Raw genomic sequence first — 112,372 nt, 5'->3', positions numbered from 1 at the left:
CGACACCACCCCGGCCGCAGGCCACAGCAGCGACGACATGCTGCAGCTGGTGCTGACATCCCTGGACGACGACAAGGCCGAGGATGTCGTGACCATCGACCTGCGCGGCCGCACGGCCATCGCCGATCACATGGTGATCGCATCGGGCCGCAGCTCGCGCCAGGTGGGTGCCATCGCCGAAAAGCTGGCCGAGCGCGTGAAGCAGGTCACCGGCCGCAGCCCCCGGATCGAGGGCAAGGATGCCGGCGATTGGGTGCTGATCGACACCGATGACGTGATCGTGCATGTCTTCCGCCCCGAGGTCCGCGACTTCTATCAGCTGGAAAAGATGTGGATGCCCGCCGATGCCTTGGCCCGCGTGCGCGAGCCCGCCCCGGCTTCGGGCTATCAGCCCCAGGGCTGACCGGGCGCGATGCGCATCGACATCGCCGCCGTCGGGCGGCTGAAGACCGGCCCGGAGGCGGCGCTGGTCGCCGATTACCTGCAGCGTTTCGCACGGACCGGCCGCAGCCTTGGGCTGCCGGCCGTGTCCATGACCGAGATCGACGACCGCCGCGCCGTGGGTACGGCGGCCGAGGCCGAGCTGCTGTCGCGCGCGATCCCCGCGGGCGCGGTGCTGGTGGCGATGGACGAACGCGGCGATCAGCCGGGATCGCCGGATTTCGCCGCGCGTCTGGCGGGCTGGCGCGATCAGGCGCGCGATGTCTGCTTCGTGATCGGCGGCGCGGACGGGCTGGATCCGGGCCTGCGGGCGCGGGCCGACTGGCAGATCAGCCTGGGCCGCATGGTCTGGCCGCATCTGCTGGTGCGGGTGATGCTGGCCGAACAGCTCTATCGCGCGGCGACGATCCTGGCGGGGTCGCCCTATCACCGGGCCTGAATCCGGGGGCCCGAATCCCGGGGGGGCCATGGCGCGCGGTTGTCGGCGCCGCCCGCGCCGCGTAGACAGGGGCCAGATCCCCGACAACCCGCGAAGGGCCCGATGACCAAACCCGTGATCCTGTGCATCCTCGATGGCTGGGGCCTGTCCGACCGCCCCGAGCAGAGCGCGCCCGACCGCGCCCGCACCCCCCATTTCGACCGCCTGATGGCCGCGGACCCCAATGCCCGGCTGATCACCTATGGTCCCGATGTCGGCCTGCCGCGCGGCCAGATGGGCAATTCCGAGGTCGGCCACACCAATATCGGCGCGGGCCGCGTGGTCGCCATGGATCTGGGCCAGATCGACCTGGCGATCGAGGATGGCAGCTTTGCCCAGGCCCCCGCGCTGGAGGCCTTCACCCGGACGCTGCGGGCCAGCGGCGGGACGGCGCATCTGATGGGCGTCGTCTCGGATGGCGGCGTGCACGGGCATCTGTCCCATGTGCTGGCCGCCGCGCGGGCCGTGGCGGGGGCGGGCGTGCCGGTCGTCATCCATGCCATCACCGACGGGCGCGACGTGGCCCCCGATTCCGCGCCGGGCTTTCTGGACGCGCTGCAGGCGGGGCTGCCTGCGGGGGCGCGGATCGGCACGGTGATCGGGCGCTATTACGCCATGGACCGCGACAACCGGTGGGACCGGGTCCGGCGGGCCTTTGACGCCATCGTGGCGGGCCGGGGCGAGGCCGCGCCCGATGCCGCATCCGCCATCGCCACCGCCCATGCGCGGCAGGAGACGGATGAATTCGTGCCGCCCTTCGTCATCGACGGCTATGCGGGCGCGCGGGACGGGGACGGGGTCTTCTGCCTGAACTTCCGCGCCGACCGCGCGCGCGAGATCCTGTCGGCCTTGGGCGATCCGGGCTTTGACGGCTTCGACGCCGGCGCGCGCCCGGCCTGGGCGGCGATGCTGGGCATGGTCGATTACAGCGCCCGCCATGACGGCTTCATGCAGGCGGTCTTTCCCAAGCGCCAGGTCGTCAACACCCTGGGGGCCTGGGTCGCGGCCCATGGCCTGCGCCAGTTCCGCCTGGCCGAGACCGAGAAATACCCCCATGTCACCTTCTTCCTGAACGGCGGCCGCGAGGCCCCCGAGGAGGGCGAGGATCGTCACATGCCCCAGAGCCCCAAGGTCGCCACCTATGACCTGGCCCCCGAGATGGCCTCGGCCGAGGTGACCGACCGGCTGGTCCAGGCGATCGGGCAGGGCTATGACCTGATCGTGGTGAATTATGCCAATCCCGACATGGTCGGCCATACCGGCAGCCTGGAGGCCGCGGCCCGCGCCTGCGAGGCGGTGGATGCCGGGCTGGGCCGGATGATCGAGGCGCTGGACGCGGTCGGCGGCGCGGCGGTGATCTGCGCCGATCACGGCAATTGCGAACAGATGATCGACCCCGAGACCGGCGGCCCGCATACGGCGCATACGCTGAACCCGGTGCCGGTGATCCTGCATGGCGGGCCTGCGGGCGCGCGGCTGCGCGACGGGCGGCTGGCCGATCTGGCGCCGACCGTGCTGGCGCTGATGGGGCTGGAACCCCCGCCCGAGATGACCGGAGAAAGCCTGATCGCCCGATGACCCGTATCGCCCCCCTCCGCAGCCTGACCCTGGCCGCGCTGATCGCGCTGGCCGCGCCCCCGGCTCTCGCCCAATCCGACGACCCGCTGATCGACGGGGCGCTGTCGGATGCGGTGACCGGCGCGCTGACCGAGGCGATGACCGCCACGCCCAGCCCCGCCAACCAGGCCGTCGCCGATGCCGAGGCCGCCGCCGCCATCCTGCGCGCCGCCTTGGGCCAGCTGGCCGCCGCCGTCAGCGCCGACGATCAGGTGACCGCCCTGACCGAGGTGATCCGCGGCTATGAGCTGGGCCTGTCATCCCTGCGCGAGGGCCTGCGCCAGGCCGCCGCGCGCGAGACCGAGCTGCGCGCCCGCTTCGAGACGCAGCGCCACCAGCTGGCCCGCGTGCTGGGCGCCATGACCGCCATGCAGCAGAGCCCCGAATCGACCATGCTGCTGCATCCGGCCGGGGCCTTGGCCAATGCGCGGTCGGGGATGATCCTGTCGGGCGTGACCCCGGGCCTGCGCGCCCAGGCCGAGGCGCTGCAGGCTGATCTGGACGAGATCGCGACCGTGCGCCAGCTGCAGGCCAATGCCGCCGCCATGCTGGGCAGCGGGCTGGACAGCGTCCAGGAGGCGCGGCGCCTGCTGGCCAGCGCGGTCACCGACCGCAGCTCGATGCCGCTGCGCTATGACGAGGATCCGGCCGAATTGCAGGCCCTGCGCGACGCCGCCCAGAGCCTGTCGGATTTCGCCACCGGCATCGCCCGGATGGAAAAGGATGTCGGCGCGCCGATGGAGGATTTCGAGGGCGCGCAGGGCAGCCTGCGCCTGCCGGTCGAGGGCGCGATCCTGCGGCCCTATGACGAACCGGATGCCGCGGGCGTTCGCCGGCCGGGCTGGGTGATCGCCACCGCGCCCGCAGCCCTCGTCCAGACCCCCTGGCCTGCGACGATCCGCTATCGCGGGCCCTTCCTGGATTACGGCAATGTGATGATCGTCGAGCCGTCGCGCGGCTATCTTATCATCTTCGCGGGGCTGTCGCAGGTCTTCGGCGAGGTGGGCGATGTCCTCAATGGCGGCGATCCGGTCGGCCTGATGGGCGGCGCCGAGGCCCCCGCCCAGGAATTCGGGTCCCGCTTCGTGGCCGATGCCGTCCGCGGGGCCGAGGCCGGACGCAGCGAATCGCTGTATCTGGAACTGCGCCGCGGCAATGAAACGCTGGACCCCGCGGACTGGTTCGTGCTGAATCCCGTCACGGACCCGCAACAGGACTGAGACAGGAAAGGCCGAGATGAGACAATATCTGATCGCAGGACTGGGCGGGGTGCTGGCCGGGGCGCTGGTCACCACGCAGATCGCCGGACCCCTGCTGGCGCAGGAGACGCGCGGCAACGCCTCGGTCTATCAGCAGCTGGAACTGTTCGGGAACATCTTCGAACGCATCCGCAGCGACTATGTCGAGGCGCCCGACGACCGCGAGCTGATCGAAGCCGCGATCAACGGCATGCTGACATCGCTGGACCCGCATTCGGGTTTCCTGTCGGCCAACGACTATTCCGACATGCAGACCCAGACCCGCGGCAGCTTCGGCGGCCTGGGCATCGAGGTCAGCCAGGAGGACGGGCTGGTCAAGGTCGTGGCGCCCATCGACGACACCCCCGCCGCCAATGCGGGGGTCGAGCCGGGCGATTTCATCACCCATGTGAACGGCGAATCGCTGCTGGGCCTGACGCTGGACCAGGCGGTGGACATGATGCGCGGCCCCGTCGGGTCGGAAATCACCGTCACCATCCTGCGCGAGGGCGAGAGCGAGCCCTTCGATCTGACCATGACCCGCGACACGATCCGCCTGACCGTGGTGCGGTCACGTGTCGAGGGCCATGCGGTGATCCTGCGCGTCTCGACCTTCAACGACGAGACCTATGACACGCTGCGCACGGAACTGGACAAGGCCGTCGAGGAGGCGGGCGGCATCGACCGGGTGACCGGCTTCGTGCTGGACCTGCGCAACAATCCGGGCGGGCTGCTGAACCAGGCCATCAATGTCAGCGACGCCTTCCTGGACGCGGGCGAGATCGTCAGCACACGCGGCCGCAACCCCGAGGAATCCGAACGCTGGAATGCCGAGGCCGGCGATCTGGCCCAAGGCAAGCCGATGGTCGTGCTGATCAACGGCGGCTCGGCCAGCGCGTCGGAAATCGTCGCGGGCGCGTTGCAGGATCACCGCCGCGCCATCGTCGTGGGCGAGAAATCCTTTGGCAAGGGCAGCGTCCAGACGGTGATGCCCGTCACCTCGGACAGCGCGATCCGGCTGACCACGGCGCGCTACTACACGCCCTCGGGCCGGTCGATCCAGGCCTTGGGCGTGCAGCCCGACATCCTGGTCGCCCAGCCCCGCCCCGCGCCCCGCGCCGAGGAGGAGGACGAGGCCCGCAGCGCCTCCAGCTTCCGCCGGTCCGAGGCGGATCTGCGCGGTGCCTTGGGCAACGAGGTCAGCGACGACGACCGCCAGCAGATGGAGACCGAGGCCGCCGAACTGGCCGCCACCGCCGCCCTGCGCGAGGAGGATTACCAGCTGGCCTATGCGGTCGACATCCTGAAGGGTCTGGCCGCGGTGAACTTCCGCGCCGATCAGGTGCCCGCCGCCGCCACCCCCGCCGTCACCGGCGAGGGCGCGGGATCGGGGACGACGGGCGCGGATCAGGGGTGATGCGGGCGGACGGGACGGGGCCGGGGGGCCTGCCCTACCGGCCCTGCGCGGGGGTGGTGCTGCTGGATGCGCGCGGGCTGATCTGGGCCGGCGAGCGGCGCGACCGCCCCGGCGCCTGGCAGATGCCGCAGGGCGGCATCGACGCGGGCGAAACGCCCCGCCAGGCCGCCCTGCGCGAGCTGACCGAGGAGACCAGCATCGCCGCCGACCGCGTCGAGATCCTGGCCGAGACCGCGGATTGGGTCCAATACGACCTGCCGCCCGACATGCTGGGCCGCATCTGGCAGGGCCGCTTTGGCGGACAGCGCCAGAAATGGCTGTGCCTGCGCTTCATCGGCACCGATGACGAGGTGCGCCTGGACACGGACCATCCCGAATTCGACCGCTGGCAATGGATGACGGCGGCGGATCTGCTGGACAGCATCGTGCCCTTCAAGCGCGCCGTCTATGCCCAGGTGCTGGACGAATTCCGGGACTGGCTGCGCTAGGGCCGGCAGGTGCTGGGGCGGGTCCTGCCCTCGGGCATCAGGGCGCTGATGAAGGTGTTGCTGTAGGGATAGAGATCCCGCAGCGGCGCGTCGCGGCAGGGCGCGATGCCCTCGATCCCCGACAGCATGTCGCGCAGCGCCTCGTGCATCAGCCGGTAATCGGGGTGGTGATCCACCTCCTGGCGCAGGAATTCCGGGCGCAGCAGCCAGGCGCCCTGTTCCCCCGCCGACAGCGCGTCGAACAGATCGAGGCAGTCGCATTCCGCCGCGATCAGCCCGTGAAGGTCGCGATACATCCGCCCCATCACCGCATTGGGCAATTGCCGCCCCGGGCCGGTGCGCTGCCAATAGGCCTGGCGCAGCGGCGGCACGGGGGCCAGAAAGACCGGCAGCACCGTGGCGAAGCCCCGGCCCACCAGCGCGGCGCGCGTGGCCAGGATCGCGGCTGCGGCCTCGCGCACCAGGCCGGGGAAATTATAGAACCCCTCGTTCACGGCCTTGTAGCGGGCGTTGAACAGGATGTCGGCCAGCCCGAAATTCAGCAGCACGACCGTGTCGCGGCGGAACGGGTCCAGGATGCGGGCCAGATAGTCCTGCATCGCCGGGCGGTTCAGGCCGCGGGCGCTCCAGGCGCCGGCCCAGAACGGGTGATAGGAGGGGTGGCGGCCGATGGCGTAATCCAGCGCCTCGCTGCTGGAGGAGCCCAGCACGACCAGATCGCGGTCGGCAGGCCGGATGCGCCCCGAAAACGGGCGCGGCAGATGGGAAAACATTCATGACCCCGGACGACGGGCAGCAATCCTGCCCGTCGTCAGCCATGAAATCAGCGCCGCGCGCCTGTCAATGGGCGCCGTCAGCGGCGCAGCTGATCCAGCAGGATCGAGGTAGGATAGCCGTCCGGCGTCGCGCCGATGGACCGCTGGAAGGCCGACACGGCCTCCATCGTGACCGATCCGAACAGCCCGTCGATCTCGCCCTGATAGAAGCCGCGTTGGGCCAGGCGACGCTGGATTTCTTCGCGTTCACTGGTCGACAGCGGGCGGTCGCTGCGCGGCCAGGATCCCTGGATGCCCGGACGGCCCGCGATGCGTTCGGCCAGGAAGGCCACGCCCAAGGCATAGTTGTCCGAGTTGTTGTAGCGCAGGATCGACCGGAAGTTGTCGCCGATGAAGAAGGCGGGACCCCGCGCCCCCGCCGGCATGATGATCGATCCGTTGCCCGCGGGCATCGCGCCCCCGCCGATCCGGCGCACCCCGAGCGCGGACCAGTCGGCCCGCCGCGTGCCCTTGCCGATCAGGTTCATGTTGAATCCCGAGGGCAGCTGCACCTCGGCGCCCCAGGCCTGGCCCGGCTGCCAGCCGTTGCGGCGCAGATAGGCGGCCGTGGATGCCAGCGCGTCGGTCGGGTCGTCCGACCAGATGTCGCGCCGCCCGTCGCCGGTGAAGTCCACCGCATATTCCAGATAGGAGGTCGGCATGAACTGGGTATGGCCCATCGCGCCCGCCCAGCTGCCCAGCATGCCCGCCGGGTCGATGTCGCCCGCCTGGATGATGCGCAGGGCGGCGATCAGCTGGTTCTGGAACATCTCGCCCCGGCGGCCGTCATAGGCCAGCGTCGCCAGCGAGGGGATGATCTGCATCCGACCGCGATTCGCGCCGAAATTGGATTCCATCCCCCAGACCGACAGCACGATCTCGCGCGGGACGCCATAGCGCTGTTCGATCGCGGCCAGGGTGCGCGACAGTTCGGCATTCTTCTGGCGGCCGGTCTGGATGCGCACATCCGACACCGCGCTGTCCAGATACAGCCAGACCGGGCGCGAGAATTCGGCCTGGCGGCGGTCCAGGCGGATCACCTCGGGGTTGTAGCGGGCCAGCGCCATGGCGCGGTCATAGGTCGCGGGCGACACGCCCGAGGACACGGCGCGGGCGCGGAAGTTCTGGACGAAGCGCTGCAGCCCGGCCTCGTCGCCCGGCGATGCGGCGGGGATGGGCGAGGGCGTGATCAAGGATTGCGCCGAGGAGGGCGTGGCCCCGGACATGCGCGCCGCGGGCGAGGCGCAGGCCGCAAGGGCCCCGATCAGCGCGGTGGACAGGATAACGCGGGAAATGCTCATGGGTGGATCGCCTGTTCGTGACTGCCTGGTTTCTTGATTGTGACCACCCTAGCCCATGATGCCCCACCTGCCTAGGGCGGGACGGCCCCTATTGCAGGGGCATTCCTTCGTCAGGGCGGTCGCCGAACCACGGCGTCATCTGCGCGATGATGACCGAGTTTTCCGCCAAGGCGCGGTCCATCAGGCCGCGTTCCTCGTCGTCGATCTGGTGGCCCTCGGCCAGCCGGTCCTCGATCGTGCCATAGCCGGTGACGTCCAGGGGCGCCATCTCGGCCTGTTTCAGGATCGCCACCGTCTCGCGCACGGCCTCGGCCTCGTCATGGCCTGCGGCATAACAGACCAGCCCCGCCCCCGTGGCGCCCTTGGGCAGCCCGTCGCCCGTGCGCCTGCCCAGTTCGACCACCAGCGTATAAACCTTCATGCATCACCTGTTCGGTTGGGCCGTCTCGGGCCATTCGGGGGCCAGCCAGTCGCGCCCGCCGCATTCGGGGCAGGGCGCGCGGGTGGCGATGATCTGCGCGCCGACCAGCGCGCCGCAGAGGCCACAGCATGTCTGGCCGTCCACGGCAAGGGTGCGCGCATCCTCGGGGCCGGGATTGACCAGGTGATCGGGCGGCAGCAGCGACAGGCCCGGCACCGGATGGGGCCTGCGAAAGACCGACACCCCGCCCCCCGCCTCCAGGAAGGCGGCGCGCAGCTCGCCCAGATTGGCGACGCCCGCAAGCCGCAGCATGGACTTGATCTCGGCCCGGCCCAGGTCGCGATGGGCGGCGGCGTCGGGCAGGATGCGCCCGTCGCGGACCAAGGCCACGGGGCGTCCGTCCAGCACCCGCTTGGCCCGGTCCGACCGCACGATCAGCCGGTCCAGCACCTTGTTCACCCCCACGACCACGGTGATCACCGCCATCGCCGCCAGCAGCGGCACGTCGGGATAGAACATCGCATCCCCCACCGCCGAGCCGAGCGCGATGACCAGCAGGAATTCCACCATCGACAGCTGCGCGATGCCGCGCCCGCCGATCCAGCGGATCATCAGCAGCGCATAGCCATAGATGATCAGCGTGCGGATCACGATCTCGGCATAGAACAGCGGCGGCTGGTCGCCCAGAAACATCCGGGCAAGGTCGAGGGGGATGACCTGGGGGTCCATGTCCGTCCTTGGATGATCGCGCCGCGACGGGTGTCGCGATGGGTTCGGCGCGCATCTCAACGGCGGCTCGGCGGGGCGGTTCCCGCGCGCCCCTGAACCGCAGCGCCGTGGCCGCGTTGTGCCGCCGAGCCTGCAAGGATTCCGCGATGACCACGCAACCGAACCTGACCCTGAATGACGGCCGGATCATGCCCCAGATGGGCGCCGGCATCTGGCAGATCGACGATGACGCGACGGCCGATGTCGTCGCGCAGGCCCTGCGCCTCGGCTATCGCCTGATCGACGGGGCCGCCGCCTACAAGAACGAGGCCGGGATGGGCCGCGGCATCCGCGACAGCGGCGTGGCCCGCGACGAGGTCTTCGTGACCTCGAAGCTGTGGAACGACGCGCAGGGCTTTGACGCCGCGCTGCGGGCCTTCGACGCGACGATGGATCGCTGCGGGCTGGATCATCTGGACCTCTATCTGATCCATTGGCCACTGCCCGCGCTGGACGCCTATGTCGAGACTTGGAAGGCGCTGATCCGCCTGCGCGACGAGGGGCGGGTGAAATCCATCGGCACCGCCAATTTCCACGAGCCGCATCTGCGCCGCCTGATCGACGAGACCGGCATCGCCCCCGCCGTGAACCAGATCGAGCTGCATCCCTCGCTGACGCAGGAGGGGCTGCGCGCCGTCAACCGACAGCTGGGCGTGGTGACCCAGAGCTGGACCCCCTTGGGCCGCGGCGACAGCTTCGACGCCCCCGCGATCCGCGATGCGGCGGCGCGCATGGGGTGCAGCGTGGCGCAGGTGATCCTGCGCTGGCACATCCAGCACGGCCTGTCGGTCATCCCGAAATCCGAGAACCCCGAGCGGCTGGCCGAGAACCTGGCCGCGCTGGAGCTGGAGCTGACCCCCGACGAGATGGCGGCCATCGACGCGCTGGACCGGGGCCATCGCACCGGCCCGGACCCGGACGAGTTCGACTATCGCCAGCCGCTCTGATCCAGCAGGCGGCGCATCAGGGGGCTGGCCGGGTCGGCCAGCGCCTCGATCACGTCGAAATGGTGGCGGCCGGGGTCGATCACGCAGTCCGTGGCCGCCCCCAGCCCCGCCCAGGCATCCGCCAGCAGCCGCGACTGGCGGATGAATTCCGGCCGCTCGGCCCCGCCGACCCAGGCCGTGACGGGGATGCCCATGCGCGGTTCCAGCAGGGCGGGGCTTTCGGCGCGGGCCTCGTCGGCGTCGAGGCGCAGCGTGCCGTTCATTTTGGTGCGCATCAGCGGCCGCAGGTCCGACAGGGCCGAGATCGGCAGGCAGGCCGTCACCCGCCCCGCCACCTCATCGGGCAGCACATCCGGACAGATCAGCCGCGCCGCCAGATGCCCGCCCGCCGAATGGCCGCTCAGCGCGATGGGCCCCGCCACCTGCGACGCCGCCTGCGCGACCTGATCGGCGACGATCCGCGTCATTCCGGCGATGCGGGCCTCGGGCGCCAGCGGATATCCGGGCATCAGGCAGGACCAACCCGCCGCCAGCGCGCCCGCCGCCAGATGCGACCAGACCGAGGGGTCGAAGCGCATCCAGTAGCCGCCATGGATGAACACCATCAGCCCCCGCGGATCGCCATCCGGCAGGAACAGATGCCCCCGCCCCAGATCCTGCGGCGGATGGGCCGCGCGAAAGGCCGCCGCGTCCTCGGTCCAGCGCGGCACATAGCCGTCGGCGCCCGGGATATGCGCGCCGTTCGCATAGGCAGCGTCCCAATCGGTGATCTCATAGAGCATGGCTCCCCCCTCTTTCGGGCAGCGAAACCCGGCGCTATCGTCGCGTCAAGAGGGAGAGCCGAATGACCGATTTCACCAAGACCCGCGCCGCGTTCCACCTGCCCGAGGGCATGACCTATCTGGACGGCAATTCCCTGGGCCCGATGCCCCGCGCCGCCGCGGATCGGGTCGCGACCATGATGCAGGACGAATGGTCGGACATGCTGATCACCGGCTGGAACAGGGCCGGATGGTATGTCCAGCCGCGCAAGGTGGGCGACCGCATCGCGCGGCTGATCGGCGCGGGGGATGGCCAGGTGGTCATGGGCGACACGTTGTCGATCAAGGTGTTCCAAGCGCTCAGCGCCGCCTTGGCCCTGCGCCCCGACCGCCGGGTGATCCTGTCGGACAGCGGCAACTTCCCCTCGGACCTCTATGTGGCCGAGGGGATCGCCCGCGCCCTGGGTGCCACCCTGCGCGTGGTCGAGCCCGAGGCCGTCGAGGCCGCCATCACCCCCGATCTGGCCGTCCTGATGCTGACCGAGGTCGATTACCGCACCGGCCGCCGCCATGACATGCCCGCCCTAACCGCCCGCGCGCATGAGGCGGGCGCGCTGGCGCTGTGGGATCTGGCCCATTCGGCGGGGGCGGTGGATGTCAACCTGCTGGGCGCGGATGCCGATTTCGCGGTGGGCTGCACCTACAAATACCTGAACGGGGGGCCGGGGGCGCCGGCCTTCATCTGGACCCATCCCCGCCATGCCGAGGCCGCACAGCCGATCCTCCAGGGCTGGATGGGCCATGCCGCGCCCTTCGCCTTCGACCAGGAATACCGCCCCGCCGCGGGGATCGAACGCATGCGCGTGGGCACGCCCCCGGTCATCGCCCTGACCGCGCTGGAGGCCGCCTTGGACATCTGGGATCAGGTCGACATGAAGGCCCTGCGCGCCCGGTCGATCGAACTGACCGAGGCCTTCATCGTAGGCGTCGAGGCCGAATGCCCCGATCTGGTCCTGAACAGCCCGCGCGACCCGGCGCGGCGCGGCTCTCAGGTGGGCTTTCGCCATCCGCAGGGCTATGCGGTGATGCAGGCGCTGATCGCCGAAGGTGTGGTGGGGGATTTCCGTGCGCCCGACGTGCTGCGCTTCGGCTTCGCGCCGCTCTACAACGATCTGGAGGATGTGGAGCGCGCGGTGGCGGTCCTGGCCCGCATCCTGCGCGATGGCAGCTGGGACCGGCCGGAATACCATGCCAAATCGGCGGTGACCTGAGGGGACAGGACCGGCGCGCGGGGGGTCCGGGGGGCAGCCAGCCCCCCGGCACGTCGCGGGACGCAGAAACGGCCCGGCGCTATTCGGCAGCCTCGCGCCGGGGCAGGACCCAGTCCGGGCGCGGGAAATGGCAGGTATAGCCGTTGGGGAAGCGCTCTAGGTAATCCTGATGCTCGGGCTCGGCCTCCCAAAACGCGCCGACCGGCTCGACCCCGGTCACGACCTTGCCGGGCCAGATGCCGGATGCATCCACATCCGCGATCGTGTCCAGCGCGACCTGCTTCTGCGCCTCGTCGATGTAATAGATCGCCGAGCGATAGCTCATCCCGATATCGTTGCCCTGCCGGTTCGGCGTCGAGGGATCGTGGATCTGGAAGAAGAACTCCAGCAGGCGGCGATAGGTGATCAGGTCGGGATCGAAGGTGATCTCGATCGCCTCGGCATGGGTGCCGTGGTTGCGATAGGTGGCGTTGGGGACATCGCCGCCGGAATAGCCCACCCGCGTGTCGATCACGCCGGGCAGCTTGCGGATCAGGTCCTGCATGCCCCAGAAGCAGCCTCCGGCCAGGACGGCGCGCTCAGCCATGATGCGCCTCCTCGACCTGGGACAGATAGTCGCCATAGCCCTCGGCCTCCATCCGGTCCTTGGGCACGAAACGCAGCGAGGCCGAATTGATGCAGTAGCGCAGCCCCCCCGCCTCGCGCGGGCCGTCGGGGAAGACATGGCCCAGATGGCTGTCGCCGTGCTTCGACCGCACCTCGACACGGACCATGCCGTGGCTGGTGTCGCGATGCTCGGTCACGTTGCCCTCGACTGGCTTGGTGAAGGCCGGCCAGCCGCAGCCGGAATCGTATTTCGCGGCGCTGACGAACAGCGGCTCGCCCGAGACGACATCGACATAGAGGCCCGGTTCGAAATGGTGGTCATATTCGCCGGTGAAGGCACGTTCGGTGCCGTTTTCCTGGGTGACGCGATACTGCTCCGGCGTCAGCCGGGCGATCGCATCGGGGGTCTTTTCGTAAGCCAAGGGCTTCCTCCGGGGTGATGAGGCGTTCTGCCAGTGATATGGGAACGCCCCATCCGAAGGAAAAGGATCACAGCCGGGCGACGGCCTCTTTTGCCGCATGATATTCCTGGGCCAGCCGGTCGATCCGGGCGGCGGCCGGTTCCACCGCGCGCACCGCGCCGATCCCCTGTCCCGCGCCCCAGATCGAGGACCAAGCCTTGGGCTTCGAGGATCCCGCGCCGAAATTCATCGCGCTGGCATCCGCGCCCTCCAGGTTGTCGGGGTCCAGCCCCGCCTTGCGGATCGACGGCGCCAGATAATTGCCCGACACGCCTGTGAACAGCGACGAGGTCACGATGTCGGCCGCCGTGCTGTCCACGATCATCTGCTTGTAGTCGGGCTGGGCATTCGCCTCCTCGGTCGCGATGAAGGGGCTGCCGATATAGGCCAGATCGGCGCCCATCACCTGCGCCGCCAAGACCGCGCGCCCCGTGGCGATGGATCCCGACAGCAGCAGCGGCCCGTCGAACCAGTCGCGGATCTCCTGGATCAGGGCGAAAGGCGATTGCGGACCCGCATGGCCGCCCGCGCCCGCGGCCACCGCGATCAGCCCGTCGGCGCCCTTTTCCACCGCCTTGCGGGCGAAGGTGTTGTTGATCACGTCATGCAGCGCGATGCCGCCGCAATCATGGGCGGCCTGGTTCACCTCGACCCGCGCACCAAGCGAGGTGATCCAGATCGGCACCTTGTGGCGGTGACAGATCTCGATGTCGCGTTCCAGCCGGGCATTGCTGCGATGCACGATCTGGTTCACCGCGAAGGGCGCGGCGGGGCGGTCGGGATTGGCTTGGTTGTGGCGGTCCAGCTCCTCCTCGATCCGGGTCAGCCAGGCGTCCAGCAGCGGCGGCTCGCCATCCTTTTCCCGCGCGTTCAGGGCGGGAAAGCTGCCGACGATGCCCGCCTTGCATTGCGCGATGACCAGTTCCGGCCCCGAGACGATGAACATGGGCGAGGCGATGACGGGGATGCGCAGGTCTTGCAGGATCGGGGGCAGCATGGGGTTCCTCCTTCGGTTGGGGGCATCTTCGGGCGGCGGGGCGGATCAGGCAATCGTGACGCGGCGGCAGGAACCCCGTCCGAAGCCCCCACGTTTTTCGCAGACAGTCACGAAAGGCATTTTCAGATGAGCGAATCCGTCAATCTCTTTGTCGAGGACACCAAGGGCGAAGGCCGCCCCGTCATCCTGATCCATGGCTGGCCGCTGAGCGCCGAGGCCTGGGAACACCAGATTCCCGCTTTGTCGCAGGCCGGCCACCGTGTCATCGCCTATGACCGGCGCGGCTTCGGTCGGTCCGACAAACCCGAGGGCGGCTATGACTACGACCGGCTGGCCGCGGATCTGGACAGCCTGATCGAGAATCACGACCTGCGCGACGTGACGCTGGTGGGCTTTTCGATGGGTGGGGGCGAGGTCGCGCGCTATGTCGCCAATCACGGCGAGGGGCGGCTGCGCTCGGTCGTCTTCGCCTCCGCCGTGCCGCCCTTCATGATGCAGTCCGACGACAATCCCGAAGGCCCCCTGACCGAGGACAAGGCCGAGGAGATGGAGAAGGGCGCCAAGGGCGACCGCGAGGCCTTCTTCGACCAGTTCACCCGCGATTTTTTCACTGCGAACGGTGAGTTGAAGGTGTCAGAAGAGGAGCGCCGGAAGGCCGTCGCATTGTGCCGACAAGCGGATCAGACGGCGCTGCTGGCCTGCATGGAGGCCTTCGGCACCACCGATTTCCGCGACGACCTGACAAAGGTGACCATCCCGACGCTGGTCCTGCATGGCGATGCGGACGGGATCGTGCCGCTGGAGGGGTCGGGCGCACGCACCCATCGCGCCATCCCGGGCAGCGAACTGGTCGTCATCCCCGGCGCGCCGCATGGCTGCAATGTCAGCCACGCGCGCGAGTTCAACGAGGCGCTGCTGCGCTTTCTGCAGCACTGATGCTGGGGGGCGGCGTCTTGGTCAGGTCCGGATCATCGTGATCTCGTCGACGGAAATGCCGTCGATAATCAGCGCGTTTGGGATCAGGCCGGTCTGCCGAAAGCCGTGGCGGCGATAGAAGGCCGTGGCCTGGGAATTGCCCGCCGAGACGGTCAGTTCGATCTGGGTGATGCCGGACCGCGCCGCATGGTCGATCACCGCCCGCAGCAGCCGGTCGGCAAGGCCCGTCCCGCGCAAATCGGCGCGCAGATAGACCATGATCAGGCTGGCGCGATGGGCCCGCCGCTCGCCGTTCTGTCGGATCAGGCCCATGATGCCGACCGGGCTGTTCCCCTGCATCGCCAGCATGATCGGGCCTGACATGCGCTGGCGCCATTCGGCCTCGGACAAGGCGGCCCAATCGGCATGGGTGTTGGCGAAGGCCTGCGGCTCCTCGATCAGCGATTCCAGCCGGATCGCCTGATAGAGCGGCAGGTCCTGCGGCTGCAGCAGCCGGATCGTCACGTCATCCATCGGTGTCCTGTCCGGTTTGCGGCGTGGCCGCCCTGATGCGGCCACGCCCTTGTCATGGCGTCAGTGGATCGCGGGCGGTCGGGGGCCTTCGCCCACCGCGCCAAGCCGCGGTCCCGCCTGGCCCACGCGGTTGCCGACCAGCAACCCGTCCGGCCCGGCGCTGACATGGACCGTCGATCCGTCCAGCACCTCGCCCGACAGCAGCAGCTCGGCCAGCGGGTCCTGGAGGGCACGCTGGATCACCCGCTTCAGCGGGCGCGCGCCGAAGATCGGGTCATAGCCTTGATCGGCCAGCCACATCCGCGCCGCCTCGTCCATGTCCAGCGTGATCTTGCGACCTGCCAGGCGTTTCTCCAGCCGCGCCATCTGCACCGTGACGATCCCGTCCATGTTCGACCGCGAGAGGCGGCGGAAGATGATGATCTCGTCCAGGCGGTTCAGGAATTCGGGGCGGAAATGGCCGCGCACCGCCTCCATCACCTGATGGCGGGCATCCGAGGCATCCGCCTCCTCGGGGAGATGCGACAGCGCCTGAGAGCCGAGGTTCGAGGTCAGGATGATCAACGTCTGCTTGAAATCCACCGTACGGCCCTGGCCGTCGGTCAGCACCCCGTCATCCAGCACCTGCAGCAGCACGTTGAAGACGTCCGGGTGGGCCTTTTCGACCTCGTCGAACAGGATCACCTGATAGGGACGGCGGCGGACGGCCTCGGTCAGCACGCCGCCCTCGTCGTAACCCACATAGCCCGGAGGCGCGCCGATCAGCCGGGCCACGGAATGTTTTTCCATGAACTCGGACATGTCGATGCGGACCATCGCCCCGTCATCGTCGAACATGTATTCGGCCAGCGCCTTGGTCAGTTCCGTCTTGCCGACGCCGGTGGGCCCAAGGAACAGGAAGCTGCCGAGCGGCCGGTTCTCGTCGTTCAGACCCGCCCGGGCGCGGCGGACGGCGTTGCTGACGGCGGTCACGGCCTCCTGCTGGCCGATCACGCGCTTGCCGATCTGCTCCTCCATCTTCAACAGCTTGTCGCGTTCCCCCTCCAGCATCTTGGCGGTGGGAATGCCGGTCCAGCGTTCGACGACTTCGGCGATCTGTTCGGGGCGGACGGCCTCCTCGACCATCAGCCCGTCGCCCTGCTCGGCCTCGGCCAGCTGTTTCTCCAGACCGGGGATGATGCCATAGGACAGCTCCCCCGCCCGCGCCAGGTTCCCCTCGCGCTTGGCCTGGTCCAGGTCGGCGCGGGCGCGGTCCAGCTGCTCCTTGAGGTCGCGCGACCCCTGCAGCTTGTCGCGTTCCGCCTGCCAGCGGGCGGTCATCTCGGCGCTGCGCTCCTGCAGGGCGGAGAGGTCCTTCTCCAGCCGGTCCAGCCGGTCCTTGGAGGCCGCGTCGTCCTCCTTCTTCAGCGCCTCGGCCTCGATCTGCAGCTGCAGGATCTGGCGATCCAGCTGGTCCAGCTCCTCGGGCTTGCTGTCGACCTCCATCCGAAGGCGGCTGGCCGCCTCGTCCATCAGGTCGATGGCCTTGTCGGGCAGGAAGCGGTCGGTGATGTAGCGATGCGACAGCGTCGCCGCCGCGACCAAGGCCGCGTCGCTGATCCGCACGCCGTGGTGCAGCTCGTATTTCTCCTTGATGCCGCGCAGGATGCTGATCGTGTCCTCGACCGTCGGCTCCTCGACCAGCACGGGCTGGAAGCGCCGGGCCAAGGCCGCGTCCTTTTCGATATACTTGCGGTATTCGTCCAAGGTGGTCGCGCCGACGCAATGCAATTCACCCCGCGCGAGCGCGGGCTTGATCAGGTTGGCGGCATCCATCGCGCCGTCGCCCTTACCCGCGCCGACCAGCGTGTGCAGCTCGTCGATGAAAAGGATGATCTCGCCCGCGGCGGTCTCGATCTCCTTCAGAATGGCCTTCAGCCGCTCCTCGAAATCGCCGCGATACTTGGCGCCCGCGATCAGTGCGCCCATGTCCAGCGCCATCAGCCGCTTGTTGCGCAGGGATTCCGGCACGTCGCCATCGATGATGCGCAGGGCCAGCCCCTCGGCGATGGCGGTCTTGCCGACGCCGGGTTCGCCGATCAGGACGGGGTTGTTCTTGGTGCGCCGCGACAGGACCTGCATGGCGCGACGGATCTCCTCGTCGCGGCCGATGATCGGGTCGATCTTGCCGTCGCGGGCCGCCGCCGTCAGGTCGCGGGCATATTTCTCCAGCGCCTCATAGCTGTCCTCGGCGGATGCCGTGTCGGCGGTGCGGCCCTTGCGGATGTCCGTGATCGCCGCATTCAGCGCCTGCGCGTTGACCGAGCCCGCCGCCAGAGCATCGCGGGCGTTCGTATTGACCATGGCCAGCGCCATCAGCACCCGCTCGGCGGGCACGAAGCTGTCGCCGGCCTTTTTTGCCACCGTCTCGGCCTCGTCCAGCACGCGCACCAGCGACGGGTCGATGAAGACCTGGCCGCTGCCGCCGGTCACCTTGGGCTGTTTCGCCACGGCGGCATCCACCGCCTCGCGCACGCGCACCGCGTCCCCGCCCGCGCGGGCGATCAGGTTCGAGGCCAGCCCCTGGTCGTCATCCATCAGCGCCTTGAGCAGATGTTCAGGCATCACGCGCTGCTGATTCTCGCGGATCGCGATGGTCTGGGCGGATTGCAGGAACCCGCGCGACCGTTCCGTGAACTTGTCCATGTTCATCGGTCTTCTCCTTTTGCTAAGCCCCCGTGCTGGCGGCGCCCTGTTGCGGCACGCCCCGGTCCGGGTCCGATGATTGGAATTTGGGGGGGTCGCAGGGTGGTTTCAAGCATGTCATAAGGCCCGCGGATCATGGATGGGGAACGGGCGATGGATGACCGGCTGATCGTGGCGATGGACGTGTCGAACGCACTGGACGGGCTGGCCTTGGCGGAGCGTTTGGGCGACGCCGTGGGGTTCTACAAGATCGGGCTGGGGATGCTGACCGGCGGCGGTCTGGCCCTGGCCAACGAGCTGAAGCAGGATCACGGCAAGCGCATCTTTCTGGACATGAAGCTGTTCGATATCGGTGCCACGGTCGAGGCCGCGGTGCGCGGGCTGGCGCAGTTCGATCTGGATTTCCTGACCGTGCATGGCGACCCGCATGTGGTCGCGGCGGCGAAACAGGGGGCGGCGGGGTCGAACCTGAAGATCCTGGGCGTGACCATCCTGACCTCGCTGGACCGGGCGGATCTGGATGCGGGGATGATCCAGGCGGGGAATCTGCACCAGATCACCGTGGAACGCGCGGCCCGGGCGTTCGAGGCGGGCGCCGACGGTATCATCTGTTCCCCGCGCGAGGCCGCCGATATCCGCGCCCTGCCGGGATCGCGGCTGATCGTGACGCCGGGCGTGCGCCCCGCGGGCGCGGCCTTGGGCGATCAGAAGCGGGTCGAGACGCCCGCAGACGCCCTGCAGGCCGGGGCCGATCACATCGTGGTGGGCCGCCCGATCTGGCAGGCGCCCGATCCGCGCGCCGCGGCCGAGGCGATCCTGTCCCAGATCCGCACGCATTAGACCGCCGCGCGCACCCAGTCCCGGAAATGCGGCACCGCGCGGGGATGGGTGACGAATTCGGCCAGGGGCATCATGCGCCAGCCCTGACCCTCGGGGCCGAATCGGGTGGCGGCGATCTGGTCGGGGCCGATCCGGCCCCGGAACAGCCAAGACCGCATCCCCGGCCCCGCGATTGAGGCGAAGGACCGCCCCCTGAGCGCGCCAGGCGGCAGGGTCAGGCCGAATTCCTCGGCCAGTTCGCGCCGGGCGCAGGCCTCGGGCCATTCCGCCCCCTCGCGCCCGCCTCCGGGCAGGTCCCAATGGCCGGGAAAGGGCAGGTCCGGCCGGTCGTCGCGCAGCAGTGTCAGCATCCGGTCGCCGCAGGTCAGAAGCAGCTTGGCGCCGTTGAAGGGGCGGGGGCGGGGCACCGGCCCTATTCGGCGGCGATGCGCCCGCCCGCCTGCGCGGCGCCGGGATCGGCCAGGCGGGCGATCACCCGTTCCAGACGGACGGCGAAATCGTCGAATCGGGGCAGGGGGGCGATGGCGGCCTCGTCCATATAGAGCGAGCGGTCGATCTCCAGCTGGATGACATGGACGTTCTGGGCCGGGCGGCCATAGGCGGAACAGATATAGGCCCCCGAGAAGGGCGAATTGCGGCGAATCACCCAGCCCTCGGATTCCACCGCCATGCAGACCGCATCCGAGATCCGCGCCGCCGCGGACAGCCCGTGGCGGTTGCCCAGAACCATGTCCGGGCGGTCGCCCTGCAGATGGCGCAGGGCGTCATGGGGCATGGAATGCATGTCGATCAGGATCGCCTGGCCGAATCGGGCGCGGGCCTCGGCGATCAGGGCCGACAGGGCGCGGTGATAGGGGCGCCAGCACAGGTCGATGCGGCGTTCGGCCTCGGCCCGCTCGATCGGGCGGTCATGGATGACGCGGCCTTGGCTGACCACGCGGGGAATCACCCCCAGCCCGGCCATGGTGCGCTGGTTCAGCGGATGGCGGGGCACGCCGCGCACGACCATGGGGTCGATCTCGTCCGGGCCGCGGTTCAGATCGACGATGCAGCGCGGCACGCGCGCAGCCAGCGTCACCGCGCCATGCCCCACCGCAGGCGCGATCAGCCGGTCGACGAAGGCATCCTCGGACGAGCGCAGCACGGGCACGGGCAGGCGGGTGCCGCGCAGGAACCAGTCGGGATAGGCATGGCCCGAATGGGGCGACGCGAAGATCACCCCCGCGGCCCATCGGTCGGGACGGTTCAGGACATAGGGCAGGTCGGGCTGTGACACGGCAACCTCGGCTTCCGGCGTGGTCGCATATAAACCTGAAAAATACGCTGCCGATAGGCCTTGAATCCCCCCGGGACGCCCGTTATAGACACGCGGACCAAGGCGATGGAGCAGGAATGCCCCGGACCCGAGGAACGGGCGGTTAGCTCAGCGGTAGAGCACTACGTTGACATCGTAGTGGCCACTGGTTCGATCCCAGTACCGCCCACCATTCTTTCGCCGCCCCCGGCCAATCGTCGGGGGCATTTCGTTTTCCAATGCGGCTGCGACGCGCCGCGACGATGGAGAAGACCGATGAAGGTTCGCAACTCGCTCCGCTCGCTCAAGAGCCGGCACCGCGACTGCCAGGTCGTGCGCCGCAAGGGCCGCATTTACGTGATCAACAAGACCAACCGCCGCTTCAAGGCCCGCCAGGGCTGATCGGCCGGATCACGGAAGACGAAATCACCCGCCCCGCAAGGCGGGTTTTTTCATGCCCGCGCCCGGGTGGGGGTGCGTTAAGGATTGCTTCACAATTGCATTCTGCGGAGGGCCGGGCTGGGGTATTCTGACCGGGACGGCGATGGGCCGGTCTGGGCGGGAACGGATCCCATGATGATTCTGGGCGGATTTCTGGGCGTGCTGATGGCGGGCCTGCTGCTGGACATGTCTTCGGCCGGCCAGCGCGATGCCGAACCCGATGAGGACGACATCCCCCGCGACGACAGCGATGGCGGGTCCGAGGGGACGCTGCCCTCGATCCTGCCCGAACCGCTGCCCGAACCCCTGCCTGACCAGCCCGAACCGGGGCCCGAACCGGATACGGCGATGATCGACCGCATCATCGAGGGGTCCGAGGATCTGGATATCCTGATGGGCGGCGCGGGCAATGACCTGATTCGCGGCGGCGGTGGTGATGACGACCTGCGCGGCGGCCTGGGTGACGACACCATCCATGGCGGCGAAGGCGATGACTGGATCCAGGGCGATGCGGCCTCTGGTCCGGGCGGCAACGATGTCCTCTATGGCGGGCCGGGCGATGACCTGCTGGCCGGGCAGGGGGGCGACGACATGCTCTTCGGCGAGGAGGGCGACGACACCCTGCTGGGCGGCGAGGGCAATGACACGCTGTTCGGCGGCCCGGGCAACGACATCTTGATGGGCAATGACGGGGACGACCTGCTGGTCTCGACCGCGGGGTCGGACGACCTGGAGGGCGGTCGCGGCAATGACGTGCTGATCGGCCATGACGGCCCCGAGACCGTCTGGATGAATGGCGGCGAGGGCGACGACACGCTGATGCCCGGCGCCCATGACTTCGCCTCGGGCAATGAGGGGCGCGACCTGTTCGTGCTGCGCATGGTCCAGGGCGGCGCGCCCACCATCGCCGATTTCGATGCCGCCGAGGACCGGGTCGAGCTGCATCTGGATCACCGCCTGGCCGAGACCGCCCAGCTGGGACTGCGCGAGGATGACGACGGCAGCTGGCTGTTGGAGGTGGACGGCCAGGCCGTTGGCCGCTTTCTGCAGCATGGCGGCCTGACCCTGGATGCGGTGCGCATGGTGCCCGTCGGCGCCTGACCCCGCCTTGGCGGTTGCCAATTCCGCGCGGATCGGCTATGCGCGCCCATCCGCCGGGGCCCGCCCCCGTGCGGTGGTTCACGGGCCTGTGCTGGACGACATCCCGGCCTGCGCCATCACCTCAATCCGAAAGGAGATCCCGATGTCGATCACCGTCGAAGAAAAGAACCGCGTCATCAAGGAATTCGGCACCAAGGAAGGCGATACCGGTTCGCCCGAGGTGCAGGTCGCGATCCTGACCTCGCGCATCGCGACCCTGACCGAGCACTTCAAGTCGCACAAGAAAGACAACCACTCGCGCCGTGGTCTGCTGATGATGGTCGCGCAGCGCCGCAAGCTGCTGGACTATCTGAAGAAGAAGGAAGAGGCGCGCTATACCGCCCTGATCGGCAAGCTGGGCCTGCGCCGCTAAGCCCCGCGACCGACCGCAGATCGACGCCCGCAGCCCCCGGCCGCGGGCGTTTTTCATGCGCGGGCGGCATCTGTCCTTTGGGGCAGGTCGTGGATATGCGCCAAGGGACTTCGGTCGATATAATCATTTGAAACCAATATGATAACGGAATATGTCCGCGCCCGGGCGGGCGATCGGACGCAATCGATTAAAACTGTCCCGATCCCGAAGTGGAGAAAGCTTAACAAATCCTTGATGGAAAATAACATCAAAGGAGAACGATCATGTTGCTGAACACCGTGAACAAGGGTGTCGTCGCGCTTGTCAGCGCGCCCCAGACCCACCAGGCCCAGCAGGCCCGGCCCGAGGATGACAAGCCCCGCGAGACCGAGCCTGCCGCCGCCCCGACATCCGGGGATTCCGGCGTGGTCTTCGACATCTCGCCCGAGGCGATCGCACGGCTGGAGGCCTCGGCCCCGGCGGTGATCGCGGCCCCTGCCGTGACGCCGGCGCTGATCGCGCCGATCACCATGGCGGGTGCTGCGGCCACCGCGCCGGGCCGGGCCGCGCCCGCCTTTGCCGGTCAGGCCGGGGCGGTCGAGCCCGCGGCCTCGCGCGCGGTGCCGGAGGGGGTGCGCGATGCCACAGCCCCCGCGGCCGAGGCCGAGGAGAGCCAGGCCCGCGCCTTTGCCGAAAGCCAGCTGCTGCGCGACCGCCTGCTGGAACTGGCGACCCGCGCCTATCAGGAAACCCAAAAGATGCAGCGCGTCCAGGACCTGGCCGCCCCCGCCACCACCCCGGGCGAGGCCGGACGGAACCTGCAGCCGCTGCGCCAGTCCCTGACCGCGTCCTGACCCGATGCCGGACGGGCGGCGGGGCTGCGGTCGCGCCGCCCGCCCCCCGGGGTCCGCCCCGGTGGGGGCACTTTCCAAGGCCGCCATTTTCCTGTATTCCGCAGACATCTGTGACGTGACGCACTGACCCCGGCGGACGCGAGAGGATTGGGGTCGGCGGCAATGGGGCCGCCATATGACACGGGGTGGCCGGAGGGCCGGCACATCCCCAGAGGACATCCGATGTTTGATGAAGTGAAGAAATCCATCCAGTGGGGCCAGGAAACGCTCACGCTGGAAACGGGCAAGGTCGCCCGCCAGGCCGACGGCAGCGTCATCGCCACCCTGGGTGAGACCAGCGTCATGGCCAACGTCACCTTCGCGAAGGCGCCGAAGCCCGGTCAGGACTTCTTTCCGCTGACGGTGCATTACCAGGAAAAATACTATGCCGCCGGCAAGGTCCCGGGCGGCTTCTTCAAGCGCGAGGCGCGTCCGTCGGAGAAGGAGACGCTGACCGCGCGCCTGATCGACCGGCCGATCCGCCCGCTCTTCGCCCCCGGCTTCAAGCATGAAGTCCTGGTGATGTGCACCGTGCTGAGCCACGACCTGGTCAACGATCCCGACATCGTCGCGATGATCGCCGCCAGTGCCGCGCTGACCATCTCGGGCGTGCCCTTCATGGGTCCGATCGCGGGTGCGCGGGTCGGGTTCTCGAACGGCGAATACGTGCTGAACCCCGAGGTCCAGGACATGGACCAGCTGCGCAACAACCCCGAACAGCGCCTGGACCTGGTCATCGCCGGCACCGCCGACGCGGTGATGATGGTCGAATCGGAAGCCTATGAGCTGACCGAGGAAGAGATGCTGGGCGCGGTCAAGTTCGGCCATGACGCGATCAAGCCGGTGATCGACCTGATCATCGACCTGGCCGAGGAAGCCGCCAAGGAGCCCTTCGACTTCCAGTCGCCCGATTACAGCGCGCTCTACAACCGCGTGAAGTCGCTGGGCGAGGCCGACATGCGCGCGGCTTACGCGATCCGCGACAAGTCCGAGCGTCAGGACGCAATCGCCGCCGCCAAGGACAAGGTGAAGGCCGGTCTGACCGAGGACGAGCTGGCCGATGCCAACCTGGGTTCGGCGCTGAAAAAGCTGGAATCGGGCATCCTGCGCGGCGACATCATCAGCGGCGGCGCCCGCATCGACGGCCGCGACACCAAGACCGTCCGTCCGATCGTGTCCGAAGTCGGCATCCTGCCGCGCACCCACGGATCGTCGCTGTTCACCCGCGGCGAGACGCAGGCGCTGGTCGTGACCACGCTGGGCACCGGCGACGATGAGCAGATCATCGACGCGCTGCACGGCAATTCGCGTTCGAACTTCCTGCTGCATTACAACTTCCCGCCCTATTCGGTCGGTGAAGTGGGTCGTGTGGGCAGCCCCGGCCGCCGCGAGATCGGCCATGGCAAGCTGGCATGGCGCGCGCTGCAGGCGGTTCTGCCCGCGGCGACGGACTTCCCCTACACCATCCGCGTCGTGTCCGAGATCACCGAATCGAACGGTTCCAGCTCGATGGCGTCGGTCTGCGGCGGTTCGCTGTCGATGATGGATGCGGGCGTGCCGCTCAAGGCGCCGGTCGCCGGCGTCGCGATGGGCCTGATCCTGGAGGATGACGGCCGTTTCGCGGTGTTGACCGACATCCTGGGCGACGAGGATCACCTGGGCGACATGGACTTCAAGGTGGCGGGGACCGAGAACGGGATCACGTCGCTGCAGATGGACATCAAGGTCGCGGGCATCACGCCCCAGATCATGGAGCAGGCCCTGGCCCAGGCCAAGGACGGCCGTCTGCACATCCTGCGCGAGATGGGCAACGCCCTGACCGAAGGCCGTCGCGAGTTCAGCGAGCACGCGCCGCGCATCGAGACGATGCAGATCCCGACCGACAAGATCCGCGAAGTGATCGGCTCGGGCGGCAAGGTCATCCGCGAGATCGTCGAGGTCTCGGGCGCCAAGGTCGACATCAACGACGACGGCGTGATCAAGATCGCCTCGGCCAATGCCGATTCGATCAAGAAGGCCTATGACATGATCTATTCGATCGTGGCCGAGCCGGAGGAAGGCAAGATCTACACCGGCAAGGTGGTCAAGCTGGTCGATTTCGGCGCCTTCGTGAACTTCTTCGGCAAGCGCGACGGGCTGGTCCATGTCAGCCAGATCGCCAACCGCCGTCTGGGTCACCCGAACGAGATCCTGAAGGAGGGCCAGGAGGTCAAGGTCAAGCTGCTGGGCTTCGACGACCGCGGCAAGGTCCGTCTGGGCATGAAGATGGTCGATCAGGAGACCGGTGCCGAGATCGACGAGAAGCAGGAACAGACCGCCGAGTGATCGGACCCGTTCCACGCTGTTGCAAAGGCCCCCCATGCGGGGGCCTTTCGCGTTCCGGGCGGCTTTACCCCGGCCGCGCCATGCGACAGATTGACCCGAAGCCCCAAGGGAAAGCCCGGCAATGGACGATGGTCTGAAGATCCTGACGATGAAATGGGGCACGCTCTATTCGGCGCAGGACGTGAACCGGCTGGCCGCGCAGGTGGCGCGGCACCTGGACCGGCCGCATCGCTTCATCTGCTTCACCGACGATCCCGCGGGGCTGGATGCGCGGGTCGAGCCGCTGCCCCTGCCGGAACTGGGCCTGCCGCCGGGGCGGGGCGACACGCGCTGGCGCAAGCTGGCGCTGTTCCGGCGCGATCTGGGCGGACCGGGTGCGCCCCTGTCGGGGACGGCGCTGTTTCTGGATCTGGACCTGGTGGTGCTGGGCGATCTGGGGCCGTTCCTGGACCATCCGGGCGATGTCTGCATCATCCGCGACGACGACCTGTTCCGCCCCAAGCCCCTGCGCCGGATCAACCCCGCGCGCGACCGGTTCCTGCACATGGTCGGCAATACCTCGGTCTTCCGCTTCGTCATCGGCAGCCATCCGGAGGTGCTGGACCGCTATCTGGCCGATCCCGGCGCCGCGGCCGACCGATACGAGCATGAACAGCAGATGGTCAGCGACATCCTGGACGGGCAGGGGGCGATGACCTATTGGCCGCGCGACTGGTGCGTCAGCTTCAAGAACCACTGCGTCGGGCGCGGGCCGGCCAGCTGGCTGCGCGACCCGGCCTGCCCGCCCGGTGCCAGGATCGTGTTGTTCGCGGGCGCGCCCAAGATGGCCGACGTGCTTGCCGGGCGCGGGGGCCGGTGGTATCGGCGCATCGGCAATATCGACTGGCTACGCCGTGCCTGGATGGCCGGGTGATGCGGCCATGAGCGCGATTGAGGACACCACAGCCATGTTCATCGTGACCGGATCGGACGACAATTACGCCGCGGGCGTGATGGTGCTGATCGCCTCGGCGGCCTTTCACAACCCCGATGCGCGCTTTGCCGTGCTGGACATGGGGATCGGCCCGGAAAACCGCGCCCGCATCGATGCGCTGGCCGACCGCTTGGGGGTTTCCATCGACCGGGTCGAGGTGGCGCGCGACGCCTTCGACCACATCGCGGTCGCGCGGTCGCATCTGACGCGCAGCACCTATCTGCGTCTGCTGATCCCGGACCTGTTCCCGGCCGAGGACCGCGCCATCTACATGGATTGCGACATGGTGGTGATGGACGACCTGTCGCTGCTGGCGCGGGTCGATCTGGGCGATGCGGTGGTCGCCGCCGTGCCCTGCCCCAGCCCCGACCCGGTCGAGGTCGCCGCCACCGGCCATGTCATCGGCAGCTATGTCAATGCGGGGCTCTTGGTCATGAACCTGCCGGTCTGGCGGCGCGAGGGCGTGGCCGCCCGCTGTCTGGAGCTGCTGTCGGACCCGGAGCGCCCGCTGCTGAGCGAGGATCAGTCCGCGATCAACATCGCGGCCCATGGGCGCATCCTGCCGCTGGAGGCGCGATTCAACACCTATTCCGATCCCGGATCCTACAAGCAGGCGGCCGATTTTCCCGATGCGCCCGCGGTCGTGCATTACGTGGTCAACAACAAGCCCTGGATCCTGCCGACCAGCCTGGGCGCGATCTGGCAGTTCCACGCCCGCCGCATCGCGGACCTGATGCCGCCGCGCCGCCAGCTGCCGCTGCGCCGGCGCCTGTCCTTGCTGAACCGGGACCGCAAGATGTATCTGGGGGTGGCCATGCGGCGGCGCAAATACCGGATGCGGCGCTGGATGCTGGCCCATATGAACGGCACGGTCGCCCGCGCCTATCTGGCCCGCGCCAAGGCACGGGCCAGCGCGATGGATCAGGCGGGATCCTTGGCATAGCGCAGATAGGGCAGCTTGATGTCCAGCGGCCCGAATCGGTCCTCGGCGGCCTTGTCATCCAGCGAAAGGGCGACGATCACGTCCTGGCCCGGCACCCAGTTGGCGGGGGTGGCCAGCGGCACGCCGTCGGTCTTTCGCACCGCGTCCAGCGCGCGCATGATCTCGGCGAAGTTGCGGCCCACGGACATCGGATAGGTCATGGTCAGCCGGACTTTTTTGTCCGGCCCGATGATGAAGACCGTGCGGACCGTCGCCGAATGCGCGGGCGTGCGGCCTTCGGAGGGCAGGTAGTATTCGGCGGGCAGCATGTCATAGGCCTTGGCCACGGTCAGGTCGCTGTCGTCGATGATGGCGAAATTCGCCGGCACGCCCGCGACCTTGCCGATATCGGCCTTCCATTTGTGGTGGTCGTCGACGCTGTCCACGGACACGCCCAGCACCTTGGTGCCGCGCTTCTCGAATTCCGGGGCCAGCTGGGCCACCGCGCCGAATTCCGTCGTGCAGACCGGGGTGAAGTCGCGCGGATGGCTGAAGACGATCGCATAGCTGTCGCCGATCCAGTCGTGGAACCGGATCTGGCCTTCGGTGGATTCGGCGGTGAAATCGGGGGCGGTGTCGCCGATGCGCAATGACATGTGGCGTCCTTTCGGTTGATGTCCTTCCGGCTCAACATAGGTCAGGCGGCGCGGATTGCCAGTGCCCCGGCGCCCTTGCGGATGCGGCGCCGGGGTGACAGGCTTTGCCGGGACAAGGAACAGGAGGATGTCATGGCCGATCTGCTGGACAAACGGAAATTCTACATCGACGGGGCCTGGGTCGACCCTGCGGCGGCGCGCGACCTGGAGGTGATCGACCCCTCGACCGAGGAGGCCGTGGCCGTGATCTCGCTCGGCGATCAGGCGGATACGGACCGGGCGGTGGCCGCGGCCAAACGCGCCTTTCCGTCCTGGTCCGCGACCCCGCCCGAGGACCGCCTGGCCGTCGTCGAACGGATCCTGGAGGTCTATGAGCGGCGCAAGCCCGACATCGCCCGCGCGACCAGCCTGGAGATGGGCGCGCCGCAGGACATGGCCTTGGCCGACCAGGCCGAGGCCGGGTCGTCGCATATCCGCAACTTCATCGCCGCCTTCAAGGATTTCCGGTTCGTCCGACCGCTCGGGGATCACGCCCCGACCAGCATGGTCGCATGGGAGCCGGTGGGCGTCGTGGGGCTGATCACGCCCTGGAACTGGCCCATGAACCAGGTCACGCTGAAGGTCATCCCGGCGCTGCTGGCGGGCGATACCTGCGTGCTGAAACCGTCCGAGATCGCGCCCCTGTCCTCGCTGGTCTTTGCCGAGGTGCTGGACGAGGCGGGCGTGCCGCCGGGCGTCTTCAACCTGGTGAACGGCGACGGGGCGGGCGTGGGCAGCCAGCTGACCGTGCATCCCGATGTCGAGATGATCAGCTTCACCGGATCGACCCGCGCCGGCATCGCGATCAGCAAGGCGGCGGCCGACAGCCTGAAGAAGGTCGTGCTGGAGCTGGGCGGCAAGGGGGCGAATATCGTCTTCGCCGATGCCGACGACAAGGCGGTGGTGCGGGGCGCGCGGCACTGCTTCTACAACACGGGCCAGTCCTGCAACGCACCGACGCGGATGCTGGTCGAACGCTCGGCCTATGACCGCGCGGTCGAGGTGGCGGCCCGCGTGGCCGAGGAGACGGGCGTCGCATCGGCCCATCAGCCGGGGCGTCATATCGGCCCGGTGGTCAGCAAGGACCAGTGGTCCAAGATCCAGGACCTGATCCAGGCGGGCATCGACGAGGGCGCACGCCTGGTCGCGGGCGGCACCGGCCTGCCCGAGGGCGTCAATCGCGGCTATTTCGTGCGGCCCACGGTCTTTGCCGACGTGTCCAACGACATGACCATCGCGCAGCAGGAGATCTTCGGCCCGGTCCTGTCTATCATCCCCTTCGACAGCGAGGAGGAGGCCGTGGCCATCGCCAATGACACGCCCTACGGCCTGACGAACTATGTCCAGAGCCAGGACGGCGCCCGGCGCAACCGGGTGGCGCGTCAGCTGCGGTCGGGCATGGTCGAGATGAACGGCGAATCGCGCGGGGCCGGATCGGCCTTCGGCGGCGTCAAGAAATCCGGCCGCGCCCGCGAGGGCGGCGTGATGGGGCTGGAGGAGTTCATGGACAGCAAGGCCATCAGCGGGTGGGACCGCGACGCCTGAGACCCGGCCTGCCCCCTGGGGCAGGCGGAGGCCGGGGGGACGTCCCGTCCCCCCGGACCCCCCTTGCCAGCGCGCCGCCCGAAACCCGCGCCCGGGGGATGGGGACCGCGGGGCACGACCCGTGCCACGCGCGAAAGCCGCCCCCCTCGATGGGGGGCGGCTTTCGCAGCCCATAGCGGTGGCGGGGGTCTCAGCCGATCTCGGCCAGAAAGATGTATCCCGCGCCATAGATCGTCTTGATCAGGCGCGGGTTCTTGGGGTCCTCGCCCAGCTTGGTCCGCAGCCGCGAGATGCGCACATCCATCGCCCGGTCGAAGCTGTCGCCCGCGGTGCCGCCCAAGGTCTCCAGCATCTGCGAACGGGTGATCAGGCGCCGGGGATTGTCGGTGAACATGCGCAGCACCTCGGCCTCGGCATGGCTCAGCGGCGTCTCGGCCCCGTCCGGCGCGATCAGCAGGTAACGGTCGAAATCCGCCGTCCAGCCCGCGAAACGCAGGGTCTGGGGCCGGCTGGCCGCGCCTTGCGCCGGGCGGCGTAGGCGGGCGCGGATGCGGGCCACCACCTCGGCCGGCTCGAAGGGCTTGGTGATGTAGTCGTCCGCCCCCAGCTCCAGCCCCGTCACCCGGTCCTGGACCTGCGCGCGCCCCGAGACGATGATGATCGCCGCCCCGCTATCCGCCGCCAGCCGGTGGACCAGCGCCAGCCCGTCGCGGTCGGGCAGGCCCAGGTCGATCAGGCAGGCATCGGGCGTGATGCGCCGCAGGGCGGCCTCGAACTCGGTGGCGCGGCCGAAGCTCTGGGTGCGGAACCCGGCCTGTTCCAGCGCCGCGGCCAGCAGCCGGCGGATCTCGGGTTCGTCATCCAGGACGGCGATCAGCGGGGCATCGGTCATGGGGCCTCCGGTTCGGGACGGTCGGGGGCGGCCAGGATGGCGGCCAGCCGGGACGGGGTGAAGGGCTTGGTCAGGACCGGCCCCTTGGCCGCCGCCCGCAGCGGATCGCCCGGCGGCAGCGAGGTCATCAGCACCAGCGCCACCCCGGCGGGCAGCGCATCCGCCAGATCGGTGCCCAGCCCGTCGCCCAGCTGCAGGTCGGACAGGATCACCTCCAGCCCCGGCAGATCGGCCAGGGCGCGGGCCTCGGTCAGGGTCGCGGCCTCGATCACCGCATGGCCGATCGCGGTCAGCTGGTCGCGGACCTCGGCGCGGATCTGGTCGTCATCCTCGACCAGCAGGACCATGCGTCGCGCCACGGGCCGCCATGGCAGGCGCAGCATCACCTGCGCGCCGCGCGGCCCGTTCGACAGGCGCATCGTGCCGCCGACCATCTTGGTCTGGTCATAGACCATGGACAGGCCCAGCCCCGATCCCTGGCCCTTCTTGGTGGTGAAGAAGGGCTCGGTCGCGCGGGTCAGCGCCTCGGGGGTGAAGCCCGGGCCGGTATCGCCCACCGTCACCTCCAGCCAGTCGCCGTTGCGCCGGGCCTTCAGCGTGATGACGCCTGGCGGCGCGATCGCGGCATTGGCGTTCAGGATCAGGTTCAGCGCGGAATCCTGCAGCGCGCCCGGATCGACCAGCAACTGCCCCGCAGGCAGGGACAGGGCCAGGTCCAGTCGCGTGCCCTCGGCCAGCGAGGGCCGGGCCAGCGCCGCCAGATCGCCCAGCAGGGCCGCGACATCCGTGGGCTCCAGCGCGGGTTCGCGCGCCCCGGTGATCCGCGCCAGCCGGTCCAGCAGCGCCGCCCCCCGACGGGCGGCGGCCAGGGTGCCATGCACGTCCTCGGCCGCGTCGGGCGGCAGGTCGCGCGCCGCCAGCCGCGCCTGCAGGCCCAGGATGATCGTCAGCAGGTTGCCGAAATCATGCGCCATGCCCGATGTCAGCCGCGCCGCCAGGTTGCGCCGCGCGGCATGGGCCAAGGCCTCGCGGGCCTGCACCTCGGCGCTGACATCGGTGGAGAGGATATAGACCCCCTGGCCGTCGCGATCGGGCGTCAGCGCGATGCGGATGCGCCGCCCGGATGTGGGATGCGTGATCTCGAAGACCTGCGGCTCGCCCGCCAAGGCGCGGTCCATGAAGGGGCGCAGCGTCTCGGCCGTGGCCGCCCCCAGGGCCTGGTCCAGCGTCAGCCCGACGATGTCGCCCGCAGCGCCCGGAAAGACCACCGGCAGCCGCCGGTTCGAGAAGGTGTAGCGGTATCCCGCATCCATATGCGCGATATGGGCGGGGACCATTTCCGTCACCTGCCGGGTGCGCGCCTCGGTCCGGGTCAGGACGCGCTGCGCCTCGGACAGGGCCGCGTTGGTCGCAGCCAGCTTGCGGTTGGCCGCCGCCAGCCGTTCGGCATTCCGCAGCACCTGTTCGGACAGCGCGTCCGACCGCGCGCGCAAGAGCGATTCCTGGCGCTTGATGTCGGTGATGTCGGTATAGACCGTGACCCAGCCCCCTTGGGTCAGGGGCGCCCCCTCGACCGCGACCCACCGGCCGTCTGCGCGTTCGCGTTCGAAGTAATGCGGCTGAAAGGTCCGGGCCTGGGCCACGCGCAGCGCCACCGCCGATTCGGGGTCCATGACCCGGCCATATTCGCCGCGCCGGGCCAGATAGCGGATCGTGTCCTCGAAATGCGTGCCGGGACGGGTCAGCGCGTCGGGCAGGTCGAACATCGCCTGATACTGCCGGTTGGCCACCGCCAGCCGCAGATCGGCGTCGAAGATCGACAGCGCCTGGCCGATCAGGTTCAGCCCCGACAGGGTCAGGTCGTCGCGGATCGCGTCCACGGGCAGGGGCCGGCCGTCAGGGGTCATGGGGTCTTCCTCCGGGCACAGGGTTACCACCGGGCCGCGATCCGCGAAAGCGGTGTAACATTTCGTTGGAATCGGGAAAAACTGGCGCAAGGATTGGCGCCAAGTCTGGGCGGGCCGAAACGACACGGGGAGGTGTCGCCAAGGCCGGGTGCCGCAGCGCCTTGAGGGAGGACAGATGACCCATCAGCCGACGCCCCAGGGCGATCTTCAATCCGTGCCCGCCTTGCTGGCGCGCAACGTCGCCCGGTTCGGGGACCGCCCCGCCTATCGCGAGAAGGAATACGGGATCTGGCAGAGCTGGACCTGGGCCCAGGCCGCCGAGGAGGTCCGCGCCCTGGCCCTGGGCCTGATGGCGCAGGGGCTGAAGCCCGGCGATCACATGGCGATCATCGGGCGCAACCGGCCGCATCACTACTGGGGCATGATCGCCGCGCAGATGTGCGGCGCGGTGCCGGTGCCGCTCTATCAGGACGCGGTCGCGGCCGAGATGGCCTATGTGCTGGACCATTGCGGGGCGCGCTTCGTGCTGTGCGGTGATCAGGAACAGGTCGACAAGGTGCTGGAGGTCGAACAGACCACCGGCGCCGGCGCGCGCATCGTCTATACCGACGGGCGGGGCCTCAGGAAATACGACCATGCCAACATGGTCTCGCTGGCCGATCTGCAGGCGCAGGGCCGGGCCGAGGCGGGGTCCCTGGGCCCGCGCCTGGACGCGATCATCGCGGGGCTGGATTACGACAGCACCTGCGTGATGCTGTATACCAGCGGCACGACGGGCAAGCCCAAGGGCGTGGTCCTGTCCAACCGCAACATCATCGAGACCGCCCGCAACACCGCCGAATTCGACCGCCTGACCGAGGTCGAGGAGATCGTCGCCTATCTGCCCATGGCCTGGGTCGGCGATTTCATCTTCTCGATGGGTCAGGCGATGTGGTCGGGATTCACCGTGAACTGCCCCGAGGGCGCGCATACGATGATGACCGACATGCGCGAGATCGGGCCCACCTATTTCTTCGCGCCGCCGCGCGTCTTCGAGGGTCAGCTGACATCCGTGATGATCCGCATGGAGGATGCCAGCCGCCTGAAGCGCTGGCTGTTCCGGCGCGGCATGGCGGTGGCGAACCGCGCGGGCCCGGCGCTGCTGGACGGCAAGACGGTGTCCCTGGGCGACCGCATCGCCTATGCGCTAGGCAAGATCTTCGTCTTCGGCCCGCTGAAGAACAGCCTGGGCCTGTCGCGTGTCCGCGTGGGCTATACCGCGGGCGAGGCGATCGGCCCCGAGATCTTCGATTTCTACCGCAGCCTGGGCATCAACCTGAAGCAGCTCTACGGCCAGACCGAGGCCTCGGTCCTCATCACACAGCAGCCCGACGGGCAGGTGCGTTCGGACACGGTCGGCGTGCCCAGCCCCGGCGTCGAGGTCCGCATCGGCGAGAATGGCGAGGTCTATTACCGCAGTCCCGGCACCTTCGTCGAATATTACAAGAATGCCGACAGCACCGCATCGACCAAGGATGCCGAGGGCTGGGTCGCCACGGGCGACGCGGGCTTCTTCGAGGAGGGGACCGGCCATCTGCGCATCATCGACCGCGCCAAGGATGTGGGCCGCATGGCCGACGGGTCGATGTTCGCCCCCAAATATGTCGAAAACAAGCTGAAGTTCTATCCCAACATCCTGGAGGCCGTGGTCATCGGCAACGGCCGCGATTTCTGCACCGCGATGATCAATATTGACCTGACCGCGGTGGGCAACTGGGCCGAACGCAACAACATCGCCTATGGCAGCTATCAGGAGCTGGCCGGCCATCCGCAGGTCTACGAGACCATCCGCGCCCATGTCGAGGCGGTGAACGCCTCGGTCGCGCAGGACCCGATGCTGTCGGGCTGCCAGGTCCATCGCTTCCTGGTGCTGCACAAGGAACTGGACCCCGATGACGGCGAGATGACGCGCACCCGCAAGGTCCGCCGCGCCGTCATCACCGAGAAGTATCACGACCTGGTCACGGCGCTCTATGACGGATCGTCCAGCCGCCATACCCGGACCGAGGTCACCTATGAGGATGGCCGCAAGGGCGCGATCAGCGCGACCCTGCGCATCGAGGATGCCTGCGTCTTCGGCGACGCGGCCCGGCAGAAGGCGGCGGCGGAATGAACATGGTCACCCAGGACGGATACATGACCGCCGACGGCCGCCAGATCGGCCCCGTGGTGATGGAGCTGCGAAACATCACCCTGCGCTTCGGCGGCGTGGTGGCCATCAAGGACATCAGCTTCGACATCCGCCAGGGAGAGATCCGCGCGATCATCGGCCCGAACGGGGCGGGCAAGTCGTCGATGCTGAACATCATCTCGGGCTTCTACAACCCGCAGGAGGGGCAGGTCATCTTCAAGGGCCGGCCGCGCCCGGCGATGAAACCCTATCAGGTCGCGCGCCTGGGCATCGCCCGCACCTTCCAGAACATCGCCCTGTTCGAGGGGATGTCGGTCCTGGACAACATCATGACCGGCCGGCTCAACAAGATGAAGGCCGGGTTCGTGTCCCAGGCCCTCTGGTGGGGCGCGGCCGAGCGCGAGGAGATCGAGAACCGCGCCGCGGTCGAACGCATCATCGACTTCCTCGAGATCCAGAACATCCGCAAGACGCCCGTGGGCCGTCTGCCCTACGGCCTGAAGAAGCGGGTCGAGCTGGCCCGCGCGCTGGCGGCGGAACCCAACCTGCTGCTGCTGGACGAGCCGATGGCCGGCATGAATGTCGAGGAGAAGGAGGACATGTCCCGCTTCATCCTCGACGTGAACGACGAATTCGGCACCACGATCTGCCTGATCGAACATGACATGGGCGTGGTCATGGACCTCAGCGACCGGGTGGTCGTGATGGATTACGGCAAGAAGATCGGCGACGGCACCCCCGCCGAGGTGCGCAGCAACCAGGCGGTGATCGACGCCTATCTGGGGGTGGCCCATGACTGAGCGCCCGTCTGACCTGAAAGGAACCGCGTGATGGATCAATTCATCTTTGGCCTGGAGGTCGTGATGAACGGCCTGATGACCGGGGTCATGTATGCGCTGGTGGCCTTGGGCTTCGTGCTGATCTTCAAGGCCTCGGGGGTGTTCAACTATGCCCAGGGGGTGATGGCGCTGTTCGCGGCGCTGACGCTGGTGGGCATCCAGAACGGCCAGGTCCCCTTCGCGCATCTGATCAACGCGGTCTTCGGCACCCAGCTGCATCATTTCGGCTGGACGGTGCCTGCGGTCCTGGCCATCGCGCTGACCGCGCTGGTCATGGTGGGGCTGGCCTTCGTCATCGAAAAGCTGGTCCTGCAGCACCTTGTGGGGCAGGAGCCGATTATCCTCTTCATGGCGACCATCGGCCTGGCCTATTTCCTGGAAGGCCTGGGCGACGTCATGTGGGGCGCCGACATCAAGACGCTGGATGTGGGCCTGCCGCAGGGCATCTCGGACCCGATCGAGGAGATCACGGCCAACTGGTTCGGCTACGGCTTCTTCATCGACCGGCTGGACCTCTGGGCCACGCTGATCGCGGCGATGCTGGTCGCGGCGCTGGTGGCCTTCGCGCAATACACCAAGCAGGGACGCGCCATGCGCGCCGTGGCCGACGACCACCAGGCGGCGATGTCGGTGGGCATCTCGCTGCGCTTCATCTGGGTGATGGTCTGGTCGATCGCGGGCTTCGTGGCCTTGGTCGCGGGCATCATGTGGGGCACGAAATCGGGGGTCCAGTTCAGCCTGTCGCTGATCGCGCTCAAGGCGCTGCCGGTGCTGATGCTGGGCGGCTTCACCTCGATCCCCGGCGCCATCGTGGGGGGGCTGATCATCGGGGTGGGCGAGAAACTGTTCGAATTCTCGATCGGCCCCATGGTCGGCGGCGCGACGGAAAACTGGTTCGCCTATGTCCTGGCGCTGATCTTCCTGGTCTTCCGACCCCAGGGCCTGTTCGGCGAACGCATCATCGAGCGGGTGTGACCATGGCGCTTCTTCGTTGCAGAAATACCCCGGGGGTGCGGGGGCTGGCCCCCGCTGACCGCGCTGAAAGGAACATCCAATGATCTATCGCGAGGCAGGCGACTTCAAGACCAGCTACCGGGATGACAGCCAGACCTTCCCGATCCGGCTGGACCGTTGGGGATATTACGCGATCCTGGCCGTGGCCTTCGGGATCATCCCCTTCGTCATCAACGACTACTGGGCCAATGCCGTGATGGTGCCCTTCCTGATCTACGCGATCGCCGCCTTGGGGCTGAACATCCTGACGGGCTATGCGGGTCAGGTCAGTCTGGGGACCGGGGGCTTCATGGCGGTGGGCGCCTATGCGGTCTACAAGCTGATGACCAGCTTTCCCGACGTGAACATCGTCATCCACATCCTGCTGGCGGGGGGCATCACCGCCGCGGTCGGCGTGCTCTTCGGCCTGCCCAGCCTGCGGATCAAGGGCTTCTACCTGGCCGTGGCCACCCTGGCCGCGCAGTTCTTCCTGGTCTGGCTGTTCAACAAGGTGCCGTGGTTCTACAACTATTCCGCCTCGGGCCAGATCACCGCGCCGACGCGCACGGTCTTCGACCAGGCCGTGACCGGCCCCGCCGCCAGCGCGCCCGCGAAATACCTGATCTGCCTGGTCTTCGCCTTCGTGCTGGCCTGGGTCGCGCGCAACCTGACCCGCGGCAGCCTGGGGCGCAAATGGATGGCCATCCGCGACATGGACATCGCGGCCGAGATCATCGGCGTGAACCCGCTGCGCGCGAAACTCTCGGCCTTTGCGGTCTCCAGCTTCTTCGTGGGCGTCGCGGGCGCGCTTCTCTTCGCGGTCTATCTGGGCGCGGCCGAGGTCGGCGAGGCCTTCGGCATCAACAAGAGCTTTCTGGTGCTGTTCATGATCATCATCGGCGGCCTCGGCAGCATCTTCGGCAGCTTTGCCGGTGCGGCCTTCATGGTGCTGATGCCGGTCCTGCTGAAGAACTTCCTGGTCGGCAGCATGGGCTGGCCCACCGATCTGGCCGCCCATATCGAGCTGATGATCGTGGGCGCCCTGATCGTGACCTTCCTGATCGTCGAGCCGCACGGCCTGGCGCGCCTGTGGCGCCTGGCCAAGGACAAGCTGCGGCTCTGGCCGTTTCCGCACTAACCGAAGAACCGGGCAACCGGCATCGCATCTCTGGGAGGAGACCCCGCAATGAAACTGACCCTTGCCGCCCTGGCCACCACGATGATGGTCGCAAGCCCGGCCTTGGCCGACCTGATCGTGCCCAACATGTCCTATCGGACCGGGCCCTATGCCGCGAACGGCATCCCCTATGCCGATGGCTTCGCCGACTACTTCACGCTGCTGAACGAGCGGGACGGCGGCATCGGCGGCCAGCTGGTGCAGGTCCCCGAATGCGAGACCGCCTATAACACCGAAAAGGGCGTCGAGTGCTATGAATCGCTGCGCGGACAAAGCCCGCTGGTGCTGAACCCGCTCTCCACCGGGATCACCTATCAGCTGATCCCGCGGATCACGCAGGACGGCATCCCGCTGTACACGCCGGGCTACGGGCGGACCTCGGCCAAGAACGGCGCGGTCTTTGAATGGGTGTTCAACGCGCCCGCGAACTACTGGGACGGGGCCTCGGTCGCGGTCAAGCACATCCTGGACCAGGAGGGGGGCGATCTGTCCGGCAAGAAGATCGCGCTGGTCTATCACAACAGCGCCTATGGCAAGGAGCCGATCCGCACCTTGGAGGAGCTGTCCCAGAAGCATGGGTTCGAACTCAGCCTGCTGCCGGTCGATGCGCCGGGCCAGGAACAGAAATCCCAATGGCTGCAGATCCGCCGCGACCGGCCTGATTACGTGATCATGTATGCCTGGGGCGTGATGAACCAGGTCGCCATCCAGGAGGCCGTGAACATCCGCTTTCCGATGGACAAGTTCATCGGCATCTGGTGGTCGGGATCGGAGAACGACGTGCGCGCGGCGGGGGCCGGGGCGGATGGCTACAAGGCGCTGACCTTCCACGGGGTGGGGCGCGACTATCCGCTCTATGACGACCTGCAGCAATATGTCTATGACGCGGGCAAGGCCGCGGGTGCGGGCGATCAGGCGGGCAGCGTGCTCTATTCGCGCGGCGCCTATTCCGCGCTGGTCATCGCCGAGGCCATCGCCAAGGCGCAGGAGCTGGCCGGCACATCCGAGATCACGCCCGCGCAGATGCGCGACGGCTTCGAGGCGCTGGAGATCACCGCCGAGCGCATGGCCGAGCTGGGCCTGCCCGATTTCGGCGCGCCCATCGCGCTGTCCTGCGAGAACCACGGCGGCGACGGCCTGGCCCGCGTGCAGCAGTGGAGCGCCTCCGAGGCCAGCTGGTCGCTGATCACCGACTTCATCGAGCCCGATGCCGAGATCCTCGACCCGCTGATCGCCGAGGACAGCGCGAACTATGCCGCCGAGGCGGGCATCCAGACGCGCTGCGAGTGACCCGATGCTGCCGGCGGCGGTCCTCCGCCGCCGGCCCAGACCCCAGAGGAGACCGCCATGTTCGACGCCGAGACCCGGACCGAGACGCTGCTGGACGTCAACAATATCGAGGTGATCTACAACCACGTCATCCTGGTCCTGAAGGGCGTCAGCCTGACCGTCCCCAAGGGCGGCATCACCGCTCTGCTGGGCGGCAACGGGGCGGGTAAGACGACGACGCTGAAGGCGATCTCGAACCTGCTGGCCAGCGAACGGGGCGAGGTGACCAAGGGCTCCATCACCTATCGGGGCGAGGCGATCACCGCGCTGGACCCGGCCGCCCTGGTCCGCCGCGGCGTCATCCAGGTGATGGAGGGCCGCCACTGCTTCGAGCATCTGACGGTCGAGGAGAACCTGCTGACCGGCGCCTACACCCGCCGCGACGGGGCCGCCGCGATCAAGCGCGACCTGGAGATGGTCTATGACTATTTCCCGCGCCTGCGCGAGCGGCGCAAGAGCCAGGCCGGATACACCTCGGGCGGCGAGCAGCAGATGACCGCGATGGGGCGCGCGCTGATGTCGCGCCCGCAAATGATCCTGCTGGACGAGCCGTCGATGGGCCTGGCCCCGCAGCTGGTCGAGCAGATCTTCCAGATCGTCAAGGCCGTGAACGAAGGCGAGGGCGTCACCTTCCTTCTGGCCGAGCAGAACACCAATGTCGCGCTGCGCTATGCCCATCAGGGCTATATCCTGGAGAATGGCCGCGTGGTGATGGAGGGTCCGGCAGCCCAGCTGCGCGAGAACCCGGACGTCAAGGAATTCTATCTGGGCATGTCGGATGAGGGACGCAAATCCTTCCGCGACGTGCGCAGCTATCGCCGGCGCAAGCGCTGGCTGGCCTGAGGGGGTCATCATGGGATATTACGACGAACTGGAAACGCGCGATCCGGGCCAGCGCGAGGATGCCTTGGCCCAGGCCCTGCCGCAGGCGCTGTCACGCGCCCGCACCGCGCCCGCGCTGGCACGCCTTTTGCGCGATGTGGACCCGGCATCCGTGACCGACCGTGCCGCGCTGGCCCGACTGCCGGTGATCCGCAAGGCCGAGCTGTCCGAGGCGCAGCGGAAATCGCCGCCCTTCGGGGGATTCACCACGCGCCTTGCCGCCGAGTTCGACCATGTCTTCCAGAGCCCCGGCCCGATCTACGAGCCCGGGCGGCGGGACGGCGACTGGTGGCGGTTGGGGCGGTTCCTGCATGCCTCGGGCGTGGGGCGCGGGGATATCGTGCAGAACTGTTTCGGCTATCACCTGACGCCTGCGGGGATGATGTTCGAATCGGGCGCGCGGGCGGTGGATGCCGCCGTTCTGCCCGCGGGCACCGGCCAGACCGAATTGCAGGTCCGCGCGGCGGTCGACATCGGCACGACCTGCTATGCGGGCACGCCCGATTTCCTCAAGGTGATCCTGGACCGCGCCGACGAGATGGGCGAGGTCTTGTCCTTCACCAAGGCGGTGGTGGGCGGCGGCGCGCTGTTCCCGTCGCTGCGCGCGCTCTATGCGGATCGGGGGATCGTGACGCGGCAATGCTATGCGACCGCCGATCTGGGCAATATCGCCTATGAGAGCGAGGCGCTGGAGGGGATGATCGTCGATGAGGGCGTGATCGTCGAGATCGTGCGCCCCGGCACCGGCGATCCGGTCCCTGAGGGCGAGGTCGGAGAGGTCCTGGTGACCACGCTGAACCCCGACTATCCGCTGGTGCGCTTCGCCACGGGCGATCTGTCGGCGGTGATGGCGGGCACCAGCCCTTGTGGTCGCACCAACATGCGCATCAAGGGGTGGATGGGCCGCGCGGATCAGACCACCAAGATCAAGGGCATGTTCGTGCGCCCCGAACAGGTCGCGGCCTTGGTCGCGCGGCATGGGGACGTGTCGCGCGCCCGCGTCATCGCCGACCGCCAGGGAGAGATGGACGTGATGACCGTCCAGCTGGAGACGGCGGGGCAGGGCGGCGATTACGCGGCCTCGGTCATGGAGGTGCTGAAGATGCGCGGCGACGTGCAGCTGGTGGCGCCCGGCAGCCTGCCCAATGACGGCAAGGTCATCGAGGATCGCCGCCACTATGAATAAGGGGCATTTGATCCGTTAACTTGTTCGTAACCCCCTGCCGGGGCCAGATGGGACCTGACCGGAACAAGGGGTGTCATCATGGCTGCGGACAAGGGCCTGAACGGGCCGTCGATCATCATCAAGCGCATCGAGGCGTCGGGCGATGGCGGCCATCATGGCGGGGCATGGAAGGTCGCCTATGCGGATTTCGTGACCGCGATGATGGCCTTCTTCCTGATGATGTGGCTGCTGAACGCCACGACCGAGGAACAGCGCAGCGGGCTGGCGGATTACTTCTCGCCCACGATCATGCAGTCGCCCTCGGCCACCGGGCGGGGCGGCGACGGCGATGCGACGGCCCAGCAGCATGCGGTCGATCCGGCCATGCCCCAGACCGAGGCCGCCGGCGATTTCGAGGAGATCGCCCGCGCCATCCAGGACAGCCTGACCGGCACGGGGGCAGAATCCTCCCAGCTGACCAACCTGCTGCAGCATGTGGTGACGCGCATGACCGACGAGGGGCTGGTGATCGAGCTGGGCGACCTGACCGAATCGCCCCTGTTCGTCGAGGACACCGCCCAGCCCCAGCCCGCGCTGACCCAGCTGGCCGCGATCCTGGCCCAGATCCTGGGGCATGTGCGCAACGACGTGGCGATCTCGGGTCATGTGCGCGCCTATCCCGAGACGCTGGTCGCGTCGCCCGTCTGGCCCCTGTCGGATGCCCGCGCCCATACCGTCCGCAACCTGCTGGAACAGCAGGGATTCGACGGCAGACGGGTCCAGCGGGTCAGCGGCTATGCCGACCGCAAGAACCGGTCGGGCAATCCGATGGACCCGCGCAACAACCGGATCGAACTGATTTTACTGAGATAGGGGCGGGGATTATCCTTATCTTAAGTCTTGTCCCGCAGGGTGGTCGCCAAGCTTGAATCAGAAAGGTGACTGCCCATGTCGATCTCCTCTGCGATGAATGCCGGCGTGGCTGGCCTTGCGGCCAATTCGTCGCGCCTTGGGACCATTTCGGACAATATCGCGAATGCCTCGACCTTCGGCTACAAGCGGGTCGAGACGGATTTCAACTCGCTGGTCGTGGGGCAGGGGGCGGGGCTCTATACCGCGGGGGCGTGCGGGCATCGACGCAGCGCGTGGTCACCCAGGACGGGGCGATCGTCACCACCTCGCATCCGCTGGACCTGGCGATGACGGGCCGGGGCATGCTGCCGATCACCACGCTGAACGATGCGCGGGGGGATGGTCAGCCCTCGATGCTGATGACGCGGACGGGGGCGTTCCGGCCCGATGCCGAAGGGCTGCTGCGCACCGACAGCGGTCTGGTGCTGATGGGCTGGCCCACGCTGCCCGACGGCACCATGCCCTTGGTCGCGCGCGACACCTCGGCCGCGCTGGAGCCGATCCGCATCGACACCAACCGCCCCGTCAGCGACCCCACGACCCAGGTGATGCTGGGCGCGAACCTGCCCGCGCTGGAGACTCTGCCCACCGGATCGGGCGCGGCCCTGCCGTTGAAGGTCGAATATTTCGGCAATCTGGGCACCTCGGAATCGCTGGACGTGACCTTCATCCCCGACACGACCGTGGCGGCCGGCATGTCCAATGCCTGGGTGGTCGAGATCCGCGACAGCGCCTCGAACGACGCGATGATCGCGTCCTTCCGCGTGACCTTCGACGACAGCCAGGGGGCCGGCGGTGCGCTGGCCACCGTGACCACGCTGACCGGCGATCCCTATGACCCCGCGACGGGCAGCATCCCGCTGACCGTGGGGGGCGGCCGGATCGACCTGGCGATCGGCGTGCCGGGCGGGACCTCGGGGCTGAAGCAGCTGGCCTCCAGCTTCTCGCCTTCGAACATCGCCAAGAACGGATCGCCGGTGGGCCAGCTGCTGACGGTCGAGGTCGATGCGCAGGGCTATGTCATGGCGACCTATGACACGGGCTTCGTCAAGGCGCTCTACAAGATCCCGGTCGTGGACGTGCCCAATCCCAACGGGCTGGTCGCGGTGCAGGGCCAGGCCTTCAAGGTCTCGCCCGCATCGGGCGGGTTCTTCCTGTGGGATGCCGGGGACGGCCCCACGGGCGAGATCGCGGGCTATGCGCGCGAGGCCTCGACCACCGATATCGCGCAGGAGCTGACGCATCTGATCACGACGCAGCGGGCCTATTCCTCGAATGCCAAGATCATCCAGACCGTGGACGAGATGCTGCAGGAAACCACCAACATCAAGCGTTGATAGACCGCCGCGCGGAGATCCTGAAGGGGGCAGCCGATGAGCATCGCCAAAGCCATTTCCAACGCCATGTCGGGCCTGACGGCCACCGCGCGGGGCACCGAGACCGTGGCCGCGAACCTGGCCAACGTGATGACGCCCGGCTATGCCCGGCGCGACCTGGCCGTCACCGCCCAGCTGCTGGGCGGGGGGGTGCGGATCGACGGCATCACGCGGATCGTCAATGCCAGCCTGCTGTCGGAATCGCGCCTGGCGGCATCGGCGGTGGGCGACGTCTCGGTGCGCGCGAACTTTCAGCTGCGGATGGAAAAGGTCATCGGCCTGCCGGGCGAGGCGGGGTCGCTGTCCAGCGCGCTGACCAGCTTTCAGACCGCGCTCAGCGCCGCCGCGACCCGCCCGGATGACGAGATCCGGCTGGCCCAGGTGGCCAGCACGGCCTCGGCCCTGGCCCGCGGCCTGAACGCCGCATCCGAGGCTGTCCAGACCGCGCGCGGCGCAGCCCAGCAGGGGATCGCCGCGGATGTGGCGACGCTGAACACCTCGCTGGAACGGGTCGCCTATCTGAACGCGCGCATCGCGATCCTGGATGCGGATGGCAAGGATGCCAGCCCGCTGATCGACGAACGCCAGCAGATGATCGACCGCATCGCCCGCATCGTCCCCGTCCAGGAGGTCCCGCGCGATGCCGGCAAGGTCGCGCTTTTCACCGCCGAGGGGGCGGTGCTGCTGGATGGCAGCGTGCCCGCCAAGCTGGGCTTCGAGGGGGCCGACCAGGTCACCGCGGGCCAGGTCGTGGGCGCGCCCCTGCAGCTGCTGTCGCTGAACGGCCAGCCCTTGGAGCCTGCTCAGATGCGGCTGTTTGGCGGCGGATCGCTGGCGGCGCAGTTCCAGATCCGCGATCAGCTGGGCCCCGAATTGCAGGCCGAGCTGGACGACATGGCCTTCGAGCTGCATCAGCGCCTGGCCGATCCGGCGATCGATCCCAGCCTGGGGGCGGGCGATCCGGACCTGTTCACCGATCGCGGCGACCCGGCGACGGCCGCCACCGTCACGGGGCTGGCCGGCCGCATCGCGGTCAATGCCGCCATCGACCCGGGCCAGGGCGGGGCGCTGTGGCGCCTGCGCGCGGGCCTGGCCGCCGCGTCGCCCGAACCCACGGGCCATTCCGCCGTCCTGACCGCGCTGGCCGAGGCCTTGGACCGCAACCGCCCCCCGGAGGCCGGCAGCAGCTTCGTCGGCCAAGGCAGCCTGGCCTCGCGCTTCGGCACGGTGGAATCGCGGGTCTCGACCCGCCGGGTCGAGGCGCAGGCCGACATGGCCATCCGCACCAGCCGCCAGGCGACGATCACCTCCAGCATCATGGCCGACGGGGTCGATACCGATGCCGAGATGCAGCGCCTGCTGCAATACGAACAATCCTATGCCGCCAATGCCCGCGTCCTTGTCGCGGTCGATGAAATGATCAAGCAGCTTCTGAGGATCTGAGGCCATGACCCTGAACAGTATCGGCGACCAGGCGCGATCCTTTGCCCTGAGCCTCGCATCGAACCGGATCAAGACCACGCTGGCCACCCTGACGCAGGAGGTCGCGTCGGGCCAGGTCGCCGATCTGGGCGCCCGGCTGGACGGCAACACCCGCGCCCTGCACGACATCGAGACGCGGATCGAGATCGCCACCCAGCTGCGCCGCAACGGATCGGATGCCGGCGCGCGCCTGCAGGCGGTCCAGGACATGTTCGAAGGTGTCCGCCTGATCACGACCCAGCTGGGCCTCGGCATGGCCAGCGACCCGTTCTCGACCACGCCGATGGTCGTCCAGACCCGCAGCGCCGAGGCCGCCCAGGTCTTCGAATCGGTGATCCAGAAGCTGAACGGCACCCATGCGAACCGCCACCTGCTGGCGGGCGAGGCGCCCGACATCCGCCCCATCGCCGAGCCGGGCCAGATCCTGGACAGCTTGCAGGCGCTGACCGCCGGGATGACCACCGCCGATGACATCGCGACCGCGGTCGCCGCCTGGTTCGACGCGCCCGCCGGGGGCGGGGGCTATCTGGACACGGCCTATTTCGGCACGCTCGGGTCCGCGCAGCGCATCGCGGTGGGCGAGGGCAGCGTGGTCGAGATGGGCACCACCGGCGCGTCGCCCGCCGTGCGCGACATCCTGAAGGGCCTGGCGACCGCCGCCCTGGTCGATCGCGGCGCCTTGGCCGGCAACCTGGCCGAGCGGCACCAGCTGCTCTCCGCCGCCGGACGGCAGATGGTCTCGGCCGATTCGCAGATCCTGACCGAGATGGGTCGCGTGGGCCTGGCCCAGCAGACCGTCGAACAGGCCTCCGTCACCGGGACCTCGACCCTGAACAGCCTGAACCGCGCCCGGTCCGACATCCGCGGCGCCGATCCCTTCGAGACCGCCGCCGCGCTGACCGAGGTGCAGAACCAGCTGGAATCGCTTTATGCGGTGACGGCGCGGCTGTCGAAACTCAAGCTGGTGGATTATCTGCGGTGAGAACGCTCCTGAATGCCCTGATCCTGTGGATCGCCGTCGCGGGCGCGGCACTGGCCGTTCCGGTCCGCATCAAGGACCTGGCCGATTTCGACGGCGTGCGCGGCAACGACCTGGTCGGTTACGGCCTGGTCGTGGGCCTGGACGGGTCCGGCGACGGGATGCGCAACGCCCCCTTCACCGAGGAGATGCTGGCCGGCCTGCTGGAAAGGCTGGGCGTCAACGTCACCGATGACGCGCTGCGGTCCAAGAACGTGGCGGCGGTGATCGTCACGGCCACGCTGCCGCCCTTCGCCCGGTCGGGCAGCCGGATCGACGTCAATGTCTCGGCCATCGGCGATGCCAAGAGCCTGCTAGGCGGAACCTTGGTGATGACGCCCCTGAAGGCCGCGGACGGCAATATCTATGCCGTGGCGCAGGGGTCGATCATCGCGGGCGGTGCCTCGGCCCAGGGCGATGCCGCGCGGGTGGTCGAGGGCGTGCCCACCACCGGCAGCATCCCGGTCGGCGCCCGGGTCGAACGCGAGGTCGAGTTCGACTTTGCCGGGATCAACGACATCCGCATCGCGCTGCGCAACGCGGATTTCACGACCGCCACCCGGGTCGAGGACGCGATCAACCGCGACTTCAACAGCCCCTTGGCCGTCACGCTGGACAGCGGGACGGTGCTGGTCAATTTCCGCAACCTGGGCGCGGTGAACCCGGCCCGCGTCGTCGGTCGCATCGAGAACCTGCTGATCGAGCCCGAGGACCGCGCCAAGGTCGTCATCGACCACAAGTCGGGCACGATCGTGGTGGGCGAACGGGTCCGCATCTCGCGCGTGGCGGTGTCGCAGGGCAACCTGACCCTGCGCGTGGCCGAGGCGCCGGTCGTGTCACAGCCCAACCCCTTTGCCGCGGGGGCGACGGTGACCGTGCCGCGCACCGCCGTCGACATCACGCAGGAGCCGGGCATCGGCTTCGTCGAGGTCGCGGGCGAGACGAATCTCAGCGATCTGGTCGAGGGGCTGAACGCCCTGGGCGTGCGCCCGCGCGACATGATCGACATCCTGAAATCGATCCATTCCGCAGGCGCGCTGCATGCGGACCTGATCGTGGAGTGACGCTCAGGCCCGCAGCGCGCCGGTCATCGCCGACAGCCACAGCGCCGCCGTGCCCGCGCGGGTCTGACGATAGAACCCCCCCCGTCGCAGGTCGATCACGGCCCGCGGCGGGGGATTGCGCATGACGCCGTCCAGGCGCGCCAGCAGGTCCCGGCTGTCCGGCGGCAGATCCAGCGCGGCAAGGCTGTCATAATTCGCCCGCAGCCAGGTCCCGAAATCGCCCGCCATCAGGCGGCGCAGGCGGGCGGTCATGGCCGGGATGGTGTCGTTGCGACCGACCTCGCTGGCCTGATGCTGACGATAGAGCAGGCAGGGCCGCGGATCATGGATCAGCCGCGCGCCGCTGGCCGCCATCAGCTGATAGGCCCACCAGTCATGCGAGATCACCCCCGCCCGCCGCGCCGCGGGCGCCGCATCGCGCAGCACCCGCACAGCCGCCGCGTTGAAGACCGAGCTGTTGCCCGCCATGCAGGCCTGGACCAGCGCGTTGCGCAGCCCGAGCGGGCGCGTGAACCGCCGCGATGGCCGGATCGGGTTCAGATCGGGATCGGCGATGATGGTGCGCGCGGCGTAATGGCCGGGGCGCGGATCCGTGCCCAAGGCCTCGACCGCGCGGGACAGCTTGTCGGGGAACCACCGGTCGTCCTGGTCGCAGAAGGCCGCCCAGGCCCCGTCGGGCACATGGTCCAGCGCCGACAGGAAGTTCATCGTGGCCCCTTGGCGCGGGCCGTCGATCACCGTGACCTGGCCCGCGGGCCGCGTCGCGGCGAAGGCCAGGGCCAGGTCGCGGGTGGCGTCGGTCGATCCGTCATCCGACAGGATCAGCGACCAGCGCGGCCAGTCCTGCGCCGCGATGCTGTCCAGCTGGACCTGCAGATGCGCCGCGCCGTTGTAGCTGGCCAGCAGGATGACGACATGAGGCGACACTGCAGCCCCTTTCCCCGAAATGATGCGGCCCGACCCGCGAAGGGGGCCGGGCCGGTTCTGGCGCGCCGTCGGGAAAAGGGCAAGCGGTTAGCCGGAATGGCGGGCGATATCCTCGATCAGCACGGCCGAGACGGGCAGGTCGGTCGCCGCCCGCGCCGCCGCGGCCAGGCTCTCGCGCAGCGCGGCCAGGTTGCGGTCGGCGGTGAAATTGCCGTCGAAGCCGCCGGTATTGGCGTGGATCATCAGCTGGCGCAGCAGCGCGTCGCGCAGGGCGTGTTCCTTCTTGGCCAGTTTCGGCAGGGTCTCGGCATCGGTCTGCAAGGTCAGGGTCAGGATCATCATGTCGCGCATGTCCCCTTGGCGGACCAAGGGGACGAAGAACTGGGTCGGGAACCGGAACCAGGCCGGCTCGCCCATCGTATGGTCGGGCTTGGCGACCGCGACCTCGGCCCCGTCCTCGGCGCCCGCCTCGGCATGGGTGTCATCCTTGGCGCCCGATCCGCGCAGCATGTCGCCCCCGAGGGCGCCGCCGACAAGCGCCAGGACCGGAACGGCGATGGTCATCAGTTTCTTGATCACGGTCGCACCTCAATAGGGCAGAAGGATGTCGGCGATCTGCTGGCCATAGCGCGGCTGCTGCACATCGGTGATCTGGCCGCGCCCACCATAGGAGATCCGCGCCCCCGCGATGCGGTCATAGGCGATCTCGTTGTTGCGGCCGATATCGCCGGGGCGCACGAAGCCGCTGACGGTCAGCTCGCGCAGCTCGAAGTTCACGCGCACCTCCTGGGTGCCCTCGATATGCAGGCTGCCATTGGGCAGGGTGTCCACGACCGTCGCCGCGACCCGCAGGGTCAGCTTGTCGCGCCGCGAGATGTTCCCGTTGCCGCGATAGGAGGAGGAGGCCGAGGCGTCGGCCAGATTGTCGAAGCCCGCCCCCTCGGGCAGCTTGTCGGCCAGGCGCTGCGGGATGCCGACCATCTGCGGGATCGACAGGTTCTCGCGCGAGCTGCGGTTGCGGCCGCTGCTGTTGCTGATCTCGGCGCGGTCGTCGATCTCGATGACCACGGTCAGGATGTCGCCGCGGATCGCGGCGCGGCGGTCGCTGATCAGCGAGGACTGCGTCCCCGCCCAGAGCGATGCCGAGGCCTCGGGGCGGCCGGAATTCAGCGGGATCTCCAGCGGCGGGTTGGTCATGGCCATGAATTCCTCGCTTTCGCGGGGCGATGTCAGCTGGGGCGCCTGGCCCACATTGACGGCGCGCGCGCAGCCCGAGGCGGCCAGGATCAGGCACAGCAGATAGGCGGGTTTCATCGGTCTTCCTTTCAATTCAGCACGATCAGGCTGCCATCGGGCATGACCTGTGCGGTCACCGTGCTGCGCGAGCCCATGTTCATGACGCGGATCAGATCGCCCGCCGCGCCGTCGGACATGGCGCGGCCCTCGGTGTCGATCCGCAGCCCGCCGCGCTGAAAGCTGAGGCGGACGATCTGGTTGCGGCCGATGACGCGGGGGGCCTGCAGCATCGTCGCGTGGATGGGGCGGCCTTCGTAGATGGTGATGCGGGTCTGCATCCCGATGGCGGCCGCGGGATCGGTCAGCCCCGGGCGGGGGCTTTCGGTGACGGTCAGGTCGGCGGGCGCGATCACATGGCCCGCCGGCAGGGTGCGCGAGGCCCCCAGGCCCCCCGCCGCCGCGGCCCCCGGCCACAGCAGCAGCGCCAGGATCAGCGCGCGCATCACCGCACCTGCGTCGTCGCGCCGAGCATCTGGTCGGCGGCGGTGATGACCTTGGCGTTCAGCTCGTAGCCGCGCTGCGCCTTGATCAGCTCGGTGATCTCGCGCACGGCATCGACCGAGCTTTCCTCCAGATAGCCCTGGCGCAGCGTGCCCAGCCCGTCCTCGCCCGGGTTCACGACCTGCGCGCCGCCCGATGCGGCGGTCTCGATGAAGAGGTTCGACCCGATCGCCTCCAGCCCCTTTTCGTTGGCAAAGCCCGCCAGCGTGAACTGGCCCAGCAGCTCGGCCTCGACCCGGTCGCCGAAATAGGCATAGACCTCGCCCCCGGCATTGATGGTGATGGCGCGGGCATCGTCGGGAATGGCGATGTTGGGCACGACCGGATAGCCGTCCGAGGTGACGATCAGCCCGTCGGGCGACCGCTTCAGCCCGCCGTCGCGGGTATATCCCGACAGGCCCGAAGGCAGCGTGACCTCCAGATAGCCGTCGCCCTCGATGGCCAGGTCCAGGTCGCCGCCGGTGGCGACGGACGCGCCCTGCTGCAGGTTCACGCTGACCGCGGTGGGGCGCACGCCCAGGCCCAGCTGGACGCCTGCGGGGATGACGGTGCCATCGGCGGCGGTGACGCTGCCGGGGCGGGCGGCCTGCTGGTAATGCAGGTCGGCGAATTCGGCGCGGCGGGCGTTGTAGCCCGTCGTCGACATGTTCGCGAGGTTGTTCGAGATGACCTCGACGCGGGTCTGCTGGGCGCTCATGCCGGTTGCGGCGATCTGCAGGGCTCTCATGGCGGGTCCTTATCGGGTCATGGCGGTGATCGCGCCGCGGATGCGCTGATCCTCGGCGTCGAGGAATTTCTGGCCCAGCTCGTAGGCGCGCTGGACCTCGATCATGCGGGTGATCTCGAAGATCGGGTCGACGTTGGAATCCTCCAGGAAACCCTGGCGGATGCGGCCGTCCTCGATCGGTTCGGGGGCGCCGTCGATGGCGAAGGCGGTGCCGCCTTGGCGCGTCAGGTCGGTGCCCTCGGGCGCGGCCCACAGGCCGATGCGGCCGAAGGGCAGGCCGTTGGACGACAGCGTCCCGTCGCCGCCGATCGACACGCCGTTGGCGCCCGCCGGCAGGATGATCGGGGCCTGTCCCTCGTCCAGCAGGCGGTGGCCCTCGGCGGTCATCAGCTCGCCCTCGGGCGACGGCATGAAGGCGCCGGCGCGGGTCAGCCGCAGCCCGTCGGGCGATTCGACCAGAAAGAATCCCTCGCCCTCGATGGCCAGGTCCATGCTGTTGTCGGTCTGGGTCAGCACCCCCTGGTTCAGGTCCAGCATCCGGCCGCGCGCATGGCCCATCGACAGCGTGTCGCCCCGCCGGTCCAGCGCGGTCAGATGTTCGGCAAAGATCACCCCCTCGCGGCGATAGCCGGTGGTGTTGGCATTGGCGATGTTGTTGGCGACGACGCGCATCTCGGCCATCAGGCCCGATTGCCGCGTCAGGTTGGCATAGATGGCGTTGTCCATCTCAGCGCCCCGCGATCATCGGGATGATCTGGCCCAGGTAGAAATCGGCCAGGGTCGTGGTCATGAAGCTCATCGAGACCCAGAAGACGATCAGCATCAGCCCGACCTTTGGCACGAAGGTCAGCGTCATCTCCTGGACCGAGGTCAGCGCCTGGAAAAGGCCGATGGCCACCCCCGCGATCAGCGCCACCCCCAGTAGCGGGGCCGAGATGCGCACCGCGATCAGCAGCGACTGGCGCAGCATGTCGAAAAGGACCGTCTCTCCCATCACAGGTTCCCCTTCATCACACGGGCATCCGCAGGATTTCCTGATAGGCCTCGACCACCTTGTCGCGGATGGCGACGACGGTGTTCATGGTCAGCTCGGCCTCGGCGATGGTCTGGACCAGCTGGTGGGTGCTGACCTGACCGGTCATGGCGCCGGTCGACACCTGGTCGACCTGGGCCATCTGGGCGGCGAAATCCTCGGCCGCCTGGCCGATGCGGGCCAGGGGCTGGGCGCCGGGCTGCGGGGCGACCGCGGTGCGGGCGGCGGAATAGGCGGATGCGGCATTCAGTCCGGTGATCATGGGGGGCGGCCTTTCTAGCGGCGAAGCAGGTCAAGAAGGGATGAGCTCATCTGCCGAGTCTGTTCGAAGACCCGCAGATTTGCCTCGTAGCTGCGGCCGGCCTCGCGGCTGTCGGCCAGCTCGATCACCAGATCGACGTTCGAGCCTTGGTAATATCCCTCGGCATCGGCCAGGGGATGGGCGGGGTCGTGGATGCGCGGCAGCGCGCTGCGGTCCAGGCGGGTGCGCCCGGCCTCGACCTCGCCCGTGGGGCGGCCGAAGCGGATGGATTCCTCGAAGCTGACCAGCTTGCGGCGATAGCCGGGCGTGTCGGCATTGGCGATGTTTTCCGCGGTGTGGCGCAGGCGTTCGGATTGCGCGCGCATCCCCGACGCCGCCATGCGCAGCGGGGTGATCGGATCGGTCATGTCGTCATCCTCTTACCGGCGGCCCAGGCTGGTCCGCATCAGGTCCAGGCCCGACCGATAGACGGTCAGGGACAGGTCATGCTGGCGTTTCACCTCGGCCATCCGGACCATCTCCTCCTCCAGCGAGACCGCGTTGCCGTTGGGCGAGGCGGGGCCTTCGGTGTCGATCACGCGGGCGGAGGCCGGGGACCATTGCGGCGTGTCGACATGGCGGGGATGGGTCGCGCGCATCCCGCCGGCACGGTCGGCGCGACGATAGCTTTCGTCGAAGGGTTGCAGGTCGGACGCCCGGAAACCGGGCGTGTCGGCATTGGCAATGTTGCGCGCCACCTCGATATGGCGCTGCTGGACATGCTGGCTGAGCGCGCGGGCCATCCGCATCATCTCGGTCTTCTCAAACATGAGGCTTCTCCTCAATCTCGATAAACCCGGTCTTAACCCCGAATGGTTTAGAAACCGTTTCAGGGTTCAGGAAACCGGACAGAGACGGGGCGGCGGAAATGGATAAACTTGACTCGATCACGCGGCGGCTGTCGCAGCTGCGCCTGGCGCGCCATCACGGGCGGGTCCAGTCGATCCGCGCCGGCCTGATCGCGGTGGAGGGGCTGGCGGGGCGCGCATCGGTCGGCGACCGGCTGCGGATCGCGCTGTCCCAGGGCGATCTGGGGGGAGAGATCGTGGGCCTGACGCCGCGCAGCGCCCAGGTCCTGCCCGAGGGCCCGATCGAGGGGCTGTCGGTCGGCGCCGACGTGACGCTGCTGCATGCGCCGCGAATCGCGCCCTCGGACGGCTGGATCGGGCGGATCATCGACCCCCTGGGCCAGCCGCTGGACGGCCGCCCCCTGCCGCCCGGCCCTTGCGACCGGCCCTTCCGGGCCGAAGCGCCGCCCGCGGTCGGGCGCAAGCGGCTCGGCGCGCGGCTGGATACCGGGATGGCGGTCTTCGACACGCTGCTGCCCTTGGTCGCGGGTCAGCGGATCGGTCTTTTCGCGGGCTCGGGCGTGGGGAAATCGACGCTGCTGTCGCAGATGGCGCGGGGCGTGCAGGCGGATGTGGTGGTCATCGCGATGATCGGCGAACGCGGGCGCGAGCTGCGCGAATTCGTCGAAAAGACCTTGGGCCCCGAGGGGATGGCGCGGGCGGTGATCGTGGCGGCGACCTCGGACCGCTCGCCGCTGATCCGGCGGCGCTGTGCCTGGGCGGCGATGGCCGTGGCCGAACATTTCCGCGACCAGGGCCGCCATGTCCTGTTCCTGGCCGATTCGATCACCCGATTCGCCGAGGCGCATCGCGAGATCGCCCTGGCCGCGGGCGAGCCGCCCAGCTATCGCGGCTTTCCGCCCTCGGTTTCGAACCTGATCATGGCCTTGGCCGAACGCGCAGGGCCGGGGCCGGAGGGGACGGGCGACATCACCGCGATCTTCAGCGTGCTGGTCGCGGGATCGGACATGGAGGAGCCGGTGGCCGACATCCTGCGCGGCACGCTGGACGGGCATGTGGTGCTGGACCGCACCATCGCGGAACGCGGGCGCTTTCCGGCGGTGGACGTGGTGCGGTCGGTGTCGCGGTCGCTGCCCGATGCGGCGGATGCGGTCCAGAACAGCCTGATCGGGCGGGCGCGGGCGGCGCTTGGGGCCTATGCGGAATCCGAGCTGATGATTCGCGCGGGCCTCTATGCGCCGGGATCGGACCCCAAGCTGGACGAGGCGGTGCGGCTGTTTCCCCAGCTGGACGAATTCGTCACCCGGCGCTGTCCGGACGGCGCCGCCAGCTTCGCCGCGCTGGAGGCGGCGCTGCGGCTGCCCCTGCGGGCGCGCGCCTGATCGACGCAGGGGGTGAAACCATTAACGTAATCACGGCGTTGACCGGGCTTAATCAATGTTAGAACCCGGTCGGGGACCATTGCGCCCCAGATTCCGATTTGCAACTGTCCGGCTGCCGACGAAAGGGGGGGCGGAATGGCAATCACCGAATATTTCATCCGCTTCCTGCAACGGCGCGATACCTTGGCGGAACAGGACCTTGCGCGATTGCGCAGGCTGCGGACCGAACAGGTGGCCTTCGCCCCGGGCGAGGTGATCGTGCCCGCCGACCGCGTGGCGCGGCGCAGCTGCATGATGCTGCGCGGCATGTCGGCGCGGTCGCACCAGCTGGTCGGCCGCCCCGAGGAACGGGTCATCACCGCGCTGAACGTGCCGGGCGATTTCGTCGATCTGCACGGCTTCGTCCTGGCCGGGCTGGAGCATTCCGTCATCGCCGTGGGCCATGCCGAGGTCGAGTTCATCGACCATGACGAGCTGATCGAGATCACCGAGAACTTTCCCCATCTGACGCGCCTCTTGTGGATGGCGACGCTGATCGATGCTGCGGTGCATCGGCAATGGCTGGTGGCGGCGGCCTCACTGCGATCCAGCGCGCATCTGGCCCATCTGCTCTGCGAGATCTACACTCGCCTGAACGCGGTCGGCGCGGCCTCGAACAACCAGTTCGCGCTGCCGCTGCTGCAGCGCGAGCTTGCGGATATCCTGGGGTACTCCCCGATCCATGTGAACCGCGCGGTGCGCGATCTGCGCGACCGGGGCCTGATCCGCTGGTCGGGGGCGGATGTGACGATCCTGGATTGGAAGGGCCTGGCCACGCTGGCGCGGTTCGACCCGACCTATCTGGACCTGGAACGCCAGAGCCGCTGACCCCCTATTCGCAGAGCCGCCAGCCGCTGGCGCGATCCGCCATGTCCAGATGCAGGTGGTCGTCATGGGCTGCGTTCGATCCCGGCCCCAGCACGGTCGTGAACAGCAGGCAGGCGGTGCTCTGGACGGCGCGCTGAAAGCCCTCGGCCGGGTCGCCATCGCCGCTGCGGGGCTGGACCTGCAGGGGGGCGTCCTGCCCGAAATCGAACCCCATCACGTCGATCGCATTGCCATAGCCATGTTCCGAGGGGCGCGGTTCGGGATCGCCCGTCCCCACCCGGTCGCGGCAGACATAGGCAGGCCCCGTCGCCAGCCCCTGCAGCTGCGGCGCATCGGGCAGATGGGCGGCGGCGGGGCGCACGAAATCCCGCGTCCAGATCGCCAGCGAAAGGGCGGTCCCGCAGCGCATCACCGGCTCGGCGGGCAGGGCCACGCCGGGCAGGATCTCGGACACGCGGACGGGCCGGGCGATGCCGCAATCGCGGATATCGGGATCGGTGACGGGGGCCTCCTGCCGGTAGCGGGTGCCCAGCACCATCAGCGCCAGCCGGCAGGCGTCGTGATCGGCATCGCTTTCTGCCAAGGTGAACCAGACCGGCGGCGGGGGCGGGCCGAAGGGCAGGGCCTCGGCGGGTCCGGCCGTGTCCGCGTCCGGTGCGGGGGCCGTGGCCTCGGGCCGTTCGGGCGGGCGGTCCTGCGCGGCGGCGGGGACGGCCAGCAGGGCCAGGGCCGCCAGCGCCCGGATCACGACGGATCGGCCGGCAGGGGCACGACGAAGCCGTCGGGCAGGGCCTCGCCCAAGGCATCGGCCAGCGGATCGGCGGCGGGCTGCGGCGCCTCGGGCAGGGGTTCCGACGTGGCCAGCGGGTTGGGCGCCAGCGGATTGGGCGCCAGCGGGTCGGGCAGGGTCAGGGGCTGGGCGGGGACGGGGGTGTCGACCTGCGCCTCGTCCTCGGCGGGCAGGGCGATGGCGGCCACCGGGGCGGATGTCGCCGTGCCGCTGCCCGTCGCGTCGGCGATGGTCACGCCGCTGTCCAGGAATTCGACCGTGGTGCCGCCGATGCGGACCATGCCGGCCAGTTCCTCGGCATCCCAGTTGGTCAGGCGCACGCAGCCCATCGACTGGTTCTGGAACAGCTGCGAGGGCGTCGGCGTGCCGTGGATGCCGTAGGTCGGCTTGGACAGGCCGATCCAGACCGTGCCCACCGGACCGTTCGGCCCGGGCGGGATGATCAGCTTGCGGTCATTGTCGCCCTGCTGGAAATTAACCGCCGGGTTGTAGGTATAGTTCGGATTGACCGCCACGGTCCGCACGTCATGCGTGCCCACGGGCGAGGGCGTCGCGCTGGACCCGATCGTGGCGGGGTAATCCACCAGCATCCGGCCATTGGCGTCATAGCCCGCGACGCGGCGGTTGTCCTTGTCGATCAGGATGCGCGCGACCTGGCCGCGAATCGGCTGGTTCGGGGCCATGACCTGGATCGTGGCGCCGGGCACCAGCTCGATCCCGGGATTGAGGAACTGGATGAAGCGTTCGTCCATGTGGAACCGCTCGCCCAAGCGCTCGGCCACGCTGGTATGGGCCATCGCGGTCATCTGGGCCTTTTCGGCGTAATCGACCGGGATCGAATCGACCAGGCCCTCGGCATCGGCCTGGGTGATCGTGTAGCTCTGGGTGACGGGGCGCGTCGCATAGGCCTGCAGCAGGTTCCAGACATGGGGATCCATGATCCCGTCCTGGGGCAGGCCGTTGCGGCGCTCGAAGGCCTTCAGCGCGCTCTGGCTCATGCCGCCCTTGAACCCGTCGATGACCCCCGGCGAGGTGCCCGACCGGTCCAGCAGCAGCTGGACCTTGGCCGTCAGCGCCGTCCGCCCGGACGGCAGCGCGCCGCCATTGTACTGCGCGGCCTCGATATCGGCGGCGGTGAAGGGCAGGTCGGCCTGCTGGGCGCCCAAAGGCAGGGCGAGACCCAGGGCCAGGCTGAGCGTCAGCATCAGCCGAAGGGCGGGATGGGCGGTCATGTCGGTCTCCGATTGCTGGCCCCACCTTCCGGGATCGGGCGGAAATCCGCCAGATAGACCGTGGGTCACGTTTCGGTCAATTCCCCCTTGCGTCCCGCAGAGTGGAATGGCAGCCTGCAATGCGAAACAGGGAGGAGTTTCGAGATGACCACACCGTTCTTTCGGACGGCGCTGACGGCTGCCGGCCTGTCCGCCGCCCTTGCCGCCCCCGTCCTGGCCGAAACCGTGCTGATCTATGGCGAGCCGGGCCCCAACCGGGGCGCGCGCGCCGAGGCCACGCAATGGTTCGCCGACCAGGTCGCCGAACTGTCGGGGGGCGATCTGCGCCTGGACATCACCTGGGCGGGGGCGCTGTTTTCCGAACGCGCCGCGGTCCAGTCGCTGCGCGACGGGGTGGCCGATCTGGGCAGCGTGATCGGCGTCTATTTCCCGCAGGACCTGGTGACCTATGGCATCGCCGACCTGCCTTTGGACAATCCCGACCCCTGGGTCGGCATGCGCGCCACCGACGCGCTGATGCGCAACAACGAACAGATCCAGGCGAACCTGGCCGATCAGGGCCTGGTCTATGTGGGCACCTATACCACCTCGGCGGTGCAGATGGGCTGCAAGGGCCCGGCGATCACCTCGGTCGACCAGCTGGCGGGCAAGCGCGTGCGCGGCGTCGGCGCCTATGGCCAGACCTTCCGCGACCTGGGCGCGACCTTGGTCGACATGACCGTCTACGAGGCATATCAAGGCCTGGAGAACGGGCTGATCGACTGCACGCAGACCTATTCCTATCTGGTCGCCGCGCTGCGCTTCGACGAGGTCTTCGACAGCTACACCTTCATCGATTGGGGCCAGGTCGGCGCGCTCGGCATCATGATGAACAAGGCGATGTTCGACGGGCTGACGCCCGAACAGCAGGACGCGATCATGACCGCGGGCGCGGGTCTGGCGGATGAGTTCGGCCGCATCATCGGCGAGGCCAATGCCGAATCGATCCAGATCCTGGAGGATGCCGGTAAGGAGATCGTCAGCTTCTCGGACGAGGATCGCGCGCGCCTGACCGAGGCGGGCCAGCCCTATCTGGACGACTGGATCGCCCGGGCCGACGCTTCGGGCCTGGACGGCGCGGCGCTGCTGGACGAATACCGTGCGCTGATCCAGCAATATTCCGACGAGCTGGAGGCCGAAGGCTATCCCTGGGAGCGTGGCTGAGCCATGCGCCTGATCGAGCGGACCCTTCTGGATGTCGCGGTGCTGGCGCTGGTGGCGCTTTGCGTCGTCATCTTCGCCAATGTCGTCGCGCGGGCGGTGTTCGGGACCAGCGTGCCCGACGCCATCATCCTGGTCCGCGAGCTGATGGTCGCGGCGATCATCCTGCCCCTTGCCGCGGCCACCGCGGCGCGGGGCCATGTCGCGGTAACCTTCTTCAGCGACCGCATGCCGCCCGGGCTGCGCGCCCGGCTGATCGTGCTGGGCCATGTCATCGGCCTGCTGGCGCTGATCCCGCTGATCTATGCGGCATGGCGGGTCACCGCCCGGACCTATGGGTCGGGCGAGTTCTACTATGGCGACCTGAACCTGCTGCGCTGGCCGGGCATCGCGCTGTTCATGGCGGGGCTGGCGCTGATGTGGGTCCGCATGGCCGTGATGCTGGTGGGCGATCTGGCCCAGATCCGGCGCGGCGACGTGATCCGCGACGCCGATGGAAACGAGGTGAACTGATGGACCCGATGACGATCGGCATGACCGCCATGGCCGCGGTCCTGATCCTGCTGGCGCTGCGCGTGCCCATCGCGTTCGCGCTGGCGGGCGTGGCGACGGTGGGGACCTTCCTGGTCTATGCCACCCGCACGGGCAGCTTCATGCCCGATCGCGCGATCAACCCGACCAGCTCGGTCCTGTTCTCGAACTTCTTCGACCTGGTCCATTCCTACGACCTGTCGATGGTGCCGCTGTTCGTGGCCTTGGGCAACATCGCCTTCTATGCCGGCATCACCACGCGCATCTATGACGCGGCGGCGGTCTGGCTGCGGCCGCTGCCGGGCGGGGTTGCGATGGCATCGGTGCTGGGCTGCGGCGGGTTCTCGGCCATTTCCGGCTCGTCGATCGCCTGCGCTTCGACCATGGGCCGGATCTGCGTGCCCGAGATGCTGCGCATGGGCTACGATCCGCGGCTGGCGACCTCCTCGGTGGCGGTGGGCGGCACGCTCGGCGCGCTGATCCCGCCCTCGGTGCTGTTCATCCTCTATGGCATCTTCACCGAGACCTCGATCGCGCGGCTGTTTCTGGCGGGGATCCTGCCGGGGCTGCTGTCGCTGGTGGGGATGCTGCTGGTCATCGCATGGTGGGTCGGGCGCAACCCGGCCGCGGCGCCGCGTGGCGAGGCCGACGGGTCCAGCCGGCGCCAGGCCGCCATTGCCGCCTGGCCGGCGCTGCTGCTCTTCGTGGTCATCATCGGCGGCATCTATGGCGGCATCTTCACCGCGACCGAGGCCGCCGCCGTCAGCGTGGTGCTGACCGTGGCCATCGGCTTTGCGCAGCGCCGCCTGACGCTGGAGGTGCTGTGGCGCGCGATCCGCGAAAGCCTGGGCCAGACCGCGGCGATCTTCCTGATCGCGGGGGCGGCCAAGATCTTCGTCAGCTTCGTCGCGCTGACCGGGGTCGCGGGCGCGGTCGTGGGCTGGGTGTCGGATGCGCAGATGTCCTTCGCGCTGCTGATGCTGTTCGTCGTCATCATCTATATCGTGCTGGGCATGTTCCTGGACCCGATTGGGATCATGGTGCTGACGCTGCCCTTCATGGTGCCGCTGGTCGAGGGCTATGGCCTGAACCTGATCTGGTTCGGCGTCATCGTCGTCAAGCTGCTGGAGATCGGGCTGATCACGCCGCCGGTGGGGCTGAACGTCTTCGTCGTCAGCAACGTCGTCAAGAATGTCAGCATCGACAAGATCTTTTCCGGCGTGGGGCGGTTCCTGGTGGTGGATGCCTTCGTGCTGCTGCTGTTGATCCTGTTCCCGGTGATCTCGCTGCTGATACCGGGGGGCTGGTGATGACCCCGCCCGAGGCGCGCCCCGATTACGAGGATGACCGCAACTTCGCCACCACGCTGGCGCGGGGCCTGTCGGTCCTGCGGGCCTTCCGCACCGATGATGACGGGCTGAGCAACGCCCAGATCGCCGAGCGGACGGGTCTGCCGAAATCCACCGTGTCGCGGCTGACCTTCACCCTGGGCTGCCTGGGATATCTGACGCAGCCGCAGCGCAACGACCGCTATCGCCCGGGGCCGACCCTGCTGGCGATGGGCCATGTGGCGGCGGCGTCGCTGTCCTTCCTGGACCCGGCCCAGGGGATGATGCAGGCCTTGGCCGACCAGACCGGCACGCTGGTCCTGTTCGCCGTGCGCGACCGCGACAAGGTGGCCTTGATGCGCACCTGGCGGCCGCAGCGGGCGGCCTCGATCTGGCTGGATGTGGGGCACCGCCTGCCCATCGGCGGATCGTCCTCGGGGATGGCGGTGCTGGGCGCATCCACCACCGAGGAGCTGGCCTGCCTGATGGCCGACCATCCCGACCCGGCGCTGGACGGCCGCCCCCTGGACGCGCTGCGGCTGGAGGCGCGCGATCAGCTGATCGCGCAAGGCTATGCGCTGGTGCGCAACGAACTGCGCCACACGCGCCACATCTCGGCCGTGTCGGTGCCGTTCCGGTCGGCGCGGCTGGCCGGGCCGGTCGCGTTTTCCTGCGGGGCGCTGGACGATGTCCTGCCCGAGGCCCGCATCCATGACGAGGTCGGCCCGCTGCTGCGCGACAGCGTACGCCGCCTGCAACAGCTGGTCGGGGCGGATGCCCGCCCCGCCTGGCCCGCCAGCCCGAACGACTGAAGGAGGCCACCATGCCCGTCACCTATCGGCGCGACGGCGCCATCGGCGTCATCACCATCGACAACCCCCCCGTGAACGCGACCGGACAGGCGGTGCGCGCGGGCCTGATGCTGGCCGCGCGCGATTTCGCCGCCGATGACGCGGCCGAGGCCGCCGTGATGATCTGCGCGGGCCGCACCTGGGTCGCGGGGGCCGACATCACCGAATTCGGCAAACCCCCGCGCGAGCCCTTCCTGCCCGACGTGATCACCGCGATCGAATCGCTAGACAAGCCGGTCGTGGCCGCGATCCATGGCACCGCGCTCGGCGGCGGGTTGGAGCTGGCGATGGGCTGCCATGCCCGCATCGGCGCCCCCGGCGCCCGGATGGGCCTGCCCGAGGTGACCTTGGGCCTGCTGCCCGGCGCGGGCGGCACGCAGCGCCTGCCGCGGCTGATCGGGCTGATGCCCGCGCTGGAGGCGATCACCTCGGCCCGCCAGATCCCCGCCGCGGAGGCGCTGGATCTGGGCCTGATCGACGCGTTGGCGACCGGCGATTTGACCGCCGATGCCATGGCCTTGGCCCGCAGCCTGGCGGGCCAAGCCCCGCGCCGCACCCGCGACCTGCCCGCGCCCGGTGACCAGCCCGATGCGGTCGCCGCCCTGCGCGCCGCGGTCGCGCGCAGGCTGCCCGGCCGGATCGGCGAGGGCACGGCCATCGACGTGGTCACCGACAGTCTGGCCGTTCCCTTTGACCAAGGCATGGCGATGGAGCGCGCGGCCTTCCTGGCGCTGATGGACAGCCCGCAGCGCGCGGCGCTGATCCATGCCTTCTTCGCCGAACGCGCGGTCGGCAACCTGCCCGCGATCAAGGGCGTCGCGCCGCGCGATCTGGAACGGATCGGGGTGATCGGCGGCGGCACGATGGGGGCGGGGATCGCCACCGCCTGCCTGCTGGCGGGTCAGCAGGTCACGCTGATCGAACGCGACGATGCCGCCGCCGCCCGCGCCCGCGACACCATCGCGGGGATGCTGGAGGGCGCGGTCAAGCGCGGCAAGCTGAAGCCGGAGGCCCGCGACAGCGCCCTGTCCGACCGCCTGACGACCGGCACGGACTATGCGGGCCTCGCGCAGGCCGATCTGATCATCGAGGCGGTCTTCGAATCGATGGAGGTCAAGGAGCAGGTCTTTGCCCAGCTGGACCGGGTGGCCAAGCCGGGCGCGGTGCTGGCCACCAACACCTCCTATCTGGACGTGAACCGGATCGCGGATGCGACCGGCCGGCCGGGCGATGTGATCGGGCTGCATTTCTTCTCGCCCGCCCATGTCATGCGCCTCTTGGAGGTCGTGGTCGCCGATCGCACCGACCCACAGGTCGTGGCGACGGGGTTCGCGCTGGCCAAGCGGCTGAAGAAGATCGCCGTGCGGGCGGGGGTCTGCGACGGCTTCATCGGCAACCGCATCCTGTCGCATTACCGCGCGGCGGTGGATGCGATGGTGCTGGACGGGGCCGCGCCCCAGCAGATCGACCGCGCGCTTGCGGATTTCGGCTTTGCCATGGGCCCCTACGCGGTCAGCGATCTGGCCGGGCTGGACATCGGCGCCATGACCCGCCAGCGCAAGGCCGCTGACCGCCACCCGCGCGACCGCGTGCCGGTCTTTGCCGACCGGCTCTATGAACAAGGCGATCTGGGTCGCAAGACGGGCCGGGGCTTCTATGTCTATGGTGAGGGCAAGCCGCAGCCCAACCCGGACCTGCCCGCGCTGCTGGACCGGGTGCGCGCCGATCTGGGGCTGACGCCCCGCGCCTTCGACGACGAGGAGATCGTCGCCCGCACCATGGCCGCCATGGTGAACGAAGCCGCCCGCGTGGTCGAGGACGGCACCGCCGCCCGGCCCCTGGATGTCGATGTGGTCATGCTGAATGGCTACGGCTTTCCGCGCTGGCGCGGCGGGCCGATGCATTGGGCGGACGCGCATGGCCTCGACCGCATCCTGTCCGACATCCGGCGTTTCGCCGAAACCGACGACCATTACTGGCAGCCCGCGCCGCTGCTGGAACGGCTGGTGGCCGAGGGCCGCCGCTTCGCCGACCTGAACAAGGAATCGCAGTCATGAAACAGCCCGTCATCGTGTCCACCGCCCGCACCGGGATCGGCCGCGCCAAGCGTGGCGCCTTCAACCAGACGCACGGCGCCGTGATGGCAGGCGCCGTGGCCCGCGCCGTCGTCGACCGCGCCGGCATCGACCCCGCGCTGATCGAGGACAGTCTCTGGGGCTGCGGTTATCCCGAATATGTCACCGGCGGCAATATCGCCCGTCAGGCCGTGATCCGCGCGGGTCTGCCCGACAGCATTGCGGGCGCCACGGTCAACCGCTTCTGCGCATCGGGCCTGCAGGCGCTGGCCCAAGGCGCGCAGATGGTCGCGCATGAGGGCGCGCGCGCCGTACTGGTGGGTGGCGTCGAGAGCATCTCGCTGATCCAGCCGCCCGTGCGCCATTCGCGCGAGGCCTGGATCGAGGCGAACCGCCCCGATCTTTATGTGACCATGATCGAGACCGCCGATAATGTCGCCCGCCGCTATGGCGTCACCCGCGAGGCGCAGGACGCCTATGCCGTCGAATCCCAAGCCCGCACCGCCGCGGCGCAAAAGGCCGGGATCTTCGAGGATGAGATCATCCCGATGACCGTCACCATGTCCGTCACCGACAAGGCCACCGGCGAGACCCGTGAACAGGAAACCACCATCACCGCCGACGAGGGCAACCGCCCCGGCACCACGCTGGACGCGCTGGCCAAGCTGGAACCCGTGCGCGGCGAGGGCCAGTTCGTGACCGCGGGCAATGCCTCGCAGCTGTCGGACGGGGCCGCGGCGCTGCTGGTGATGGAGGCCGATCTGGCCGCATCGCTGAACCTGGAACCGCTCGGTGCCTTTCGCGGCTATGCGGTGGCGGGCTGCGCACCGGACGAGATGGGCATCGGCCCGGTCTTCGCCATCCCCCGCCTGCTGGAACGCAACGGGTTGTCGGTCGACGACATCGACCTGTGGGAGCTGAACGAGGCCTTTGCCAGCCAGTGCCTCTATTGCCGCGACGAACTGGGCATCGATCCGGCAAAATACAACGTGAATGGCGGCGCGATTTCGGTCGGGCATCCCTTCGGCATGACGGGCGCGCGCACCGCGGGCCACATCCTGCGCGAAGGCCGCCGCCGGGGCGCCAAATGGGGCGTCGTGACCATGTGCGTGGGCGGTGGCCAAGGCGCCGCCGGACTTCTGGAGATCTTCTGATGGATATGAGCTTCACCCCCGAGGAAACCGCCTTCCGCGACGAGATCCGCGCCTTCCTGAAGGCCGAGCTGGACCCCGCGCTGGCCCGCAAGGTGCGCCTGCATCACGACCTGACCAAGGCCGAGATGGAGGGCTGGCACGCGAAACTCCAATCGCGCGGCTGGCTGGCCGGGAACTGGCCCAAGGAATTCGGCGGCGCGGGCTGGACCGCCATCCAGCGTCACATCTTCGAGGAGGAATCGGCACGCGCCCATGCGCCGCGCATCGTGCCCTTCGGCATCGCCATGCTGGGGCCGGTCCTGCAGAAATTCGGGTCCAAGGAACAGCAGGATCACTGGCTGCCCCGCATCCTGAACGGCGACGACTGGTGGTGCCAAGGCTATTCCGAACCCGGCGCCGGGTCGGACCTGGCCGGCCTGCGCTGCGAGGCGCGGCGCGATGGCGACCATTATGTCGTCAACGGCCAGAAGACCTGGACCACGCTCGGCCAGCACGCCAACATGATCTTCTGCCTGGTGCGCACCTCGACCGAGGGAAAGAAGCAGGAGGGCATCAGCTTTCTGCTGATCGACATGGAAACGCCGGGCGTCACCGTGCGCCCCATCGTCCTGCTGGACGGCGCGGCCGAGGTGAACGAGGTCTGGTTCGACAATGTCCGCGTCCCTGCCGCCAATCTGGTCGGCACCGAAAACGAGGGCTGGACCTATGCCAAATACCTGCTGACGCATGAGCGCACGAATATCGCGGGCGTGGGCTTTGCCACCGCCGCACTGGACAACCTCAAACGCGTGGCCCGCGCCCAGATCCATCGCGGCAAGCCCCTGTCCGAGGACCCGGCCTTCGCCGCCGATATGGCATCGGTCGAGATCGAGCTGATGGCCATGTCCACCACCAACCTGCGGATGCTTTCGGCCGCGGCCCAGGGGCAGGCGCCGGGGATAGAAAGCTCGATGCTCAAGATCAAGGGCACCCAGATCCGCCAGCGTCTGGATGCGCTGACGCGGCGCGCCTATGGCGGCCAGGCAATGGCCCTGCCGCAGGGGGGCAACGAGGGCCCCGAGGATGCCGACGAGGCTCTCGCCGCCACGGCGACCTGGCTGAACAACCGCAAGCTGTCGATCTATGGCGGCTCGAACGAGATCCAGCGCAGCATCATCGCTGGCGCCATGGCAAAGGGGTAAGCGCATGGACTTTCAGCTTTCCGACGACCACCGCATGTTGCAGGACAGCCTGCGCGGCGTCCTGGCCCGCCATTCGGGCGACGGCCTGGCCCCGGCCTTGGCCGAACTGGGCATCCCCGAGGCCCTGCTGACCGAGGCCGAGGGCGGCTTTGACGGATCGGGCGCCGCCGTGGCGCTGATCTTCGAGGAGCTGGGCCGGGCGGGCGCACCCTCGACCCCCGTCGCCGCCATGATCGGCGCGGCGGCCCTGGCCCAGGCCGGGCATGACGCGGCGGTGCTGGCCTTCGCCGATGCGGAACCCGGCACGCGCCATGACCGGGGCGTGGCCATGCGCGCCGAGGGCGAGTGCCTCACGGGCCGCAAGACCATGGTTATCGGGGCCGAAGGGGCGCAGGGGTTCCTGGTCACCACCGCCGATGCGCTGTGGCGCGTGGACCGCGATGCGGAGGGCGTCGAATTCCGCCCCTATCCGCTGATGGACGATCAGCCCGGGGGCGACCTGATCCTGTGCGATGCCCCCGCCACGCGTCTCGGGGCGCTGTCGGGTCATGACGGCGTTCTGGCCCGCGCGGTCCTGGCCCATGCGGCCTATGGGCTGGGCGTGATCACCGCGGCCTTCGACCTGACGCTGGACTATCTGCGCCAGCGCAAGCAGTTCGGCCAGCCGCTGATCGCCTTTCAGGCCCTGGCCCATCGCATGGCCGATCTGGCGGTCGAGGTCGAACAGGCCCGTTCCGCCGTCGTCAACCTCTCAGGCCATCTGGACGCCGAACCTGCCCTGCGCGACCGGCACCTGCAGGCCTGCAAGGTCACGGTGGGCCGCGCCGCGCGCCTGCTGGCCGAGGAATCGGTCCAGCTGCATGGCGGCATCGGCATGACCGAGGAATATGCCCTTGGCGGCATCATCCGCCGCCTGATCGCCGCGGACACGGCGATGGGGGATGCCGATTACCACCTGGAACGGTTCGCCCTGGCCGAGCCCGCCTTCGCATGACGGTGATCACGGGGAAAACCGGCACGCAGCGCCTGATCGGATATGTCCTCGACGTCTCCGACCCGGCGGGGGCGGCCTGCATCCTGGATCTGGACGACCGGCACCTGAACCGCCAGGACATCCTGCATGGCGGGATCGCCGCCACGCTTCTGGACAATGCGATGGGCGCGACGGGCAGCCTGACGGTCGATCCCTCGGGCACGCATCCCTTCATGACGCTGTCCCTGACGGTGAACTACCTCGCGCCGGGGCGGCCCGGGCGCATCACCGCGCGGGGCCGCGTGACCGGCGGCGGCCGCGCCACCCTGTTCATCGAGGGCGCGCTGCGTCATGAGGACGGCACGCTGATCGCCACCGCGACCGGCGTGTTCCGCAAGACGAAGGCGCCCTCATGACCCCCTATACCAATCCCCATTGCGAAATCAGCGATCTCGGCGACCGCCTGGTGGTCGAGAACCGCAACGCCGCCCGGCGCAACGCGCTGACGCCCGAATTCTATGACGGGCTGCATCACGCGCTGCGGCAGGCGGCCGAGGATCCGCGCATCGGCGCCGTCCTGATCATGGGCGAGGGCGATTTCTTCTGCGCGGGTGGCGATCTGACCGTGCTGGCCACCGCCCAAGGCATGACCGAGGATGCCCGCCGCGCCCGCATCGACGCGCTGAACGACCTGATCCGCGCGGTCGTGGCCTGCCCCCGCCCGGTCATCGCCGTGGTCGAGGGCGGCGCGGCGGGTGCGGGCCTGTCCCTGGCTTTGGCCTGCGACATGGTGATCGCGGCGCGCGATGCGCGCTTCACCGCGGCCTATGTCAATGCCGGGCTCGTGCCCGATGGCGGGCTGACCGCGGCCTTGACCGCCTGCCTGCCGCCGCAGATGGCGCTGCAGATGGCGCTGACCGGCCAGCCCGTTCCCGCCGAACGCCTGCACGCCTTGGGCGTCATCGCCCAGCTGACCGAACCGGGCGAGGCGATCATGGCCGCCATGGCCATGGCCGACCGCTTGGCCCAAGGCCCCGCCGATGCCCAGGCCGCGATCAAGCGCCTGATGACCGGCGCCCGCGCCACCCTGCTGGAGAGCCAGCTGACCGCCGAGCGCGACGCCATGGCCGCGGCCTTGGCCGCCCCGGAGGCCGCCGAGGGGATCGGCGCCTTCCTGGCCAAGCGCCCCCCCGATTTCAGACGACTGCGCGAGGGACAATGACCCGTATCCACCAGCTGTTCGACGCCGCCCGCGCGGCCCATGCCGACCGTCCCGCCGCGACGGATGCCACCGGAACGCGCAGCTACGGCGCGCTGGACGATCTGGCCCGCGACGCGCAGCGCGACCTGGCGGCGATGGGCCTGCGACCCGGCGACCGCCTGCTGGTGGTGGCCGAGAACGCCACCGCGCTGCCCGTCCTGCTGCTGGCGGCCAGCCGCATGGGCGCGGTGCTGGTCCCGGTGAACGCCCGCATGACCGGGCCGGAACTGGCCAAGATCGCCGCCCATACCGAACCGCGCCTGACCGTGTTTCTGTCCCATGCCAGCGACCCCGCCCGCCAGCATGCGGGCGATGCCCGCGCGGTCGATCTGGCGGGCGCGCCCGTCCATGTCGCGGGCCCCGCCGATGTCGCCCCGGAGGCCGTGCTGCCCGATGCGGCGATGACGGCGGTGATCCTCTATACGACGGGGACGACCGGGACGCCCAAGGGGGTGATGCTGACCCATGGGAACCTGATCTTCGGCGGCGAAAGCTCGGCCCGGCTGCGCGGGTTGGAGGCCACGGACGTGATCTGGGGGGTGCTGCCGCTGACCCATGTCTTCGGCCTGACCTCGATGCTCTGTGCGGGGCTGTCGGCGGGCGCGCATATCCGGCTGGAGCCGCGATTCTCGGCCGCCGAGACGCTGGCCGCGCTGCAATCGGATGTCACCGTCCTGCCCGCCGTGCCGCAGATGCATGCCGCGATCATGGCCGAGGCGCGCGCCCGGGGCATGGCCGCGCTGGCCCGCCCGCTGCGCTATGTCAGCAGCGGCGCCGCACCCCTGGACCCCGACTGGAAGCGCCGGGCCGAGGCCTTCTATGGCATCGCGCTGCAGAACGGCTATGGCATGACCGAGACGACGGCGGGCGTCACCGTGACGGACAATGCCATCGGCGATCCCGACCCCTCGGCCGGGCGGCCCCTGCCGGGGGTCGAGATCGCGCTGGACGACAGCATCGGCCGCGAACCCGGCACGGGCGAGGTTCTGACCCGCGGCCCGCACATCATGCGCGGCTATTTCCGCAACCCGGAGGCCACCGCCCAGGTGCTGCGGGACGGCTGGATGCGCACCGGCGATCTGGGCCGGATCGACGACCGGGGCCGCCTGCACATCGTCGGCCGCTGTAAGGAGCTGATCATCCGCGGCGGCTTCAACGTCTATCCCCCCGAGGTCGAGGCCGCGCTGAACGACCATCCCGCCGTGCTGCAGACCGCCGTCATCGGCCGCCCGCGCGAGGGCGGGGACGAGGATATCCTGGCCTTCTGCCAGCTGGTCGAGCCGGGTGCCGCGACCCCCGAGGCGCTGGCCGCCCATGCGGCGGCGCGGCTGTCGGCCTATAAGCGGCCGACGCGGATCGTGGTGACGGGGGCCTTTCCGGCGGCGGCGACGGGCAAGGTGCTGAAGCACCGGCTGCTGTCGCATTTCGCCGATCTGCTGGTCTGATCCTCAGCCGAAGCTGCGGGTGGGCCGGTCAAAGACCTTGCGGCCCATCAGGCTGCCGACCAGATCGACCATCAGCCGCGCGGTGCGGCCCCGTTCGTCCAGAAAGGGGTTCAGCTCGACCAGGTCCAGCGATGTGACCAGCCCCGATTCGTGCAGCAGTTCCATCACCAGATGCGCCTCGCGGAAGGTCGCGCCGCCGGGCACGGTCGTGCCCACCGCCGGCGCGATCGAGGGGTCCAGGAAATCCACGTCCAGGCTGACATGCAGCAGCCCGTCCGCCGCCCGCACCCGGTCGAGGAAGGCCCGCAGGGGCGCCACGATGCCCTGTTCGTCCAGCACGCGCATGTCGTTGACGGTGATCTCGGTCGGTTCCATCGCGGCATGTTCGGCGGGGTCCACGCTGCGGATGCCGAACATGCAGATGTTTTCGCCCGGGATGGGGGCGGGAAAGGGCGGGAAGGGGTCGAAACCGTCCAGCCCGTTGGCATAGGCCATGGGCGTGCCGTGCAGATTGCCCGATGTAGTGCTGGCGACGGTGTGGAAGTCGCTATGCGCGTCCAGCCAGATCACGAATTGCGGGCGGCCCTGTTCGGCCGCATGGGCCGCGACCCCGGCCACGGTGCCCAAGGCCAGCGAATGATCGCCCCCCATGATGATCGGCATGCCATGGGGCAGCGCGTCGCGGGTGGCCTGCTGCAGGGCGCGGGTCCAGGCGATCATCTCGGGCAGGTGATGGACGGCGGGATTGGCGCAGGTCTCGGATCCCGGCGCGTCGGGGGCGACGTCGCCGCGATCCTCGACGCTGTGGCCCAGGGCCTGCAGGGTCGCGGCCAGCCCGGCGGTGCGATAGGCGGCGGGGCCCATCAGGCAGCCGGGGCGGCGCTGCCCCTCGTCCACGGGGGCTCCGATCAGGATGCAATGGGTCATCAGGCTCTCCGGCTGTGTCCCTGCCGTTTGAACATGGGGCGCGGGGAAAAGTCCACCGATCAGGCGCGGGCGCCTTGGAACCGTTCCTCCCATGTCGCGCGATCGTCATCCGAGATCTTGGCGAAGAGGACATCCGGCACGGTGAAGGCATGGCCCGCGGGCAGGGCCTCCAGCGCGGCGGCCACATCGTCGGGCCAGGCGGCATCCGGCGCGCCCATCGCCCCCAGCATGGCCTCGGCGGCGAAGGGGATGAAGGGCCGCGACAGCACCGCATAAAGACGGATCAGGTTCAGCCCCATGCGCACCTGCATCGCCGCCTGGTCCGGGTCGGTCTTGAAGACCGTCCAAGGCGCGGCCGATTGCAGGTATTCGTTGCCCGAGACCCAGATGGCGCGCAGCTCGGAGGCGGCCTTGCGGACCTCCATCGCGGCCATGTTGGCCTCATAGGCGCGGATGCGGGTGGTCAGCGTGTCGATCAGCGCCCGCTCGGCCTCGCCCCAGGCCGGGCCTTCGGGGACCGCCTCGCCGAATTTCGACCGGCAGAACTTGGTGATCCGGCTGACGAAATTGCCCAGCACGTCCGCCAGGTCCTTGTTCACCGATTGCTGGAAGTTCTCCCATGTGAACTCGCTGTCGCCGGATTCGGGGGCGTGCGACAGCAGCCACCAGCGCCAGTAATCGGCGGGCAGGATCTCCAGCGCGTGGTCCATGAAGACGCCGCGCCCCTGCGAGGTGCTGAACTGTCCGCCCTGATAGGTCAGGTAGTTGAAGGACTTGATGTAATCGACCATCTTCCACGGCTCGCCCGACCCGATCAGGGTCGCGGGGAAGGACAGGGTGTGGAAGGGCACGTTATCCTTGCCCATAAACTGGGTATAGGTGACATCCTCCGCGCCCTCGTCCAGCCGCCACCAGCGGCGCCAGGCGGCATCGTCGGCCCCGGTCGCGTCGGCCCATTCGGCGGTCGCGCCGATATATTCGATGGGCGCGTCGAACCAGACATAGAAGACCTTGCCCTCCATCCCCGGCCAGTCGGCATCGCCGCGCTTGACCGGCACGCCCCAGTCCAGATCGCGGGTGATGCCGCGGTCCTGCAACCCGTCGCCATCGTTCAGCCATTTCCGCGCGATCGAGGTCGTCAGGATCGGCCAGTCGGCCTTGGTGTCGATCCAGGCGGCGATGTCGCCCTTCAGCGCGGATTGGCGCAGATAGAGATGCTTGGTCGCCCGCACCTCCAGGTCGGTGGAACCGCTGATCGCGCTGCGCGGGTCGATCAGGTCGGTCGGGTCCAGCTGTTTCGTGCAGTTCTCGCATTGATCGCCGCGGGCCTTGTCATAGCCGCAATTGGGGCAGGTGCCCTCGATATAGCGGTCGGGCAGGAAGCGGCCATCGGCATGGGAATAAACCTGGGCTTCCTCGACCTCGCGGATATAGCCCTGATCGGCCAGGCGGCCCGCGAAATGCTGGGTCAGGCGGCGATTGCGGTCGCTGGAGGACCGCCCGTAATGGTCGAAGGACAGCCCGAAGCCGTCGGCCAGCCGCGCCTGTTCGGCATGCATCCGCGCGCAGTAATCGGCCACGGCCTCGCCCGTCTTGGCGGCGGCCAGCTCCGCGGGCGTGCCATGTTCGTCGGTGGCGCAGATGAACATCACCTCATGCCCCCGCGCCCGCAGATAGCGCGCATAGAGATCCGCCGGCAGCTGCGATCCGACGAGGTTCCCCAGATGCTTGATCCCGTTGATATAGGGCAGGGCAGAGGTGATCAGGTGGCGGGCCATGCGAATGCGTCCTTTGGGGGGTCGGGCGCATCTCTAGCCGCGATCAGGGGCGAATGAAAGTCCGCGCGGGGTTGACCCTTTGGGCATTCGTGCCGACATCTGGCCCCGCCGCATCCAGAGGGGGACCGCCCGCCCATGACCCATCCCCAGCCCATCCTGCTGTCCGACGATCATGTGGCCCGCGTCGCCCCGGCCGAGGGGCTGCTTTATGATCCGGCATGGCGGATGCTGGAGGATGACGACCTGGACGCGCTGGCCGCGCGGCTGACGCGGGGGCGGGCGCGGCCGGTGCCGATCTTCGCCTATGGCTCGCTGATCTGGAATCCGGGCTTTGCGGTGTCGGACAGCCGCCGGGCGACGGCGCTGGACTGGCACCGGGATTTCGTGCTGTCGCTGGACCATTTCCGCGGCACGCCCGAACGGCCGGGGCTGATGCTGGCCCTGTCGCCGGGCGGGCGCTGCGACGGGCTGGTCCTGGACATCGACCCCGCGCATGAGGCCGAATCGCTGCGCGCCATCCTGCGGCGCGAGCTGGTGGCCCATGAGCTGTCGGCCAATGCCTGCTGGATCGAGGTCCGCACCGCCCGCGGCATCGAGGAGGCGCTGACCTTCTATGCCGATCCCGTCGACGCCCCCCTGGCCCGGCTGAGCCTGGAGGATCAGGCCGCGCGCCTGGCCACCGCCGCGGGGGCGGCGGGGTCGGGGGCGGAATACCTGCTGCGCACGGTGCGGGGGCTGGCGGGCTTGGGCATCCATGACGACTACATCTGGACGCTGCAGCGCATGGTCGCGGAGCGGATCGAGGCGGGGGCCTAGCCCTCCGCCCCCGACAGTTCCATGATGACCGCCCATTCCTGGTCCGTCACCGGCTGGACCGACAGGCGGGTGTTGTTGACCAGCACCATCTGGGCCAGGCGGGGTTCGGCCTTGGCCTCCTCCAGGCTGACGGGGCGGGGCAGCTTGCGGACCGCGCGCACATCCACGCATTCCCACCGCGCATCCTCGGTGGTGCTGTCGGGATGGGCCTCGGCGATGATCTCGCAGATGCCCACGGCCTCCTTGCCGATGTTGGAATGATAGAACAGGCCCAGATCGCCGACCTTCATCGACCGCATCATGTTGCGCGCCTGATAGTTGCGCACCCCGTCCCATTCCTCGCCCGCATCGCCCTTGGCGACCAGGTCGTCCCATCCAAAGACGTCGGGTTCGGACTTGAACAGCCAATAGGCCATCAGCCGATCACCTTCTTCCATTCGATCACCTCGACGCTGTCGAAGAGACCGGCCGCCTTGTAGGGGTCGCCCGCCGCCCAGCTGGTCGCCGCATCCAGCGAATCGGCCTCCAGCACGATCAGGGATCCGCGCATCTCGCCCGCCTCGATCAGGGGGCCTGCCATGCGCAGGGTTCCGGTGTCGCGCAGAAAGCCCAGATGGGCGTCGCGGGTGTCCAGGCGGGTCTGCAGGGCACCGGGCTTGTCCCGGCAGATCACGGCGAAAAGCGGCATCATTCCTCCTTCAGGGGGCGGCTGAGCAGATGGTCCATGGCTTCTTCCACGGAAACGCGGCCCTCGGCAAGGCGGGTGACCATGGCGGCGATGGGCAGGTCCAGCCCGTCGCGTTCGGCCAGCCGGGCCAAGGCGCGGGCGGTGGCGGCGCCCTCGACCGTGGTGGCGGGGTCGAAGGCCCGGCCCGCGCCCAAGGCCGCGCCGAAGCGGAAGTTGCGCGACCCGTCCGAGGTGCAGGTCAGCGTCAGGTCGCCCAGGCCCGACAGCCCGGTCAGCGTCTCGGGGCGGGCGCCCAGATGGGCGGCCAGGCGGGTCATCTCGGCAAAGCCGCGGGTGATGATGGCGGCGCGCGCGCTGTCGCCCAGGCCCGCGCCGATCACCGCGCCTGCGGCGATGGCCACCACGTTCTTCAACGCGCCGCCCAGTTCCGCCCCCGCCACGTCGGTGGTGCGGTAAAGCCGCAGCGCCGGCGTGGACAGCGCCTGCTGCAGCGCCGGCCCGGTCTGGGCATCCGCGCAGGCCAGCGTCAGCGCGGTCGGCAGGCCGCGGGCGATGTCGGCGGCAAAGGACGGGCCGGTCAGCACCGCGACCCGCGCATCCGGGCAGCGCGCCGCGATCATCGCCGACGGCCCGGTCAGGCGCGACAGATCGATCCCCTTGGCCGTACTGACCAAGCGCTTTCCGCCCAGCCCCGCGCCGTGATCGTCCAGAAACCCGCCCAAGGCCTGGGCCGGCAGGGCCAACAGCAGGATATCCGCCCCGAGCGCCCGGTCCAGATCCTGGGTCACCGCGATCCCGTCGGGCAGGGCGACGCCGGGCAGGCGCGGATTTTCGCCCCGCCAGTCGATGCGCCGACCCCAGAGCGTCACCGGCCCGTTCACCGCCAGCGCCACGGCCAGCGCCGTGCCGAACGCCCCCGCACCCAAGACCGAGATCATGCCTTCGCCCCCTTCTTGCCGCTGCCCAGCATGGGCGCGGCCGCGCGGTCCAGCGGCCAGCGCGGCCGCGCCGCCAGGTCCATCCCGTCGCGGTGACCGGCACGGAACCGCTCGATCCCCGCCCAAGCGATCATCGCGCCATTATCGGTGCAGAGCACCAAGGGCGGCGCCAGGAACCGCGCGCCCGCGCGGGCGGCCACCTGTTCCAGCGCGGCGCGGATCGCGCCATTGGCCGCGACCCCGCCCGCGACGGCGATGACCGGCACGGGTGCCGCGACCAGCGCGCGCCGGGTCTTTTCGGCCAGCACATCCGCCACCGCCGCCTGGAACCCCGCACAAAGGTCGCGCCGGTCCGCCCCATGCAGCCCGCCCTGCGCCGCGACCAGCGCGTCGCGCTGGCGCAGCACCGCCGTCTTCAGCCCGGAAAAGGACATGTCGCATCCCGGCCTGTCCAGCAGGGGGCGCGGCAGGGCGAAGCGCAGCGCGTCGCCCGCGCGGGCCTCGGCCTCGACATGGGGGCCGCCGGGCTGGGGCAGGCCCAGCAGGCGGGCGATCTTGTCGAAGGCCTCGCCCGGGGCGTCGTCGATCGTGCCGCCCATGCGGGTGAAGTCGTCCGGCCCGTCCACGCGCAGGAACTGGCAATGCCCGCCCGAGACCAGCAGCATCAGATAGGGAAAGCCCACCCCGTCGGTCAGCCGCGGCGTCAGCGCATGGCCCGCCAGGTGGTTCACGCCGACCAGGGGCAGGCCCGCCCCCGCCGCCAGGCCCTTGGCGCACATCACCCCGGCCATGACCCCGCCGATCAGCCCCGGCCCCGCCGTCACCGCGATCCCCGACAGATCGCGCAGGCCCAGCCCCGCGCGGGCCAGCGCCTGTTCCACCGCCAGGTCCAGCCGTTCGGCATGGGCGCGGGCGGCGATCTCGGGGACGACGCCACCGAAATCGGCATGCAGATCGGCCTGGCTGCTGACCACGCTGGACAGGATCCGGCGGTCGCCCGTCACCACGGCGGCGGCGGTGTCGTCGCAGCTGCTCTCGATGCCCAGAAAGATCAGGTCGTCCATGCTCTTGCCCAATGGCCGGGGGGGAATTACCCCTTGAGGGCCTAGCACCCGCGGCCGAGGATGCCAATGCCACGAGGCCCCACGCCCACCCTGCTGCTGACCCGTCCGCTGGCCTCGTCGCGATGGCTGGCGGGGCGCTTCGACGGGCCGGTGGTGATATCGCCGGTGATGCGCATCGTGCCGCTGCCCTTCGACCGCGCCGCGCTGGCGGATGCGCCGGGCGTGGTGCTGACATCGGCCCATGCCGTGCCCGCGGCGGGGCCCGGGCGGGGGCGGCCGGCGATCTGCGTAGGGGCGCGGACCGCCGCCATGGCCCGGCGCGCGGGGTTTCGCGTGACCGAGGGGCCGGGCGACGCGGCCGGGCTGCTGCCCCTGATCGCGGCCGGGCCGCCGGGGCTGGTCCACCCCCATGGCCGCCATGTCGCGCAGCGCCTGCCGGTGCCGGGGGTCGCGGTCTATGACCAGCAGGCGCTGCCCCTGACGCCCGAGGCGCGGGCGCTGCTGCAGGGGGCGGGGCCGGTGATCCTGCCGGTCTTTTCGCCGCGATCGGCGGGGCTGGTCGCGGATCAGGCCCGCGATGCGCGCGCGCCCCTGTGGCTGGTCGCGATCAGCCCGGCGGCCATGGCGGCCTGGACCGGCCCCGCCGACCGGCGCCTGCTGGCCGATGCCCCATCCGGCCGGGCGATGGAGGACGCGATCCGCCGCATCGCCCGCGCGGAACAAAGCTGAAGACGGTGGGTTGAGCGTCGAGCCGCGGCTGATTAGGCTGCGATCCGACGCGCAAGAGGGGCGCAGGCTGCGGCGCCCGCCGATCGCAGCCGCGCCAAGACGGGGACAGGGACGTGAAGACACCGAAATCGACTACTGACGGACGTGATGCCAAGGCCGGGCAGATGGCGGGCCCCGACATCCGCCGCATTCCCGCCCATGTCGGCGTGATCGACCATGCCGAGGTCCCCGAGGGCCGCCCCGCCCAAGCGGGCCAGCCCGGCGAGATCCGCCCGGTCGAATCGGCGCTGGTGGGCGAGGGCCCGGGCCCCGATGCCGCCGCGCGCCGGACGACGCCCTCCGAGGCCGCGCCGTCCGTGACGGCCTCGGACAGCCCGAAGACCGCCCCCGCCAAATCCGACCCCGCGCCCCGTCGCGGCGGGTTCCTGCCCTTGGTCCTGGGCGGCGCGGTCGCCGCGGGCCTGGGCGCGGCCGCCGCGATCTATGCCCTGCCGCATCTGCCCGCCAACTGGCAGCCGCAGGGCTCGGCCGCGGTGCCCGCCGAACCGGCCGAGGATCGCGACGCGCTGATCCAGGCCGCCGCCGATGCGGGCCGCCAGGCCGCGCTGGCCGATCTGACCCCGCGCATCGAGGCCTTGGAACAGGACCAGGCCCCCGCCGAGGACCTGACCCCGCGCATCGAGGCGCTGGAACAGGCGCAGGGCCAGGATGAGACCGACACGCTGGAGGCGCTGCGCAGCCAGCTGGAGGAGCAATCCGCCCAGCTGCAGGACCAAGCCGCCCGGCTGGAGGAGCTGGCCGCCCGCCCGGCCTTCGACCCCGAGGCCGCAGGCGCCCTGCAGGACCAGATCGAGGCCGCCGCCGCCGATGCCGAACAGCGCCTCGAAGCCGCCCGCGCCGAGGCGCAGGAGCTGCAGGACGCCGCCGCCGAAAGCACCCGCCGCGCCCAGGCCGTCGCCGCCATCGCCCAGCTGCAGGCCGCGCTGGATCAGGGCGTCACCCCCGACCAGGCGCGCCAGACGCTGGAGGGTGCGGGCCTTGCCACCCCCGAGGCCCTGCAGGCCGAGGTGCCCAGCCTGGCCCAGCTGCAGGCCGATTACCCGGAGGCCGCCCGCGCCGCCTTGCGCGCCAGCTTCCAGGACAGCAGCGCCACGGGCGAGGGCAACCTGGTCACGAATTTCCTGCGCGCCCAGACCGGCGCCCGGTCCATCGCCCCGCGCGAGGGCGACGACACGGATGCGGTCCTGTCTCGCGCCGATGCCGATGTGCAGGCGGGCCGGATCACTGATGCGGTGACCCAGCTGCAGACCCTGCCCGAACCGGCCCGCGCCACCGGTCCCATGGCCGAATGGCTGACCGGGGCCGAGGCCTATACCCAGGCACGGGCGGCGCTGACCGACCTGTCCTCGGAAACGAACTGAGGATCGCCCGATGCTGTTGTCCCTGCTGAAAATCCTGTTCTTCTTCGCGGTCGTCATGGCCTTGGCCCTGGGCGCGATGCAGCTGTCGGAAACCGGCCAGATGCTGCGCATCCAGTATGGCGGCATGGAATTCGCCCTGACCCCGGTCAAGGCGGTCATCGCGCTGCTGGTCCTGATGGTCGCGGCCTGGCTGATCTTCAAGGCGCTCGGCCTGATCCTGGCGGTGCTGCGTTTCCTGGTCGGCGACGAGACGGCGATCAACCGCCATTTCGCCCGGTCGCGCGAACGCAAGGGCTATGCCGCCTTCGGCGAGGGGATGCTGGCTGTCGCCTCGGGCGAGGGCAAGCTGGCCCAGGACAAGGCCGCCAAGGCCGCGAAATACCTCGACCAGCCGCATCTGACCAACCTGCTGGCCGCGCAAGCGGCCGAGACCTCGGGCGATACCAAGCGCGCCATCGAGATCTATCGCAACCTGCTGGAGGATGACCGCACCCGCTTTGTCGGCGTGCGCGGCCTGATGCGCCAGAAGCTGGCCGAGGGCGACACCCACAAGGCGATGCTGCTGGCCCAGAAGGCCTATGCGCTGAAGCCCCGCCACAAGGAGGTCCAGGACACGCTCTTGGATCTGCAGACCCGCGAGGGCGACTGGAAAGGCGCGCGCCGCACCCTCAAGGACAAGCGCAATCAGGGCGATCTGCCCAAGGACGTGGCGCTGCGCCGCGACGCCGTCCTGGCCCTCAAGGAGGCCAGCGAGGTTCTGGCCAAGGGCAATTCCATCAGCGCGCGCGAGGCCGCAATCTCGGCCGCCAAGGCCTCGCCCGACCTGATCCCGGCGGCGGTTCTGGCGGCGCGCAGCTATGTCGCGCAGAAGGATTACCGCAACGCCTCGCGCATCCTGGAAAAGACCTGGTCGGTGCGCCCGCATCCCGACGTGGCCGCCGCCTATGCCGAGATCGTGCCCGACGAATCGCCCGCCGCCCGCATGACCCGCTTCGAGCGGCTGATCGGCAGCAATCGCGACCACGAGGAATCGCGCCTGCTGAAGGCCGAGCTGCTGCTGGCGGCCGAGGATTTCCCCGGCGCCCGCCGCGCCCTTGGCGATCTGGCCGAAAAGCATCCGACCGTGCGCACCCTGTCCATCATGGCCGCGATCGAACGCGGCGAGGGCGCCGATGACAGCGTCGTGCGCGGCTGGCTGACGCGGGCGCTGACCGCCTCGCGCGGGCCGCAATGGGTCTGCGACAAATGCCATAACGTGATGCATGAATGGGCCCCGGTCTGCGACAGCTGCGGCGGGTTCGACACGCTCAGCTGGACCGAGCCGGACGGTCCGCGCAATCGCCCCGCCGCATCCCCCACAGGGGCCGAGATGCTGCCCCTGCTGGTCGGATCGCCCCGCAAGGATGACGCGGATGTGCCGGACCTGTCCGAACCTGTCCAGCCCCATCCCCCCGGCCCGGCGGAACCCGAAGGCAAGGCCCCGCCCCGCCGCAAGGAGGCGCCGGTCGTGGCCCCCGGCATGGTGCCGCGCGAAAGCGACTATCGCGTGATCGACGAGCCTTCGGCCACGGTCACCACCCCCGACCCCGCCCCCAAGGCGGAACCCGAGGTGATGGGCCCGCCCGAACCCATGGGCCCGCCCGAACCGCAGGACGCCGGACCCCATGGCGACGACACCGTCGCCAGCCCCTTGGTCGAGGAGCCGGTGATGGTGCGCCCCGATGTCGAACCGGCCGTCGAGGCCGACTGGACCGAAGACCGCAAGCGCCCGTGACCCCACCTGCGGCGGCGAAGAATTTTCGCCGCCGCCTCTTTCCTCCGCCGCGCAAAGCTGTTAATCGCGGCGCACCAGATGCCGGTGTAGCTCAGCTGGTAGAGCACATCATTCGTAATGATGGGGTCGGGGGTTCGAGTCCCTTCACCGGCACCAATATCTAAGAGGATATTGTTAGATATCAGTGTGTTAGATTGGACTGCCAGTGGTCAGTCCACCTTTTAGCCCACCTTCCCTAAAATGCTTGGCAGTTTGTCGGGGTGCGGCAAAGTCTGCAACCAATCGGCTTCGCTGCATGATCGATCATGGCTGGCATTGATGGGAGCGAATCGCTGAGTCGGCATCAGACCGGCCCGGTGATCAGGTGCCCGGTGACGGTCACCCAAAGTCGACTTCCCGCAGAAGGACATACTGTCTGCAAAATTACCGCGCCGACACTAGCCTCATGTCAAGAGCAATGACTGTGCAGGGCTAACAGCGCGCGCAAGATACCGAAATGCTATAGGTGCCTCCGCCACGCCGCGAATTACTTCATCACCTTGTCTATAAAGCCCAGCGTGTTCGCGTTCTCAAGCAGCGTGCGCACCTTGCTTCGGTCGAGGCCGCTGGGTACTTCAGCATCAATCTCGAGCTTCAGCGTCACCTCGCTACCGGGCAGAACTGTGAGCTGCTCGATGATTGCCTCAACGATCTGACGCATTTCGTGTGCTGGCCGATCTGCCGAGATCATGATCGTCCCGATAAACCGGGTCGGATCACGTTCGGGCTGCACAAGGGCTGCCGCTGGCTTCAGGCCGGTCTGTTCTGCCGCAGCTTTCATCGGGACATGCGTTGGTTCAATAGTCGCGGCTGCAGCCGCGACGCTTTCGGCAGTCTGCTTTTCCGCCACATCGGGCTTTACGATGACGCTGTCGGCATCGATCACCACCGGTGCGTTCGCCCCGTTTTGTAGAACCAAGCCAACATATCGACCAACATTTTCATCCCACCGCTCAGCGTAGGCAAAGGGTCCCGGCACCATCGCGCTGACCGACGACCGGACCGTCTTGATCAGCACGTTTCGATCCCTGACACGCGGCAGGTAAATGTAGCGGTTCAAATATTCCCAGAGATCCCTGAGCGAGAGATGACCCTTGCCGTTCCAAATGTACTTCTGCAATTCGCGGTCAAGGCGCGCAGGACCAAGCTCTGGCAGAAGGCCTTCGTCGCTGGCGAGCTTCTTGCTGGCGCGGGACAATAGCCCATCCTGCGCTGGAACCTTGGAGGTAATCCATTCGAGGTCCGCCTGCGCCCCGTCCTGCATGGGGTAGATCAGGTAGCACCAAGTCTCCTTCAGCCTGGTCTTCACGGTTTCAGCCGCCTCGGTCACCTTGGCCTTGGCCAGAGCGCTGTCGCGCTGTGTCAGGTTCAGGCGATCCGTATCCTTGACTATCCCCGACCAGGACAGAGACGCACGCATCGCCTCTTTCAGACCGTCAAGCTGTCGTGCCTCGGCCGCGAAGAAGATGAGCATGTTACGATAGACCCGAGGCGTGGATCCGCGCTGAAGCAGAATGTCCTTAGCCTGGGTCATCGCCTCTGAACTATCGCGTCCCGAGTGAGGATGTGCCACGCCCAGCACCACTGCGCGAACACCGCCGGGTTCGTCAGGCACGTCGGCCGAGCTGCTGGGTGCGACCTGGACAGTATCGAAATGCCCGCGGTCGCCCAGACCGTTGATGTAGGTCGTCAGCGCCTTGTCGATCTCCAGCAGGACGAGCGGTTCCTCGATCTGGCCTGCCCGATCCGCCGCAACGCGATTGAGGCTGGCCGACATCGAGTACCAGTAACGGCCGAGGTCGCCGTGCATGAACCTGGCGTTGTTTGCGAGGCGCCGAAGGGCGTCGCCAAATATGGCTGGGCGTTCGCCAGGTTGCACGACGCCGAGGTTGATCTGTCGGTCATCGAGGCCCTTGTTGTCCTGCCCGTGGGTCGGCGCGGTTCCCATGAAGATCGCCCGGGCCACACGGCGCGTGGCCGAGTAGCGGTTGAGGTTCGGGGCTGACTGGTCGATCCGGTAAGGCGTCGAGTTCGGCCCATCGACATCGCCTGCGATGATCGACTGCCACGAAACATCAAGGTAATGCAGCAACTCCGGTTCGACGCGCGCCGAACTGATGGACACGCTGCCCGGCATGATCATCACCGAGGGGTCATTGTTCATCCACAGCTCATGGATCACTTGCGCCATCAACCGCAGCACGCCACGGGTGCGCTGGAATTTTTCCAGCGAACCCCAGCTGGTATAGAGTTGGTCGAATAGCTCCGGATGGATCGGATACGCCTTCTCCAGCTTCCGGCGATAATCCTCGCCCTCACAGTTTTGCGGGAACTCGTTCGGGCTATCGCGATACATCTTCGCGAACTGCTTCAACGTGTTATCGCGGTGATGGAACTTGTCGCCCGGGATTTCCTTGAACAGCCGCCGACGGACGATCTCGTAGCTTTCCTCCTGGTCCGCCGGGCGCCAGCCGGTCTCGACCCGGCTGAAGGTCTGTTTCAGGCGCGACAGCGCCTCCTGACCCCCTTCCCCGCCAACCTCGATTTGCGACGCGGGAAGCGATGCCACCAGTAGCGTGCCTGGGCTGGCCTTCACCGCCTCGGTCAGCGACTGCACGAAGGACAGGTTCGAGTCGAACGACCCCGAGGGCAGTCCTTCCACCTTGTAGATCTGGCGGAGGTAGGCGACCCACTCGTCTATCAGGATCAGGGACGGCGCGCATTGCCGGAACAGCTCTTCCAGAAGGTTCGATCCTGGCGCGATCCCGTTGGCATCATTCTCGGCCACCAGCGCATAGCCCGCTTCTCCGCCAAGCTGGAACGCCAGTTCCCCCCAGGTCGTGCGGATCGGCCGCCCGTAATCCTTCTGCCGCTTGGCCGCATCCGAAGGGCCATAGGACGTGCCCACCAGCACCGCCCGGTTCACCTTGACCGGCACGGTCAGCCCTTCGCGTGACAGCAGCTGGTCGAGCCCCGGCAAATCCTCGACCGGCGTGCCGCCCGCCATGTGGTAAAGCGCCAGCATCGAGTGGGTCTTGCCGCCGCCGAAGTTTGTCTGCAACTCCACCACCGGATCGCCGCCGGTGCCCGACAGCCGCTTGGCCGCGCCGATCAGCAGCGTCGAAAGGCCCGAAGTCAGGTAAGTGCGCGAGAAGAACTCGGTCGGGTTGCGATACTCCGACGGCGCGCTGCCGTTATGCACCTTCGCCAGGTCGGCCGCGAACTCGGCCTGCTGGAACTCCCCCGTCGCCACGTCGCGATGCGGTACCACCACCTCGCGCCAGGGCAGCAGCCCCGCCACCGTCTCGACCGAAATGTCGGACCGCTGGCTTTTCTTCCGCTCCTCGTTGCGCTGCAATTCTGTGAACTTCGTGCGCAGGATCGTGTCGCGCATCTTGCCCAGCTGGTCAGCCACGTCCGAGGCGCTGATCGCCTCCATCAGCCGCCGCATGCTGTCCAGCGCGCGTTCGGCATCGTCATAGGTGAAGGTCTCGTTGTGCGACAGCTTGTTGCGCACATCGACCAGTTCGTTGACGATCGACCGCTCGGCCCGCCCAAGCACCGTCTTGAACGCCTCGATCCAGAAGCGGTCCATCGCGTTCAACAGCGCCGCCTGATCCCAGCCGACCTTGCCCTGACTGTTCGGCCGCAGGCCCGGAATCTTCTCCAGAACCTGAACCTGCCAATGCCCCTGCAACGAGGCATCGAGCCGCCGTTCGACAAAGGGGATCAGCGCCTCGGGCAGCAGTTCCATGCCCTCGAACACATACTGGCGCGTGCTTTTTGCCATGGCTTTACCCCTTAAACCTCAAATCTCATCTGACCGCTGCGGTTCGTCAGCGGCGCGGTGGCGGCTTCGCGGGTCAGGTCGGTCCAGTCCGCGATCAGCGCGTTGTAGGCGGTCGCCTCCTTCGCGTCGCCCCGCTTTTCGCAGATGTTGTAAAGCACATAGGCCAGGTCGCGCACATCATCCGCCTTGGGGCCGAACTTCTTCAGCATCACCGCCGCCTCATGGCCGATCCCGTATTTCTCGTGCAGCCGCACCAGATGCTGGCAGCATTCCCAGACGGTCAGGTGGCCATCGGCATCCGGCTCCCATTCCGCATCCATCTCGTCGCGCTTCAGGATGCGCACCTTTCCGGCCGCGCTTTCCACGATCCCGGCATGCTTCACGCTTTCGACCGAGATGCCGCGTGCGGTGGCGATGTTGTTCGCCGTGCCATAGTCCCCCGCCTTTAGCCCGTTCTGTTCGAACCAGGTGATGGCAAAGCGGGTGTCGGCGTCGAACTCGCCCTGGATACCGCCGAGGTATTCGTCGAGCTCGCGGTTGATCAGTTGCAGCGCGGCCTTCACCGTCATCGGGCTGTCGTCGGATTCCAGCACCGCCTTGTAGCGCGAGAATACACCCATGCCGGGGCCGATGGCCGATTGCGGCATGTCGGCCGGGGCGATGTTGGCGGCCTGAAGCTCGGCGATGGCCGGAGGCAGTTCGCGTTTCAGGGCCCGGATGAACTCGGCCCGAGTGATGACCTCGGCCGAGGCTTCCTTCTTGCGGCAGACGAGGACGACGGAGTTGGCAAGGGCATTGGAACCCGATGCCCTCGTACGATTCGCCAACTCGGTGCGCACTGGCCAAGTGCCGACTACCGAGTAGCCTGCTTCCATGATTGCCTGAAGAAAGGTTGCCCACCCTGTTGAGCTGATGCCCTCTTGTTCGACTTCACTTTGCTTGAAGGCATAGTAGATAGCCGCCGGATAGTCGGGACTTGAGTGGCCGCACATGCGGCTGATCGCAGACGTCATCCCGGTAAGAAAGAACGCCTCTGCTGCATCTGCGCCGCCGTGGCGCATCCGGTCAGCAACCAGTTCCTCCATTTTGGGAACGGCGATCGTGTTTAGTTGATCTGGAAATGTTGGCCTGAGCGCACCGCGAATCCACGAGTAGAAGAAGTCGGAGATATCTGCATAGGGAATGCTGTCGTAATAAGGTGGATCGGTCGAAATGACTGAGCCAACCGGATAGTCCACGCTTTGAGCATCAACTTGCCTAATTTCGCCACTCGTCGTGCCCGGCAGCTCGCGAACGACACGCACTATCCAGTCTAGGGATGTGAGGAAATTGCCTGACGACTTTGAAAACGGATTCGCCTCGGCAAAGTCCCAAACCATTGGAATCGCTTGCCTTGCAAAGACGTGCCCGACGCCCAAGTTTTTTGGGTCAGACCTCCATGTGCACAAATTGGACCAATAGTCAGCCGACTTGCTTACACAAAAGCCGAGGTAAACTGAGACCGCATCTGCGTAAGCTTGCGCTCCTAGCCCGCCCAAGCGCAGTGGTTCAGCATCGACTTGCAAGCCTGCGGCCACCGCATCAATCAAAATCTGAGCACGAACTTCTGAAATCAGATCGGAGAACGCGTTCAGCGCAACGAGCTGCCGACTCGTGAACAAATCGCCAAAGGTTTCAAATCCGTACCCGAGAACTCCGACATACTGGCTATGGTTCGGCAGGGCGATTCCGGGTGCCCTTTGCCGTTCCACGTCAACGGCTACAGTCTCTTGAGCGGCCGTTGGAGATACAAAGACACGCCCATTTTTTCCCTCGGTCGCGATGGCAATGAGCATTTGCCCCATCCCGCCAGATTGAGCGACTCTCTTAACATACTCGGACGTGATGGCGGAATCCGACAGCAGACAACGGAAGTTTGCGCCGCGTCCTGCTTTTGTGCCTTCCTTAGCCTTCGCAATCTCCGACTTTGTACCAGCATTGTGGGCCACAAAGGTTATGGTCTTGTTGGACCGATCAACCTTCGGCTCAATCCAAGCTTCCTTGCCGGGTTTTGAACTCAACATGAAGCTTGTTGTGATTGGCACATGGACATCTGCATATGCCGGGTCGGGACTCGGCACCGTCCGCGCCCAGATCCAAGCAATCGCTGTTCCCTTGCCGCTACCATACTCCTTTGGCAGGTCCACTAGCGGGTAAAGATGCCCGATGCGCTCCCACGCCTTCTCGCGCATCCATTCGCCGTAGTATTTCACATCCTCGGCCAGCCCTTCGGCATTGCGGTAGAATGACCGCTCCTTGATGCCGGGATGGATGGGGGGCATGTCCTTGAACTTTGGCGGGATCTCGATCATCGCCTTGCCGATCATCACCGCCACCGGGTTCAGGTCGGACCCATAGGCAGGCAGGCCCAACCGCTGCGCCTCGAGCGGGATCGACCCGCCGCCGGAGAACGGGTCATAGACTGGCGGCAGCACCCCACCGCAAGACCGCCGGATTTCCGCCCGCGCGCGTTCCAGCACCTCTTCGTTGGTCGAGTTCTCCCACTTCACCAAGTCTTCGATGATGGCAAAAAGCCGCTGCCGCTCCCGCTCCTGATCCTCTGCTGTCGGGAACTGGTCCGGATGGCTTGAAGGATCATCCACCAGCTGCGCAAAAAGCACCGCCCGACAGGCCGCCAACGGCCGCCGTGCCCACCACAGATGCAGGGTGGAGGGATGCCCATGCCGGATCGACTTCTCCCGCGCCGAGGCAGCGTTGATGGCCTCGAGCGGGATGGCGACTTCGATCAGTTTCTTCTTGCAGGTCATCGAGTTGCCTATGCTTTATTTGTACGGAATGAAAAAGCCATATGCGCCGGGCTCGAGATCTCCTCCTGCATCGTCGCCGAACAATGCCTCAAACTGCTCTTCATTGGTAATCGGCTCAACTCTGGCAGACATCTCGCGAGGGTCGCGTTCTTCTGGGCCACGCGTCTCAAGGTCTGCCTCGCCGGGATCTCGCGCGATAGGTATTCCGATTTCCGCAGACGGGAAAGTTACCCCGAGTTCGCGCACAATGCCGTCCCATGACGGCGCGAGAAATCTTAGCCAGCCGCTCGGCTTCAGTAGGCTGGCTAACAGCTCATGGTGCGACTTATTGCAAAAGCAGCCGAACTTCTCGCATGCATTGCATACTGGAAAGGACGATGCGGGCCTTTTTCTCTCAAGCTTCTTCTTAGTCGCATCGAGTGAAAAGGATACGGAATCAATTCCACTGTACACACTTGTGGCAATGTCGCGCGGTTGAAACACCCGTGCACTTGGGAACAAGCACTGAGCTTTCCCGGCGGCGAAGATGCTATCCTCCTCAGGGAAAACGTAGAATGTGCTGCGGGGATACTTTTTCTGCACTGTTGTCAGCTTCTTAAGCTGATCGCATTCGAGCTTCACCTTTTTCGCCTGCTGAGCTTTGAACTGAAAGATGATCAATCGCCCGCCGATGCCGAGGACAGTGTCGATCCCAACGCGCCGCTCTTGAGCTTGCGTAAGGCCAAACCACTTCGGATTGCGGTTCAGAGGCATTACTGCAGCCGTAAGCGCCGCACAAAACCTTACCTCAAAGCTCTTTTCGGAATACCGCATACTGTCTCAATTTGGTGCAGCTGCCCGCTCCAGCAGGCGCTTTAGGTTGAACTGGATCGCCGTGTGTTCAAACGAGGGTTCGTGATCCGACAGCGCCCCTCGGACATAGCGCGGTTCGCGGGCAAAGCCACTCTCGATCTGAACGATGGCCAGGATGTATTTGCCGGGTTCGTGCAGCGAGGTGATGATCTCCTGCCGGGTCAGCATTACCGTGTCGGCGCCGTCGATCCGACCCTTGACCTCGATGAAGCGCAGATGCCCAGAGCGCGGATCGTAGGAGGCAATGTCGTAACCGACCTTCTGCGCCGACACGTCGCGTGGTTCGTTGCCCAAAGCGCGCTCGGCATTGATGACCGCCTCCATGGCCTTCAACTCGCTGATCCGCCGGGCCTCCGGGTCTTCGGCAAAGGCGTTGGGTTTGGCGCCGGTGGCGACGGCAGCCTTTGCCAACAGCAACCCTTTCGGGACGACGACCATGCCCCCGCGCACCCGCGGAGGCTGGGCGGAAATGAAGCGTTCCTTCTCCAGCAATTCCATCCGGCGCTTCAATCGGTCGGCCAGATCTTCCGCACGACGTTCGGCGTTCTGCCAGCTCAGGCGGGTCTTCTTGCCCGCCCTTTCATCCTCGCGCAGTTCCGCGGCCCGGTTGTCCCAGAAGTTGATCTCCTTCCTCAGACGAGCCTTTACCTCCTGTTCGACCTTGGCCACCTCGGGCAAGCGTCGTGCCTTTACTTCGGCCACGTGGCTCTGCGCGAGATCGACAGTAGCGAAACGGATCGCCGCCTTCTCCAGATCGTTGCGCAGCCAGTCTTCGTGCAGCCTGTCGCTAACCAGCGCGATCTCTTCGGCCGAAGCTGGACGCAGGTTCAGGTGGGGGGCGATCCCCGCATTCGCAGCTTTCCCTGTCTTGTCGATCGAGGCAAATTGCAGCTTTTCCGAGATGACGTGGGGTTTGCCGGTGCTGGTTGGGCGGCCGTCCTGAAGGCTGTGTTCCAGCAAGAAAATGGCCGACAAGTCCTGGCCAAGGTCAGTTTCATCGACCATGACTGCGCCCTGTTTCATCAGGTGATCGTGCTGTTCGCGCACGATGCTGATGACAGCCTCCAGCAGAGGATGGCCCGGGCAGACGAACGTTGCCACGGGTTGCTGGTTCACCTTGCCCTTTTCGAAGCAGATGCGTTCGTACTTCTTCTGGATCGGGGCGCCGGTTCCGATCTGACGATCCCGCTCACGGATGCTGACTGGCACGTGCGTGATCTCCCACCGTCCCTCCTCCCGCGGCTTGATCTGACCACCAAGCCGCTTGAATGCCTCGACAAAGAAGCTCTGGATGTGATGCGGCTGCAAGCGCTGGGCCTCGGCGCGCTCCATGTCGATGCGGATTTCCTGCACTTTTGCGGCAGGCATCGTGTCATTGGTCAGGGCCCGACGCGCCAGAAGGTCCAGCAGATGCTGCTGGTCCACGGCCCCGTCGACGGCCTGGAGCAGCTTGGCCTTCACTTCGGGTTGTTCGCCATATTGGATCGCCTCGAACAGCAGATCCTTCAGCGCTGTTCCCTCGAACAACTCGCCCAGAACGTCATAGACCCGCCCGCCCAACGCCTCGCGCGCGGCTTCCAGCTTTTCCAGAAGCCGAGCATAAACCTCACCTTCGCGCGTATCGGCCGCCACGAGGTTCCAGAGATGGCAGACCTCGATCTGGCCGATCCGGTGGATACGGCCGAACCGCTGCTCGATCTTGTTCGGGTTCCAGGGGAGATCGTAGTTCACCATCAGGTGACCACGCTGAAGGTTCACGCCTTCACCGGCCGCGTCGTTCGCGATCAGCACTAGCATGTCGCGGTCCTGCATGAATCGCTCGACGATCTTGCGGCGATCCTCGCGCGACACGCCGCCATGGATGACCTCAACCGCATCGGCACGGCCAAGGCGCGAACGCACGCGATCATGCAGGTAATAGAGGGTGTCCTTGGGTTCGGTGAAGATGATCAGCTTCCGGCGATTGCCGTGGGAATCGACCATGAGTTCGTCATCAAGGATCCGGTTAAGCTGCGACCACTTCGTGTCCTGCCCGGAACTGAGGACGCCCAGCGCCATCCGTTCAAGGCCCTGCAATGTTTTGACCTCGAGCGCGAGCTGATCCACGGTTTCGGCCGTTGTGGCCGTCGCGGAAATCCGGTCCTCGATGTCGTCGATCTCGTCCTGGCCAAACTCCTCGATGTTCTGTAGCACGTCCTCAGGCACGTCGGGTACCTCGAAACCGGAGCGTTTGCCGCGAACCATCAGCCTCGCCTCGGCCAGCTCTGCCTCCAAGCGTTCGCGGCGCCGCTTCAACGACTCGTAGATTGCGGCAGGGGAAGAAGCCAAGCGACGTTGCAGGATCTGCAAAGCAAAGCCGACATTATTCCGCTTCTTGCCATCCTCTGCGGCAAAACGCTGGACCCGGTTCATCTCGTTGCGGACATACTCGGTCACGGCGGCGTAAAGCGCCGCCTCCTCGGGCGACAAGTCGTATTTGACAGTATAAGCACGGCGTTCAGGGAAGAGCGGACGGCCATCAAACCGCAGGAGCTCTTCCTTGGTAAGGCGACGCATCATGTCGGCGGTGTCCGCATAGTGCACACCGTCGCGGAACCGCCCCTCAAAACGGTCGCCGTCCAGCAGCGCCATGAACAACTGAAAATCCTGTTCATGCCCATTGTGGGGCGTTGCCGACATCAGCAGAAGATGACGGCACGCTTCCCCAAGTTTCTGACCAATCCGGTATCGCTTGGTGTATTTGGCCTCGCCGCCGAAATAGGTCGCCGACATACGGTGGGCTTCGTCGCAAATGATCAGATCCCACTCCGCCGCTTGCGCCAGCTTGTCCTGCAGTTCCTCATTGCGGGCGAGGACATCCAATCGAGCAATCAGACGGTTGCGGTCGCTGAACGGATTACCCGACCTTGAGTTCTCGATCATGTCGCGGGTCAGGATGTCGAACTCCAACCCGAACTTCTCGCCCAATTCATCCTGCCACTGTTCGACCAAACTGCCCGGTGCGACAACCAGGCAGCGTTCAAGATCACTGCGGGCGATCAATTCCTTGATCAGCAGCCCCGCCATGATAGTTTTCCCGGCGCCCGGATCGTCCGCCAAGAGAAACCGCAGTGGCTGGCGCGGCAGCATTTCCCCATAGACGGCTGAAATCTGGTGCGGAAGCGGATCAACCAGGCTGGTGTGAATGGCGAGGTAAGGATCGAAGTAATGCGCCAGCTTGATCCGATTAGCCTCAGTGACAAGGCGCAGGAGCTCGCCATCTGCATCAAACGACCAAACCCGTCCACGGGCATCGAGTTCTATTCGGGCCTGATCATCGCGATAAAGGGTCGTTTCAGAAACACCCCCACCGGGCACTCTGAATACCAGATTGATAGCTTGGTCTCCGATCCATTCGACGGAAACGACCTCGACGGGCTGGCCGGGAACGACGCCGCGCAATTGAGCGCCATTTTTGATGTCTTCCAGAACCGTCATCATTCCTCCGTCCAGCTCACGCGCGGATCGAATCGGCGCAGCAATTCAGTCTACTTGAAGCCAGCACCAAACAGTCTGAAAGCGCAGCAATTTAAATTGGTTGGACGATAATCGCGGATGCACCAGGGAACAAGCTGCGTCCTCTCGATCCTCAGTTTTCCACGCGACGGCAGAGAAATTCGATCAGACAGCGCAGAGCGGGCGGGGTCTGACGGCTCTTCGGGTGGTAGAGATTGACGCCGTCGAAAGACGGAGACCAATAGTACAGCACTGCTCGAAGTCTTGCGCACTTAATCCTCCATGAACAACCCGACGCCGGCTCTGGACCGGAGCAATGCCACCGCTAGATCGACAGAATTGAAGGTCAGAGGGCCTCCCCTGTTGTTTGAAAGCTAGCCGTTTGTACTGCCAAGTCGCCTCCAAACGCCGTAGGTACCGATTCAGCGCGGAAACGTTACGCTTGAAGTCAGCCGCTAGTAGATTCTCGGACGCCTGAGCATCCGCTCCGCTGACTGGTAACCAAGGCTCTTCTGAGCGGCACGCACAGCGGCCTGCGCGCAAGCAGCGGGCGAGGCAGGGCCCACCGGCATGGCGACTCGCGCGAAACGGTGCGGGCGCGGGCGTTCGCTGAGGCTGTACAGCTTGTCGCGCGCGACATGCAGGACAGTAAGCGGTGGCGACATCACTCTGCGCTAACTGAATTTAGGTGTTCAGTCCCGGCATCTGGTGGATCGGATTGACGATGAATCTGTCTGGCTCTGAAGTCCAGACCTTGCAGATGTATTCGTAGGGTGTGACACCGCTCAGCGTCTTGAGCCTGCGTGCGAAATTGTAGGCGGCGATGAAATCGGCGAGGTGCGTGCGCAGCTGGCTGTGGCTGTCGTAGTGGTAGCGCTTGACGGTCGCGTCCTTGATCGTCCTGTTCATCCGCTCGACTTGGCCATTCGTCCACGGGTGGTTGGGCTTGGTCAGCCGATGCTCGATCCCGTTTGCCTCGCAAATCATGTCGAACCGCATTTGCCGAGAGTAAGGAGTGTTACGGTTTCGAGGCTGCTCTGCGAACTGGATGCCATTATCGGTCAGGATCGTGTGGATGCGGTAGGGCACGACGTCCAGAAGGTGCTCCAGGAACTCCCAAGCGGTTTTCCTGTTGGCCTTTTCCGCCAATTGAACGACAGCAAATTTGCTGGTGCGATCAATGGCTACGAAGAGGAAGAGCTTGCCTTCGGCCGTCTGCACCTCGGCGATGTCGATATGGAAGAAACCTATCGGGTAGCGCTTGAACTTCGCACGCTTGGGCTTGTCCCCGCCCACGTCCGGCAGTCGCGAAATGCCATTCCGCTGCAGGCATCGGTGCAGCGCCGAGCGCGTCAGATGTGGGATAGAGGGCTGAAGAGCGTAGAGGCAGTCGTCCAACGGCAGCAGCGTATGGCGCCGAAACGCGACGATTGTTGCTTCCTCGGCCTCACTCAAGACCGTGGAGCGTGGCTCCTTCGGCCCAGTCTTACGGTCCTCAACTGTCTCGCGCTTGCGCCACTTCGCGACAGTCTTTGGGTTGATGCCGAGCTCCCGGCTCAGCTGCGCGAGCGAAGCTTGCGATCGCTGTATTGCAGCTCTGACAGCGTGCGTGGTCGTGGCGCTCCCGTGACGAACTTGTCCCATAATGCTTCCTTCCATTCCTGCGAAAGGATTGCACCATCAAACCATGGGATCAAACACCTAGGCGCTTTAGCCCCAGCGGCACGAGCCATCCGCTTCGTAGTCGGTTAGCATTGTGAGTACCTTTCAGGGATACTGGGGCAAGACGAGAGAGCATCAGGTTGGCGGTGCCCATCACCCTACTGAAATCTCGGCATCGGCCCTTTTGAGCGAGCGGCTTTCCGAACGGCACTCTGGATTCACACCGGTAACGCAGGACAGTGGATAATGCCACTAGATTGCCGCGGTATTATCGTAGGATCTTGTTCAAGGCAGGTCAGCGCTGTCTCGCGAGTTTGCCACGTCCAGCATTTACCGCAGAACAGTCGCCCTTGAGGCCCATAGCGCTCGAAGTCCGACATGGCGCCCCAGCGGTCACGGCTTACCCATTGACCTGACCAATCCAGCCGCACCATGTTGGCGGGGGCGCTCGGCGCCTCGGGACCGTGAAGGGGAAGCACGACAACCCCGTCGAATGTGGATGCGTTTTCACGCTCGGAAGGCCAGAGGCGTGCTGAATGTGCTAAATGTGCTAAATAGTCCGCGCCTTCCCGTTCTTGTTTAGCACGATTAGCACGATTAGCATGGTGGTCCGGTTCCGCCTGCGTTTTCACCGCATGACCGTTGGTCCTAATGCGGGACAGGGCTGCGCGGGCATTAAACAGCATGGCTGCCCCCTTTGACGATGCGCCAAGCGGTCGAACGGGCCCGGCCACGCACCACTGTTCCGGTGGGCAGGGCGATAACCCAGCCATGCCTTTCCAGCATTTCCAGTGCAGCGGTTGCGGTCTTTGTCTCGCGCAGGGCGCGGATAGGGGCCTTTTGCACAACGTCTCCCGTCAGCATCTCGGGATCCGGCCACTCCTCGATCAGCCAGCGCCGCAGCCGCTCGGCCCGGTCTGTCTCCTCGCTCACCTTTGCGGCATCAGCCAGGCGCTGCGCTTCCGACAGGTAGAAGCCGGCAAGCTCGATACCGGACACCATGTCCTCGGCCTCGACAGCCGGGGCAGCCAGGTCGCGCCACAGGGTCAGCACCCCGGCGATGCGGCAGGCTTGTTCGGCGGCCTTGGACGCATAGCCGGTCACACTCGACATGGCTGCGCCGGGGCGCTGGGAGAGTTCTACCGCATCGGCATATTCGGTCAGCAGCGCACGGGCATCCGGGGCTAGCAGAAGGCGGCGTGGCTCCAGTGCCCGGCTTTCTGGGTTCATCGGCAAGGGCGATTGCAGAATGGTTCCAAGCCGGGCCGCGAAGGCCGCAAGCGGTCCCGTGCCGTCACGCGTCAGACCATGAAGCCGGGTCCCGATAGTGCTCGGTGGCTCGCAAATCAGAAAGCGTGGCAGGAAGCCCGTGTCGTCAGTTTTGGGATCTGCCATGAAATCGCGCGCGACACCCGGCTGCACCATGAGATGCACCGCCAGCCTGCGGCCATAGAGCGTGAAGGAGCCTTCACCTTGCCTGGTGCGACGGATGGGATTGCCCTGCCACAGGTCATTCAGGGCGGCGAGGGTCTTTTGCCGATTGTCGCTCGACATGGCAAAGCCGCCCAAGAACTGCCCGCCTTCGTCAGAGAAGATGCCCAAGCTCGGCATTCCTTCTGCAAACTTGCGGGTCAGCCCCTCGTAGGTCGGCTCTGTCACCGTCCGTTCGGGCGACGGCGGCGCAATGGGTTCATCGCCCAGCGCGGCCAAGTCGGCCTGTGCCTCGCTCTGAGTCTTGGCGTTCTTGCCCGCCTTGCCCTTCACGGATGCAATGACACCGTCATGTTGGACCTTCCATAGCGCGTGCCGGGTCATCCATGCTTTCACGTCCTCGCGGTGCCGGCCGGCTTCCTCGCGTTCGAAGTCGCGCAAGCCCTGCATTAGTAATCCATCGCAGGTGGACTTGCGCTCACCGCTGCGGGCGATGGTCAGGGCATAAAGCGACAAGGGACGGTCGCCACCCAGCGTCTCGACATCGGCAAAGCCCTGCACAGCCAGCGACGCCACCGACAGGGCGCTTTGCGCGGGAATGGCAATGGGTGCCAGCGTCATGGCTTGAACTGCCTCCACAGACGCTTGCAGCGGCCCCAACGCTTGAAGGGGGTAAGGCTCGCCGGGGAGGATTTCCCGCAAGAGCGGCTGCGGGCCTTCCGTGATGAAGGCGACAGGGGCATGCAGTTTGGTAGGGTGAGAATTGCTCATATTTGGGAGAATCATACGATGGCCCTTTCCCGCATGAGAATGTCGTTCCAGTCCTGGCCGTCCGGGGCGGGCAGCAGGCTCACAGTCCAGCCTAGCGCAGATGCGCGTTTGGCTAGTTGATACGCGGCTTCACGGCCTGCTTTGTCGCCGTCCGGCGCGATGATCAGCTGGTGCGGGATGAGAGGGGGCAAATGCAGCCCGGCCATGCCTGCGGCAGACAGCGCAGCCCAGATGGTTGCAGGGGTGCGCAACAGACCGCTGTACAGGCTCAACGCTGTCTCGACACCCTCTGCCACCACTAGCGGTCCCTTAGCCTCAGCGACTTGCACAGCGCCCCCGAGCGTCGCGCCCAGCATTGCTTTGTTCGGTTCCACATCCGCCTTCCCGCTGCCGTCCAAATGCAGGTAGGTCCGGTGCACGGCCAGCCGCGGCAGCCCGTCCACGCGCGCTACTATTGCCGGGATCCGTTTGGCAGAAGCGCCGTGCCAACAATCGGGATGGAACCGCAGGGTTTCTGGGAGGGAGCAGGTGATACCCCGTCCCCGCAGGTATGTCTCGGCGATGGTACAGTGAATCGGCAGTGAGTCTTTCCAGCATACCAGCGCCTGCCGTTCCCGCCTTACGGCTTCGGCCTCATCCTCAGCTCGACGGCGAGCAATCTCGGACGCGATGGGCGGCTGAAACCGGTCTAGCCGGTCCGTCAAACCGCGCTCACGTAAGGCGTTCAGCACCTCTAGGAAGCTGCATCCGGTTTTGCAGGACAAAAGCAGCTTGCCATCCGGGGCGTCAGCCAAGGTCAGGCTAGGCCGCCTGTCGCCATGTGCGGGGCAACACGCAAGCCCGTAACGGCGATACCACTTGCCACGAAGAGCGAGTGTCAGAGCGTGCGCGTTACTCACAGACGCATCCCCAGATGAAGGCGGCCAGCATGGCGGCGCGGTCAGCATCGATGCCGTAGCGGTGGCACAAGACGGCAATACGTAAGACCATCAAGCGGCACCGCCTTTCATCACACTCGTTCCGCAGCAGGGTTCGAATCCATCCTGCCCCGCCATAGCAATGCAGCGCAGCACATAGCGGGCGTGGTGCCCTGCGAAGGAGCCGCCGTGCCTTTCGGTGGTGGTGTCGATCATTACGCCGAAGGCGCGCAGGTTGTGGACATAGGCGGCCCAGCGCGGGGCGGGATTGGAGATAGGGTTGCAGCCCTTGGAACCTGCCGCCATGAGTGCTTCATGTGCCCAGCGGTCCCGTCCCTTGGCAATAATATGCAGCGGATCGGCATTGCCGTTCTTGATGGTGAAGACTCGTGCCGGGCATTTATTGGTGACTGCCATGTCTTGGCCTCATTCCTTGAAGGGCCGGGCGTGAAAGAGTAAGGTGCGGCTATCCCGCAAATACGGATAGCGACCCCGCCCTTGCCCGGCGGGGTTTTGCTTATGCGGCGCCGTGTCGGGCGGCTTTCGCTCGCTCAATAACTTCCAGAATTTCCGACTGCGGCCAGCGCGACAGCGCGCCCAGCTTGATCGGCTTGGGAATAGTGCCGTCAGCTACGCGGCGCCAAAAGGTCGGCACGCTGATGCCGAGAAGCGGTGCGGCTTCGCGGTCTTTCAGAAGGGGGTCGGTGATGGTCATTGGTCAGCCTAGATGCGGGTTGCGTCTGGCTGAACAGATGAACGATGTGCCCGAAACTAACCGCCGGTTCTTTCAAGAAAACCTAAAGAACCGATGGTTCTATTTTCGAACACGTTTATTTATCAAAGGCTTGGCTCGCATCTTTCCTGAAGTGTTCGAGCCAGTCATCATACCACGCGCGACTAAGGGACTTGCCACCTTGCATGAAAAGCGGCTCTGCGGCTCCCTTATCGTGCTTCGCGGCAAGCTCCTTGGCTTTTCGGAAGGCTTGTACGTCCGTGGCGAGAAGGAAGCTCTTCAAGTTTGCGCGGGCTAGGCTGTCTAACACCTCATAACGCTCTTGCTTCTTGGCAGCTTGCCCGCCAAGCCTGCCTACCTTCCGGTTCTGGTCTACAGTCTTGTAATGCCGCAATGCTGCAGGCTGATGCTCCTTGCCAAGAGCCGCTTGAAAGTGCCGTCCGGCTGCGAAAGTGTAGATTGCAACCGCGGCGACATGTTCTTGAAGCGGAGAGCCGGGTTCATCCGGTTCCTCGTCCTCCGCGTCCCCCGGATAGCGCACTGTTTCAAGGATGGCGGGAATGAAGGCGAGCAATTTACTTGCTTCTGTGGCGTGGTGGGCGCGCGACATATGGGCAGCGCCTTCGGTCACTTCGGGAAGTGCGGCGAGTTCCACGCAGGCATTTTGAAGCTGTGGCAGTAATTCCGCCCATTGTGTCAGATATGTGGAATTATATGCATCGCCTAGCGCGGTTGCTTCGAGCTCACCCAAGCGCAATATCTCTGCTGCGCCCGCAATATGTGCAGGAACCTCATGCGGCAGGGCATGTTCGTATTCGCGCTCTGTCCCATTGGCTCTTTCAACGACAGGGACCAGCTTTTGTAGGGCTGCAAGGATTTCGGCGCAAATTTCTTGGGAGGCGTCGTGACGCCAGAAGCTATCAAGGCCACTCCAGTCCTTGTTGTCGATCAGTTGTTGCCAGTCGCTCATCATCCCCTGACCATCTTCACCACCAGCCCCGATTGCCCGGTCACATACCCTGCCCAGCGCTCTAGCAGCACCCGACGCTGCTCCAGAAAATCCGTACGGCGATAGGCCTTCACGACCGCACCGCCCGTGACATGGCCCAACATGGTTTCGGCGACTTCATGGGGGGCGTCGGTAGCCTCCGCCAGCCAGTCGCGCAGGCTGGAACGAAAGCCATGTGGCCGCGCCTCCATGCCGCGTCTTTCCATCATTCGTGCCATCGTCGCGTCGGAAATCACGCCCTTCCGTACGCTGGGGAACAAGAAGCCGTCGCGGGCGTGGGCTTTCGCTGCCTCAATGACCTGCAGTGCCTCGGGCACCAGCGGCACCCGGAATGCTTGGGTCGCGTCCCTGCGCCCCTTCATGGCTTCGGCGGGCACCGTCCACATATCGCCGTTGATCTGGCCCAAATGCAGGAAGCGCAGCGGGGCTGAACGAACGCCCGTGAGAATCAGCAGCCGCAGAGCAAGATGCGTCACCGTCCCATCAGTCAGGCTGGCATAGAAGCCCGGAACATCCTTCCACGGCAGGGCGGGGATATTCTGCGCCTTGTGACGAGGCTTGCCCAGTAGGGCGCGGGCCTTGTCACAAGCCTGCAAGTCCACGGTCAAGCCCAGCGCGGCGGCATGTTTCATGCACAGGGCCAGGCGGTTGAGCGCCTTGCTCGCGGTCACAGCTTTGTTGTGCCAGATCGGAGCGAGGCAATCGCGAATATCGGTCTGCTCAATATCTGCCACCGGCATCCCGCCCAGCTTTGACAGCACATGAATTTCGAGAGGGCTGAACCAACGCCCAGCCTTGCCGTCGCCTTTTAACTCCGCCTTTCGGCTCTCGAAGCAATCTGTGGCAATGTCTTTCAGCAGGTGCAGGTTGCGGGCGGCTTCGCGCCGCGCGCGGTCGCGCTCCCTGATTGGGTCCAGCCCGTTGCGCACCGTAGCGCGGGCCTCATCGGCCTTTCGGCGAGCCTCGGACAGCGAAACAGCCGGGAACGGTCCCAACCCCATTTCGCGCCGCCTGCCGTGAATCGTAACGCGCAGCACCCATTTGCCGCGTACGGACTCTTGCTTTACCAGCCATAGCCCCGCGCCGTCTGGATACTTCCCGGGACCAAGCGCCGCGGCGCCTTTAGCGCTTAGTCTGTTGGTCGCCCGCATGGTCCACCTTCCTTGTTGGAAATCCAGCCCCCCTTTCAGTCCCCCCTCTAGATATAGCATGGATGGTTTTCACTGAGACTGAGTGACATTGATATACAACCGAAAAGTCTTGCTGCGCTAGGGGTTAGATAAATGCTGATGGGCGATGATCCCCAAATATAGTGGTATTCAATGCCCTTCACCGGCACCACCGATCCCCGCGGATCGGCACCGAACGCCGCCCCCTCGTGGGCGGTTTTTTCGTATCCGGGCGCGCGATTCGCCCGCATCGCGGCATTCCCCAACGTAAAGCCCCCGCGACCGAGGGTCGCGGGGGCTTTGAAACGCGCTGATCGCGGCGTCTTACAGCGCGCCTTCGCGCTGTGCCTTTTTACGGGCCAGCTTGCGGGCGCGGCGGACGGCCTCGGCCTTTTCACGGGCTTTCTTGACCGACGGCTTCTCGAAATGCTGCTTGAGCTTCATTTCGCGGAAGACACCTTCGCGCTGAAGTTTCTTCTTCAGAGCACGGAGCGCCTGTTCGACGTTGTTGTCGCGAACATTGACCTGCATGTGGTTGTCACCACCTTCCTAGGTTAGAGTTGATCAATTGCAGGAAGCGTCCCCCTAGCAAAGCCGGGCGCGATTGTCCAGACGAGGTATGCATGACCCAGACCGACCGAGACGCATTGCTGGATGCCGCCCTGATCCATGTCCCCTTCGAGGGGATGAACGACATGGCCCTGGCGGCGGGCGCGCGCGACATCGGGATCGACCCGGCGCTGATCCGGGTGCATTTCCCCCAAGGCGGGGCCGGGCTGGCCGCCGCCTATCACCGCCGCGCCGATGACGCGCTGCGCCAAGCCTTGGCCCGGACCCCGCCCGAGGGCCGGTTCCGCGACCGTGTGGCCCAGGCCATCTGGATGCGGCTGGAGCTGTCGGACCCCGAACTGGTCCGCGCGGGCGCCGCGACCCTGGCCCTGCCGCAGAATTCCGCCCTCGCCGCCCGCCTGATCTGGGAGACGGCGGATGTGATCTGGACCGGCCTCGGCGACCGGTCGCGCGACGTGAACTGGTATTCCAAGCGGGCCACGCTGGCGGCGGTGATCTCGGCCACGGTGCTGTTCTGGCTGGGCGATGATTCGCCCGACCAGGCCGAGACCCGCGCCTTCATCGACCGCCGCATCGACGGGGTGATGTCGATCGAGACGGTCAAGGCCCGGCTGCGCCGCCTGCCCGGGGCCTCGCGCCTGGCGGGGGCTGCCTTCGGCTGGATCCGCGCGCCCCGCGACCGCGCATTGCCCGGCAAGACCCGCTGAAGGACGACCCCATGTTTCCCGACCAGATGACCGCGATCGAGATCGCATCCCCCGGCGCGGCCGACCAGCTGCGCCCCACCACCCGGCCCGTGCCGGTGCCCTGCCATGACCAGATCCTGATCCGCATCGCCTATGCGGGGGTGAACCGCCCCGACGTGCTGCAGCGCGCGGGCAGCTATGCGCCGCCGCCCGGCGCGTCGGACCTGCCGGGGCTGGAGGCCTCGGGCGAGATCGTGGGCCTGGGCGCGGGCGTGACCCGCTGGAAGAAGGGCGAACAGGTCTGCGCCCTGCTGCCGGGCGGGGGCTATGCGGAATACGCGGTCTGCCATGCCGATCACGCGCTGCGCATCCCCAAGGGCCTGTCCCTGCGCGAGGGCGCCTGCCTGCCGGAGACGGCCTTCACCGTCTGGTCGAACGTGGTGCAGCGCGGCGGCCTGACCGGGGGGGAACGGTTCCTGGTCCATGGCGGAACCTCCGGCATCGGGATGATGGCGATCCAGACCGCGCGGGCCTTGGGCGCGCGCGTCTTCGCCACCGCCGGCAGCGACGAGAAATGCGCGGCCATCACCGCGCTCGGGGCGACGGCGATCAATTACAGGACCCAGGATTTCACCAAGGTCCTGGCCGAGGCGGGCGGCGCCGACCTGATCCTGGACATGGTCGGCGGCAGCTATATCCCCCGCAACATCCGCTCGCTGGCCCAGGACGGGCGGCTGGTCATGATCGCCTTTCTGGAGGGCCCCAAGGTCGAGCTGAACTTTGCCCAGATCATGGTGAACCGGCTGACCGTCACCGGATCGACCCTGCGCCCGCAATCCGACGTCGCCAAGGCCGAGATCGCCGACAGCCTGCGCAAGCAGCTGTGGCCGATGATCGCGGCCGGGTCGGTCGCCGTCACCATCGACAGCGAATTCCCCTTGGCCGATGCGGCGGAGGCCCATCGCCGCATGGAAAGCAGCGACCATATCGGCAAGATCGTCCTGAAGGTCGCGGGCTAGCGCGGGGCCTCCATCAGCAGGCGCGGCTGGCTGCAGTCGCGCCGCACGTCGGGGGCGCAGGCGCGCGGCTCCAGATCGCGGGTCAGGCAGATGCGCAGCTCGGTCAGCACGCCCTGGCGGCACTGGACGGTGATGCCGTCGGCCTCCATCGCGGGGTTCGCCTCCAGGAAGGCCTGCTCGATCACGGCGGGGGGCAGGGTGACGGCGCGGTCCAGCCCCGCCAGGACCGGGGGGATGGCGACCGCCGCCGCGGCCCGGCGGGTCAAGTCGAAGTAACCCCCCGCCGACAGGCCCGAACAGCGGCCATGCTTGCGCCATTGATGCCATGCCAGGCCGGACGATCCCATGATGTCGGTCATCGTGGCCGTGTCGCGCCGCGACGGGTCACGTTCGCCCGTCACGCAGTCGCGGGGCCAGCCGCGTTCATGCTGGGGCCACAGCCCGTGCACGGTGAAGCCCGTCCCCGTCCCCGCCGCGCATTCGGGAGCGGCGCGGTCGTCGCCCGTCAGGCTGCACCAGGTCGGCTGCCAGCTGAGCGCGAGCACGTAATAGTCGAACCGTCCCGCCGAATCGCGGGCCGCCAGGGGCAGGGGGGTCAGCAGGGCCACCAAGGCCAGGATCATCGCGCGCATGGCGGCACCTTAGCGCGCGCGGCGCCGGACCGCAGCAGGCAAGATGCGAATCCTCTTTTCCCCGGCCTGCGAAAACGCTATATCCGGCGTCAATTCCCCCCGAAAACGAGGAATGGCGCAAGCCGAAGCCGTTTTTCCGGCCCTCGCCCCCATGTTCGGGACCAAGAGACACGCGAAGGAGACTGACATGAGCAAGCCGCTGATGGCCAAGGCCACCGCCGTCTGGCTGGTCGACAACACGACGCTCAGCTTCAAGCAGATCGGCGATTTCTGCGGTCTGCACGAGCTTGAGGTCCAAGGCATCGCCGATGGCGACGTGGCCGCGGGCGTGAAGGGCTATGACCCCGTCGCCTCGAACCAGCTGGACCCCGAGGAGATCAAGCGCGCCGAGGCCACCCCCACCTACCGGATGCGCCTGAAGCACAACCCCGCCGCCGAGGGCGAGGAAAAGCGCCGCGGCCCGCGCTATACGCCCCTGTCCAAGCGCCAGGACCGCCCCGCTGCGATCCTGTGGCTGGTCAAGTTCCACCCGGAACTGGCCGATGCGCAGATCGCCAAGCTGGTCGGCACGACCAAGCCCACCATCGCCTCGATCCGTGAACGCACGCATTGGAACATCCAGAACATCCAGCCGATCGACCCGGTCGCCCTGGGCCTGTGCCGTCAGACCGAACTGGACGCGGCCGTGCAGAAGGCCGCCAAGAAGAAGGCGGCCGAGGGCGGCGTGATGACCGATGACGAACGGCGCAAGCTGGTCAGCACGGAAACCTCGCTGTCCATGTCGGACGAGCCGCGCCTGCCCAGCTCGATCGCCGGGCTGGAGAATTTCAGCCTGTCGCGCGACGAGGACAAGCCCGAGCCGGAACTGGACGCGGACAGCTTCTTCAACCTGCCCGACAATGACGACGAGGACGACGAGGATGACGGGAACGGCCGCCGCTGAGCGGTCGGCCCCTGCGCCCATGAAAAAGGCCTGGCATCTCCCCGGCCTTTCGCATTCTGTGGCCTGTCCGCCTTACATGCGGTTGCGACGGCCCGTGATCGCCCGGAACAGGAAGATCAGGATGCAGGCACCGATGGTCGCCACGATCAGCTGGCCGATCAGCCCGCCCGCGGTGGCGCCCAGCACCATGCGGAACAGCGCGTTGCCGACGACGGCGCCCAGGATGCCCAGGATGATGTTCGTCAGCAGGCCGTGATTGCTCTTCATGATCTGTTCGGCGATCCAGCCGGCGATGGCGCCGAGAATGATCGACAGGATGATGCCGTAACCTTCCATGGAATGTCCCTTTCAAGATGGAGGCCACCCCTGCGGCGGCCGGTCGCAGGGACAATGCCCCTGCGGCCCGATCCGTTCCCCGGCCCGTCCTCGGGGCCGGGTCTGTGGCTTTCCGGTCACAGGGACAGGCAGATATACTTCATCTCCAGGAAGTCCTCGGTGCCGTGGCGGCTGCCCTCGCGGCCCAGGCCCGATTGCTTGACGCCGCCGAAGGGCGCCACCTCGGTCGAGATGATGCCCGTGTTCACGCCGACGATGCCGTATTCCAGCGCCTCCTGGACGCGGGTGATGCGGCCGATGTCGCGGGCGTAGAAATAGGCGGCCAGCCCGAAGATCGTGTCATTGGCCTTGGCCACGGCCTCCTCCTCGGTCTCGAAGCGGAAAAGCGCGGCCAGCGGGCCGAAGGTCTCCTCGGTGGCGACCTTCATGCGGTCGGTGACGCCGGTCATCACCGTCGGTTCGAAGAACAGCCCGTCCCTGCGCTGGCCGCCGGTCAGGACCGTGCCGCCGCCATCCAGCACGTCGCGGATGTGATCCTCGACCTTTTCGACCGCATCCTCGTTGATCAGCGGGCCGGTGGTGGTCCCGTCCTGCAGCCCGTCGCCGACGCGCAGCTTGTCCACCGCCGCCGCCAGCTTTTCGGCAAAGGCGTCATGGACGCCCGACTGGACATAAATGCGGTTGGCGCAAACGCAGGTCTGGCCGTTATTGCGGAATTTCGACGCCATCGCGCCTTCGACCGCGGCATCCAGATCGGCATCGTCAAAGACGATGAAGGGCGCGTTGCCGCCCAGCTCCATGCTGCATTTCATCACCTGATCGGCCGCCTGGCGCAGCAGGATGCGCCCCACCTCGGTCGATCCGGTGAAGGTCAGCTTGCGCACCAGGGGGTTCTCGCAGAACTCCTTGCCGATATCGGAGGACCGCGACGAGGTGATGACCGACAGGATCCCCTTGGGCAGGCCCGCGCGTTCGCCCAGAACCGCCATGGCCAGCGCCGAGAGGGGCGTTTCCGCCGCCGGGCGGGCGACAAAGCCGCAGCCCACGGCCAGGGCGGGCCCGGCCTTGCGCGCGATCATCGCATTGGGGAAATTCCAGGGGGTGATCGACCCGACCACGCCGATGGGCTGGCGGATCACGGTCAGGCGCTTGTCGGCCTGATGGCCGGGGATGGTCTCGCCATAGATGCGTTTCGCCTCCTCGCCGAACCATTCGATGAAGCTGGCGCCATAGGCGATCTCGCCCTTGGCCTCGGCCAGGGGCTTGCCCTGTTCGGCGGTCAGGATGGTGCCCAGATCGTCCTGGGCCGCCATCATCAGGTCGAACCATCTGCGCATCACCTGGGCGCGGTCCTTGGCGGGGCGGGCGGCCCAGTCCTTCATCGCGGCCTGGGCCGCATCGATGGCGCGGGCGGTCTCGGCCCGGCCCAGATCGGCCACGCGGGCGATCACGTCGCCGCGGGCGGGGTTTCTGACATCGAAGGTGGCGCCGTCATCGGCATCGACCCATTCGCCCGCCACGAAGGCGCGGGTCTCCAGCAGTCCCGGATCGGACAGCAGCGATTTCAGGTCGGTCTGGGCATCGGTCATGGCGCTCTCCGGGGCTGTCGCAGATGGCGGCAGTGGATCACGGGCCGGGGGCGGTGTCAAAGCGCCGTGATCTGGCGGGCGCGATGGATCCGGATGCCGGGCTGCGACGTTGTGACCGTATCGCTAAGCTGTCCCTCTTGGCGAACTCTCGGGGGCGGTGCGCTGGTCGCACCGCCCTTTCCGCTGCGCCTCGTCCCGGATCTGGGTCAGGGTCGCGCCGGGGGTCAGGGCCTCGGGGTCCAGCCGCAATTCGATCACCGCCAGCCGCCCCGACAGGCGCGCCCGTTCAAAGGCGGGGGCGAAATCGGCGTCGCGGGTCACGACCTCGCCATGCCCGCCATAGGCGCGGGCCAGCGCCGCGAAATCCGGGTTGAAGAGATCCGTCCCCGAGACCCGCCCCGGGTAATGTCGTTCCTGATGCATGCGGATCGTGCCGTAGCGGCCGTTATTGGCCACGATCACGATGGGCGTCGCGCCATATTGCGCGGCGGTCGACAATTCGTTCACGGTCATCTGCAGGCAGCCGTCGCCCGCCAGGCACACGGTCAGCCGGTCGGGATGGGCCAGGCTGGCCGCGATGGCCGCGGGCAGCCCGTATCCCATCGTCCCCGATGTCGGCGCCAGCTGGGTGCCGAAGCGCTGCCAGCGGTAATAGCGGTGCAGAAAGCTGGCATAATTGCCCGCCCCGTTGGTGACGATGGCATCCGGGGGCAGGATTTCGGCCAAGCTGGCGATCACCTGTTCCAGCCGCAGCGCGCCGGGGGTCGGGCGGGGCTGCTGCCATGCCAGATAGCTGTCGCGCAGCCCGGCCCGCCAATCGGCCCAGGGACGGGCGGTGGGGGCGGGCTGGGCCGCCAAGGCCGCGACCACGGCGCGCGGGTCGGCGACCAGCCCCGGATCGGCCTGCCACAGCCGGCCCAGCTGGTCGGGATCGGGATGGACCATCATCACCCGCGCATGGGGCCGGGTCGGGTCCATCAGCGCAAACCCCCCGGTCAGCGTGTCGCCAAGCCGCGCGCCCAAGGACAGGATCACATCCGCCTGCTGCAGGGCCCGCCCCAGCTCCGGGTTCATGCCGATGCCCAGATCGCCCACGTAATGGGCATGGGTGTTGTCCATCCGGTCCTGGCGGCGGAAGGGCACCGCCACCGGCAGGTCCCAGGCCTGGGCAAAGCGCGCCAGATCGTCCGCCGCCCCCTGCGACCAGAGCGGCCCGCCCGCCACGACCAGCGGCCGTTCGGCGCGGGCCAAGGCATCGGACAGGCCCGCCAGCGCATCGGCATCGACGACCGCCCGGGGCGCGCGCGCCGGGGCCAGGTCGGGGCAGTCGGCATGGCCCGACAGCATGTCCTCGGGCAGGGCCAGGATCACGGGGCCGGGGCGGCCCGACATGGCGACATGGAACGCGCGGGCGACATATTCCGCGATGCGGTCGGTCCGGTCGATCTGGGCCACCCATTTCGCCAAGGGGGCGAACATGGCGCGGTAATCGACCTCTTGGAAGGCGTCGCGATCGGCGTCGGCGCGCGCGATCTGGCCCACGAAAAGGATCATCGGCGTGCAGTCCTGACGCGCCACATGCACGCCCGCGCTGGCATTGGTGGCGCCCGGGCCGCGGGTGACGAAGGCCACGCCGGGGCGGCCGGTCAACTTGCCCTGGGCCTCGGCCATCATCGCCGCGCCGCCCTCGTGGCGGCAGACCACATTGGCGATGCCGCTGTCATGCAGCCCGTCCAGCGCCGCCAGAAAGCTTTCGCCCGGAACCGAGAACACCCGTGTGACGCCATTGAGGCGCAGCGCCTCGACCAGGATCTGTCCGCCATGCCGCATGCTGTCCCCCCTTGCTTGCGCCAGACCTAACCCGCGGCGGCGGGCGGGCGCAACGCATGCCTTTACAGACGCCCCCGCCGCGCCTATCTGACCCCGATGGCCAAGGATGACGATAGCAAGAACTACAAGGTGATCGCCGAGAACCGGCGGGCGCGTTTCGATTACTTCATCGAAAGCGACCTGGAGGTGGGCATCATGCTGACCGGTTCCGAGGTGAAATCCCTGCGCGTCGGACAGTCCAACATCGCCGAAAGCTATGCCTCGGTCGAGGGTGGCGAATTGTGGCTGATCAACGGCTATATCGCGGCCTTGGCCCGCGCGGGCGTCTTCGGCCATGAGGAGCGTCGCCGCCGTAAGCTGCTGGTCAGCAAGCGGGAATTGTCGCGCCTGTGGCAGGCCACCGCGCGCGAGGGGATGACGCTGGTGCCCTTGGTGATGTATTTCAACCACCGGGGCATCGTGAAGCTGAAGATCGGCGTCGCCAAGGGCAAGAAGAACCACGACAAGCGCGAAACCAGCGCCAAGCGCGACTGGAGCCGCCAGAAGCAGCGCCTGCTGAAGCAGGGATAGGCTGTTGCAGCCCCGGCCCCGGCCCTGTAAATCGGGGCGCGGCGCAACAGGGGGGCGGGCCATGGACGATCCGAAGACACTGGTCTCGACCGACTGGCTGGCGGCGCATCTGGCCGATCCCGACCTGCGCATCATCGATGCCAGCTGGCACATGCCCGCCACGGGCCGCGACGCGCGGGCCGAATACGATGCCGCCCATATCCCCGGCGCGCGGTTCTTCGACATCGACGCGATCAGCGACAAGCGCTCGGCCCTGCCGCATATGGCCCCGCCACCCGAGATGTTCATCAGCCGGTTGCGCGCGATGGGCATTGGCGACGGGCATCAGGTCGTCATCTATGACAATTCCGACGTGCGCAGCGCCTTTCGCGTCTGGTGGAGCTTCCGCCTGATGGGCAAGACCGACGTGGCCGTGCTGGACGGCGGCCTGGCCAAATGGCTGGCCGAGGGCCGCCCGACCGAGGACATGCCCCCCGTCATGCGCGACCGCCACATCACCGTCCAGCGCCAGGCGGGGCTGGTGCGCGACGTCACCCAGGTGGCCGCCGCCAGCAAGCTGGGCGATCCCCAGATCGTGGATGCGCGCAGCCCGGAACGGTTCCGCGGCGAGGTGCCCGAGCCGCGCCCCGGCCTGCGCGCCGGCCACATCCCCGGGTCGCGCAACCTGCCCTTTGGCCGGCTGTTCAACGCCGACGGCACGATGATCGCGCCGGACGCGATCCGCGCGGCCTTCACGGATGCGGGCATCGATCTGTCGCGCCCGGTCATCACCACCTGCGGCAGCGGGGTGACGGCGGCGGCGCTGTCCTTTGCGCTGGAGCGGGCGGGCCATCGCGACCATTCGCTTTACGACGGCAGCTGGACCGAATGGGGCAGCTTTGCCGACCTGAACATCGCAACCGGAGACGCCTGATGCTGACCGACCTGAAAGCCCAAAGCCCCGACAAGATCCTGATGCTGATCGAGGAGTTCAAGGCCGACACCCGACAGGGCAAGATCGACCTGGGCGTGGGCGTCTACAAGGACCCGCAGGGCGTCACCCCGGTCATGCGCGCCGTGAAGGCCGCCGAACAGCGGATCTGGGAGACGCAGACCACCAAGGCCTATACCGGTCTGGCGGGCGAGGCCGACTATCGCAACGCGCTGGCCAGGATGGTGCTGGGCGATCTGCCCGCCGACCGTCTGGCCTCGGTCGCGTCGGTCGGTGGCACGGGCGCGATCCGTCAGGCGCTGGAGCTGGCGCGGCTGGCCAATCCGGGCGTGCGGGTGTTCGTCTCGAACCCGACCTGGCCGAACCATTTGTCGATCATGGCCTTCATGGGCCTGCCCTATACCGAATACCGATATTTCGACGCGGAAACCCGCGGCGTCGATTTCGAGGGCATGAAGGCCGACATCGCGCAGGCGGGCCGCGGCGACATCGTCCTGCTGCATGGCTGCTGTCACAACCCGACCGGCGCGAACCTGACCTTGGATCAGTGGTCCGAGGTCGTGGCGATCCTGGAGAAATCGGGCGCGGTGCCGCTGATCGACCTGGCCTATCAGGGCTTTGGCGACGGGTTGGACGCGGATGCCGAGGCCACGCGCCTGGTCGCCCGCAGCCTGCCCGAGGTGCTGATCGCGGCGTCATGCTCCAAGAACTTCGGCATCTATCGCGAACGCACGGGCATCCTGATCGCGCTGGCCGACAGCACCAAGGGCCGCGATCTGGCGCAGGGGTCGATGGCCTTCCTGAACCGGCAGAACTTCTCCTTCCCGCCGGATCATGGCGCGCGGATCGTCAGCACCATCCTGACCGACGACGCCCTGCGCGCCGATTGGGCGGCGGAACTGGAGGAGGTCCGTAACACCATGCTGGGCCTGCGCGACCAGCTGGCGGCAGAGCTGCGCGAACTGTCGGGCAGCGACCGGTTCGACTTCATCCGCCACCATCGCGGCATGTTCTCGCGCCTCGGCGCGACGCCCGAACAGGTGCAGCGCCTGAAGACCGATGCGGCCATCTACATGGTGGGTGATTCGCGTCTGAACATCGCGGGCCTGAACCGCGATACCGTGCCGGTCCTGGCACGGGCGATCATCGACGCGGGCATCTGATGCCCGAAGGCCCGGCGCTCAGCGCCGGGCCAGCGCGCGCTCGATATAGTCGCGCAGCTCCTCGACCTCGCTGCGGCTTTCGCGCAGACCCTCCATCGCGGCATTCAGCTCGGCCTCGGCCCCGGTCAGGCGGGAATTCAGCGCGGCCTCGCGGTCGCGGGCCTCGGCGATGGCGCGGTCGCGCTGGTCCTGGGCGTCATGCAGCTGCTTGGCCAGGCGGTCCAGCTCGGTCATGTCGCCTTGGGCCGGGCGGGCGACGCGATGGACCAGCCAGCTGGCCAGCCAGCCCAGCACGAAGGCCCCGAACAGGATCAGCGCGGTCACGGCAATGAATTCGGAACGGGTCATTCGTCAGGGGCCTCGTCGGTCGTGCCGGTCCGGGCCGTCACGCTGTCGGGGCGCGGGCCGGGGCGGGGGTCTGGTCATCGGGGGTCAGGACGGGGACGATCATCGTCTCGCGTTCGGCCAGGGATCGGAACTCCTCAGCGACGCCGACGGTCAGGGGGACGGTGCCGGCCTGTTCGCGGCTGCTGGGCAGGACCGGACCCTGCATCCGGGGCTGGGCGGGGCCTGCGGCGATGCCGGGCCATTCCGGCCCTTGGACGGGCGGCAGCATGGGCCCCGCGGCGGCGGGCAGCTGCGGTCCCTGGGCGTTATCGGGGGGGGCGGGGGCCTCGACCGGGGTCTGGCCGGTCACGCCATTGACCACGCGGGGCGCGGGCAGGCTGTCGGCGCGCACCGGCTGCGGCGACAGCAGGCGGAATTCGATCCGGCGGTTGGCCTCGCGGCCCTCCTCGGTCTCGTTCGTGGCGATGGGCTGGCTTTCGCCATAGCCGCGCACGGCCATGTTCGTCACGTCGATCCCCGCCCCCTGCATGGCCGAGACGATGGCCTGCGCGCGCGACCGCGACAGTTCGGCATTGAACCCCTGCGAGCCTTGGGAATCGGTATGGCCGCCGGCCTCGATCTGGAAATCGGCGCAGTCCTGCATGATCGGGCCCAGCTGGGCGAGGGTCGGTTCGGGATCGCCCGCGATCGAGGACCGGTTGGGTTCGAACCCGATCTCGCTTTCCGACATGACCAGGTTCAGCTGCGCCACGCATTCGTCGCCATCGGGCAGGCCCAAGGCCTCGTCCAGGCGGCGGTCATAGGTGATCGACAGGCGATAGCGCGCGCCGGGCCCGAGCCGTTCGGCCAGGATGCCCGCGGCATTCTCGGTCGCCTGCGGATCGCCCGAGACGCCGCCCAGCTCGACCGCGTCGGGGGTGACGCGGACCTGGCCCGCATCCAGCGTGCCCATCGCCTCCAGCGCGGCGATGACGCGCACGGTCCAGCCGCCCGGCACGTCCGGGTCCGACCGCAGCCCGCTGCGCGAGACGTTGAAGCGCGACCGCGCAAAGCTGTCCACCGCCTGACGCATCTGGGCATCGGCGATCTGGCCGCGCATCGACAGGCTGCCCGATGGCGGCAGGGTCGCGGTGAATTCGATCGGCTCGGGATCGGTCTCGGGGCGGTCCAGATCGGCCTGCAGCTGATAGGCGCCGGGCAGGGCGGCATCCAGCCCCGCCACTGCGCGGTCGAATTCCGCGCGGGCGACGGTGGCGGGCGCGGTGATCGCGACCTGATGATCCGACAGGGTGACCTGGCCCGCGCCCAGCTGGCCCAAGGCCAGGATCGCGGCCTCGGCCGCCATGCCCCAATCGGCATCGGGCGCGCCCAAGCCCAGCATGCAGGGCGCGGCGCCTGCCACGCCCAACCGGGCCGCGGCCTCGGCGATGCGTTCGCGCGCCGCGTCGTCATCGGCGGTGCAGGCGTCGAAGCGCGCCCCGCCCTCGTCCAGGACCAGCCGCAGCACGAAGGGCGCCACCACCGGCCGCGGGGCCGAGACCTGCAGATCCAGCGCCACGCCCGCGGGCGTCAGGCGCCGCAATTCGGTTTCCAGGCGCGCCTTGTCGGCATCGTCGGCGGCCAGCGCGGCGACCTGCACCCGCCCCGGCGCGACCGAGACCTTTGCCTGCGCCGCCATCCGCGCCGCCTGCGCCCCAAGCGCCAGCGCATCGGCCCAGCCCGCGGGCATCGGGTGATCGGCGCTCTCCAGCAGGTCGGTCACGTCATCGCCCTGCGCGCCCAGATCGCGCATCAGGCCCGCGCGGTCGGTCGCGGCGGGCATCAGCCCAATCAGCGACAGGCCTTGGTCGTTGCGCAGCAGCTCCACTTTGAAATCGGGCGGGGTCATCGCCTCGACCGAGGCGACGGTCATCGCGTCGCTGACCCGGCCCGCATCCACCGCCATCCCGGCCTGGGTCAGCGCGCGAAAGCGTTCGACCTCGGTCGGGGCGGTGCCGGTCAGCTCGACCCGCAGCCCGTCGCTGCGGACCCGGACCCAGTCATGGCCGGCCGCGCGCAGCGCCTGCGTCACCTCGCGCGAGGATCGGTCCTCCAGATAGGTCGCGGCGGCATCCGCCCCCAGCCAGGACAGCCCTGCGGCCCCGGTCAGGACCAGGATCGTCGCCACGGAGGCGGTGAGGCGGCGCTTGGATGCCATGCAAAATAAACCTGCGGTTGACGGAACCGCGCAAGTCCTAGCCGCAGCCGGGGCGCGGCGCAATCACGCCAGCCCCGCAACAGCAAGAAACAGCGCAAGAATCAGCCCCGCATCGCGGTTCGACCGGAACAGGCGCAGGCAGACATCCCTTTGATCGGGCCGGAAATTTCGCAGCTGCCACCACAGGTGCCCGCCAAAGGCCAGCACCCCCGCCCAAGCCATCAACTGATTGCGACCCGTCAGCCCCACCGCGACCGCCAGAACCGCCACCGAGACCAGCGCGAATCCCGCCAGGATCGCCGGGCTACGATCGCCGAACAGGCGCGCGGTGGATTTCACCCCGATCAGCGCGTCATCCTCGGCATCCTGATGGGCATAGATCGTGTCGTAGAAGATCGTCCAGGCGATCGCCCCCAGCCAGGCCACGACCGGCGCCGGATCGACCCGGCCCATATGCGCGGCATAGGCCAGCATGACCCCCCAGTTGAAGGCGAATCCCAGAAACAGCTGCGGCCACCAGGTGAATCGCTTGGCGAAGGGATAGATCGCCACCAGCGCCAGCGAGGCTACCCCCATCCAGACCGCCGCCTGGCCCAGGGTCAGCAGGATGGCCAGCCCGACCAGCCCCTGCGCCCCCAGCCAGAAATAGGCGCCCGGCAGGCTGATCTGCCCCGAGGGCAGCGGCCGCGACCGGGTCCGCGCCACCTGGGCGTCGATCTTGCGGTCGGTGATGTCGTTCCAGGTGCAGCCCGCGCCGCGCATCACGAAGGCGCCGATCGCGCAGGCCAGCGCGATCCACAGATCGAACAGGCGCGGGCCGTCGGCCATCATCGCCAGCCCGATCCCCCACCAGCAGGGCAGCAGCAGCAGCCAGGTCCCGATGGGCCGGTCCGCCCGGCTGAGCCGCAGCCAGGGGCGCATCGCGCGCGGCGCATGGCGGTCCACCCAGTTGTCGGGGGGCGCATCCGCCACGGCGTCTGGCAATTCGCCTCGGATTTGCATAGCACTCCTCATCATGGCACGGATCAGGTTGTTCATAGATCACCCGCTGGCCCCGGGACAAGCCGTCCCGCTGGAGGCCGGCCAGGCGCATTACCTGTCGGGGGTGATGCGGCTGAAGCCCGGCGACACCATCGCCGTCTTCAACGGCCGCGACGGCGAATGGTCGGCACGGCTGGAATCGGCGTCGAAACGCGGCGGCCTGCTGGCGGTCGGGGAACGCACCGCCCCGCAGATGGACCCGCCCGACCTGTGGCTGATCTTTGCGCCCATCAAGAAGGCGCGCACCGATTTCATCGTGGAAAAGGCCGCCGAGCTGGGCTGCGCGCGCATCCTGCCGGTCCAGACCGACCACACCAATTCCGAACGCATCCGCCAGGACCGCCTGCAGGCCCATGCGGTCGAGGCCGCCGAACAATGCGGCGGCACCTTCGTCCCCCAGGTCGCGGATCTGACCCCGCTGGCGCGGCTGCTGGACGGGTGGGACGGGGGGCGGCGCATCCTTTGGGCCGACGAATCGCGCGCGGGGCCGGTCGCCACGCTGCAGGGCCTGCCGCCCGGCCCCTGGGCCATCCTGATCGGGCCCGAGGGCGGGTTCTCGGCCGCCGAGCGCGCGGCGCTTGGGCGGATGGCGTTTGTCACGCCGGTCAGCCTGGGGCCGCGCATCCTGCGGGCCGACACGGCGGCGGTGGCGGCGCTGACCCTGTGGCAGGCGACCTTGGGCGACTGGCGCTGACCGGACCTGTTGCAGAAATATGACGGTTTTGCCCCCGGCTGTTGCATTTCCTGCATGGCGGGGATGCCGGTTCGGGGGCTACTCTTTGCGGACTGCCCGGATTATCTGCCTGTTATCCGAAAACTGCCCGCCGATCGGGCAAAATGAAAACAGGTGAAGATATGTCGACGATCGAAACGAACCGCAGCGCCGTCGCTGCCGGAGGCGTGGGGAACGTCGTGGCGCAGATCGCCGGTCTGTTCGCGTCTTGGCGCGAAACCCGCGTGACGCGTCGTGAACTGGGCCGCCTGTCGGACCGCGAGCTGGACGATATCGGTCTGTGCCGCGGCGACATCGAGCGCATCGCCCGCGGTCTCTGACGA

General features: G+C 67.7%; 108 protein-coding genes and 2 tRNA genes. 58 read left to right on the top strand and 52 right to left on the bottom strand.

The features are described 5' to 3' along the window. Positions 1-37 precede the first annotated feature (37 nt). From rsfS to JHW48_RS14390, 6 genes are all read left to right on the top strand, one after another. Entirely contained in the window at positions 38-403 is a 366-nt protein-coding gene (gene rsfS / locus JHW48_RS14415; protein WP_119884641.1) for a ribosome silencing factor, read from the top strand. A gap of 9 nt (positions 404-412) precedes the next feature. Next, on the top strand, positions 413-880 hold the full coding sequence (rlmH, locus tag JHW48_RS14410; protein WP_119884642.1) for a 23S rRNA (pseudouridine(1915)-N(3))-methyltransferase RlmH: 468 nt from the start codon (positions 413-415) through the stop codon (positions 878-880). A gap of 102 nt (positions 881-982) precedes the next feature. Beyond that, on the top strand, positions 983-2,497 hold the full coding sequence (gpmI, locus tag JHW48_RS14405) for a 2,3-bisphosphoglycerate-independent phosphoglycerate mutase (protein ID WP_119884643.1): 1,515 nt from the start codon (positions 983-985) through the stop codon (positions 2,495-2,497). Between the two features lie 137 nt (positions 2,498-2,634). Further along, positions 2,635-3,756 (top strand): murein hydrolase activator EnvC family protein, encoded by a 1,122-nt coding sequence (locus tag JHW48_RS14400; protein ID WP_119884686.1) that lies wholly within the window; start codon positions 2,635-2,637, stop codon positions 3,754-3,756. A 16-nt stretch (positions 3,757-3,772) separates the two neighbouring features. Beyond that, positions 3,773-5,191, top strand: coding sequence for a S41 family peptidase (locus JHW48_RS14395; RefSeq protein ID WP_119884644.1), 1,419 nt, complete (start codon positions 3,773-3,775; stop codon positions 5,189-5,191). After that, entirely contained in the window at positions 5,191-5,679 is a 489-nt protein-coding gene (locus JHW48_RS14390; protein ID WP_119884645.1) for an RNA pyrophosphohydrolase, read from the top strand. The genes JHW48_RS14395 and JHW48_RS14390 overlap by 1 nt, the downstream gene beginning before the upstream one ends. Here the strand turns inward: JHW48_RS14390 and JHW48_RS14385 are convergent. The 4 genes from JHW48_RS14385 to JHW48_RS14370 form a co-directional block, all read right to left on the bottom strand. Further along, positions 5,676-6,452, bottom strand: a complete 777-nt coding sequence (locus JHW48_RS14385) for a hypothetical protein (protein ID WP_119884646.1) — start codon at positions 6,450-6,452, stop codon at positions 5,676-5,678. The two genes, JHW48_RS14390 and JHW48_RS14385, sit on opposite strands and share 4 nt — an antisense overlap. An 80-nt stretch (positions 6,453-6,532) precedes the next feature. After that, the gene (locus JHW48_RS14380; RefSeq protein WP_170152192.1) at positions 6,533-7,795 is read right to left on the bottom strand and encodes a lytic murein transglycosylase; all 1,263 of its coding nucleotides are present in this window, start codon (positions 7,793-7,795) and stop codon (positions 6,533-6,535) included. A gap of 88 nt (positions 7,796-7,883) precedes the next feature. After that, positions 7,884-8,216 (bottom strand): hypothetical protein, encoded by a 333-nt coding sequence (locus JHW48_RS14375; protein WP_119884647.1) that lies wholly within the window; start codon positions 8,214-8,216, stop codon positions 7,884-7,886. A gap of 3 nt (positions 8,217-8,219) precedes the next feature. Continuing rightward, complete coding sequence (locus tag JHW48_RS14370; protein ID WP_119884648.1) at positions 8,220-8,945, bottom strand: DUF421 domain-containing protein; 726 nt, start codon at positions 8,943-8,945, stop codon at positions 8,220-8,222. 146 nt (positions 8,946-9,091) lie between these two features. Between JHW48_RS14370 and JHW48_RS14365 the strand changes: the two genes are divergently transcribed. Continuing rightward, positions 9,092-9,931 carry an aldo/keto reductase gene (locus JHW48_RS14365; protein ID WP_119884649.1) on the top strand — a complete coding sequence of 280 codons (840 nt, stop codon included), beginning with the start codon at positions 9,092-9,094 and terminating at the stop codon, positions 9,929-9,931. Here the strand turns inward: JHW48_RS14365 and JHW48_RS14360 are convergent. Further along, complete coding sequence (locus JHW48_RS14360) at positions 9,913-10,713, bottom strand: alpha/beta hydrolase (RefSeq protein ID WP_205961836.1); 801 nt, start codon at positions 10,711-10,713, stop codon at positions 9,913-9,915. The two genes, JHW48_RS14365 and JHW48_RS14360, sit on opposite strands and share 19 nt — an antisense overlap. Positions 10,714-10,775: 62 nt before the next feature. Between JHW48_RS14360 and kynU the strand changes: the two genes are divergently transcribed. Further along, the gene (gene kynU / locus JHW48_RS14355; RefSeq protein WP_119884650.1) at positions 10,776-11,963 is read left to right on the top strand and encodes a kynureninase; all 1,188 of its coding nucleotides are present in this window, start codon (positions 10,776-10,778) and stop codon (positions 11,961-11,963) included. 79 nt (positions 11,964-12,042) lie between these two features. Here kynU and msrA read toward each other — a convergent pair whose 3' ends face one another. From msrA to JHW48_RS14340, 3 genes are all read right to left on the bottom strand, one after another. Next, complete coding sequence (gene msrA / locus JHW48_RS14350) at positions 12,043-12,549, bottom strand: peptide-methionine (S)-S-oxide reductase MsrA (RefSeq protein ID WP_119884651.1); 507 nt, start codon at positions 12,547-12,549, stop codon at positions 12,043-12,045. Next, complete coding sequence (gene msrB, locus JHW48_RS14345) at positions 12,542-12,991, bottom strand: peptide-methionine (R)-S-oxide reductase MsrB (protein ID WP_119884652.1); 450 nt, start codon at positions 12,989-12,991, stop codon at positions 12,542-12,544. The genes msrA and msrB overlap by 8 nt, the downstream gene beginning before the upstream one ends. A 67-nt stretch (positions 12,992-13,058) precedes the next feature. Continuing rightward, positions 13,059-14,027: an NAD(P)H-dependent flavin oxidoreductase gene (locus JHW48_RS14340; RefSeq protein WP_119884653.1), complete on the bottom strand. Its 969-nt coding sequence runs from the start codon at positions 14,025-14,027 to the stop codon at positions 13,059-13,061. Between the two features lie 126 nt (positions 14,028-14,153). Here JHW48_RS14340 and JHW48_RS14335 point away from each other — a divergent pair, with 126 nt between their 5' ends. Continuing rightward, positions 14,154-14,963, top strand: coding sequence for an alpha/beta fold hydrolase (locus tag JHW48_RS14335; protein ID WP_119884654.1), 810 nt, complete (start codon positions 14,154-14,156; stop codon positions 14,961-14,963). A gap of 21 nt (positions 14,964-14,984) precedes the next feature. Here the strand turns inward: JHW48_RS14335 and JHW48_RS14330 are convergent, their stop codons facing one another. Both JHW48_RS14330 and clpB read right to left on the bottom strand, forming a co-directional pair. Continuing rightward, positions 14,985-15,476, bottom strand: coding sequence for a GNAT family N-acetyltransferase (locus JHW48_RS14330; RefSeq protein ID WP_119884655.1), 492 nt, complete (start codon positions 15,474-15,476; stop codon positions 14,985-14,987). Positions 15,477-15,536: 60 nt separating this feature from the next. Beyond that, the gene (clpB, locus tag JHW48_RS14325) at positions 15,537-18,167 is read right to left on the bottom strand and encodes an ATP-dependent chaperone ClpB (RefSeq protein WP_119884656.1); all 2,631 of its coding nucleotides are present in this window, start codon (positions 18,165-18,167) and stop codon (positions 15,537-15,539) included. A 129-nt stretch (positions 18,168-18,296) separates the two neighbouring features. Between clpB and pyrF the strand changes: the two genes are divergently transcribed. Beyond that, positions 18,297-19,001 (top strand): orotidine-5'-phosphate decarboxylase, encoded by a 705-nt coding sequence (pyrF, locus tag JHW48_RS14320; RefSeq protein ID WP_119884657.1) that lies wholly within the window; start codon positions 18,297-18,299, stop codon positions 18,999-19,001. Here pyrF and JHW48_RS14315 read toward each other — a convergent pair. Together JHW48_RS14315 and JHW48_RS14310 are read right to left on the bottom strand one after the other, a co-directional pair. Next, the gene (locus tag JHW48_RS14315) at positions 18,998-19,408 is read right to left on the bottom strand and encodes an NUDIX hydrolase (RefSeq protein WP_240637652.1); all 411 of its coding nucleotides are present in this window, start codon (positions 19,406-19,408) and stop codon (positions 18,998-19,000) included. The genes pyrF and JHW48_RS14315 overlap by 4 nt on opposite strands. A 5-nt stretch (positions 19,409-19,413) precedes the next feature. Further along, entirely contained in the window at positions 19,414-20,277 is an 864-nt protein-coding gene (locus tag JHW48_RS14310; protein WP_119884658.1) for an N-formylglutamate amidohydrolase, read from the bottom strand. A gap of 136 nt (positions 20,278-20,413) precedes the next feature. On the opposite strand from JHW48_RS14310, the gene JHW48_RS14305 reads away from it, so the two are divergent. The 8 genes from JHW48_RS14305 to JHW48_RS14270 all read left to right on the top strand — a co-directional run bounded on the left by JHW48_RS14305 (position 20,414) and on the right by JHW48_RS14270 (position 27,362). Further along, positions 20,414-20,488: transfer RNA gene (locus tag JHW48_RS14305), tRNA-Val, on the top strand. Positions 20,489-20,571: 83 nt separating this feature from the next. After that, entirely contained in the window at positions 20,572-20,697 is a 126-nt protein-coding gene (gene ykgO, locus JHW48_RS14300; protein WP_042245282.1) for a type B 50S ribosomal protein L36, read from the top strand. Positions 20,698-20,868: 171 nt separating this feature from the next. Continuing rightward, positions 20,869-21,837 carry a calcium-binding protein gene (locus JHW48_RS14295; protein WP_119884659.1) on the top strand — a complete coding sequence of 323 codons (969 nt, stop codon included), beginning with the start codon at positions 20,869-20,871 and terminating at the stop codon, positions 21,835-21,837. A 142-nt stretch (positions 21,838-21,979) separates the two neighbouring features. Continuing rightward, positions 21,980-22,249, top strand: coding sequence for a 30S ribosomal protein S15 (rpsO, locus tag JHW48_RS14290; RefSeq protein WP_119884660.1), 270 nt, complete (start codon positions 21,980-21,982; stop codon positions 22,247-22,249). Between the two features lie 263 nt (positions 22,250-22,512). After that, entirely contained in the window at positions 22,513-23,082 is a 570-nt protein-coding gene (locus JHW48_RS14285; protein ID WP_119884661.1) for a hypothetical protein, read from the top strand. Positions 23,083-23,304: 222 nt separating this feature from the next. Next, complete coding sequence (gene pnp, locus JHW48_RS14280; protein WP_119884662.1) at positions 23,305-25,446, top strand: polyribonucleotide nucleotidyltransferase; 2,142 nt, start codon at positions 23,305-23,307, stop codon at positions 25,444-25,446. Positions 25,447-25,567: 121 nt separating this feature from the next. After that, positions 25,568-26,359 (top strand): hypothetical protein, encoded by a 792-nt coding sequence (locus JHW48_RS14275; protein WP_119884663.1) that lies wholly within the window; start codon positions 25,568-25,570, stop codon positions 26,357-26,359. Between the two features lie 7 nt (positions 26,360-26,366). Continuing rightward, positions 26,367-27,362 carry a glycosyltransferase family 8 protein gene (locus JHW48_RS14270; protein ID WP_119884664.1) on the top strand — a complete coding sequence of 332 codons (996 nt, stop codon included), beginning with the start codon at positions 26,367-26,369 and terminating at the stop codon, positions 27,360-27,362. On the opposite strand, the gene JHW48_RS14265 is transcribed toward JHW48_RS14270, so the two are convergent. Further along, positions 27,341-27,997: a peroxiredoxin gene (locus JHW48_RS14265; protein WP_119884665.1), complete on the bottom strand. Its 657-nt coding sequence runs from the start codon at positions 27,995-27,997 to the stop codon at positions 27,341-27,343. The genes JHW48_RS14270 and JHW48_RS14265 overlap by 22 nt on opposite strands. A 141-nt stretch (positions 27,998-28,138) precedes the next feature. On the opposite strand from JHW48_RS14265, the gene JHW48_RS14260 reads away from it, so the two are divergent. Continuing rightward, positions 28,139-29,581, top strand: coding sequence for an aldehyde dehydrogenase family protein (locus tag JHW48_RS14260; RefSeq protein ID WP_205961839.1), 1,443 nt, complete (start codon positions 28,139-28,141; stop codon positions 29,579-29,581). 190 nt (positions 29,582-29,771) lie between these two features. Here the strand turns inward: JHW48_RS14260 and JHW48_RS14255 are convergent, their stop codons facing one another. Both JHW48_RS14255 and JHW48_RS14250 read right to left on the bottom strand, forming a co-directional pair. Continuing rightward, complete coding sequence (locus JHW48_RS14255; protein ID WP_119884667.1) at positions 29,772-30,473, bottom strand: response regulator transcription factor; 702 nt, start codon at positions 30,471-30,473, stop codon at positions 29,772-29,774. Continuing rightward, a complete protein-coding gene (locus JHW48_RS14250; protein ID WP_119884668.1) occupies positions 30,470-32,380 on the bottom strand; it encodes a PAS-domain containing protein in 1,911 nt (636 codons plus the stop codon). The genes JHW48_RS14255 and JHW48_RS14250 overlap by 4 nt, the downstream gene beginning before the upstream one ends. Positions 32,381-32,555: 175 nt before the next feature. On the opposite strand from JHW48_RS14250, the gene JHW48_RS14245 reads away from it, so the two are divergent. The 13 genes from JHW48_RS14245 to JHW48_RS14190 all read left to right on the top strand — a co-directional run bounded on the left by JHW48_RS14245 (position 32,556) and on the right by JHW48_RS14190 (position 46,787). Next, on the top strand, positions 32,556-34,532 hold the full coding sequence (locus JHW48_RS14245; protein ID WP_119884669.1) for an AMP-binding protein: 1,977 nt from the start codon (positions 32,556-32,558) through the stop codon (positions 34,530-34,532). Between the two features lie 2 nt (positions 34,533-34,534). Further along, on the top strand, positions 34,535-35,350 hold the full coding sequence (locus JHW48_RS14240) for an ABC transporter ATP-binding protein (protein ID WP_419182419.1): 816 nt from the start codon (positions 34,535-34,537) through the stop codon (positions 35,348-35,350). Between the two features lie 30 nt (positions 35,351-35,380). Continuing rightward, a complete protein-coding gene (locus JHW48_RS14235) occupies positions 35,381-36,364 on the top strand; it encodes a branched-chain amino acid ABC transporter permease (protein WP_119884671.1) in 984 nt (327 codons plus the stop codon). A gap of 79 nt (positions 36,365-36,443) precedes the next feature. Beyond that, positions 36,444-37,520: a branched-chain amino acid ABC transporter permease gene (locus tag JHW48_RS14230; protein WP_119884672.1), complete on the top strand. Its 1,077-nt coding sequence runs from the start codon at positions 36,444-36,446 to the stop codon at positions 37,518-37,520. A 48-nt stretch (positions 37,521-37,568) separates the two neighbouring features. Beyond that, positions 37,569-38,849: an ABC transporter substrate-binding protein gene (locus JHW48_RS14225; RefSeq protein ID WP_119884673.1), complete on the top strand. Its 1,281-nt coding sequence runs from the start codon at positions 37,569-37,571 to the stop codon at positions 38,847-38,849. 57 nt (positions 38,850-38,906) lie between these two features. After that, a complete protein-coding gene (locus JHW48_RS14220) occupies positions 38,907-39,731 on the top strand; it encodes an ABC transporter ATP-binding protein (protein WP_119884674.1) in 825 nt (274 codons plus the stop codon). A 10-nt stretch (positions 39,732-39,741) separates the two neighbouring features. Beyond that, positions 39,742-40,956, top strand: a complete 1,215-nt coding sequence (locus tag JHW48_RS14215; protein ID WP_119884675.1) for a phenylacetate--CoA ligase family protein — start codon at positions 39,742-39,744, stop codon at positions 40,954-40,956. 78 nt (positions 40,957-41,034) lie between these two features. Then, entirely contained in the window at positions 41,035-41,808 is a 774-nt protein-coding gene (locus JHW48_RS14210) for a flagellar motor protein MotB (RefSeq protein ID WP_119884676.1), read from the top strand. A 75-nt stretch (positions 41,809-41,883) separates the two neighbouring features. Beyond that, entirely contained in the window at positions 41,884-42,138 is a 255-nt protein-coding gene (locus JHW48_RS18700) for a flagellar basal body protein (RefSeq protein WP_419182391.1), read from the top strand. After that, positions 42,060-43,184 (top strand): flagellar hook protein FlgE, encoded by a 1,125-nt coding sequence (locus JHW48_RS14205; RefSeq protein WP_336390892.1) that lies wholly within the window; start codon positions 42,060-42,062, stop codon positions 43,182-43,184. The genes JHW48_RS18700 and JHW48_RS14205 overlap by 79 nt, the downstream gene beginning before the upstream one ends. Before the next feature lie 36 nt (positions 43,185-43,220). After that, positions 43,221-44,666 carry a flagellar hook-associated protein FlgK gene (gene flgK / locus JHW48_RS14200; protein ID WP_119887188.1) on the top strand — a complete coding sequence of 482 codons (1,446 nt, stop codon included), beginning with the start codon at positions 43,221-43,223 and terminating at the stop codon, positions 44,664-44,666. A gap of 4 nt (positions 44,667-44,670) precedes the next feature. Then, positions 44,671-45,687 carry a flagellin gene (locus JHW48_RS14195; RefSeq protein WP_119887189.1) on the top strand — a complete coding sequence of 339 codons (1,017 nt, stop codon included), beginning with the start codon at positions 44,671-44,673 and terminating at the stop codon, positions 45,685-45,687. Further along, the gene (locus JHW48_RS14190) at positions 45,684-46,787 is read left to right on the top strand and encodes a flagellar basal body P-ring protein FlgI (RefSeq protein ID WP_119887190.1); all 1,104 of its coding nucleotides are present in this window, start codon (positions 45,684-45,686) and stop codon (positions 46,785-46,787) included. The genes JHW48_RS14195 and JHW48_RS14190 overlap by 4 nt, the downstream gene beginning before the upstream one ends. Positions 46,788-46,790: 3 nt before the next feature. Here the strand turns inward: JHW48_RS14190 and JHW48_RS14185 are convergent, their stop codons facing one another. The 10 genes from JHW48_RS14185 to JHW48_RS14140 form a co-directional block, all read right to left on the bottom strand. Then, positions 46,791-47,714, bottom strand: a complete 924-nt coding sequence (locus tag JHW48_RS14185; RefSeq protein ID WP_170152338.1) for a glycosyltransferase — start codon at positions 47,712-47,714, stop codon at positions 46,791-46,793. An 87-nt stretch (positions 47,715-47,801) separates the two neighbouring features. Next, entirely contained in the window at positions 47,802-48,293 is a 492-nt protein-coding gene (locus JHW48_RS14180) for a hypothetical protein (protein WP_240637927.1), read from the bottom strand. A 9-nt stretch (positions 48,294-48,302) separates the two neighbouring features. Beyond that, a complete protein-coding gene (gene flgH, locus JHW48_RS14175) occupies positions 48,303-49,028 on the bottom strand; it encodes a flagellar basal body L-ring protein FlgH (RefSeq protein ID WP_119887192.1) in 726 nt (241 codons plus the stop codon). Positions 49,029-49,039: 11 nt separating this feature from the next. Next, positions 49,040-49,453, bottom strand: a complete 414-nt coding sequence (flgA, locus tag JHW48_RS14170) for a flagellar basal body P-ring formation chaperone FlgA (protein WP_119887193.1) — start codon at positions 49,451-49,453, stop codon at positions 49,040-49,042. Continuing rightward, complete coding sequence (gene flgG / locus JHW48_RS14165; RefSeq protein WP_119887194.1) at positions 49,453-50,238, bottom strand: flagellar basal-body rod protein FlgG; 786 nt, start codon at positions 50,236-50,238, stop codon at positions 49,453-49,455. The genes flgA and flgG overlap by 1 nt, the downstream gene beginning before the upstream one ends. A gap of 9 nt (positions 50,239-50,247) precedes the next feature. After that, entirely contained in the window at positions 50,248-50,964 is a 717-nt protein-coding gene (locus JHW48_RS14160) for a flagellar hook-basal body complex protein (RefSeq protein WP_119887195.1), read from the bottom strand. A 1-nt stretch (position 50,965) separates the two neighbouring features. Continuing rightward, a complete protein-coding gene (locus JHW48_RS14155) occupies positions 50,966-51,232 on the bottom strand; it encodes a flagellar biosynthetic protein FliQ (RefSeq protein ID WP_119887196.1) in 267 nt (88 codons plus the stop codon). A gap of 16 nt (positions 51,233-51,248) precedes the next feature. Next, complete coding sequence (fliE, locus tag JHW48_RS14150; RefSeq protein ID WP_119887197.1) at positions 51,249-51,533, bottom strand: flagellar hook-basal body complex protein FliE; 285 nt, start codon at positions 51,531-51,533, stop codon at positions 51,249-51,251. A gap of 14 nt (positions 51,534-51,547) precedes the next feature. Beyond that, positions 51,548-51,940, bottom strand: coding sequence for a flagellar basal body rod protein FlgC (gene flgC / locus JHW48_RS14145; RefSeq protein WP_119887198.1), 393 nt, complete (start codon positions 51,938-51,940; stop codon positions 51,548-51,550). Positions 51,941-51,952: 12 nt separating this feature from the next. Further along, the gene (locus JHW48_RS14140) at positions 51,953-52,342 is read right to left on the bottom strand and encodes a FlgB family protein (RefSeq protein WP_119887199.1); all 390 of its coding nucleotides are present in this window, start codon (positions 52,340-52,342) and stop codon (positions 51,953-51,955) included. A 98-nt stretch (positions 52,343-52,440) separates the two neighbouring features. Here JHW48_RS14140 and JHW48_RS14135 point away from each other — a divergent pair, with 98 nt between their 5' ends. Together JHW48_RS14135 and JHW48_RS14130 are read left to right on the top strand one after the other, a co-directional pair. Next, positions 52,441-53,763 (top strand): FliI/YscN family ATPase, encoded by a 1,323-nt coding sequence (locus JHW48_RS14135; protein ID WP_119887200.1) that lies wholly within the window; start codon positions 52,441-52,443, stop codon positions 53,761-53,763. Between the two features lie 135 nt (positions 53,764-53,898). Further along, complete coding sequence (locus tag JHW48_RS14130) at positions 53,899-54,630, top strand: Crp/Fnr family transcriptional regulator (RefSeq protein ID WP_119887201.1); 732 nt, start codon at positions 53,899-53,901, stop codon at positions 54,628-54,630. A 4-nt stretch (positions 54,631-54,634) separates the two neighbouring features. Here JHW48_RS14130 and JHW48_RS14125 read toward each other — a convergent pair whose 3' ends face one another. Both JHW48_RS14125 and JHW48_RS14120 read right to left on the bottom strand, forming a co-directional pair. Continuing rightward, positions 54,635-55,378, bottom strand: coding sequence for an extensin-like domain-containing protein (locus JHW48_RS14125; RefSeq protein ID WP_119887202.1), 744 nt, complete (start codon positions 55,376-55,378; stop codon positions 54,635-54,637). Beyond that, positions 55,375-56,652 (bottom strand): L,D-transpeptidase family protein, encoded by a 1,278-nt coding sequence (locus JHW48_RS14120; protein WP_272835641.1) that lies wholly within the window; start codon positions 56,650-56,652, stop codon positions 55,375-55,377. Before JHW48_RS14120 ends, JHW48_RS14125 begins: the two co-directional genes overlap by 4 nt. Positions 56,653-56,796: 144 nt before the next feature. On the opposite strand from JHW48_RS14120, the gene JHW48_RS14115 reads away from it, so the two are divergent. The 11 genes from JHW48_RS14115 to JHW48_RS14065 are packed head-to-tail and all read left to right on the top strand — an operon-like array spanning position 56,797 to position 68,651. Then, positions 56,797-57,855: a C4-dicarboxylate TRAP transporter substrate-binding protein gene (locus JHW48_RS14115; protein WP_119886552.1), complete on the top strand. Its 1,059-nt coding sequence runs from the start codon at positions 56,797-56,799 to the stop codon at positions 57,853-57,855. 3 nt (positions 57,856-57,858) lie between these two features. After that, positions 57,859-58,365: a TRAP transporter small permease gene (locus JHW48_RS14110; RefSeq protein WP_119886553.1), complete on the top strand. Its 507-nt coding sequence runs from the start codon at positions 57,859-57,861 to the stop codon at positions 58,363-58,365. Continuing rightward, positions 58,365-59,693 carry a TRAP transporter large permease gene (locus JHW48_RS14105; RefSeq protein ID WP_119886554.1) on the top strand — a complete coding sequence of 443 codons (1,329 nt, stop codon included), beginning with the start codon at positions 58,365-58,367 and terminating at the stop codon, positions 59,691-59,693. The genes JHW48_RS14110 and JHW48_RS14105 overlap by 1 nt, the downstream gene beginning before the upstream one ends. Beyond that, entirely contained in the window at positions 59,693-60,523 is an 831-nt protein-coding gene (locus JHW48_RS14100; RefSeq protein WP_119886555.1) for an IclR family transcriptional regulator, read from the top strand. The genes JHW48_RS14105 and JHW48_RS14100 overlap by 1 nt, the downstream gene beginning before the upstream one ends. 11 nt (positions 60,524-60,534) lie before the next feature. Continuing rightward, complete coding sequence (locus tag JHW48_RS14095; RefSeq protein ID WP_119886556.1) at positions 60,535-62,619, top strand: 3-hydroxyacyl-CoA dehydrogenase NAD-binding domain-containing protein; 2,085 nt, start codon at positions 60,535-60,537, stop codon at positions 62,617-62,619. Beyond that, the gene (locus tag JHW48_RS14090; protein WP_119886557.1) at positions 62,616-63,791 is read left to right on the top strand and encodes an acetyl-CoA C-acyltransferase; all 1,176 of its coding nucleotides are present in this window, start codon (positions 62,616-62,618) and stop codon (positions 63,789-63,791) included. The genes JHW48_RS14095 and JHW48_RS14090 overlap by 4 nt, the downstream gene beginning before the upstream one ends. Next, a complete protein-coding gene (locus tag JHW48_RS14085; RefSeq protein WP_119886558.1) occupies positions 63,791-64,972 on the top strand; it encodes an acyl-CoA dehydrogenase family protein in 1,182 nt (393 codons plus the stop codon). The genes JHW48_RS14090 and JHW48_RS14085 overlap by 1 nt, the downstream gene beginning before the upstream one ends. 4 nt (positions 64,973-64,976) lie before the next feature. Next, positions 64,977-65,966, top strand: a complete 990-nt coding sequence (locus JHW48_RS14080) for an acyl-CoA dehydrogenase family protein (RefSeq protein ID WP_119886559.1) — start codon at positions 64,977-64,979, stop codon at positions 65,964-65,966. After that, complete coding sequence (locus JHW48_RS14075) at positions 65,963-66,361, top strand: PaaI family thioesterase (protein WP_119886560.1); 399 nt, start codon at positions 65,963-65,965, stop codon at positions 66,359-66,361. Before JHW48_RS14080 ends, JHW48_RS14075 begins: the two co-directional genes overlap by 4 nt. Then, entirely contained in the window at positions 66,358-67,167 is an 810-nt protein-coding gene (locus JHW48_RS14070) for an oxepin-CoA hydrolase, alternative type (RefSeq protein ID WP_119886561.1), read from the top strand. Before JHW48_RS14075 ends, JHW48_RS14070 begins: the two co-directional genes overlap by 4 nt. Continuing rightward, positions 67,164-68,651, top strand: coding sequence for a class I adenylate-forming enzyme family protein (locus tag JHW48_RS14065; RefSeq protein WP_119886562.1), 1,488 nt, complete (start codon positions 67,164-67,166; stop codon positions 68,649-68,651). Before JHW48_RS14070 ends, JHW48_RS14065 begins: the two co-directional genes overlap by 4 nt. A 3-nt stretch (positions 68,652-68,654) precedes the next feature. Here JHW48_RS14065 and rocF read toward each other — a convergent pair whose 3' ends face one another. Together rocF and metG are read right to left on the bottom strand one after the other, a co-directional pair. After that, on the bottom strand, positions 68,655-69,578 hold the full coding sequence (rocF, locus tag JHW48_RS14060; RefSeq protein ID WP_119886563.1) for an arginase: 924 nt from the start codon (positions 69,576-69,578) through the stop codon (positions 68,655-68,657). A 59-nt stretch (positions 69,579-69,637) separates the two neighbouring features. Continuing rightward, a complete protein-coding gene (gene metG / locus JHW48_RS14055; RefSeq protein ID WP_119886564.1) occupies positions 69,638-71,356 on the bottom strand; it encodes a methionine--tRNA ligase in 1,719 nt (572 codons plus the stop codon). A 135-nt stretch (positions 71,357-71,491) separates the two neighbouring features. Between metG and JHW48_RS14050 the strand changes: the two genes are divergently transcribed. Beyond that, entirely contained in the window at positions 71,492-72,172 is a 681-nt protein-coding gene (locus JHW48_RS14050) for a gamma-glutamylcyclotransferase (protein ID WP_119886565.1), read from the top strand. On the opposite strand, the gene JHW48_RS14045 is transcribed toward JHW48_RS14050, so the two are convergent. The 4 genes from JHW48_RS14045 to tsaD are packed head-to-tail and all read right to left on the bottom strand — an operon-like array spanning position 72,169 to position 74,862. After that, positions 72,169-72,588 (bottom strand): EVE domain-containing protein, encoded by a 420-nt coding sequence (locus JHW48_RS14045; RefSeq protein WP_119886566.1) that lies wholly within the window; start codon positions 72,586-72,588, stop codon positions 72,169-72,171. The genes JHW48_RS14050 and JHW48_RS14045 overlap by 4 nt on opposite strands. Continuing rightward, complete coding sequence (locus JHW48_RS14040; protein WP_119886567.1) at positions 72,588-72,863, bottom strand: YciI family protein; 276 nt, start codon at positions 72,861-72,863, stop codon at positions 72,588-72,590. The genes JHW48_RS14045 and JHW48_RS14040 overlap by 1 nt, the downstream gene beginning before the upstream one ends. Further along, the gene (locus tag JHW48_RS14035; protein WP_119886568.1) at positions 72,860-73,798 is read right to left on the bottom strand and encodes an NAD(P)H-dependent glycerol-3-phosphate dehydrogenase; all 939 of its coding nucleotides are present in this window, start codon (positions 73,796-73,798) and stop codon (positions 72,860-72,862) included. The genes JHW48_RS14040 and JHW48_RS14035 overlap by 4 nt, the downstream gene beginning before the upstream one ends. Continuing rightward, positions 73,795-74,862, bottom strand: a complete 1,068-nt coding sequence (gene tsaD / locus JHW48_RS14030) for a tRNA (adenosine(37)-N6)-threonylcarbamoyltransferase complex transferase subunit TsaD (RefSeq protein WP_119886569.1) — start codon at positions 74,860-74,862, stop codon at positions 73,795-73,797. The genes JHW48_RS14035 and tsaD overlap by 4 nt, the downstream gene beginning before the upstream one ends. 66 nt (positions 74,863-74,928) lie before the next feature. Here tsaD and JHW48_RS14025 point away from each other — a divergent pair, with 66 nt between their 5' ends. From JHW48_RS14025 to JHW48_RS14010, 4 genes are all read left to right on the top strand, one after another. After that, positions 74,929-75,591 carry a uroporphyrinogen-III synthase gene (locus JHW48_RS14025; protein ID WP_119886570.1) on the top strand — a complete coding sequence of 221 codons (663 nt, stop codon included), beginning with the start codon at positions 74,929-74,931 and terminating at the stop codon, positions 75,589-75,591. 164 nt (positions 75,592-75,755) lie between these two features. Further along, positions 75,756-77,012, top strand: coding sequence for a COG4223 family protein (locus JHW48_RS14020; protein ID WP_119886571.1), 1,257 nt, complete (start codon positions 75,756-75,758; stop codon positions 77,010-77,012). A 10-nt stretch (positions 77,013-77,022) separates the two neighbouring features. After that, positions 77,023-78,786 (top strand): heme biosynthesis protein HemY, encoded by a 1,764-nt coding sequence (locus JHW48_RS14015; RefSeq protein ID WP_272835640.1) that lies wholly within the window; start codon positions 77,023-77,025, stop codon positions 78,784-78,786. 80 nt (positions 78,787-78,866) lie between these two features. Next, positions 78,867-78,942: transfer RNA gene (locus JHW48_RS14010), tRNA-Thr, on the top strand. Positions 78,943-79,312: 370 nt separating this feature from the next. On the opposite strand, the gene JHW48_RS14005 is transcribed toward JHW48_RS14010, so the two are convergent. The 12 genes from JHW48_RS14005 to rpsU form a co-directional block, all read right to left on the bottom strand. Then, positions 79,313-82,615 carry a DUF499 domain-containing protein gene (locus JHW48_RS14005; RefSeq protein ID WP_119887324.1) on the bottom strand — a complete coding sequence of 1,101 codons (3,303 nt, stop codon included), beginning with the start codon at positions 82,613-82,615 and terminating at the stop codon, positions 79,313-79,315. An 11-nt stretch (positions 82,616-82,626) separates the two neighbouring features. Further along, entirely contained in the window at positions 82,627-85,422 is a 2,796-nt protein-coding gene (locus tag JHW48_RS14000; protein ID WP_119887323.1) for a DUF1156 domain-containing protein, read from the bottom strand. A 15-nt stretch (positions 85,423-85,437) separates the two neighbouring features. After that, positions 85,438-86,235 carry a hypothetical protein gene (locus tag JHW48_RS13995; RefSeq protein WP_147388136.1) on the bottom strand — a complete coding sequence of 266 codons (798 nt, stop codon included), beginning with the start codon at positions 86,233-86,235 and terminating at the stop codon, positions 85,438-85,440. 6 nt (positions 86,236-86,241) lie between these two features. Then, entirely contained in the window at positions 86,242-89,754 is a 3,513-nt protein-coding gene (locus JHW48_RS13990; RefSeq protein WP_119887322.1) for a helicase-related protein, read from the bottom strand. Positions 89,755-90,453: 699 nt separating this feature from the next. After that, positions 90,454-91,413, bottom strand: a complete 960-nt coding sequence (locus tag JHW48_RS13985; protein ID WP_272835848.1) for an IS481 family transposase — start codon at positions 91,411-91,413, stop codon at positions 90,454-90,456. A gap of 693 nt (positions 91,414-92,106) precedes the next feature. Continuing rightward, positions 92,107-93,633 (bottom strand): YfjI family protein, encoded by a 1,527-nt coding sequence (locus JHW48_RS13980; protein WP_272835639.1) that lies wholly within the window; start codon positions 93,631-93,633, stop codon positions 92,107-92,109. 11 nt (positions 93,634-93,644) lie between these two features. Continuing rightward, positions 93,645-94,427: a DUF7146 domain-containing protein gene (locus JHW48_RS13975; protein ID WP_240637902.1), complete on the bottom strand. Its 783-nt coding sequence runs from the start codon at positions 94,425-94,427 to the stop codon at positions 93,645-93,647. A 195-nt stretch (positions 94,428-94,622) separates the two neighbouring features. Further along, on the bottom strand, positions 94,623-94,967 hold the full coding sequence (locus JHW48_RS13970; protein WP_205961948.1) for a winged helix domain-containing protein: 345 nt from the start codon (positions 94,965-94,967) through the stop codon (positions 94,623-94,625). A 100-nt stretch (positions 94,968-95,067) separates the two neighbouring features. Then, positions 95,068-95,265: a helix-turn-helix transcriptional regulator gene (locus JHW48_RS13965; protein WP_119886924.1), complete on the bottom strand. Its 198-nt coding sequence runs from the start codon at positions 95,263-95,265 to the stop codon at positions 95,068-95,070. A 115-nt stretch (positions 95,266-95,380) separates the two neighbouring features. Continuing rightward, positions 95,381-96,253 (bottom strand): hypothetical protein, encoded by an 873-nt coding sequence (locus JHW48_RS13960; RefSeq protein WP_147388120.1) that lies wholly within the window; start codon positions 96,251-96,253, stop codon positions 95,381-95,383. Next, on the bottom strand, positions 96,253-97,443 hold the full coding sequence (locus JHW48_RS13955; protein WP_119886927.1) for a tyrosine-type recombinase/integrase: 1,191 nt from the start codon (positions 97,441-97,443) through the stop codon (positions 96,253-96,255). Before JHW48_RS13955 ends, JHW48_RS13960 begins: the two co-directional genes overlap by 1 nt. Before the next feature lie 342 nt (positions 97,444-97,785). After that, on the bottom strand, positions 97,786-97,992 hold the full coding sequence (gene rpsU, locus JHW48_RS13950; RefSeq protein WP_081994671.1) for a 30S ribosomal protein S21: 207 nt from the start codon (positions 97,990-97,992) through the stop codon (positions 97,786-97,788). A 92-nt stretch (positions 97,993-98,084) separates the two neighbouring features. Here rpsU and JHW48_RS13945 point away from each other — a divergent pair, with 92 nt between their 5' ends. After that, positions 98,085-98,738 (top strand): COQ9 family protein, encoded by a 654-nt coding sequence (locus JHW48_RS13945; protein WP_119886928.1) that lies wholly within the window; start codon positions 98,085-98,087, stop codon positions 98,736-98,738. 11 nt (positions 98,739-98,749) lie between these two features. Further along, positions 98,750-99,736: an NAD(P)H-quinone oxidoreductase gene (locus JHW48_RS13940; RefSeq protein ID WP_119886929.1), complete on the top strand. Its 987-nt coding sequence runs from the start codon at positions 98,750-98,752 to the stop codon at positions 99,734-99,736. Here the strand turns inward: JHW48_RS13940 and JHW48_RS13935 are convergent. Then, positions 99,733-100,368, bottom strand: coding sequence for a ribonuclease T2 family protein (locus tag JHW48_RS13935; RefSeq protein ID WP_119886930.1), 636 nt, complete (start codon positions 100,366-100,368; stop codon positions 99,733-99,735). The genes JHW48_RS13940 and JHW48_RS13935 overlap by 4 nt on opposite strands. A gap of 187 nt (positions 100,369-100,555) precedes the next feature. Between JHW48_RS13935 and JHW48_RS13930 the strand changes: the two genes are divergently transcribed. Further along, positions 100,556-101,311 (top strand): DUF1013 domain-containing protein, encoded by a 756-nt coding sequence (locus JHW48_RS13930; RefSeq protein WP_119886931.1) that lies wholly within the window; start codon positions 100,556-100,558, stop codon positions 101,309-101,311. 72 nt (positions 101,312-101,383) lie between these two features. Here JHW48_RS13930 and JHW48_RS13925 read toward each other — a convergent pair whose 3' ends face one another. From JHW48_RS13925 to JHW48_RS13915, 3 genes are all read right to left on the bottom strand, one after another. Continuing rightward, positions 101,384-101,647, bottom strand: a complete 264-nt coding sequence (locus JHW48_RS13925; protein WP_119886932.1) for a GlsB/YeaQ/YmgE family stress response membrane protein — start codon at positions 101,645-101,647, stop codon at positions 101,384-101,386. A 116-nt stretch (positions 101,648-101,763) separates the two neighbouring features. Further along, entirely contained in the window at positions 101,764-103,236 is a 1,473-nt protein-coding gene (locus tag JHW48_RS13920) for an NAD-dependent succinate-semialdehyde dehydrogenase (RefSeq protein WP_119886933.1), read from the bottom strand. A gap of 123 nt (positions 103,237-103,359) precedes the next feature. Beyond that, a complete protein-coding gene (locus JHW48_RS13915) occupies positions 103,360-105,066 on the bottom strand; it encodes a thiamine pyrophosphate-binding protein (protein ID WP_119886934.1) in 1,707 nt (568 codons plus the stop codon). Positions 105,067-105,162: 96 nt separating this feature from the next. On the opposite strand from JHW48_RS13915, the gene smpB reads away from it, so the two are divergent. The 3 genes from smpB (at position 105,163) to JHW48_RS13900 (ending at position 107,730) form a co-directional block, all read left to right on the top strand. Then, entirely contained in the window at positions 105,163-105,636 is a 474-nt protein-coding gene (gene smpB / locus JHW48_RS13910; RefSeq protein WP_119886935.1) for an SsrA-binding protein SmpB, read from the top strand. Between the two features lie 61 nt (positions 105,637-105,697). Beyond that, positions 105,698-106,549, top strand: coding sequence for a 3-mercaptopyruvate sulfurtransferase (sseA, locus tag JHW48_RS13905; RefSeq protein WP_119886936.1), 852 nt, complete (start codon positions 105,698-105,700; stop codon positions 106,547-106,549). Further along, on the top strand, positions 106,549-107,730 hold the full coding sequence (locus JHW48_RS13900) for an amino acid aminotransferase (RefSeq protein WP_119886937.1): 1,182 nt from the start codon (positions 106,549-106,551) through the stop codon (positions 107,728-107,730). Before sseA ends, JHW48_RS13900 begins: the two co-directional genes overlap by 1 nt. A gap of 18 nt (positions 107,731-107,748) precedes the next feature. Here the strand turns inward: JHW48_RS13900 and JHW48_RS13895 are convergent, their stop codons facing one another. The 3 genes from JHW48_RS13895 to ubiA all read right to left on the bottom strand — a co-directional run bounded on the left by JHW48_RS13895 (position 107,749) and on the right by ubiA (position 111,277). Further along, complete coding sequence (locus tag JHW48_RS13895) at positions 107,749-108,078, bottom strand: voltage-gated chloride channel family protein (RefSeq protein ID WP_119886938.1); 330 nt, start codon at positions 108,076-108,078, stop codon at positions 107,749-107,751. Positions 108,079-108,115: 37 nt separating this feature from the next. Continuing rightward, complete coding sequence (locus JHW48_RS13890) at positions 108,116-110,275, bottom strand: OmpA family protein (protein ID WP_272835638.1); 2,160 nt, start codon at positions 110,273-110,275, stop codon at positions 108,116-108,118. Between the two features lie 63 nt (positions 110,276-110,338). After that, on the bottom strand, positions 110,339-111,277 hold the full coding sequence (gene ubiA, locus JHW48_RS13885; RefSeq protein ID WP_119887141.1) for a 4-hydroxybenzoate octaprenyltransferase: 939 nt from the start codon (positions 111,275-111,277) through the stop codon (positions 110,339-110,341). Positions 111,278-111,290: 13 nt separating this feature from the next. Here ubiA and JHW48_RS13880 point away from each other — a divergent pair, with 13 nt between their 5' ends. Both JHW48_RS13880 and JHW48_RS13875 read left to right on the top strand, forming a co-directional pair. Further along, a complete protein-coding gene (locus JHW48_RS13880; protein ID WP_119887140.1) occupies positions 111,291-112,010 on the top strand; it encodes a 16S rRNA (uracil(1498)-N(3))-methyltransferase in 720 nt (239 codons plus the stop codon). Positions 112,011-112,171: 161 nt separating this feature from the next. Continuing rightward, a complete protein-coding gene (locus JHW48_RS13875) occupies positions 112,172-112,369 on the top strand; it encodes a DUF1127 domain-containing protein (RefSeq protein ID WP_119887139.1) in 198 nt (65 codons plus the stop codon). Positions 112,370-112,372 lie beyond the last annotated feature (3 nt).

This window comes from Paracoccus aestuarii (assembly GCF_028553885.1).
GTDB lineage: Bacteria > Pseudomonadota > Alphaproteobacteria > Rhodobacterales > Rhodobacteraceae > Paracoccus > Paracoccus aestuarii.
The sequence above is the reverse complement of the archived record's forward strand: the minus strand, read 5'-3'. Positions and strand labels throughout refer to the sequence as shown.

Coding starts and splice junctions, on each gene's coding strand:
- rsfS (WP_119884641.1), top strand. CDS start 38: ATGCTGCAGCTGGTGCTGACATCCCTGGACGACGACAAGGCCGAGGAT.
- rlmH (WP_119884642.1), top strand. CDS start 413: ATGCGCATCGACATCGCCGCCGTCGGGCGGCTGAAGACCGGCCCGGAG.
- gpmI (WP_119884643.1), top strand. CDS start 983: ATGACCAAACCCGTGATCCTGTGCATCCTCGATGGCTGGGGCCTGTCC.
- JHW48_RS14400 (WP_119884686.1), top strand. CDS start 2,635: ATGACCGCCACGCCCAGCCCCGCCAACCAGGCCGTCGCCGATGCCGAG.
- JHW48_RS14395 (WP_119884644.1), top strand. CDS start 3,773: ATGAGACAATATCTGATCGCAGGACTGGGCGGGGTGCTGGCCGGGGCG.
- JHW48_RS14390 (WP_119884645.1), top strand. CDS start 5,191: ATGCGGGCGGACGGGACGGGGCCGGGGGGCCTGCCCTACCGGCCCTGC.
- JHW48_RS14385 (WP_119884646.1), bottom strand. CDS start 6,452: ATGTTTTCCCATCTGCCGCGCCCGTTTTCGGGGCGCATCCGGCCTGCC.
- JHW48_RS14380 (WP_170152192.1), bottom strand. CDS start 7,795: ATGAGCATTTCCCGCGTTATCCTGTCCACCGCGCTGATCGGGGCCCTT.
- JHW48_RS14375 (WP_119884647.1), bottom strand. CDS start 8,216: ATGAAGGTTTATACGCTGGTGGTCGAACTGGGCAGGCGCACGGGCGAC.
- JHW48_RS14370 (WP_119884648.1), bottom strand. CDS start 8,945: ATGGACCCCCAGGTCATCCCCCTCGACCTTGCCCGGATGTTTCTGGGC.
- JHW48_RS14365 (WP_119884649.1), top strand. CDS start 9,092: ATGACCACGCAACCGAACCTGACCCTGAATGACGGCCGGATCATGCCC.
- JHW48_RS14360 (WP_205961836.1), bottom strand. CDS start 10,713: ATGCTCTATGAGATCACCGATTGGGACGCTGCCTATGCGAACGGCGCG.
- kynU (WP_119884650.1), top strand. CDS start 10,776: ATGACCGATTTCACCAAGACCCGCGCCGCGTTCCACCTGCCCGAGGGC.
- msrA (WP_119884651.1), bottom strand. CDS start 12,549: ATGGCTGAGCGCGCCGTCCTGGCCGGAGGCTGCTTCTGGGGCATGCAG.
- JHW48_RS14340 (WP_119884653.1), bottom strand. CDS start 14,027: ATGCTGCCCCCGATCCTGCAAGACCTGCGCATCCCCGTCATCGCCTCG.
- JHW48_RS14335 (WP_119884654.1), top strand. CDS start 14,154: ATGAGCGAATCCGTCAATCTCTTTGTCGAGGACACCAAGGGCGAAGGC.
- JHW48_RS14330 (WP_119884655.1), bottom strand. CDS start 15,476: ATGGATGACGTGACGATCCGGCTGCTGCAGCCGCAGGACCTGCCGCTC.
- clpB (WP_119884656.1), bottom strand. CDS start 18,167: ATGAACATGGACAAGTTCACGGAACGGTCGCGCGGGTTCCTGCAATCC.
- pyrF (WP_119884657.1), top strand. CDS start 18,297: ATGGATGGGGAACGGGCGATGGATGACCGGCTGATCGTGGCGATGGAC.
- ykgO (WP_042245282.1), top strand. CDS start 20,572: ATGAAGGTTCGCAACTCGCTCCGCTCGCTCAAGAGCCGGCACCGCGAC.
- JHW48_RS14295 (WP_119884659.1), top strand. CDS start 20,869: ATGATGATTCTGGGCGGATTTCTGGGCGTGCTGATGGCGGGCCTGCTG.
- rpsO (WP_119884660.1), top strand. CDS start 21,980: ATGTCGATCACCGTCGAAGAAAAGAACCGCGTCATCAAGGAATTCGGC.
- JHW48_RS14285 (WP_119884661.1), top strand. CDS start 22,513: ATGTTGCTGAACACCGTGAACAAGGGTGTCGTCGCGCTTGTCAGCGCG.
- pnp (WP_119884662.1), top strand. CDS start 23,305: ATGTTTGATGAAGTGAAGAAATCCATCCAGTGGGGCCAGGAAACGCTC.
- JHW48_RS14275 (WP_119884663.1), top strand. CDS start 25,568: ATGGACGATGGTCTGAAGATCCTGACGATGAAATGGGGCACGCTCTAT.
- JHW48_RS14270 (WP_119884664.1), top strand. CDS start 26,367: ATGAGCGCGATTGAGGACACCACAGCCATGTTCATCGTGACCGGATCG.
- JHW48_RS14265 (WP_119884665.1), bottom strand. CDS start 27,997: ATGTCATTGCGCATCGGCGACACCGCCCCCGATTTCACCGCCGAATCC.
- JHW48_RS14255 (WP_119884667.1), bottom strand. CDS start 30,473: ATGACCGATGCCCCGCTGATCGCCGTCCTGGATGACGAACCCGAGATC.
- JHW48_RS14250 (WP_119884668.1), bottom strand. CDS start 32,380: ATGACCCCTGACGGCCGGCCCCTGCCCGTGGACGCGATCCGCGACGAC.
- JHW48_RS14245 (WP_119884669.1), top strand. CDS start 32,556: ATGACCCATCAGCCGACGCCCCAGGGCGATCTTCAATCCGTGCCCGCC.
- JHW48_RS14240 (WP_419182419.1), top strand. CDS start 34,535: ATGGTCACCCAGGACGGATACATGACCGCCGACGGCCGCCAGATCGGC.
- JHW48_RS14235 (WP_119884671.1), top strand. CDS start 35,381: ATGGATCAATTCATCTTTGGCCTGGAGGTCGTGATGAACGGCCTGATG.
- JHW48_RS14230 (WP_119884672.1), top strand. CDS start 36,444: ATGATCTATCGCGAGGCAGGCGACTTCAAGACCAGCTACCGGGATGAC.
- JHW48_RS14225 (WP_119884673.1), top strand. CDS start 37,569: ATGAAACTGACCCTTGCCGCCCTGGCCACCACGATGATGGTCGCAAGC.
- JHW48_RS14220 (WP_119884674.1), top strand. CDS start 38,907: ATGTTCGACGCCGAGACCCGGACCGAGACGCTGCTGGACGTCAACAAT.
- JHW48_RS14215 (WP_119884675.1), top strand. CDS start 39,742: ATGGGATATTACGACGAACTGGAAACGCGCGATCCGGGCCAGCGCGAG.
- JHW48_RS14210 (WP_119884676.1), top strand. CDS start 41,035: ATGGCTGCGGACAAGGGCCTGAACGGGCCGTCGATCATCATCAAGCGC.
- JHW48_RS18700 (WP_419182391.1), top strand. CDS start 41,884: ATGTCGATCTCCTCTGCGATGAATGCCGGCGTGGCTGGCCTTGCGGCC.
- flgK (WP_119887188.1), top strand. CDS start 43,221: ATGAGCATCGCCAAAGCCATTTCCAACGCCATGTCGGGCCTGACGGCC.
- JHW48_RS14195 (WP_119887189.1), top strand. CDS start 44,671: ATGACCCTGAACAGTATCGGCGACCAGGCGCGATCCTTTGCCCTGAGC.
- flgH (WP_119887192.1), bottom strand. CDS start 49,028: ATGAAACCCGCCTATCTGCTGTGCCTGATCCTGGCCGCCTCGGGCTGC.
- flgA (WP_119887193.1), bottom strand. CDS start 49,453: ATGCGCGCGCTGATCCTGGCGCTGCTGCTGTGGCCGGGGGCCGCGGCG.
- flgG (WP_119887194.1), bottom strand. CDS start 50,238: ATGAGAGCCCTGCAGATCGCCGCAACCGGCATGAGCGCCCAGCAGACC.
- JHW48_RS14160 (WP_119887195.1), bottom strand. CDS start 50,964: ATGGACAACGCCATCTATGCCAACCTGACGCGGCAATCGGGCCTGATG.
- JHW48_RS14155 (WP_119887196.1), bottom strand. CDS start 51,232: ATGGGAGAGACGGTCCTTTTCGACATGCTGCGCCAGTCGCTGCTGATC.
- fliE (WP_119887197.1), bottom strand. CDS start 51,533: ATGATCACCGGACTGAATGCCGCATCCGCCTATTCCGCCGCCCGCACC.
- flgC (WP_119887198.1), bottom strand. CDS start 51,940: ATGACCGATCCGATCACCCCGCTGCGCATGGCGGCGTCGGGGATGCGC.
- JHW48_RS14140 (WP_119887199.1), bottom strand. CDS start 52,342: ATGTTTGAGAAGACCGAGATGATGCGGATGGCCCGCGCGCTCAGCCAG.
- JHW48_RS14135 (WP_119887200.1), top strand. CDS start 52,441: ATGGATAAACTTGACTCGATCACGCGGCGGCTGTCGCAGCTGCGCCTG.
- JHW48_RS14130 (WP_119887201.1), top strand. CDS start 53,899: ATGGCAATCACCGAATATTTCATCCGCTTCCTGCAACGGCGCGATACC.
- JHW48_RS14120 (WP_272835641.1), bottom strand. CDS start 56,652: ATGACCGCCCATCCCGCCCTTCGGCTGATGCTGACGCTCAGCCTGGCC.
- JHW48_RS14115 (WP_119886552.1), top strand. CDS start 56,797: ATGACCACACCGTTCTTTCGGACGGCGCTGACGGCTGCCGGCCTGTCC.
- JHW48_RS14110 (WP_119886553.1), top strand. CDS start 57,859: ATGCGCCTGATCGAGCGGACCCTTCTGGATGTCGCGGTGCTGGCGCTG.
- JHW48_RS14105 (WP_119886554.1), top strand. CDS start 58,365: ATGGACCCGATGACGATCGGCATGACCGCCATGGCCGCGGTCCTGATC.
- JHW48_RS14100 (WP_119886555.1), top strand. CDS start 59,693: ATGACCCCGCCCGAGGCGCGCCCCGATTACGAGGATGACCGCAACTTC.
- JHW48_RS14095 (WP_119886556.1), top strand. CDS start 60,535: ATGCCCGTCACCTATCGGCGCGACGGCGCCATCGGCGTCATCACCATC.
- JHW48_RS14090 (WP_119886557.1), top strand. CDS start 62,616: ATGAAACAGCCCGTCATCGTGTCCACCGCCCGCACCGGGATCGGCCGC.
- JHW48_RS14085 (WP_119886558.1), top strand. CDS start 63,791: ATGGATATGAGCTTCACCCCCGAGGAAACCGCCTTCCGCGACGAGATC.
- JHW48_RS14080 (WP_119886559.1), top strand. CDS start 64,977: ATGGACTTTCAGCTTTCCGACGACCACCGCATGTTGCAGGACAGCCTG.
- JHW48_RS14075 (WP_119886560.1), top strand. CDS start 65,963: ATGACGGTGATCACGGGGAAAACCGGCACGCAGCGCCTGATCGGATAT.
- JHW48_RS14070 (WP_119886561.1), top strand. CDS start 66,358: ATGACCCCCTATACCAATCCCCATTGCGAAATCAGCGATCTCGGCGAC.
- JHW48_RS14065 (WP_119886562.1), top strand. CDS start 67,164: ATGACCCGTATCCACCAGCTGTTCGACGCCGCCCGCGCGGCCCATGCC.
- rocF (WP_119886563.1), bottom strand. CDS start 69,578: ATGACCCATTGCATCCTGATCGGAGCCCCCGTGGACGAGGGGCAGCGC.
- metG (WP_119886564.1), bottom strand. CDS start 71,356: ATGGCCCGCCACCTGATCACCTCTGCCCTGCCCTATATCAACGGGATC.
- JHW48_RS14050 (WP_119886565.1), top strand. CDS start 71,492: ATGACCCATCCCCAGCCCATCCTGCTGTCCGACGATCATGTGGCCCGC.
- JHW48_RS14045 (WP_119886566.1), bottom strand. CDS start 72,588: ATGGCCTATTGGCTGTTCAAGTCCGAACCCGACGTCTTTGGATGGGAC.
- JHW48_RS14040 (WP_119886567.1), bottom strand. CDS start 72,863: ATGATGCCGCTTTTCGCCGTGATCTGCCGGGACAAGCCCGGTGCCCTG.
- JHW48_RS14035 (WP_119886568.1), bottom strand. CDS start 73,798: ATGATCTCGGTCTTGGGTGCGGGGGCGTTCGGCACGGCGCTGGCCGTG.
- tsaD (WP_119886569.1), bottom strand. CDS start 74,862: ATGGACGACCTGATCTTTCTGGGCATCGAGAGCAGCTGCGACGACACC.
- JHW48_RS14025 (WP_119886570.1), top strand. CDS start 74,929: ATGCCACGAGGCCCCACGCCCACCCTGCTGCTGACCCGTCCGCTGGCC.
- JHW48_RS14020 (WP_119886571.1), top strand. CDS start 75,756: ATGGCGGGCCCCGACATCCGCCGCATTCCCGCCCATGTCGGCGTGATC.
- JHW48_RS14015 (WP_272835640.1), top strand. CDS start 77,023: ATGCTGTTGTCCCTGCTGAAAATCCTGTTCTTCTTCGCGGTCGTCATG.
- JHW48_RS14005 (WP_119887324.1), bottom strand. CDS start 82,615: ATGGCAAAAAGCACGCGCCAGTATGTGTTCGAGGGCATGGAACTGCTG.
- JHW48_RS14000 (WP_119887323.1), bottom strand. CDS start 85,422: ATGACCTGCAAGAAGAAACTGATCGAAGTCGCCATCCCGCTCGAGGCC.
- JHW48_RS13995 (WP_147388136.1), bottom strand. CDS start 86,235: ATGCGGTATTCCGAAAAGAGCTTTGAGGTAAGGTTTTGTGCGGCGCTT.
- JHW48_RS13990 (WP_119887322.1), bottom strand. CDS start 89,754: ATGATGACGGTTCTGGAAGACATCAAAAATGGCGCTCAATTGCGCGGC.
- JHW48_RS13985 (WP_272835848.1), bottom strand. CDS start 91,413: ATGGGACAAGTTCGTCACGGGAGCGCCACGACCACGCACGCTGTCAGA.
- JHW48_RS13980 (WP_272835639.1), bottom strand. CDS start 93,633: ATGAGCAATTCTCACCCTACCAAACTGCATGCCCCTGTCGCCTTCATC.
- JHW48_RS13970 (WP_205961948.1), bottom strand. CDS start 94,967: ATGGCAGTCACCAATAAATGCCCGGCACGAGTCTTCACCATCAAGAAC.
- JHW48_RS13965 (WP_119886924.1), bottom strand. CDS start 95,265: ATGACCATCACCGACCCCCTTCTGAAAGACCGCGAAGCCGCACCGCTT.
- JHW48_RS13960 (WP_147388120.1), bottom strand. CDS start 96,253: ATGAGCGACTGGCAACAACTGATCGACAACAAGGACTGGAGTGGCCTT.
- JHW48_RS13955 (WP_119886927.1), bottom strand. CDS start 97,443: ATGCGGGCGACCAACAGACTAAGCGCTAAAGGCGCCGCGGCGCTTGGT.
- rpsU (WP_081994671.1), bottom strand. CDS start 97,992: ATGCAGGTCAATGTTCGCGACAACAACGTCGAACAGGCGCTCCGTGCT.
- JHW48_RS13945 (WP_119886928.1), top strand. CDS start 98,085: ATGACCCAGACCGACCGAGACGCATTGCTGGATGCCGCCCTGATCCAT.
- JHW48_RS13940 (WP_119886929.1), top strand. CDS start 98,750: ATGTTTCCCGACCAGATGACCGCGATCGAGATCGCATCCCCCGGCGCG.
- JHW48_RS13935 (WP_119886930.1), bottom strand. CDS start 100,368: ATGCGCGCGATGATCCTGGCCTTGGTGGCCCTGCTGACCCCCCTGCCC.
- JHW48_RS13930 (WP_119886931.1), top strand. CDS start 100,556: ATGAGCAAGCCGCTGATGGCCAAGGCCACCGCCGTCTGGCTGGTCGAC.
- JHW48_RS13925 (WP_119886932.1), bottom strand. CDS start 101,647: ATGGAAGGTTACGGCATCATCCTGTCGATCATTCTCGGCGCCATCGCC.
- JHW48_RS13920 (WP_119886933.1), bottom strand. CDS start 103,236: ATGACCGATGCCCAGACCGACCTGAAATCGCTGCTGTCCGATCCGGGA.
- JHW48_RS13915 (WP_119886934.1), bottom strand. CDS start 105,066: ATGCGGCATGGCGGACAGATCCTGGTCGAGGCGCTGCGCCTCAATGGC.
- smpB (WP_119886935.1), top strand. CDS start 105,163: ATGGCCAAGGATGACGATAGCAAGAACTACAAGGTGATCGCCGAGAAC.
- sseA (WP_119886936.1), top strand. CDS start 105,698: ATGGACGATCCGAAGACACTGGTCTCGACCGACTGGCTGGCGGCGCAT.
- JHW48_RS13900 (WP_119886937.1), top strand. CDS start 106,549: ATGCTGACCGACCTGAAAGCCCAAAGCCCCGACAAGATCCTGATGCTG.
- JHW48_RS13895 (WP_119886938.1), bottom strand. CDS start 108,078: ATGACCCGTTCCGAATTCATTGCCGTGACCGCGCTGATCCTGTTCGGG.
- JHW48_RS13890 (WP_272835638.1), bottom strand. CDS start 110,275: ATGGCATCCAAGCGCCGCCTCACCGCCTCCGTGGCGACGATCCTGGTC.
- ubiA (WP_119887141.1), bottom strand. CDS start 111,277: ATGCAAATCCGAGGCGAATTGCCAGACGCCGTGGCGGATGCGCCCCCC.
- JHW48_RS13880 (WP_119887140.1), top strand. CDS start 111,291: ATGGCACGGATCAGGTTGTTCATAGATCACCCGCTGGCCCCGGGACAA.
- JHW48_RS13875 (WP_119887139.1), top strand. CDS start 112,172: ATGTCGACGATCGAAACGAACCGCAGCGCCGTCGCTGCCGGAGGCGTG.